The organism is Leptospira biflexa serovar Patoc strain 'Patoc 1 (Paris)', assembly GCF_000017685.1.
In the GTDB taxonomy this organism is placed as follows: Bacteria; Spirochaetota; Leptospiria; order Leptospirales; family Leptospiraceae; genus Leptospira_A; species Leptospira_A biflexa.
Map to the genome: position 1 here is coordinate 2680172 of NC_010602.1, position 115343 is coordinate 2795514.

Here is a 115343-nt window from a genome sequence, read left to right on the forward strand (position 1 = left end):
ACAATTCCAACATCGGCGGCAGCTTCTTCTACATAAGTACAAACATCTTGGGATCTAACAAATAAAAGGCGGATACGTTTGTCTTCAGAGACATAGGTGAGTTCTTTGGAACCCTCGGATGGCAAATTTTTAAGCCACCCTTTGGATAACAAAAGAAGTGCTGTTTCTTCGGCAAGCCTACCTTTCGGAAGAGCCAAAGTTAACATAGGTTAGTTTTTACCGAGTTTGAGGAGTAAATAACTGCTAAGGAGTTTTACATCTTCCCCAGATTCTGCCCCATCAAGTTTGACTGCTTTTTCAAGGTATTGTTTCGCAGAAGATTTATCTCCTGTGAGATACGACAATCGACCTGCTTGGTAGTACGACCATGCTTTAAACCCATTCAATTCACGAGCAGGTTCTATCACTGATGCCGCAATTTTATAATTTTCCAAAGATTTGGCATTGTTTTTTTCACGTTCGCGGTAATTGCCCGCAATGTAAAAATAAAGTGCTTTGATTTCTTTCGGAGTATCAATTTTTTTTGCAGCATCTTCTAAATAAGTCGCGGCCTTTCCAAAATCACCTTTTTCTGCATTCAGTTTGGAAAGATCTTTCCAAACTCGAAGTTCCATTCGACCCGTACTTTGGTTCTGTAAAAATACTTCCAAACTTTGGATCTGTGCATCCAAACTTACATTTGCTTTTTGGTGAGTGAGTTTAAGGTCTTCTAAAGTTACGGTCTCTTTTTCAAACAAGTATTGTCTGTATTCAAAAAACCCAATCACACAAGCTAACACAATAATAGCGGAAGTAAGACTGATAAAAACAGCCTTACGATTCTTTGCTAAAAAATGTGTGAACTTTAAAAAAGCGAGTTCGGCCTTTGAACCTTCAAAATCAGCGAACTCATCCTTTTGGATGAGTTCCGCTTGTTTTTTTTGTTCGATGATGTTCTTTTTATGAAACTTATCCATAGACCTATCGGTTTTGGTTTAAATTCATAAAAGATCCGATGGATTCACGTGAAGGTTGGTTGTCTTCCTTCATGTATTTTGCCATCTCTTCTCTCTCAACGGCTTTATCAAAGTCTTTGATCGAGAGGGAGATCTTTTTATTATTCGGTTCAATCTTCACAACTACGGTGCGAACGGAATCGCCCACTTTGTAAAGGTCTTCTAACTTGATATTACGACCGTCTGGGATTTCAGAGATATGAACAAGTCCTTCGTAACCTGGTTCTACTTCTACGAAAACACCGAAACTAACAATCGACTTCACACGACCTTCCACAAGTGTACCCGGTGGGTATTTTTTGCGAAGTGCTTCGTATGGGTGTTCCGAAAGTTGTTTGAGTCCACAACTAATGCGTTGTGCATCTAAGTTCACATCGAGGATTTTGTATTGAACCGATTGGCCTTTTTTTAAGAGGTTTAATGGGTTCTTTTCTTTTTCATCCCAAGTGATATCAGAGATGTGAATGAGTCCTTCGATTCCACTTTCTACTTCTACGAAAGCACCGTATTTCGTGATTCCAGTGATTTTCCCTTCGAGCACGTTGCCAGCTCGAACGTTCGCAGAAAGAGCTTCCCATGGGTTAGGAAGGAGTTGTTTGAGTCCGAGAGACAAACGTCTTGCTTCGAAATCAATGTCTAAAATTTCAGAATCTACTTCTTGGCCTTTTTTCAAAACATCTTTTGGATGAGGTGGTTTTTTTGCCCAAGAAAGTTCTGTTGTATGGATGAGTCCTTCCAAACCTTCTTTGAGTTCTACGAAAGCACCAAAATTAGTAAGGGAAGTCACGATTCCGCGAACCACCATTCCTTTTTCGAGTTCTTTCTTTGCCCAAGCCCAAGGATCTTCATACAACTGTTTGATGCCAAGGGAAAGTTTGTTATTTTCCTTATCAACTTCGAGTACGATGACTTCGACTTCTGCGCCGATGTTGAAGTATTGTTTGAAAGGAGCAAATTTTTTATAAGAGATATCGTTTTGGCGAAGAAGACCCACTACATCATAAACAGAAAGGAAAACACCGAAGTTTGCGATCTTCACCACTTTTCCGTTTACTTTGTCTCCGACTTTGACTTTGCCTAGGAGTTCTTCCCATTTCTCGCCGTTGATTTCGTCGAGGAGTGTTTTTCGAGACACCACACCGGTTCTTGTCTTTTCGTTGAGTTCAATGATTTTAAATGAAAACTCTTTTCCACCTTCTGTGGATTCCTTGAACCTGACCCCTACATGAGAAGCTGGAAGGAATAATTGGATGCCTTCGCTTTCCACGAGGTATCCCTTGTTTTTCACTTCACCGACAATTTTACCAGAGAGTGGGTATCCATTTTGACTTGCGTCTTTGATGGTTTCCCAACCAACACGTTGGTCCGCTTCTTTTTTGGAGAGGACACAATACCCGTCGACCCGCTTTTTGATGATCGCACTGACTTTCTCACCGCGTTTTGGCGTTTCAGAGAAGTCTTCACGAGAAACACGAGCTTCTAATTTTTCTCCAATATCAAGGAAAACAGTGTCACCAATGACATCAACGACAGTACCTTCAATCAGGGTACCTTTTCCTGCGGAGTTCTCTTGTTCTTGTGCTTGTGACTGCGATTCCCACTTCTCTAATAATTCGCCGAAGGAAGTGGTCTCATTTTTGGGGGAGGATGGGTTGGTTGAATTCAATGGTTACCGGGATACAAAACTTAGATTTGCCCAGAGGGTGAAACCTTGGACAGGATAGTATTTAGGACAGTTTCTGTGTCGAGGGTGCTCGTGTCAATCAGGATTGCGTCCGAAGCTTGCTTCAGGGGGGCCACAGTTCGGGTGGTGTCACTTTCGTCCCTGGCCACAATTTCTTCTTTGATGTGGTTTAGGTCGGCTTTGAAGCCTTTTGTGACTAGTTCATCGTATCGGCGTTTGGCACGCACTTCCACAGAGGCAGTGAGAAAAAATTTAAATTTGGACTTAGGAAACACTTCTGTCCCGATGTCCCGACCATCCATGACCAATCTATGGGTTTTGGCAAATTCGCGGATGTGGCGGTTTAGGATTTCGCGAAAAGCACGCCTTGGGGCTATGTAACGGATTTTTTTCGTGATTTCCGGGTCACGGATTTCTCGGCTTATGTCCCTTTCTCCGAGAAACATCAAATTCTCACCGGTAGAGGAAAGTTCACAATGAACGGGAATCGCGGCTACGGAAAAACCAAATTCGGATTCGTCCTTCTCAAGGAGGGTGGCATCGGCCAATTTTTCAGTATAAAAAGGGAATTTGGATTCGTCTTCCTTAGTTTCTTTGAATTTTTCCAGGAGGGCAAAGGTCAATGCCCGGTAAAATGCGCCCGAATCCAAATAATGAAACCCCAGTTTATGGGCAATCATTCGGGCAAGGGTACTTTTCCCAGATCCAGCAGGACCATCAATGGCGATTACGTTTTCAATCGATTGTAAACTCATAACTTGATGACCAAATTCTACGAGAGGAATTCACTTTGTCTAGAGGAATTCTTGGGACTTCTCGCCAGGCGTTCCACGTAAGCTAACTGGCTGTATATGGATTCATATTGACATGTTTTTTTTCGTCGTAATGATCATGGTCAAAAGGTGGGGATTTTGTGAAAGTTCGAAATCGTAATCTAGATCCAGAACGCATAGCAGACTTCGAAAGTTTCCGAAGTGGGATCCTCGAACTCATTGTCAAAAATAAACCCTTATCAGAAATTTTAAACGAAATCGTATTCGGAATTGAAACACTGAATCCTACGATGGTCTGCACCATTGTTCTCATAGAGGATTCCAAAATCAAAATTGGAGCGGCCCCATCCCTACCTAAAGATTACAACGATACCATCGAAGGAGTCACCATCGGACCTGAAGTTGGTTCTTGTGGAACGGCAGCATACACAGGAAAACGAGTCATCGTCGAGGACATCAACAAAAGCCATTTATGGAAAAACTACAAGGAGATCGCTCTCAAAGTAGGACTTCTTGCTTGTTGGTCGGAACCAATTCGCTCTCATGGAGATACCGTTGTTGGTACTTTTGCGATCTACCATCATCAAATTGCAAGCCCAAGTGAATTTGATATCTTTATCATTTCTGAAACTGCGGACCTTGTGAGCATTGCCATCGATAAATCCACGACTTCCTCCAAACTCACAGAAAGTGAAAAACGTTTCAGGGATTTTTTTGAAAAAAACTCTTCGATGATCCTCATCATCGAACCAATCACAGGCGACATTTATGATGCCAATGAAGCAGCAGTTTTATTTTATGGTTTCCCACATGAACAAATCATCAAAATGAACATTGATTCGATCAATGTAATGAATCAAGATGATTTAAAAAAAGAAAGATTATTGGCAATTGCGGAAAACAAAAGTTTTTTTACCTTCACACACAAATTAGCAGATGGGCAAACCAAACAGGTGGAAGTGTATTCGACACCGATTGAATCCAACAACCGCCCTCTGCTTTTTTCGATCATTCATGATGTAACAGAACGAAAAATCGCAGAAGAAAAGGTAAATGCACTACTTTCCGAAAAGGAAATGATCCTAAGAGAAGTACATCATCGTATCAAAAACAATATGACGATTCTCAATAATCTTTTACAATTACAAGCAAGTGCAAACGAAAGTGAAGAAGTACGAAATTCTCTAAAAGAAGCAACCAGTCGAATCAAAACAATGTCTCTACTCTACGACAAATTGTATTCAGGAAAAATAAACCAGGAACTAAGCCTGTATGAGTATCTAGTACCTTTAACCAATGAAATCCTTTCCTTATTTCCATATCCTGTGCAGTTACAAATGAAAGTAGAAAACATCATGATGGCTTCGGAGCAACTTCAAGCGATTGGAATCATCACAAACGAACTTTTGACCAATAGTTTGAAGTATGCAAGAAACACTGCACACGAATTGGAAATTCGTGTAAATGCTTGGTTAAACGATTCCATTTTTTATCTCATCATCTGTGACAATGGAAATGGTTTTCATCTCAACGATTCAAATGAAGAAACCAATGGATTTGGTTTGAATTTGGTAAAAATGTTAACCAAACAATTTAAAGGTAATCTATCTTTTAATGGAGAGAAAGGTGCCGAGTACCAATTCAAATTTCCACTAACTTTATCCAATCACAATTCAAACAGACTTTAGAATTTCAAAAAATCCAGGGAAACTTGTATCCACCCAACTTGTATCGTCAAAAGAAAGTGAAACGCCTGATAATTTGGATAGGATCGCAAAACTCATCGCAATGCGATGGTCCATAAAGGTTTCAATTTTTGCATTTTGAATGGTTCCTACTTCATCAAATTCATATCCATCATTTACTTCCTTCACTTTCACACCCAATCTTTCTAAATTGGATACCATGGAACGGATTCTGTCTGATTCTTTTGCTCGGAGCTCTTCCGCATGGGAAATTTGAAATCCTCCCTCTGAAAAAAGACCTGCAATCGTTAAGATGGGAATTTCATCGATAATGGAAGGGATTAAGTCTTCGGTAATGACAGTTCGTTTGAGTTTGGATGGATAAACGAGTAAATCACCAATCTCTTCACCACATTCTACGCGTTTGGCGATAATTTCAATTTTCCCGCCCATGTTTTGTAAAACAGTGAGGATCCCAATCCTGGAAGGATTGAGACCAATGTTTTTGATGAGAAGGGGTTCACTCCCCCCCACACAAAGTCCAAAAACAATAAAAAAGGCCGCGCTGGAAATATCCCCTGGGATTACATATTTGGTTCCTTCGAAATGATATGGTGGTTTTACCGTAAAATGTACCGAGGAATGGTGGGTAATCGTTCCCCCAAGGAAACGAATCATATTCTCTGTATGGTCTCTTGAAACTTCGGATTCTTTGTACTCAATGGAGATATCCGATGCAAGTGCCGCAAGGACAAGGGCACTTTTGATTTGTGCCGAAGCAATGGGACTTACGTAAGAATAGTCTTTTAATTGTTTCCCTTCGATGCGAAGCGGGGCTCGATCATTCCCTTCAACGGAGATGACACTTGCTCCCATCTCTTGCAAAGGATTCATGATCCTTGCCATCGGTCGTTTGCAAAGGGAGGCGTCACCCGTGAGTGTGGCGTTCATCCCAGGAAGGCCTGCCAGTAGGCCTGCGGATAGTCGAATCCCCGTGCCAGCATTCCCAAAATCCAAAACTCCCTTAGGAGAATTGAGATTTTGTTTGCCAGGACTGACAACAGAATAACTCCCTTTTCCAAGGGATGAGACAGAAAGTCCCATAGATTCAAAACATCGTAAGGTGTGGAGAGGGTCTTCTCCTTCTAAAAAGCCATGAATCTCGGATTTCCCTTGGGAGAGTGCACAAAATAGTACGGTCCGATGTGATATGGACTTATCTCCAGGGACATAAATTTCATTTTTCGCATTTAATTTGATTTGTGGCTGTAACATGTTGTATTTTTCTAAAAAGTATTTTGCAATTTGGCGCTTCTTTATTAGCGTTTGTCGGAAACCTAAGTTTCCTTTACGAACAACCAAATGCCTCTAGATACCAGTAAAAATAACCAAAAGATCCCAGTCAATCCAGGTGAAGTGCTTTTCATTGGAGGTAAGGCCTCTACGTCCATGAACATCCTCCATGAAGGTTCGGTTCGAGTGGAGACCACTCTTGGAGACACAAGCATTGTCCTCTATAGTTTGGAAGGGGCAAACCTAACTCCAGGTATCTTTGCACTGCTCGAAGGAACACCTTACCCCTATACAATCCGTGCCAAAACTTCCTGCGTTGTTTCCACTTACGTGATGAACCAACCCAATGCCAAAAAAACCCTCACAACAAAGGTATCCGTTGGGGTCATGGCCGTTCGTACCCTACTCAAAGAAATTGGAGAATTGTACAAACGAGTTTTGTCCATCAAAGGACTAGCCTCCAAATTTGAACAAACCATGGATAATTTGGGTGCTGTGTATTATATTTTAAACCCTTCTATCTTTTCTGATGTCACACCTGGTGCCATGATCACGCGCGATGAAAACATCATTGATCCTGTGATGAAACTCATCCGAAACAATCTCGCTGGTTTCCAAGAACATGGCGGTATGTTACCCGACAAACCTAGTGTCACTTTTTTAGAAGAAGACCACGGCGAATTTTTTGAAAAAGATTATAGTGAAGCAATTGAATGGAATGATGCTGAATTTCATTTCATTCGAAAAATATTATCTGTGAATCCTAAAATTTCACAAGCATTGTTTGAGGCAGATCCAAGCCTTTTACAAAGTGCTGCCGAAAGTTATGTCAAAACCTATCGCGAATTATTTGAATTACTCAGCAAAGAGACCTTCGAATTATCCGAAACAATGAATTCAATGTTTGTGGGCGAAAACTCATTATTAGAAAAATTCAATTTAACATTAGATTTATTTAATACGGGTTACTCGACAATTCCATCAACAGTATTACTTCCTATTACCGAATGGGCTTTGAAAAAATCAAAATCCCTTCTCGAAGAATACAAACAAATTTTTGGAACCAATTATGCATCCATTGGAAACTGTTTAGACAAATTGGAATCCAAACAAACGGAACTCACGTCCAAGTATGGACACGAACTCAATGCACAAAAAAATAAAGAGGAAGCGATTGCTCAAGGAAATGATCCTATCCGAGCAGGAATTGATACCAAGGCTTTAAAAGTAGAATTATTAAATTCGGCGAGCCAAATTCTAAACTATTCCCAAGTAGACCCTGAATCGGTAAAAGAGTTTTCCACTTTAATGGTAAAACTCAAATCATTTAAAAACCCTCTCGATCCAGAACCAGACAACCGTAAAATTCGCCGTACAATTGCCAAAACTTATTGGGATGTATATAAAAAATCCTTCACCAAATGGTTACAATCAGGGAAACAGGCTCCAAAAGCCGTAGAACTGATGTTACGCTATGGATACTTCGATGAATCCTTACTCGACGACGGACATATTGTAGAACTTGTAGGGCGTTTGTACCAACCTGGAGGGAATCCAAGTGCACCGATCCACCATGGTACCGATTGGTTAGAAAAAGTGTATTCAAGAGAAGTGCCAACCTCGGTCGATGAGTTGGGCCAAACATTTTTTGAAAAATTAAAAATGGATCTCAAAGACTCTGGGATCAAATCGGAAAAAGACATCCCACCAGATTATGATACAGGAGAGGCAAGGCTCGCTTCCGAAATCTCTTCCATGTATGAACCAAACGTACGTTTGACTTCTGGAAATATTGCAAGTCACTTCCCTATCCTAACAAAATACCATATCACGATCCCTCTTGAGAAATGTTTTGTTTCGAAAGATGATGTAGAAAAAGCACTCCAATACATCTTGGGAGTTGACTACACTGCTTTCAATCGTGAGGTAATTTACCGAAACGAAGAGATTGGAATCAAAAACGAATTCATCCAAAGGTCAATCATTCCTGATTTTATCTTAGTCCCTTCTATTGGACCAAAGATCATGATGTGGCAAGACCTTTCTATCTTTCGGGGTGCGGGCTCCAAAGAATCAAGAGGAAGGATTTGTATCCCTCATTTTGTGACAGGGGATCTCAAAACTTTTATGTTGGAAGCAATTGCTGCGTTCCGATGGGAACTTTGTAAAAATATCCTTGGTCCCGATTGGAACAATGTGGGAATACCTTCCATCACTGCAGATTACACAGATTATGTGCAATTTTATAAAAAAAGTAAGGATCTTTCACCTGAACTCAAAGAAAAAATTTCATCCGAGTTCAAACGATTTCGAACTGACCGTGATAAATTTGCGTATGATTACTCTTTATGGATCCGGTATGAAGCTGAAGGTGTCCAACGTGTCAACCGAGTCGTGCGTTCCATCTTCTACCGTCACATCCCATTCCACAAAAATATTCGCGAAAAAGTTTCTTCACAACCAGCGTATGCAGAACTCCACAACCGATTCAAAAACATTCGAACTCGCCAACACAAAGAATTCGAAAACAAATACAAAAAGTACATGGATGCGAGTGGGAACTTACCAAAAGAATTGTATGAAAATTTAACCTTTTACGAAGTTTAATCCTTGCCAACTTCCATAGATGCAACACAATTGCATTTATGGAATCTCTTCAAAAAGCAGATATTACAATCATTGGTGGAAGTTATTCAGGACTTTCTGCTGCTCTTACCCTTGTTCGATCTTTACGAAATGTTCTCGTTATCGATTCCGAAAGACCATGTAATCAAAACACACCTTTCTCACATAATTTCATTACGCACGATGGGATCAAACCGAGTGAAATTAGACAAAAAGCATTATCAGATTTAAATGAATACAAAACCTTCAAACTACAAATAGGTGAAGCTACTTCGATTCAAAAAAAAGGTTCTGGATATTTAATCAAAGGGAATGGATTGAGTGAAATCCAAACTGATAAAATCATTTTTGCGACTGGTGTCAAAGATATATTACCAGAGATACCTGGTTTTGCACAAGCTTGGGGGAAAACTGTCATCCACTGTCCTTATTGCCACGGATATGAATATGTAGGAAATCAAACTGGATTATGGATGAATGAAGAAGGTGTATACGAACATGCTAAATTTCTAAAACACTGGTCAAAAGAAATTACCATTTTTACAAATGGCCCAGTGCAATTTTCCACGGAAGAGATAAACAAAATTGAATCAGAAGGAATTTCGATTCAAACCGAACCAGTCATGGAAATAGTCCAAAAGGATGGGAAAATTTCAGGTTTGTTATTCCAATTAGGGAAAAATATCCCACTCCAAACTTTATATTCAAAAATACCGATTGTTCAACATTCAAAATTGCCGGAAGAACTTGGATGTAAACTTCAGCCAAGTGGTCATATTGATGTGTCTCCATTTTATGAAACAAGTGTTCAAGGTGTTTATGCGATAGGGGATATGGCTTCGATGTTTCGCACTGTTGCGCATGCAGTCTACTCTGGAAATATTGCAGGTGCTATGCTCAATCGATCGATGATTTTGTCTTAATTAAACTTCTTCTACAAAATAGGGTCTTGTGTATTCGCGTACAATCTCTACCACAAATCGGCCCCAAGATTTTGGGTCTTCTTGTGAAATATTGACTTGTTTGATTTTTGGGAAGTAAGCTGCGGGCTTAAAAACTGTATGGGTTAACTCTAAGGCACGTAGATAATTGTCGAGACGTTTCACTTTGACAAAATTGATGATTTCGGTTTGGATTTTTTCTTTGGGAAGGTATCCCACAATGATCATACGAGGGAAGAGGTTTTTTTTGAGAAGGCCAATGAAGTCTTCAAAACTATCGACTCTGTCGATGAAACCTTCGTAAGCACCACCACCCAAGTTCATGATTTGAGTCACTATGTCCATGGAAAAAGAAACCCCTTCCATAGTGGACATATCCGAAATGATGACAAGTCCTTCGTCAGGTTGGAACACTTTGAACATGTCCGCACCTTTGAAATGCCGACGGAGGAGTTTTGCGGCGGAAACATCAATTTCCTGAGCCTTCGCTAAGAGCACCTTCCCTTGGGGATCCAAAATAGGATCGCGGGTGATCAGATACCGTTTTTTCACGGCATTTTGGTTCATGACTCGAAAGGCCTTTACTTTTTCCTCAATTTCATCTAAGGTAGAGTAACCAATTTTGAGTACATTTTCCCGTTTTCGTTTGCCGATGTCTGTTTCTTCCATGAAAGCTTGGTGCCTAAATCTTTGTATTGCTTATCCTATGGCAATTCAGCCAATGTATAGCATATTTTTGTCTAAGGTATAAAATGCGGTTCAAATTTTACTCACTTCCCGTCTTCTTGATTCTTTTTGGTTGTTCTTCGGTGGATTTCATTCCAGAACCTGATTTTCGGCCAAATGATCATCGTTATAAGGTGTCATCATGGCAAGAGGTTGAAATCCACAGGGAAAGGCCCAAAAAACTCTTTAAAATCGTAGGAGAGATCATCATACGCAATACCGAGGACTTGACTTGGGAGGATTATGAACCGAGGCTCAAAAAAGAGATGTTTCGGCGGAAAATTGATGGGGTCTGGATGACTGAAAAAAACCAAACCACCATCGATAATGTTTCCGTTCATACGATGGACCAAAAAGGAAGAACGACCAATTCCTATTTACAACAATCAAACCTTCCTTATTGGAAAGGTTATGCGTTCCGTTACAAATAAATGATGCCTAGAAAATTTGATTCTGAAATTTACGTTGCTCCGAATGATGAATGGATCTTTCGTGGGAACCCCATTGAAAAAGAGGAAATCCTCACCTACTTTCGAAATAACCTTCATGGAAATGAAAAAGGTGTTTATATCGAAAATACCTTTGGCGAACTTTCCGAACATGGATATCTCAAAATTGATGGATTCCCTTGCCATGTTTTACACATTGAAGTCACTCCTACTGAGATTGTTTTTATCACCGATGATGGAAGGACTTATCCTTTTGGAGAATTTGAAATTTATGAAACCGAAGATGGTGGCATCCTCGGTGTCCGAGCAGAAGAAGAGAGAATCAAATACCGTTTCACTTGGAATGCAGCAAAGGAATTATCCGACCTTTTAACAGAAGAAGAAGGAGGAACGTATTTAGATTGGAAAGGTGTGAGAATGGAAATCCCTAAGTATGTGGGAGAGGTAAACGTTTCCCTCCCCACTGACTACAGTTAATTGGAAGGAGCTTCTTCGTCTGCTTTGATTTCCCGCCAAAGTTCATTCGCTTCTAAAAAATCTTTTTTTAAGGAAAGGGCTTTATGAAGGTATTGTAAGGACCTTTCTGGTCGATTCCATAATTTGTATAAAGTTGCTAAGTTGAAATAAGAAATATGTGGGGCATCATTTCGTTCGCATCGTATGGACTTTTTTAACCAATACACCGCTTCTTTGTCATTCCCCATTCTGAGGAGTAAAACGCCGATTTCGTTGCATGGATTCCCATACTCATGGTTTAAGCTAACTGCTTTGTAATACGAAACCAAAGCATCACTCCATGACCCAAGTGCATTTTGGACAAGTCCCAGATAAAAATAGGCTTCCTCTGATTCTTCCAATTCTAAACTGGAACGAAGGTGGAATTCGGCACGGTCTAAATCACCGATTTTAAAATGGTCTTTTGCTAAATCTAAAGAAAGTTGGAAAGAACTTGAAGACAAAGAGATCCTCACCTGTTTTCTTTCATTTTCGGAAGCCTTAAAAATCTCCTTGAAAACTTATTTTTTATTTTTGCAAAACTGAAAGTAAATCTTCGGCAATCTGAGTCGCAGTCAGTCGGTAGTGTTCTAAGATTTGGTTCCTTTCTCCGTGGTGGATCGGCTCCAAAGGAAGGGCAAAGGTTTTTAGAAACTTTCCAATGAGTGAACCTGGAATTTCATTCAAAAGGTAACCGGATGCACCCGCATGGAGGTAACTTTCATCTAAAATCACAAACCGTTTGGTTTTTGCAATGTAGGTGTGGACAAGATCCTTATCATAAGGTCGTAGCCAAAACAAATCAATCACAGAAACCGAGATTCCTTTTGTTTTTAAAATTTCGGCGACTTGTCCCGCGATGGGTAACATAAATCCAAGGGAAAGGATTAGTAAATCTTCTCCTTCCGTCACCACTCTTGCTTTTGCTTTCGTGATTTGGTTCGGTTTCTCGAACTTTAATTCTCGTAAGTCGCCATTGTCTTTTGGGAATCGAATTGCGATCGGATGCTCCGAATAATCCTTCATAAAATGAAGGCTATCGATGATGTCTTGCGCGGAACTGGGAACGATGATGTCCATATTGGGAAGCCCTGCCAGATACCCTAAATCAGACAAACCTTGGTGGGTTTCTCCATCGGGTCCCACAATCCCTGCTCGATCAATGACAAACCGAACTGGCAAATTCATAAGGGATACATCTTCTACCAATTGGTCCATTGCTCTTGTGAGAAAGGTAGAATAAATACACATAAATGGGATGGCACCACCATTTGTCATGGCACCAGCAAAGGCAACGGAGTGTTGTTCGGCGATCCCTACATCAAATGTATGATTTGGATATGCCTCCTGAAAATCACGTAGTCCTGACCCTTCAATCATGGCAGGAGTGATCACCGCAATTCGTTTGTCTTTGTTTGTGAGATCCATCAGAGTTTTTCCCACAATTTTAGAGAGTCCAATTTTATTGGCATCAGCCGAAGTCATTTTCCCTGATTCTTTGTTAAACGGTGTGACTCCATGGTATTTGATAGGGTCAGCTTCCGCTGGTTTGTATCCTTTGCCTTTTTGAGTGAGGACATGGAGCAGAATGGGACCTTGGATTTTGGAAAGGTTTTGTAACATTTGGACCACGCGGTTTACGTCGTGTCCATCAATGGGACCAAAATAAGTAAATCCCAAATCTTCGAAGAGTCCACCAGGGCGCATCATAAAATGTTTAAACGATGTTTCCATGTTATGAGCTAATGCCTGCAAGGCGGGACCAATCAGCGGAATCCATTTTAAAAAACTGTAAATAGCAGTTTTTCCCTTATTGTACACTTGAGAAGAAATGATTCGATTCAAATAATTAGAAATGGACCCGACATTTTTGGAGATGGACATGTAGTTGTCATTTAAGATGACTAACATGTTGGGTTTGATATGCCCTCCATGGTTCATGGCTTCCAGTGCCATACCCGTGGCAATGGAGGCGTCTCCAATCACTGCCGCCACTTTGTAGGATTCACCCATTAAGTCCCTGGCACAGGCTTCACCTAAGGCTTGGGAGATAGAAGTTCCCGCATGGCCTGTATTGTACAAATCATATTCAGATTCTTCTCGTTTGGGAAATCCAGAAAGGCCCAACCATTTACGAACCGTTGGCAGTTCTTTTTTTCGACCTGTCAGGATTTTATGAGGATAGGTTTGGTGGCCAACGTCCCAGATGATTTTGTCTTTCGGTGTTTGGAAAACGTAGTGAAGGGCAACGGTAAGTTCCACGACTCCTAGGTTACTGGCGAAATGCCCTCCCACGTCGGAGAGGGTGTCGATGATGTATTCCCTGAGGTCATGGCAGACCGCAGGGAGATCCGCTTCCTTTAGGTTTCTAAGGTCTTGTGGGAAATTGATTTTGTCGAGATATGGATACGATGGCATTGAAACTTCATGTTGCCGCCTTTTGGAGTGGCCGCTTCATTTTCTCCATATCTTCTGGGTTTGTGATTCCAAGCAATTCGTAAATCCGAACAGGTTGGGTTTTTCCTTTTACACGCACCAAATCAAGCTCTCGTGTCACCACTCGGTCTTTTACTTTTTCATAGGTGTATTCCGAGATGATGATATTTGTCGTGTACATCTTATTCGAACCTTCCAAGCGAGATCCGAGGTTGATCGTATCTCCCATACAAGTGTATTCCATCCTATGAGATGAACCCATGTTCCCAACAACTGCAGGGCCTGAGTTGAGCCCACAACCAATGTCGATCACTGGGACATGCCGTTCAGCCCACTTTTGTTGGAGTACTTTTAAGTGGTCAAGCTGTGCTAATGCAGCGACGCAAGCATAATAAGCATGGTCTTCCAACGGTACTGGAGCTCCCCAGAATGCCATGATGGCATCACCCATGTACTTATCGATGGTTCCTTTGTATTCAATGATGATGTCCGTCATGGCAGAAAGGTATTCGTTCAGTAACTTCACGAGGTCTTCCGGTCCCAATTGTTCGGAAATGGTCGTGAACCCACGAACGTCAGAGAAAAAAATGGTGATCTCTCGTTTGGACCCACCAAGTGCCAAATTGTCCGGGTGTTTGAGGAGTTCATCCACAACGTCTTTGGATACGAATTTGGAAAAGGTTTGTCGGATGTATTTTACGTTCTCTTCTTCTGTTAAGATCCTAAATCCGATGATGGCCACAAAGACCACAATCTGTTCGATGGTGACTGATGGTAAAACGGTGATCAGGTTGAAAGCTTGGAAAATATAAAGAGCGGCTATCACATAAAGTAATAACTGAGTTAACATGATCGCAAAACCAATATGGGTTTTCACACGTGGTTGTAAAAATCCAATCATAACACCAAGAGCTACATAAATGAGAAAGATCCCCCAATTCGGAACTGTGGACAAAAAGTCTTGGTTTAGAATGGTGTTTACAGCATGTGCGTGGTGTTCAATCCCTGACATATCACCAAACGGAGATAAGTGGGAGTCTTTGGAAGCCCCGCGACCAGTTGCATAATACATCGCAACTAGGAAAATTTTGTTATTAATTTGGTTTGCTTCGAGTAATTCTTGATTCCAATCGTTTGTCACTTCAAAGATCTCATTTTGTTTGAAAGAATACCTTCCTCCCACAAAATTGATTTCCATTTGCCCTTCCCAGTCGATAGGTATGACCACTTCCCTATTTTCATTCGGGATATGCATCACATCACGTTCTTCAAATTTACGTGCTTTTACATTAAACTCTCGAATGATTTTGTTTGGAATGTTTTTGAGTTTAACATAATGGCCCATATTCACTTCTACATCATTTTGTACGTTGATACCGTAGTATTGGCAAACAATGAGTAAGTCGATGGAAGGGAAATATTCAGTTTCTCTGTCACGTCCAGAGTTATAAACCTTAACAACAAGTGGCATCTTTCTGTTGAGACCAGACTCATCTTTTTTTACGTTCGCAAAACCAAGACCAGCTGATAACTCACCGATCGGTTCGATGGGTGGTTGTGGGAATTTAACCCAAGAGATACCACCATCGTTTTCATCGATGACATTTTTAATTTGAAACTTTCTTAAGATATCAATTCGTTTTTCTAAATTGAGAACTGCTTCTTTGGATTCCGCACTGACTTCCATAGGGTAGTCAAATAAAACATTGCGATTTTTTTGCAATGCAGTGACCATCTCTTCCGTTTGGCCGGGTTTATAATCAACGAAGAAAATATCGAACATCAGAATGTTGTTTGAATCTTTGAATGTTTCAATGATATCAGAATAATAGCTCCATGGAAGTGGCCAAGTTCCTTGTAGTTTTTCTAAAGATTCTGTTGTGATACCAATGATATTGATATCCTTTCTGGCTTTTGCGGGTGGTTGGTATTGGATGTATTCAATCCTACCCGTGTCCCCTTCACTTTCTGTTTTTGTATTGGTACCTCGTAAAAATTGAAACCGAAATGAAATGGAATTTTCTTCCAACTCCTTAAGAGGTTGGAAGGTATTTACCATGGTATACATAAAAATTGCAATTACATATGATAACCAGATAGCCCCTGATCTTTGTTTGTCTTTAGAAACTTTTTCAATGATTTTGTAAACAAAGTAAGATGAAGATAGCAGTACGAGCATCCCACCAACTAGGAAGGAATACTCATATACCCATCCTGTCATGACGACAGAAACGATCACACCAAGTGACCCAAGGGTGGCAACTGCAACACTGAGGTAATCTAAAATCGAAAGCGATTTTGATTCTTTGTCGGACATAGAGCCTCTTTATTCGTTAAGGAATTTCCGACCATTCTCTCGGATTTTTTAAAGAGACTCAAATGTTTTTGAGTGATTTCGGAAAAAAATTTAGGAAATTGATGCCCGAATCTTTGTTATGTAGTCCGCCAAAACATTTTTTGCTTTGGAAGCGTCTTGCCCATTCTCTTCGATGACCCTTTGGATGGCAGATCCGATGATGATTCCGTCCGCATACCCGGCAATTTGACTTGCTTGTTCGGGGGTGGAGATTCCAAATCCAGCGCAAATGGGAAGTTGGATCGTATCTTTTAAGAAACGAATCCTTTCCTTTAAGTCGACAGAAAACTCACGGCGCTCTCCTGTCACACCAAAGGAAGTCACATAGTAGATAAATCCTGTAGATGTTTTCCTTAGAGCTTCAATTCGTTTTTTGGTCGATGCTGGTGTGACGAGATGAATTAAATCCATATCCCTAAGTCTTAATTCTTGGAAAAGTGTTTCGCTTTCGATTGTGTCAAAAGGCAAATCGGGAATCACAAGTCCCACAACACCCGAATCTTTTGCATTATCCAAAAACTTTGTAATCCCACAATGATAGATGGGATTAAAGTACGTGAGATACACAAGTGGGGTTTCTTGTTTATGAAGATGGATTTGTTTGGTGACACGAAAAATTTCATCAAAAGAAAACTTGTTTTTTAAAGAACGTGCCACCGCCCTTTGGATCACGGGACCGTCCGCCACAGGATCTGAAAAAGGAATTCCTAATTCTAAAATGTCGGCTCCTCCATCTAAGATGGTTTTCCCAAACTCAATGGAATCATTGTAGTTTGGATCACCCAATGTAAAATAAGGAATAAATGCGGATTTAAATTTCCCACTTTCAAAAAGTTCTTTTATTTTACTCATTTGCTTCTTTCACCTAGTATCCGCAAAACTTCCGTAACATCTTTATCACCTCGCCCGGACAAACAAATGATTAGGTCTTTCTTTTTTCCTAAATCCTTTGCAACATCTCTTGCTACATAAAAAGCATGCGCTGTTTCTAACGCAGGAATGATTCCTTCTACACGAGTCACTTCCAAAAAACAATCTAATGCCTGTTCGTCTGTCACCATACGATAATCCACTCGTTTGGTTTGTGACAGATAAGCGTGTTCTGGTCCGACTCCTGGATAGTCGAGTCCTGCAGATACGGAATGAGCCGGAACAATTTGACCTGCCTCATCCTGGATGATAAGAGTTTTGGTTCCATGTAAAAAACCGGTTTTCCCATAGGTTAAAGTTGCAGAATGTTCGCCTGGTTTTGGACCTAGCCCACCTGCTTCCGCACCGTAAATGGCAACATGTTTGTCCTTTAGAAATGCATGGAACATACCAATGGCATTAGACCCACCGCCCACACAGGCAACGATGGCATGTGGGAGATTATGATTTCTTTTTTTGAATTGTGATCTTGCTTCCTTACCGATGATGGATTGTAAATCACGTACGATGGTAGGGAAAGGATGTGGTCCAATCGCTGAGCCTACGATGTAGTGAGTTGTGGAAACGTTTAATGCCCAGTCACGCATGGCTTCACTAGTTGCTTCTTTCAAAGTTGCCTCACCTGCAGTCACAGGTAAAATTTTGGCACCTAACATCTCTATTTTTTTTGCATTTAGATTTTGCCTTTCAACATCCACCGCACCCATGTAAACAACGGTTTCCATTCCGAACATGGCACCCACTGTCGCTGTGGCTAAGCCGTGTTGGCCTGCACCTGTTTCCGCGATGATTCTTTTTTTGCCCATAAATTTTGCAATTAACGCCTGTCCAATGGCGTTGTTAATTTTATGTGCACCTGTATGATTTAAGTCTTCACGTTTTAGCCATATACGAGCACCTCCCCATTGTTTGGTGAGACGTTCTGCATAAGTTAAAGGGCTAGGTCTTCCGACATAGTTCTGTAAGTAAAACTCCAATTCTTTTTTGAACTTTTTACTCTTCTTTAACTTTTGATAGGTGGATTCAAGCTCTTCGAGAGCTTCGGTTAGAATTTCGGGTGCGTATCTGCCACCAAATTCTCCAAAATATCCAGGTTGGTTTTTGCCCATATGTCCCAAGATAGCGGGATAGGTGAATATGAAAACTGCTTCTTTTGGGGGAGGTGGGGGATTTTTTCGGTAGATTTCCCCGCCCGTATCGAACTGGGTGGGGTTATCCACCCGCCACCCAATGACCTCTGTTTATCACAAAGACCGTTTTTTATCGACCCATTCCTTCACTTTCAAAAAAAAAACTAAAAAGAAGTTCATGTTCCCGCAAGGGATACTTCCTTCTCAATGGTTTCTTCCAGTTGGGAAATCTTCAATTTGAGATGGGTCACTAATTCTTCGTTTGTCGTATACACCAAGGTATCCTCGGCCATGGACTTTCGATCTAGAATGGTAATTTCATTTTTTTCTAAAAATCCTTTCCCTAAAGTGATTCGGATCGGAAATCCGATGAGTTCGGAATCTTTGAATTTAAACCCAGGACCTAAATCACGATCATCCCACAAAACTTCAATCCCCGACTCTACAAGTGATTTGTAGATCGTTTCGATTTTGGCTATGTCATCTGGATTTTTGGCAATACTCACCAAACAAACAGTAAACGGTGCGATAGAGACTGGCCAAAAGATCCCCTTCTCATCATTACATTGTTCAATGACAGTGGCCATACAACGGTTCACTCCAATCCCATAACAACCCATCGTTGTTGTCGTTGCCTTTCCTTTGTCATTGAGAACGGTGATATCGAATGCTTTGGAATACTTTTGACCGAGTTTGAAGATATGACCCACTTCGATTCCTTTTTCCGCCGTAAGTCCAGTTCCGCAAGATGGGCATGGGTCACCAACTTTTGCCTGAGAGATATCAATCTTTGTGACCTCTTCTTCTTTGAAAATAGAAGTGAGTTGAACGCCCGCAATGTGGTGATCTATTTCATTACCACCTGCTATGTAGGAAAAATTCCAATCAAGTAAGGCATCAATGTAAATTTTGAGTGATTCTGACTTAGGAAACCCTGGCCCGATAAAACCTGGAACAAGTCCTAGTTTTTCCATTTCAGCTGGTCCCATTGGTCTCAGTTCATTGCAACCCAAATGATTTTTTAGTTTGTTTTCGTTTAGCTCGCGGTCACCCTCTAAAAAGACAAGGATATACTGTCCATCGGCAACAACTGCCACAGCTTTCAAAAGGTTTTCTTCTTTAGTATTTAAAAATTCGGCTACTTCTGTAATGGATTTTTTAGCTGGAGTGTGAAGTTTTCCTTTGCCATCGAACACCTGTTTTGTTGCATTTCTGTTAACGATCACAGGAGTTTTTTCGATATTGCCCGAATAATGACAGGAAGGACAAATAGTGAGGGTTTCTTCACCAATTGGTGACACGACCATAAATTCTTCGGAAGCTGAGCCACCCATATTCCCTGAATCCGCTTGCACAGGGATCGTTGTGAGTCCCATCCCTGCAAAGATCCTTCTGTAAGTTTTACGCATGGTTTGGTAAGTTTTGTCTAAGGATTCGTCATCCAGATGAAACGAGTATGCATCCTTCATCGTAAATTCCCGAGAACGAATCACTCCAAAACGAGGTCTGATTTCATCTCTGAACTTTGTATGAATTTGGTATACATTGATAGGTAAATCTTTATAAGAACGCACCATGGGTTTTACAAGGACACAAAAGGATTCTTCGTGAGTGGGACCAAGGCAACTTTCGTTGTCATGTCGGTCCTTCAATCGAAACATTTCTTTTCCCATTTTGTCCCAACGACCAGACTCTTTCCAAATTTCACTTGGGGTTAAAATGGGAAGTTGGAATTCCAGACCACCTGCTTTGTCCATTTCCTTTCTGACAATGCCTTCAATTTTGCGAAGGACTCTTAAGCCCAGTGGCAAATACGAATATAGTCCCGCCGCTGATTTACGAATGAGCCCCGCTCGCATCATCAATTTATGAGACGCAACCACCGCATCTTGTGGGTCTTCTTTGGCAGTAGGGATTAAATAGGAACTAGCTTTCATATCAATTTTCTCTTTTTGATTAACAATCTAACAATTCAAAGTATACTTTAAAAAATACGCATCACATCATTAAAGGATACATAAAGACCAAGTCCGATGAGAAAGAAAAATCCCAAACGGAAGATGGCTTCAATGGCTTTTCTAGGAAGTGGTCTTCCTGTGATAGCTTCATATGCATAGAGTACAATGTGTCCGCCGTCAGCCATGGGGATGGGAAGTAAATTCATGACCATAAGTGCCAACGAAATTTTAGCAACAAAATCAAGGTAGGTCACCCAACCATATTCCAAACTAATCCCTGCGATTTGCACAATCCCGATGGGTCCAGATAAATTTTCTTTTGGAGACAACAAACCCGAAAACAACATCCCAATCCCTTTTAAGGTTGTGGAAACATTCTCATACACTTTATTTCCAGCACCAACAAACGAAGAGTATACGGTAGATTCCTTTTGTAATTTTTCAGCTTCAAATTTCATGGAAGCTCGAAATCCAAGTAAACCAATGGGTTTTAAATTCACATCAGCGAAGTATCTCATATTCCCAATCCAAATTTCTTTTCTGCCAACATTCGTTTTCAAATAGTTGGTTAACGAATCAGAGGAATCAAACATTTGGTTCTGGATTTTTAAATTCGAGAGACGATTTTCGATTTCAGCGTCATAACTATCCAATCGAAAATAAGGGATTGCCAATTCTGGAAATTTTGGGTGTTCAATATTCCAAAATTCAAATACATTGGCACCTAACACTGGAATTTGAATCGTTACTTTTTCAGTTGCCCAAGGTGTGAGGAGTGGGTAAGTTTTTCGTTCCACTTCCACAGGAATGGTTTTTCCTTGGTGTTTTCCTAATTCTGTTTGTAATTCAGGAACCGTATGAACGTCTACACCCGCTACAGTGAGGATCATGTCTCCATCTTTTAAAAAAGACAAAGCTCGACGTCTGAGCGATTTTTCCCGTTCTGCGATTTCATGTTGTTTTAGAAGTTCTTCTGGGATTTCCGTTTTCCGTTCTTCTATTTTTTCCTGGAAATAGGCTGAAGATTTGTCTTCTTTATCTAAAACATTTGCCATAAAATGGCCGATTTGTTCTCCATAGGTAAAGGTTGCGACTACCCTTCTTTCGCCGTATGGCATGACACCAATGGTCGGGTGTCCACCAGCCGAATACAAATTGGGAACGATCGAAACGGACTTGGTTTCTTCGCCACGTTTGAAAGTGACTTCAATCGGATCCCCTGATGTCAAACTCACATTGGTGAAAATATCTTCAAAACTTTCTGTTGGTTTTCCATTTACAGAAAGGATCAAATCACCAGTTCGAAGGCCAGCACTGTATGCGGGGCTTGCAACCTTATTTGCATCTTCTATGAAAATACGATTCGAAGAAGGACTATCACCCGATAGTTCTAAAATAAACAATAATATAAAACCTAACACCAAATTGGCGAAAGGACCACCGAGTACAGGGATCATCCTTCGCAGTGGAGGTGTGGCAAGCAAATCACCTTGCCTTGGTTTTTTGTTTTTGCTATAATCATCTCCACGAAACAAAACATAACCACCCACTGGGATGGCAGTGATTTGGTAGATGGTTTTTCCAATCCTTTTTTTCCAAATCCCTTTTCCGTAACCTAACGAAAATATGCGGGCTTCAACGCCCACCAATTTTCCACATAAGAGGTGCCCCAATTCATGGATAAAAATCGATACAGCCAACATGAATACAGCGCCAAGTATCATTATGATCATGTAGTCACTCCCCCTTGATTAAATTCTCTTTGGATATAATTTCGTGTTTCTTGGTCTTTTTCCAAATACCCATCTAACGTTTCTGGAAATACGTTCTCAATTTGGTTCAGAGCCGACTCGATGAGCCTTGGAATTGTGGTGAAAGAAATTTTTTCTTCTAAAAATAAAGCGACTGCCTCTTCGTTTGCGGCATTAAAGATACCTGGAGCCGCACCACCTGCTTTCCCTGCTTGGTAGGCCAGTAACAATCCCGGATATCGCTTCGTATCTGGTGGGAAAAATTCAAACGTGTTCCAAGTCGAAGGTTTTCGTTCGATGAGCATTTGAGGTGTTGGATTGGGATAAAATAAAGAGTGAGCAATGGGATAGACCATATCGGGATGGCTTGCATATAACAAACAAGCACCGTCTGTCGTTTCGATGATCCCGTGGGTGATTGACTGAGGATGAATCACCACCTCGATCTCGTCATACGAAAATCCAAAAAGAAAATGCGCTTCGATCACTTCTAATCCTTTGTTGATAAGACCTGCTGAATCCACTGTGATTTTGGGACCCATGGACCAAGTAGGATGATTGAGCGCCTGTTTTACGGATACATGTTCCAATGCTTCCAAGGGAAGGGTTCGAAAACTTCCTCCCGAAGCCGTGAGAGTGATAGCTCGGATATTGGACCTTGTTTCTCTTTCGATGAGTTGGAAGAGTGCATTGTGTTCAGAATCCACAGGGACCATGACGGTATTGTGTTTTGCCACCAATCGATTGATAAGAGGTCCAAAGGTAACAAGCGTTTCCTTATTGGCGATGGCAATTTTTTTCCCGGCTTCAATGGCAGCAATCGTTGGTAACACTCCGCGTGCTCCCATCACTGCCGTCACCACCACACCAACAGATGGCAATTGTACCAAATCAATGAGTGCTTTATCTCCATACAAAATTTTTGTTGAGAGATACGAATCGCCAAACTTCCCCACTAACTTGGGATCTGTGATACAAATGACTTCTGGAGAAAATTCTTCTACCAAGGCCTTTGCTACATTCCAATTGGAATGAACGGAAAAACTACGTAAATCAAATTGGTCAGGGAATTGTCGGAGTACCTTCACTGTGGAAGTACCAACAGAACCAGAGATTCCTAATACCGAAACACCTACCATATAGAACTTAGACAGTCTGATTCAAATGAATCAGACGGGGAATCCAAGGAAACCTTTGAAAACTAAATAATAATAAATCGCAGGCACAGTGAAAAGGAGTGCATCTGCTAAATCGAGAATTCCGCCGTGGCCAGGGATAAGACTTCCTGAGTCTTTGATTTTGGCATCCCGTTTCATGGCTGACTCTGCCAAATCTCCCATGACAGAAATCACAGAAATCACAAAGGATAAGATAATGGTCTCTAAAATTCCCACTGGTAACTTCACACCGCTGAAATGTTCCCAAGTAAAATTTAAAACTTGTGCCCCAATGACAGCCGTTAGGTTTCCAACAACATATCCTTCCCATGTTTTTTTCGGGGAAATTTTTAAGCCGGCTGGGTGTTTTCCAAACCAACGACCACCAAAATACGCACCCGCATCACTCATAAATGTGATCACAGAAACGAGGAAGATATAATAAGCTCCAAACGGAAGTGCAAGTAACAATAAAAAATGCCCAATCGGAATCGCGATATAAATAGGACCAAGCATGGTTCCACCGACTGAGAAAAGTGCACCATCTAACGGTCGTTTCAGGATTTGTAATATCCAAACCGTAATGGAGAGTGCCACTAACAAAAAAGGAATCGGATGGAAACCTTCTCGTAATATTTTGGAAAACTCTAATACAAATCCAGGAGGTGTGACCTCAAACTGTAGTCCCAAAAATTGGATGTAATACACAGTAAAGATCAAAAGGGAAAAGAGTAACCCAGTTCCAAAAAATGGTTTGGATTCTTCTGTTTTGCAGAAGGCATACAACTCTTTTAATCCGAGATAAATCATCACAACACCAAAGGTATAAAATTCCAAGTAGTACCAGGAACTATGAAAGATCATGAATACATATACAAAAGTGAGTACAATTGCAGACAAAATACGGAGTGTCGTTTCACTCATAACAAACCACCAAATTTACGTTTTCGGGAATCAAAAAAAAGAAGAGCTTCCTCGAGTGAGGTCCTTCCAAAGTCAGGCCAAAGTGTACTCGTAAAATACATTTCTGCATATGCACTTTGCCATAATAGAAAGTTAGAAATCCTTTGTTCGCCCGCAGTTCTGATCAATAAATCTACGGGTGGCAAAGGGGATGTATACAAATATTTTTCAAATTCTTTGGGGGAAATGGGTTTGTCCAAAGTTTCTTTTTTGGCCTTACGTGCCGCCATCACACGTGAAAAATTACTCAAAATTTCTTCATGCCCACCATAGTTCAAACAAAAGTTAGCAGTCAGTTTTTTGTTTTTTTTGGTCACGGCCATTGCGTGGTCGATTTTTTTGAGAACTGTTTTGGAAAGTTTATTCCTGGCACCACTGTGATGGATACGAATGCCTTTTGCGTGGATGGTATCAAGGCGAGTTTCAATAAACTCAACTAACAGACCAAAGATGGCTTGGATTTCAGTGATAGGACGTTTCCAATTTTCTGTGGAAAAGGCATAAAGGGAAATATTTGGGATTTTATATTCCAAGGCCACATCCAAGAGGCGATCAATTGCATTTGCCCCTTCTCTATGGCCTTCGGTTCTTTTTTTCCCTTGGTTTTCCGCCCACCTACCATTTCCGTCCATAATGACAGCAATGTGCGCGGGGATCGTATGCAACTTCATAGGAAATTAAAGAGTTGTGATCTCTTTTTCTTTTTCCTTTTCTAAATCTCCCAATTTGGCAATATAAGAATCCGTAATTTTTTGGATTTTGTCTTGGTGGCCTTTCACTTCATCTTGGGACATTTCTGATTGGTGTTTTTTCAATTCATCATTGGCATCGCGACGGATGTTACGAATCGCAACTTTTTTTTCTTCCGCTTTTTGTTTCACCACTTTTGCGAGCTCTTTTCGTCTTTCTCCCGTGAGTTCAGGGATATTGATACGAATGCTGGAGCCATCGTTATTCGGTGTGAGTCCAAGACTTGCTGCAAAAATTGCTTTTTCGATGTCTTTCAACATTCCTTTTTCAAAAGGAGTGATGAGAATCACGCGCGGTTCCGGGCATGCAATTTTACCAAGTTGGTTTAAGGGAGTGAGTGTTCCGTAGTAGTCCACTCTCACATCTTCCACCATCATAGGGTTTGCTTTTCCCGTACGAATTGTACCAAAATCTTTTTTTAAGGCATCAACTGTTTTGTCCATTTTGGACTGCATGGATTTTATAATTTCATCTACCATCTAGAATCACTTCCTCTGAATTGGAGATGAGTGTACCAATTGGTTCCCCATCGATCAATTTTCTTAAATTACCTGCTTTAAAAATATCAAACACTATGATGGGCATATTATTATCCATACATAGACTGAGTGCAGTTGAATCCATTACCTTTAAGCGGTGTTTGATGGACTCCATAAAGGAAACTTGTAAATACCGTTTTGCACTTGGATCTTTTTTTGGATCGGCTGTGTACACACCATCCACTTTCGTTGCCTTTAAAATTACTTCACAACCAACTTCCACTGCCCGTAAAGAGGCCGTTGTGTCTGTTGTAAAGTATGGATTTCCTGTTCCACCAGCAAAAATAATCACACGATTTTTTTCTAAGTGGCGAACCGCTCGTCTACGAATGTAAGGTTCTGCAACAGATTTCATTTCGATGGCGGAAAGAACCCGGGTAAACATCCCTTGTTTTTCGCATGCATCTTGTAAGGCGAGTCCATTCATGATGGTACCAAGCATACCCATATAATCGGCAGTGGCTCGGTCCATTCCCGACTTTGCTAATGTTTCGCCGCGGATCATATTCCCACCGCCAACAACCACAGCAACCTCGAGACCTAAGTCATGAACTTCTTTGATTTGTCCGGCAAGTGAGAATGTTTTGTTGGTATCAATACCAAGTTCACCCTCACCGGCGAGTGCCTCGCCGGAGATTTTAATGAGGATTCGTTTGAAACGCGGACTAGTTCCCACCTACTTGGAACCTCGAGAACCTACCAACAGTAATGTTCTCTCCAAATTTTGCAATGGCCTCTTGGAGCAGGTCATTGATGGTTTTGGAGTTGTCACGGATTGATTTTTGGTGGATGAGACAAATGTCTTCATAGTATTTTTTCATTTTACCAGGAAGGATCTTCTCAATTTGGTCTGCCTTTTTCCCTTCTTTTTCAAGAAGTGCTTTTTGCACACTCATCTCATTTTCGATTTCAGACTTGGGAATGGATTCTTCGCTCACATACAGTGGGCTCATCGCAGTGATTTGCAATGCAATCTCTTTGCCAAGGGCTTCAAACGCTTCGTTGTTTGCAACGAAATCAGTTTCACAGTTAAGTTCCACTAGAACTCCTGTTTTCCCTGTTCCGTGAACATAAGCGATCACTTTCCCTTCGCCAGTTTCGCGACCAGCTCGTTTTGCCGCTTTCGCTAAACCTTTTTCTCTTAAATAGGTAACTGCTTTTTCAATATCGCCACCCTTTTCTTCGAGGGCTTTTTTGCAGTCCATCATTCCCGCGCCCGTACGTTCGCGGAGATCTTTGATTTGTTCGGAGCTAACAGCCATTACTCTTTACCTTCTGCTGGTTTTTCTTCTGTTACAACTTCTACGACAGCTTCTGCTACTTTTTTAGCAGCTTCTGGATCCACTGGGATGTCTTTTGCGACTGGAGGAAGTTCATCGTCCATAATGAATTTTCCGGACTCATCATACTCACCTTGGTATTCAAGAGCAAGTTGTTCTGCGTCCATATCTTCTGCAAAATTCGTTTGGATGACTTCTCCACCTGTTCCTTCAAGGACAGCATTTGCCATTGTATCAAGGAATAAAGAAATGGCACGGATCGCATCATCGTTACCTGGAATTGGGTAATCGATTGGTTCTGGATCACAGTTTGTATCAATCACAGCAAACACTTTCAAACCAAGTTTTTTTGCTTCTTTGACAGCAATTTCTTCTTTTTTAGGATCGATGACAAAAAGAATTTCAGGAACAACAGCCATATCCTTAATCCCACCAAGTGTTTGGCGGAGTTTCTCTAACTCACGTTTGAGGGAAAGTGCTTCTTTTTTTGTTCTAGCTTCTTGTTCGAAAGAGTTGTTCTCTTCCATTTGCTCAAGTCGTTTCAAACGAGCAATTGACTTCTTTACAGTATTCCAGTTTGTTAAAAGTCCACCTAACCAACGGTTAGATACATAATACATACTACATGCTTGTGCTGCTCTTTCAATCGCACCGCGAGCTTGTTTTTTAGTTCCCACAAACAAAACTTTTTTACCTTGGCCGGTAAGTTTTTTCAAAGCATCGTAAGCTTCTTTTGTTTTTTGAACTGTTTTTTGAAGGTCAATGATGTGGATCCCGTTACGAGCCGTATAAACATAAGGACTCATTTTTGGATTCCAACGACGTGTTTGGTGACCGAAGTGTACGCCTGCTTCTAGCAGACTTTTCATGGAAATTACTGACATACTTACCCCTTTTTTAGTGCGAGATATCCAGACGCTACAAGACCAACGATACTTGCAGGGGTTAGCTGGAACTCGACTTTAATTATATAAAGCTCAAAAGATACTGGTGACTCGAACAAAAACTTGGAAAGAGTATTTGTGCCAAAGAGTCTGTCTAAGACAACTCCTGCCACAGCTCCCGCCATTAGTCCCAAAAAAAGTACCAAAAGTAGGTTCCCCATCTGGGTTTTGTTCATCCAAAAGCACCTTTCTCTAGCTTTCCTGTCAGGATCTGGAATTTGGGCAGAATGTCAAGGGGAAAGGGTTTGTATGGTTTCAAAATTGGATCTCTCGGCGCCAATGGCACCAAAACTTAGGCAGAAAATTCCCATTTTGGGTTGGGGCGGCTCCGAATCATTTTGATTGCCAAATCCGTTTTCAAAAGGACCGGGCTCTTCGTTCCAATCTCCACTACGCTCCGATTTCCACTGCGATCCCTGCCGCAGAACAGACTCCAAGATCTGGAAGTTCAATCTTAGGGAATTTCCTTTTTCTTTGGTTCCAAATCCAGTTGAGCGACCATGGAATCACCACAACTTACCTTCGGATGATATGCCACCTAACGTAAAATTTTGGATCCCCATTACATTTGGATCCATTGTGTAGAGTTGTATAATTGTATTCCATCTTCTGATCCAAATGCCATCATGATTTTTCGATTCGTTACATATTTTTTAGAACCATCCACTCGCATCATAAGTCTAATGAGTTTATAGAAAGAATATTAGATATTTCAAATATCATTTTTTTCAAAGAAACCCCTTGCCATATAGTTTTCATCTGTTCTCATTGAAACATGAGACTGATCCTTGTATCCAACAGGTTACCAGTCCAATGGGACGGAACACCCAATGTCGGTGGACTTGCCACTGGTCTTTCTAGTTTTCTTTCCCGTTGGAAATCACTTGGAAATGAAGTGGTTTGGGTGGGCTGGCCTGGTAAATCCATCCCAGAAAAAGAACAACGAAACTATTCCAAAAAAATGTTGGAGGAACATGGAACAATCCCAGTGTTTCTAAAACAAAAGTTAGCCGATTCTTTTTACAATGGCTTTTGTAACAAAACCATTTGGCCCCTCTTCCATTATTTCACTGCTAATTGTGAGTTTTCTGATTTAACCTTTGCCTCTTATGAAGAAGCAAACCAAGAATTTGCAAAAGCCATAAAAGAAATTTACCAACCTGGAGATTGGGTTTGGGTGCATGATTACCATCTATTCCTTCTCCCTGGAATCTTAAGGAGTGAATTCCCAAATATCCTTTTATCTTTTTTCTTACACATACCCTTCCCTACCTTTGAAGTCTTTCGTTTACTCCCAGAACGAATCCGAAGCAAAATACTCGAAGGAGTTTTGGGTGCAGATCTCATTGGATTTCATACACAAAGTTACACTCAATATTTCTTACGATCCCTACTTCGCTGTTTAGGAATTGAAAATGAAAGAGGTATCATATACTTTCAAAACCACCTAACTAAGGCAGCTGCTTTCCCTATGGGTATCAATGTAGAACAATTCTCCAAGTATGCAAACTCAGACGAATGTGAAACCATCGCAAACCAAATCAATGTGAACCACAAAAATCTGAAACAAATCCTTTCCGTTGACAGATTGGATTATACAAAAGGAGTCTTACAAAGATTAAACGCATTCGAATTGTTTTTAAAAAATAACCCCCAATGGATCAAAAAATGTAAACTTGTTTTGGTTCTTGTCCCCTCTCGAACAGACGTATCCTCCTACCAATCCATGAAACGTGCCATCGATGAAAAGATAGGTGCCATCAATGGGAGTTTTGGTACGTTAGATTGGACACCTATTTTGTATCAGTACAAAGGATTTCCATTTGAAGAACTAGTTCCGTTATATAAAAACACTCATGTTATGTTAGTCACACCTTTTCGAGATGGAATGAATTTAGTGGCAAAAGAATTTTTGGTGTCACAAAAAAATGGGATGTTGGTACTAAGTGAGATGGCTGGTGCGTCTGCAGAATTACCAGAAGCCATCCTAGTGAATCCCAATGATTTGAGTGGGATGGCAGATGCAATCAAAGAAGCCATCGAGATGGAAGAATCAGAAATTAATATCCGTAACCAAGTGATGGTTTCTCGTTTAAAAGAGAATTCAGTCATGGAGTGGGCAAAAAAAATCTTTAACGAAACAGAAGAGACAGCAAATCAAAACTTAAACTTCCAAACAAAATCGATTCCCCCTCACTCTGATTCGTTACTTCCGAAATCCAATTCTCCAATTTTCATTTTGTTTGATTATGATGGCACATTGGTTCCATTCCAGTCCTTCCCTCATTTAGCAGTCCCTTCCAAGGAACTTGTGAATTCCCTCACTCAACTATCAAAGTTTTCCAATGTCTCGGTTGCGATCATCAGCGGAAGGGATCGCAAATTTTTAGAATCAATATTTTTTGACATGCCCTTCCATTTAGTAGCAGAACATGGAGCTTGGCACCGAGCTCCCAATCAAACAGAATGGCAGGCATTATTTTTTTCCAATGCGGAATGGAAAAAAGAAATCAAATCACATTTAGAAGAATTTTCGAAACGAGTTCCAGGTTCCTTCACAGAGGAAAAAGAATTTTCGCTCGTTTGGCATTTTAGAAATGCAGATCCTGATATAGGATTAAATGCCGCAAGAGAAATGTTAGACGAACTATCCCAAATATCATCAAACAGCGGTTTTTTTGTCCAAAGAGGAAACAAAATCATAGAAGTGAGAGAATACGGAACTGGAAAAGGGAAAGCTGCTTTAAAAATCCTTCCCAACACTTCGATTCAAACCTTTGTTTTTGGAGATGACACAACTGACGAAGATATGTTTCGCGAGTTGCCAGATCATGCCATCAGCGTCAAAATTGGGAAATCAGAAACCATCGCAAAATTCCGATTCCAATCAACAGATGATGTTCATCTATGGATACAAAATTTAATCAAACACTTAACAAAGGTTCATCATGACGTTACACAAATATAACACAGGGATTATAGGAAACGGAAGTTACATCGCACATATCAACACTCATGCAGAAGTTGTTTGGATGTGTTGGCCATATTTTGATAGTTCTCCTATTTTTGGGAACCTTTTAGATAAAACATGTGGTAATTTTAGTATTCAATCAAGTTCAAAAATCATTTCTACCAATCAGGTTTACTTAGAAAATACAAATATCCTAAAGACAGAAATCCATACAGAAACAGGATCATTTGCCGTCTTCGATTTTGCACCGCGATACTACCAAAACGGAATCTTACATTGTCATCGCAATTTTTATAGAAAGGTAGTTCCTATATCTGGTGATATCAAAATTCAAATTAAAATTGAGCCATCGTATGGCTATGGGAAACAAAAATTGAATCCCTACCTTGTCGCAGATCGCATTGAATACAAATCGGATGAATTCCAATTCCAAATACGATCCAATGTATCCCCGAACCAAATCCTAAAAGAAAAAGAATTCCATCTAAACCAAACCATCTATCTTGCTCTCATCGAATCCGAATCAATAGAGACTCCGCTCCATCAATTCATCGAAGAAGAACTCTCAAAAACAAAACAATACTGGCAAAACTGGGTTAAACATTGTACGATTCCTAATTTTGCGCAAAAACAACAGATACGCTCCGCATTATGTTTAAAACTACACCAATTCCAAGAAACGGGTGCCATTATTGCTGCCTCCACGACAAGTCTACCAGAATCACCAAATTCCGGTAGGAACTGGGATTACCGTTATTGTTGGTTACGCGATGGATTTTACACTCTTTTGGCCTTAACCAATCTTGGACAATTCGAAGAACTAGAACATTACTCACAATACATAAGCAACCTAACACCAGCAGATGACGGAAGATTCCAACCACTGTATAGCATATTTGGAGAAAACCTGATTGAAGAATCGGTTTTGGATTTGGATGGATACTTAAAAAATCAACCAGTTCGAATTGGAAATTCAGCTTATACTCATAAACAAAACGATGCCTATGGTCAAATTTTGTTGTCACTCTTACCTTTGTATCTGGATGAAAGAATCCCTGAAAAAAATAGATTCCATAATTTAAATCTAATTCAAAAGATTTTAGACCAAATTCAAATCACCATGAACGAACCAGATGCAGGGTTATGGGAGTTTCGAAATTTTTCACAAAAACATTGTTATACGTATCTATTCCATTGGGTAGGTGCAAAAGCAGCAAAAGAGATTGCTATCAAACTTGAAAAAACTGACCTGATCAAAAAAGCAGAACATCTAATGGCAGAAGCCTCCTCCAATATTGAAAGTTGTTATGACTTTGAACTCGGTTGTTATACACAAGCACAAGGGAAAAAAGATTTGGATGCAAGTTTGTTACAGCTGATCACGCTGGGATATTTAGATCCAAAATCAGACAAAGCGAAATCTCATTTGCTTGCAATTGAAAAACAATTGAAAACAAAAGAAGGATTTATCTATCGTTACCTGCATAAAGACGACTTTGGAAAACCAGAAACTACATTTTTAGTTTGTACGTTTTGGTACATTGAAGCTCTTGCTTTTATGGATCGATTAGAAGAAGCAATCCATCTATTTGAATTTGTTTGCGAACATGCAAATCATGTAGGATTATTCAGTGAAGACATTGAATCGATTTCAGGTAGCCAATGGGGTAATTTCCCACAAACCTATAGCCACGTCGGTCTTGTGAACGCATCTCATAAAATTGCCTCCAAAATGAACAGAAGTCTCTTCTGGTAAATTCCATTCGATTCCCTGGTCCGCGTAATTTGTGTTGGTTCAGTTTCGCTTTCAGAAGTGCAGGTTTTGGTTACAAATTTTGTCTTGAAGGAATTCCTTTTCATGGGATACTAATGATCTCATAAAGCAGATGGAAACAAATGATGAAATGACTCTCGAGGAGGCAAAAGAAAAAATCGCCTATTTGGAGAATCTACTAAAAGATAGGAACCAAACCACTTACAAAACTATTTTCGACCAAGACGAAAATGCAGTTGTTGTATTTGACTTAGAAAGTGGACTTTTCATCGACTGCAATGCAAAATTAACTTCTGTTCTCGGATTCACAAAAGAACAATTATTAACTTTATCTGTCATCGATATCAGTCCCAAGTACCAACCAAATGGACAACCTTCAGAAGTCTTAGCCTTTCAATACATTGAAGATGGATTCAAATTTGGAACTGTAAAATTTGATTGGGTTCACATCAACCACCTTGGGGAAGAAATTTTTTGTGAAGTCCAGCTATACAATTACATCCAAGAAGATGGGAAACGTTTTGCAAAAGGAGTGATTCAAAAAAAAGACCAAATCCTTGAGTTACAAAAAAAACTAGATGAAAAAGAAAAATTATTATCAAAAGTCACAAAAACTTTACCTGCCATCATTTATATCCAAGACCTAGCTACAGACGAATTTTTATATTTAAACAATAGTATCGAAAGTTTTTTAGGTTTCGAAGTTGAACCAATCTTAACTTACGAATTCTTAATCAAACATATTCTACACCCAGACGACCTTGACTTGATCAATACACACGCAAAAAAGATGTTAGATGAAAAAAATACTGATATCTATGTTCTTGACTTTCGAGTATTTCATAAAAATGGGAACGTTCATTGGTTTCGTGTTTGGGAAACCAATTTTTCTTTCAATAAAGATGGAATACCGACGGAAGTATTGGGTGTTGCTCAAGATATTACGAATACCAAAAGAATTGAATTAGATTTAAAGAAACAAAATGAACTGAGTGAAGAAATCAGACGTATCTCTAAGTCAGGAGTTTGGGAATGGACAACACAATCAAATTTAATGTTTTGGACTCCAGATTTATACCACTTACTCAAAGTGAATCCAAACCAATTCAATCCCACCATCCAATCTTTCATTCAATTCTTTTCGGAAACTAGTAAATCTATCTTCATTGAAGCTTTGAACAAAGCAGAAAAAGAATTTTCTCCATTTGATTTGGAACTTGAAATCGCAGGGGATCCAAATTTTTGGGTTCGTGTTCAAGGCAAATCCATCCATTCTGAAACCGATAAAAATATTATCATAGGTAGTATTGAAGATATTGATGACACCAGAAAAAAAAGGATTGCTTTACTCGAAAACGAAGCCCGTTTTCATCAAGTAGCAAACCAAACAGGACTTATCATTTATGATTACGACATCAAACATGATAAAATCACATGGGACGGAGCCATTCAATCTGTTTTAGGTTATGATATTGAGGAATTCAACCATTTAGATATCGAAGGTTGGTTGAATTTAATCCATCCTGATGATCGAATGTTTACAAAAGAGTTACTAGCCGATGCAATTGGGACTAGAAGTCCATATCACGCATTTTATCGAATTCGCAGAAAAGACAATATTTATATCCCCATCGAAGATAGAGGAACATTTATAAACTCTGACATCTTCACTGATCCAAGACAAGTGGGAGTATTGGAAAATGTATCTGCAAAGTTTGAATTTGAATCCAAATTACAAAGTAAGGAAGAACGATTTCGAAATTTTTATAATTTTGCGAGTGAAGCAATCATTATTACCGAAGGAGATTTGATCATAGATGCAAACCTTGCATTTAGAAAGTTATTTGGTTATGAATCCATTCAAAATGTATATGTAAATGAAATTATTGCGGACCCACTTTGGAATGGAATTTATAACAAAGACAAAAGTTTTTCTCTAGAAGGGATCAAAAAAGATGGAACTTTAATTCCGATTCAAGTGAACAAAAAGGAAATCGAAGAAGGAAAATTCATTTTGTCCTTTATTGACCTAACTCTGATTAACGAAGCTGAGTCAATTAAAGTTGCATTGAAAGAAATCCAAGAAAAAAATAATCTCATCATCAATCAAAAATATGAATTAGAAAAAACGATTGATGAACTTAAATTAACCCAATCGCAATTGATTCAGAATGAAAAAATGGCATCATTAGGTCAGTTAATTGCTGGGATTGCACATGAAATCAACAACCCAATGGGAGCAATCCAAGCATCAAGCCAACTCATCTTAGAAAATATCAAAAACCAAATCCTAAACCAAGACAAAATCATCCAATTATTATCTACCATAAAAACAGAAAAACGCGAGTTATACTTTCAATGGATGGTAAGTTCATTCATTAAAAGAAATCACCTTCATGGCTCGGAAGCGCGAAGAGTAAAAAAATCCATACGAGAAAGATTAGAAAATTTAGGTTGTAACGATTCTGAATATATTGCTGAGGAAGTTGTAGATTTAGGTGTCCAAGACTGTTTGCCAATGATCGAACAACTATGTCATGACGAAGACTTTTTGGAATTCTTTAATTACGGAATGGTATATATACATACGACCCAAAACTTGAATTCGATTTTGGAATCAATCCAACGTGTTTCGAAAATTTTATATGCACTCAAAAACTTTTCTCATTTTGATAAATATGGAGAAAAAACCATGACCGATTTAATCTCCAATATCGAAACAGTTTTAATCCTATACAATAGCCAAATCAAATCAGGAATCGAAGTCATCCGAGAATATCCGAGTTCACAAGTTTTCTTATATTGTTATCCTGATGATCTCATCCAAGTTTGGACCAATTTGATTTTTAATGCCATCCAAGCCATGTCTTACAAAGGGATCCTTTCAGTATCTATCAAAGAAACCGAAGTTGATGAAAATCGAAAGAAATGGATTCAGGTGAGCATTGAAGATAATGGATGCGGAATCAAAGCTGAAATCAAAGATAAAATCTTTGAACCATTTTTTACAACAAAAGAGTTAGGTGAAGGAAGTGGCCTAGGTTTGGACATTGTAAAGCGTGTGGTCCTAAAACATGAAGGCCGAATTGAGGTAGAATCACAACCAGGAAAAACAATTTTTACGATCCTTTTGCCAATTCCCGAAGACACAACCCATTGAAGTCCTAAGACAACTGTGACGATGATGTGGTTCGCTCGAAGTATCCTTATATAGGCATCTAAAATTTTTTGTTCCAAAATTCACATACTCAGTGGAGTCCCAGGACCTGGCCCAAACAAACCTCGACAAATAGGGAAATTAGGCCGCAAAGCGGAATTGGCTTTTTGGATGGTTTCACATGGATAAAATAAGATTTCATTGATACAGACAACCAAGTCTTTTTTTTCTACATGTGTGTGAAGTGACTTACAACTTCGTAATGATTTTTCTGAATTTTTATAGAAGGAAGTGCGATCACAACTTCCTTTTAAAGTACTCGTGTGGTAACTACCAGAAAGAAGCGCCAAATCGATATTTTGTGGGCAAAGTGACCGCTTGACAATGACCGCACTATAAAATTGGCGAAGAGCATAATCACGCGACACCATGCTTTCATCCATATCATTTTTTGTATCGAAGTACAAATCACCGACACAACTGAAACTGAAACATATCACGATTAAAATTGTGGTTATTTCGGTTAGTTTTAATTCAAAACGCATACCATTAAACGTTCGTTATCTCATTATTTGTCAACAAATTCAACAATTCAGAAACTTTTTTGAAATTCAAAATATTATTTTTTTTGTAAAAAAAAACATTACTGTGACAATTGAAAGTAATTACTCATTTCCTCTTTTTTTAATTTCGAATCAAAAAAATCGCAAAAACGATCCAATCTAGATTCTTTTTTCCATATATATTATTTAGGACAAGGAGATAGATATGGCATTCCAACAAATCCAAACTGGAATCATTACTGAAAAATTAAAAGAGACGAAAGAATTTTACCAAACATGGTTAGGATTAGAAATTAAATTTGAGACAGAATGGTTCATTCTTCTCTGTTTACCCAATCAACCTGAAATTGAACTTGCAATCATGGCACCAAACCAAGTTCAGGTGAGAAAACCGTATTTCCAAAAACCGTATCAAAATGCAGGTGTATGGCTTATATTTGAAACAAAAGAGATCGAACAAGAATACCAAAAGATGAAAGAAAAAAAGGCACCTATTGACCTAACTTTAACAGAAGAAGAATGGGGTGACGTTCATTTTACACTAGTTGATCCAAACGGAATCGGAATTGATATTGTCCAAGAAAGAAATATGAATTCATAATAAAAATACCATTTGCTTTCCTTTTTTTAGGACAGTAGATGGTCTGTGTGAAGCCCAAACCAAATTTGTACCCAGTCTGGAAACAAATTGAAGAACAACTGGAAAAAGAAATTGGTTTGAATCAAATTGCATTTCTAACAGGGTATAGCGATTGGCACTTCCATCGATTTTTTAAATCCGTACAAAAGGAAAACATAAAGACCTATATCAAAAGACTACGATTGGAGAAAGCCGCCTATGAATTGAAGATTTCCAATTTCCCAATTTTGGAAATTGGGATGGAAGCTGGATTTTCTTCTCACGAGGCATTTACGAAAGCATTCAAACGTGTGATTGGGATCACTCCTTCTGAATTTAGAAAAAAACACCAGATAAAAATGAAGGATCTCAGTTTATCACAACTCTCACTTCCAAGTGGATTGACAAAACATAGTTTCCAAAAGAAAACGATATCCCCTTTCTCCATTCTATTCATTCGCCATCTGGGGAGTTATCAATTGTTACCTGGTCCTATTCCCAATAGCAAAGAAATGATACAACTCAAAACATTGTTTTCAAAATGGGATCTTCTCGAATTCCATCATAAATGGATTGGGATTTCGCAAGATGATCCAGATGTCACATGCAAAGATAACATTCGTTTTGATCTTGGTTTTACAATCAGTGAAAAATTTCCAAGCCCTCCAGATGGTTTTGGAAAACAAACGATCCCTGGTGGGAATTACCTACAAATTCGTTACACTGGTGATTATGAAAATTTGCCCATGATTTATGATTGGATTCTGAATCAATATTGTATCGTATCAAAATTAAAATTGAAAAACAATCCACCTTGGGAGTGTTATCTGAATCCTTTTGAGCCAATTCCCGATAAAAGGATCACAGATATTTACATTCCTTTAGAATGATTGAACCCATATGATATCGATTTAGATTCAAACAATAGAGTTTCACTCTGATTGAATCAATTCAATGTTTGGTCTTTTTTGTTTTCTCCAATAAAATACACGAACTTAAAAAAAATTATTCTTTTTAAAAACCAAAGTTTCCGTTAGAATTCAACTCATGAAACGGATTCCCTATTTATTGATTTTTCTTCTATTAACCCTCGAATCTTGTGTAATCTTCCAAGCGACAAAAGTTCCTTCCAATAACACCAAAAACACACTCGCAGGTGACGTTTCCAAATCCCCTAAGATTGTATTTTTGGGTGATAGTATTACCCATGGCCGTGTGAGTTATGATTATGTGGAATCCATTCGTAATCATCCAAAACTGCAGAATGCGTTGGTGGTCAACGAAGGGATCAATAGTCGTTTGACAGTTCAAATTTTAGAAGAGTTAGATTCCGTCATCCAGCTAAAGCCAGATTATGTATTTTTACTCATTGGGACCAATGACCTGAAGGCAACTTTATCTCAAGAGGAATATGATCGATACGCAAGTTTGTGGAAATTAAAAGATCCAGTGACGGAAGATAGTTTTGCTCGCAATTTGAATTTGATTATAGAACGAATTCAAAAAAACACAAAAGCTAAAATCATTGTATCATCCCCGCCCGTTTTAGGCGAAGATCCAAAATCTATTCCTTTTTTAAGATCAAAACGGTTTGCAGAGCTCACAAAAGACGTCTGCGCAAAACATAAAGTAAGTTACATACCTCTACATGAAACGTTAACCAAAGAATTGGAATTACTGCCGAATCTTCCCAAAAAAGCATACGTACAAAGTACTTGGAGTATGTATTGGACCATTTTGAAGTATTATTCAACCACATCCTCATGGAATGATTTAGGAGAATCTAACGGATATTACTTTTTGACAGATGCCATCCATCTGAATGAACGCGGCGGAAAAATCTTTGAACAAATGATTTTAGAAACATTATTGTCTCCTTAAACCATTGATGGTCACGAGGAATCCTTTTCTATCGTTCCACTTGGATTCCTTCGGGAATCCCTATCAAATGCCAATATCACATTCATAAAATTGAATTTTCATACACAGTTTTCAGGAGAACTACGAATCATTTTGATCTCTTGAGGTTTTTCTTCCTCGACAATTTTCCTTTCTCTGGTTACAAACTTAGTTCCTTCAGAAATTGAAGCTTATTTTCGTCAAAAAAGATGAGGGGAAAACATGGCATTAGAAACAGATGAAATCCAAAGGTTTGAACGAACACTCTTCCGAAAAGGTGTTTCGCTCATCGTTTATACAAAATATGGACTCGCGATCATCTTTCTCTTAGGAGTTGCCTCTAACTATGCCACAAAAAGTTTTATCCCCAACTTAATTGGTTCTCTAGTTTTTTTAACCAATGCCTTGGTTCCTGGCTATCTTTTGAAAAAGGAAAAAGAAATTTCAAAGAGAATGGCTGCATCCATCATCTTCATCGACTTACTCATTATTCTATGTTTTTTTTATTTGGATATTTATAATAATTATACCAAAAACGACGCAAGTAATACATTGAGTAGTGGGATATTTTATATCATCTTTATCTTCATTGCGATCTATTCTAGTTTTTTATTCGAAACCAAATTGGTCATGGCAGTTGGATTGATTTCCACTCTTTTGTATCTCGGTGGAATTTACTTAACACATAAATTAGGTGCGGTTTTCATTCCCAAACCATTCCCTGAAATGCTTCGGGCAAACCACATCATCGTCACAACTGAAATTCAAAAAATTATCTTTTATTTTGGCGTGATATTTAGTTTGCGATTTGTGGTTTCACTCATGAGAGAAATGCAAAATGATCTAAAGGCAAAACTAAAAGAAAGTTTTCAAAAACAAAATTTTATCGAAAACAAATCGACTCAGTTGGAAAAATCGGCAAACACTCTCGCGTTGTCTGTCGAAAAATTACAATCGATGTCTGACGAACTTCATAACCAATCACAAAACCAGGCTGCTTCCGTAGAAGAGATTTCTGCATCTGTGGAAGAACTTTCTTCATCAGCAACAAGCTCTGCTAATTTGGTGGAAGACCAAGTCACACGCGTCAAAATTGTGGATCAAAATTTTTTATCTCTTCAAAACTTGAGCGAAAGTGTCAAAACCAAAACCACACAAATTGCAAAGGATGTAAGTCATTCCGCAGATTTCAGTAAAAAAGTCAAAATTTCGTCGGAAGAATTGAATGGAATTTACTCAGAACTGAACCAAGCATTTTCCAAAGTGGAAGAAATCAACCAAATGATGTCGGAAATTGCCGATCAAACCAACTTACTTGCGTTAAATGCTTCGATTGAAGCAGCCCGCGCTGGAGAACATGGCCGTGGTTTTGCAGTTGTTGCGCAAGAAGTGGCAAAATTAGCAGAACGTTCTCAATCCAACGCGGGAACCATTGCCAAAATTGTAAAAGATGCTGGTTTAAAGATCAACGAAGGAACTCGTTATTCCAAAGAAGTCAAATCCCAAGTGGAAAATCAAAATAGTGAATTATTACGCATCGAAACGGAAATCCTAAGTTTGGAAGGCCATGTCACGGAACAGGAAGTCCTAAATCAAAAACTCAGAAATACTTTTTCCGAACTCCATGTACTCTCTGAACAAATTGGGATCATAGCACAGGAACAAATGTCTGGGAGCCGAGAGATCAATCGGGCCATCACGGTCATCGACGAAACCACTCAAAAATTAGCGGATTCAGTCCAACTCCTCTATGAAGAGATTAGCGAAATCCACACCCAAGCAAAACAACTCCATCATGATTAGGGATTTAGATGAAACTGAATTTGGTTCTTCCCTAAAACCTGTCTTTACAAGAGTCTCTGCTGATAGATTTTTGGGATATTGGCAATTTATTTCAAGTGCAAGTGAAATCGGCGATGACCAAATCTCATACTTCTCCAAGGCCTGTGCATGGCAAACGCATTGAAGATACCATCATGGATCTTTTAGAAGAAGATCCGAACCAGGAAAGCCAACTCATCTCAAAATTAGAATTGAGCCATCCTCATCTCAAAGATAGATCACTTCTGTATTCGACAGTTCTGAAAGTACTCACCTCTCTTGAATTGATCGAATCTGAGGCGATGGACGTTTGGCATGCAGTTTTAGAGAACCAAACCAAACTCTCCGAATGTTTAAAAAGACCTGTCGGATTTCGTGTTGCCTTATTAGATTTTTTTACAAACCAAAACCAAAAAATCAAAAACCCTAAAATCATAGAACTTCGATTGTATTCAGAAACGGAAAAACTGATCTTAGTGGATGAACTCACAAGGCTTTACAATCGTCGGCATTTTGAAACTGCTCTTCTTCGTGAATTCAAACAATCCACTCGTTACAACCTAAACCTTTCGCTCCTTATCATTGATATTGATGATTTCAAAAAAATCAATGATACCTATGGACATTTGATGGGTGATGAAATCTTAAAACAAATTGCTAGTAAAATCTCTACCAGTTTACGAATGGAAGATACTGCGTGTCGTATTGGTGGGGAAGAATTTGCCATCATCTTCCCACAATCAAACGAATCACAAGCTCTCAAAGCCGCCGAAAAATTATTAGAAGCATGTCGCACGATTCAAATTAGTGGGAAACCTGTCACGATCAGTGGAGGACTTGTCTCCTATCCTGAAAAGGTAAAACGTTGCGAAGATATGTATGATTTAGCCGATCGAGCCTTGTACACTGCAAAAGACACAGGCAAAAATCAAATCATCGTGTATTCCAATGAAAAACGAAGTAGTCTCCGATTTGAAACCAATTTGGAATTGTTTTGTGTCCTACCAAATAAAACCATTCGATCGATTTCCAAAAATATATCCATCACTGGCATTGCCTTCGAAACGGAAGATGATTTATCTTTGAACGATTCCATTCCTGTTTTACTACGCGAATCAGACTCGAATCACGAAATCAATGCGAAGATCAAAGTGGTGAGAAAACAAAAAATTGGTGAAAAGAGTTATAGTGTAGGAGCGGAATTCGTGGAACTTTCCAACGAATCCCAAACCAAACTAGCTGATTTATATCTACTACACCAATTTAAAGCAAAGAGCCCAATGGGTGCAGTAGTTTAAACTAAAAAAGATAAGTTCGCTTAACGAGAATTAGGCATATCTCCTAAACCACCAGCATTGATGACAGAAGAGTAACCACTCGCAGTCAAAATTTGTTTTGCCCTTTCACTCCGTGCTCCGGAACGGCAATAAACCACAATTTTGGATTGTTTGTTTTTAATTGCACCAAGCTCATTTGGTAACACATCGACCGGAATATTGATCGAACCTGGGAAATGGCCTTCCGCAAATTCTGATTTTGTTCGAACGTCCACAACTACCGCTCCACTTTGGATCCATTCTTGCACCATTTGTTTATCTCCTTTGGATTGAATCTTTTTCACGAAAACAAAGAGGAATCCAATGATCACTCCCACAATTACAAATGTTTTCATATTTATCTCTTTTTTCCATTTTTTCCTTGCAAGGATTGGAGTCAAGAAAAAGTGTATACCATAGGGGGTATGGTATACAGACCATTCCCTTACCATTCGAAAGGAAAAATAATGTTGAATGGTGAAAAAAATTTAGGAGAATGATACCATGGTAGATACAGATTCGATGAATGGAATTCAGATAAAACCTCTATATGACTTTGCCTCAGGGACATGGACTTACTTACTTTTAGAGATTGAATCAAAACAAGCAGTACTCATAGATCCTGTGATCGAAAATCTTGAAAGAGACTTACAACTACTCGAATCTATGGAGTTTCAATTGGTAGCGACCATTGAAACACATATGCATGCTGATCACATTACAGCGGCTGGTAATTTGAGGGAAAAAACAGGATGTGACTCCTATGCCCCCGAACACTCTGGAGCAACCTGTGCGACTCATTTTTTAAAAGATAATGATGAGATTGTGATTGGAAAATTAAATATGAAAGTGATCCACACGCCAGGTCATACACCTTGTTCCATTTCGTTATTTTTAAATGGAAGGTATGTTTTCACCGGAGATGCTTTATTTGTTAGAGGTTGTGGTAGAACTGATTTCCAGGGAGGGAGTGCAGAATCCTTATACCATTCCATTACAGGCAAACTTTTTTTATTACCAGATGAAACCATTGTATATCCTGGGCATGATTATAAAGGATTTGTTTCTTCTACCATCGGCGAAGAAAAAAAGTGGAACCCTCGTATCGCCAATCGATCACTAGAAGAATTTCAATCCATCATGGACAATTTAAACTTACCGGAACCTAAAAAAATTCATGAGGCAGTGCCTGCCAATCGTGCTTGTGGGAAAACATTATGATGATAGGAATTTTATTTTTAGTATTAGGCATTGGCGCTGGAATTTTAGGTGGCCTTGTTGGAATTGGCGGTGGGATCTTACTCGTCCCCGCATTAGTTTACTTTTTTGATTTCAATCAAAAAATGGCACAAGGAACAACACTCGCAGCCATGGTCCCTCCGATCGGGATTGTCGCAGCTTATATCTATTATACGAGAGGGGAAACCAACCTATTTGCAGCGGCACTTATCAGTGCAGGTTTTATTTTAGGCAGTGTTTTTGGTGCAGGAGCAGCTTCGAAAATTGATACCACGGTGCTCTCTCGATTTTTTGGAATCTTTACAGTCATCGTAGGACTCAAAATGATCTTTTTCCCAAAATAAAAAATTTCAAAAAATTTGTTTGCCGTGGCATCCAACTCCTTTTTTCCTTCAATGGTGTTCGGATTTTATTTTGCTCTCTTTTGGTTTTTAATTCGATTTTTATTTTACGGAATTTCATTCCCTGAAGTATTCATGCCTCCGATCACTTTCCTCTTTTGGTGGAACGTCGTGTTTACTTCGCTTTGGATCCTCTTAATCTTTGTTGTCATCATCGGATTTTTGGGAGCCTTACTACGGATACCTGTGATTGGCCTGATTGTGCAAGGAATCCGAAACCAAGTGGCAGAAGTGGGATGGGTTTCGTTTTTGAAAAACCGAACAATCATTTGGTTTCTGAGCCAAACATTGATTTTACTTGGATCGTATCAATTCGTATACACCAAATCATCCAACCATCAATCCCATTCTTTATGGCTTTCAGCCATCCTGATTGGATACTTTATCAAACAAAAATTCCATAAACCTATGGCCCAGTTCACTGGAAACCAACGGATTTTTATCTACCAATCTGGCAATCTTCATACAAAGTCCCAATTGGATGGACGTCCAAACGAAAAGGACGTCACCCCTCCCTAAACTCGGACGATTCCTCAAACTAGTAGAAATTCTAACCAAATCCGTACGGGAACAATCTAATTGGTATGATCGGTTTGGATTGTCTGTTCGGCAAAAAATTAGTTCCTTTGGCCATTTTCGGTTTGGCCTTTGTCCTCTTCCCATTTTGTGGACCTGTCACCCAAATTTCGAAACAAGAATCCTTACCTCTCGTTCCAAAATCAGGGCAAAAAATAGCCGTGTTTGCAGAAGGTTGTTTTTGGTGTTCAGAACATATCTTTGAATCCATTCCGGGTGTGATAGATGTTGTGTCTGGATATGCAGGTGGGCATACGGAAAATCCAACGTATGAATCAGTCAATACGGAAATGACAGGACATGCAGAATCAGTTTATATTGTTTATGATCCAACTAAAATAAGTTATGCGGAACTCTGCAGAATCTTTTTTCTTTCGCATGATCCAACCACAAAAGACAGACAAGGACCTGACATTGGTTCTTCGTATCGTTCGATTTTGTTTTATGCAGATGAAGAGGAATTCAAAATTGCAAATACAATCAAAAAAGAAATCCAAACACAAAACATTTGGAATGGAACGATTGTGACCGAATTCCAAAAATTAAAACATTTTTACAAAGCGGAAGGATACCACCAGGATTTTATCAAAAACAATCCGTCTCAATCCTACGTCTTAGCAGTTTCTATTCCGAGATTCAAAGAGTTTCAAAATCGTTACAATGAATTTAAAACGCGGAAAACTGTTCCTTAATTTTTGTTCTAAAAGAATCGAATTCAGCCTTAGATTGAAATTTACAAACTTTCAAAATTTCCATCGGGATTTCAGAAGATTTTGCTTCTTTTGAATTGATCGCAATCATCATATCACTGAGATAAATAGGATAGATGATATCCGAATATACTTCATCAGCAAGTAATGGTCTATGGTGGTATTCCATTGCTTTTGTATACAGGATTGGGAATCCCCACTTCTCCCCAACCATCGCACCTAATTTCGAATGGGTGATCCCGATTGCGGATTCTTCCATACTAATCGTCGATGCAATTTCTCTTGTGGAAGTAAAAGTTTTGATTTTGTTCATATGATGTTTATCAAAAGACAATAACAAAATCTCACCGATGTCATGAAGGAGAGATGCTGCAATCAAATTGCTTAGGTCTGATTTATTCAAACCCATTTTTTGGCCAATTGATTTGCAATAAAACGCAGACTCGTTTGACTTTTCCCAAATCGCAGCAAAAGCAGGAAATTTATCCTCTAGCATTTGTTTGGTCGCTAGACTATATAACAGTGTTTGTAATTCTTTTAATCCAATTAACTGGATGGCACGGTCCAAACTTTCTACTTTTCCTCCCCGACGAAACGCAGCAGAGTTTGAAAGTTTTAAGATATTGGCAGATAAGGCGATATCACGTTTGATCATTTCTGCGATTGTACCAATGCTGGAATTGGGTTTATCAATTGCATCTTGGATATCTTTGATTGATTTTGGAAATGTAGGAAGATGATCAATTTGAGAAATGATATGATCAATTTTTTCGATCTGTTGATTTTCCTTTGAAACCTTTGCAGGAATATCAATCATAAACACAGTTTTGTTTTCGCTAGATTCAAACTTAAATGCAGATTCACCGAGGCCGTCGTTTTTCAGCATCATAAGTGTCATGATGAGACCAAGACCTGCACCTTCTTGGTCATTTGACATATCCATAAAGGCATCTGCCAAATCGTTATAATTTTTTGCTTTTGAGATTCGTTCCTTGATTCTTTGTGCTTCGATGGGTGTTAATTGCACATTGTTCATAATTCGGATCCGCATCAAACTTCTGTTATGGATAAACGAAACAAACACTCCGAAATTATTTTTCTGAAGTGATTCTTCAATTTCATCACGATTTTCAATGTAAGTAGACTTAAACTCGTTTATGATCGATTCGTATTCTTTATCATTCGTGATATCGCTTGCATTATTTTTAAAGAATACACGTTTTGCATTCGCTTTGATTGCATTGGTGACAGTTTCTTTCATTGCCGCAAGAACTGAATCTCTAACAATGATTAGATCCAATTGCAACAGAAATCGATCTAAAATTTGGAATAATGTATTTTCTACTTCATCTGTGATTTGGAAAAATTTAAAGTGGAATGGTGAATTCTCCACAATCGGATGATTGATATTTTCAATATTAGTATGAAGGCCTAATTCTCGTTTGAATTCTAATGCAATAGCTTTTGGACTAGCCATAAAACCTCATGGAAAAGGAGTGGGGGGAATCCCCTAATCCTTTTGGAAAAGAGTACACTCACTCACCATCGAACGCAAGGATTTTAGAAATGCAAGCGTTTAACACGAAAAAGATGGGGTTCATATTTTTGTGACAAGTACTCATAAAGCAATTCGTTTCTTCACTAAAATCGCTACATTTTTGAACATAGATTTAGAAAATTTTTATTTTTGGTAAACCTAAGTTGTATCTGACTGCGACGATACGGATGAGCACAACAACACTTGCGGATACGACTAAATTCATGTTTCCATTCGTTGAAAAAGAATTTAATATTAAGTATAAAATTGCTCCCGCCAAACAAGCAGTTGCGTATATCTCTTTTCGAAAGATAAAGGGAACTTCATTCATGAGAGTGTCTCGGATCACACCACCAAAGATAGCTGATATCATTCCAAGCAATGCAGAAGCAAAAAAATTCACACCATGGTCGAGTGCAATCCTTGTTCCTAGCACTGTATAAATCCCAATTCCCAATGTATCGAATAAAAAGAGTTCGTTACGAAGTTTGGTTAAGAGTTTTGGAAAAAAAATGACAAGTAAAAATCCAAGAAAAATTGCCCATAAGATATTCTCATCTTTTACCCAAGAGACAGGATAATTTCCGAGTGTGATGTCCCGAAGAGTTCCCCCACCAATGGCAGTGATAAAACCGGTAAAAAAAACACTAAATACATCATGATGGTGTTCTTTGTGTTCTAGGGCCGCAATTGCCCCTGAGATCGCAAATACCATGATACCGGCAAGTCCAATGTAATAAGAAAAGCTAAAATCCATATGCATTTGTCTGATTTTACCTCATTAGACGGAAAAAAACTGACAATTTCTTTGGCTTTCACTTGTTGTATAAAGGAGAGCCATCATCCTATGTTCCAGAAATTCTTGCAGTATACGATCTTCCTAGTGTTTTTCTTTTTGGGAGCTTGTGTACCGTCACTTTCAAAAAGTTTCATGCAATCCGTCTCCGACTTCTTACAACTCAGAAGTTTGGTGAATACGGGCCCCTTCCAAATCTCTGTCACTGTTTCAGGACTCGTTGGCACTGGCCTCACTCTCAGCCTCAATTCTGGACTATCATCTCTCACAATCGATGCGGACGGAAACTACCAATTTGGCTCCACTCTTATCACTGGCCAAGATTTTAATGTCTCCATTGTGAACCAACCTGTTTTGCCAGCTCAGACTTGTTCCGTGAATGGTGGGTCAGGGGTAGTTGGTTTTGGAAATATCAGTTCCATCATCGTCAACTGTGACCCACTCCGTTACAGCTTAGGTGGGACCATCACAGGGCTTGATGGAGCCACTGGTCTCACACTCACGAATGCTTTTGATGGAGCAACGTTACCAGTTGCAGTGGCAGCCGGAACTTTTGCGTTCACACAAACCTATGTGAGTGGCAGTACATATAACGTGACTGTCACTACACAACCAAACCATCCTGTTCAAAATTGTATCGTCACGAATAATGGATCTGGTACTTTCGCTTCTGCCGATATCACAAACATAACCATCAATTGTACCTCCACTGCCTACCCAATCGAAATCACAGCGGTGGGAATCGGTTCGGGGACTTTAACTTTGAGTAATAATGGTTCGGAAATGCTTCCAATCGCCTCTGATGGATTGCATCGTTTCCCCACTAATTTACCACCTTCCAGTACTTATAACGTACAAATAGTATCGAGCCCTCCAGGCCACCAATGTGTTCTCAGTGCAACGACGGGGACAATTGCCGGAACAGTCTCCATACTCGCCAATTGTTTTAGTGTTTTATCATACACACCTCGGAATGGTGGGATTTTATTACCGTCAGAATCATTACGTTTGGTGTTTTCCGCCGAGGTGAATACGGGCAGTTGTACCGGATCGACGGGAACCTTAGCGGACACTACCCTATCCTTACCCGTACAATTTGTACTGGCCACGACTAATTTTGCCAATGATAGCTTGGTTGTCACTCCAGCTGTCACGGATAGTTGGCAAGCTGGACACCGAACGCTCACACTCAATTGTCTCACGAATGTTGGATCCCATCCCCTTTCGACTAACATTTCCCTCCTTTACATGATCCCATCGAACCTACGTTATGTTGCCGATGTGGGAGGGAATGACTTAAACGATGGACTGACAACCTTAACTCCCAAACGAAATATCCAATCTGCGATTGATAGTTTTGGAGGATGCCCGACTGGTGATTGTGCGGTCCTTGTGACCCAAGGTTCTTATGATCCTGCGGCCGTTGGTGACCGCATCCAACTCGTTTCAGGAATTTCTCTTTTTGGAAGTTATGAACCAGGGTTTACGACTTGGAGCCCAGGAGACAAAGATTCCATCATTTTTATGGGGTCAGTCCCTGCCAGTTGTGCTTTGGCAACTGCGACAAGTCCTTGTGCCTCAATCGCCGCAGATGTTTCGATCACATCGCCAGTAGTCATTTCTGGATTCGAAATTAGATCGGGTAGTACTGCTCCTTATATGGCTGGGGTATTCCTCGATTCCACTGCCAATGTCCGACTGATTGATAATACCATCATCGCTGGGACGAGTGCAAATGGGTCAGCAGGTGTTTTTTCCACCAATAGCAATCCTTACCTTGTCCTCAACCGTATCGAAGGAGGAATTTGTGCTTCTGCTTCTGGATGTAGTGCTGTTGGCGTAGAGATGTCATCTGGCATTTTGATCGCTCCAGTGATTTTTGGGAATGTGATCCTTGGTGGTACTGATTCTACATCAATAAATACAAATGCTCATTCAATAGGGATTCGTTATTCTGGAACTGTTGGAATCGATGTATCTAACATAAGACAAAATATTATTACGGCAAATTCAATGAGTTTGATCGATCCTTCTAGCACTTCTTCTATTGCCTTTGATATAGGCACTCCTGCTGCTTCTTCTACTGGAATCTTAGCAGGAAATCAGTTCAATCATGGAGCTGCCTATTCTTCCTACGGCATACGACTCCAAGGCGCAACAAACATTCAAATTGGTTCGGTGACACAAGGGAATGTGATCATTGGTGGTGCGAATGCGGTATCAGAAAACTATGGCATTAAAATTTTAAATTCCAATAATATCGTTCGTCGGAATTTCATCACTCTAGGTAGTACAAATAGGAATAATGCTTTCAATACAACTGCGGGAATTTATTTCGCATCAGGTTTAAACAATACGTCCATCATTGAGAATAATACCATCACAGGTGGGAGTGCGACTGATCCAACTAACTTTTCTACTGCCCAATTGATTGGGATATACGCATCCGCACTTGGACCTGGTTCCTCCATTAGCGGAAACCACATCCGACTGGGAACTGCCAACGGTGGAGGAACATCACTTGTATCAGGAATCAGTGTCGCAACTTCAGGTGCCATGCTTGTCTCTAATAATTGGATCCAAAATGGAACAAGCAATCGGAATGCAAGAGGGATCAATTTATTTCAAATCACAAGTGCGATGCGTGTCTTTCACAATACAATCAGTAGTGGAACTGATACGCCCGGTAATGATGCTGCCATCTACCTAAGTGGGTTTTCCAATACATTGCTCATTGAAAATAATATTTTCTATTTGAATTCGGATGTCGCAGGGAATGCTTGTATCTATAATTTAAATGGCACAAGTGGAGCCACTCGATACAATGTCTTTCACAATTGTACAAATAAGGTGTTCCAAGCTGCGCTCAATTACACTGACATCTGTGCTGGTGGAGTGCCAGGAAGTTTGGGATGTGTGACACCTCTTGGACTTGCTCCAAACTTTGGGAACAATTTGAATCTAGATCCAAACTTTGTCAGTTTAATTGGTGTTTATTCATACATCCCAACAGCTGCTTCTTCTTGTCTGATTACAAGGTCGACAAATACCATCATCGCTGATAGTTATAATGGCCTTGGAACAAGGCCAGGTGGAGATGGTGGCGTTTCCCTTGGTGCGATTGAATACAATTTGCCATGCACGCCTTAAGGCATATCAAATGCCTTTTTCATATGAAAGCCTAAGGCAATACGTAGATCCCAATCCGATCGTTGTACAAACTTCCAATGTAGAGTTGGCGTTTCTTTTCGAGGACACTTGTGATGTCTTTTAAATGTTCACCCGTTGGGTCTTGGACAGTCATGAGCACCTTTCCATTCCCATCCATTTTCATTGCATAACCATAAGGTTGTGCCTTTGGCCATAAAAACTTTGGTAAAAAATAGATCATCTTTTTCACAACAGGAGAAGGATGCATATGGTCCATTCTGTCATTTCTCACCGTAAAAAGTGCCACCCAGAATTCTCCGTTTTCATTCCGAGTGATATTATCTGGAAATCCAGGTAAGTTCTCAATGACAATCTCGGAAGTTCCTTTTTTGGGGCCCTTTAACCAAAGTTTTGTGATTCGATACCGGTAAGTTTCATTGACTAAAAGGAAATCTTCGTTTTTGGACAATGCGATCCCATTAGCAAAATATAATTGATCGAGTAATAATTGTGTCTCTTTGGTTTTAGGATCGTATACAAACACACGACCATAAGGCCTTGCTTCTAACAAATCATAGAGATATTCTTTTTGTTCATAGATTGAAGCATCGGAAAAATAAATTTTCCCATCTTGAGCGATGTCTAAATCATCGGTGAATTGAAAGGGAACTCCCTTATATTCGGAAACCAAAGTGGTGATCTTTCCTGCTTTATCCATAGAAAGTAAACCTTTATAGGCATCGGCAATGATCAGGTTTCCTGATTTGTCAAACTGTACCCCAAGTGGTCGTCCTGAAGTTTTGGCAATGGTTTTGATTTCACCTTTGAGTGTGATGCGAATGATGCGACCATCTTTATCACCACCGTAGATATTTCCATCACTATCAACGTCGAGAGATTCGAGACCCTTTACTTTTCCAATCGCAAGTAGGATTGCTTTTTGTAATTCAGTATTCGGTTCGTAAATTCCAATCGGTTCTGGTTTGAGAGGAGGTTCGTACGCGACAGGGGAAAAGGAACGACATGCGAGAAGTCCCATAACAAGTATTAGATTGATTGGTATTCGTTTCATTTGGAACTCATCTCCTTTTCGATCAGCGCATCCTTAATGGCCCATCTTTCATCCACCCAACGTTTCATTTTTTTTGACATGGGTGCAAACTGCTCGTTTTCTTCAATTGGGACTTGGTCCCGCGGAATCAAATCGACAAACACTTTTAGTTTCCTAATTTTACCAGACATCAAATCTAGAAAACTTGGATTTTCAGTTGGATAAACAATGGTTAAATCAATAAAACCATCAAGCGAATTTCTTAGGGAAGTGGAAACAACCGATATCCCTCCGCTGTGTGGTCTAAGTAGGTGTTTGTAAGGATTTTTTTTGAGTAATTTTTTCATTCGTTCTGGAGTGCGACGATGTCCTTCCAAAAAGTTTAATATAGAAAAAGGCATCCCATTGAACTTCTCACAAACCTTTTTCACATTCTCCAAATCCTTAGTTGCTAGTTCTGGATTTTTTTTCAGTTGTTCCCGACTACTCCGTTTCACAAAAGGAAAGTCTAGTGCAAGCCATGCATGCCCAAGTACGGGAACATATTTCAGAGAGTCTTTAATGAAAAATCGAATCAGCGGTATTTTTCGATTCAAAATGGATTGGATGATATAAATATCTGACCAAGATTGGTGGTTACTTATAATCATATAGCTACCGTTAGGCTTTAAATTTTTGAAATTTTCACCGATAACTTCAAATTGTACTCCAAATAAAAAACGTGAAATTCTATAATTATTTTGAATCCAAGTCTCGCCTACTTTCACTAGAAGGCGGTCCCCAAACCTTCTGACAGAACCTGTTGTTAAAAGTTTCCATATATACAATGGATACATTGTAGGAATGATCGAAAGTAAATTCAAAAGAAACAAGATGTATGCGATGATTAAACCCAATTTAAACTCCTAATTCGTACGAGGTACCGATTCCCAAAATAGTAACATCATCCATCATAGGGGTATTCCCCCGAAAGGTATGGAATTCTTCCATAAGATAATGCACGGTATCAGCTAAACTTATTCCTAAACTCCTGGCAGAGTGAAAACTGGAAAGCAATTTGGATTCACCAAGTAAAATTCCTTTCTCATTTTCTTGTTCTAAATACCCGTCAGAAATCATAAACAATCGATCCCCAAGTCCAAATGGTACCAAGGTATTGGAATATTCTACGTCTTTTTCAAGGCCAAGCATTAACCCCGACTCATTTAACGGCAAAATTTCCGTTTGATTCAAAAGATAAGGTTCGTTATGACCTGCAGAAGAATAAACGAGTGTATTTTCCTCTAGTTTTAAATCAACAATCACTGCCGTAAACTGATTGGATTTTTTCCCGTAACGATTGATAAAAATTTGGTTTAGCGCAACCAATACATCAGAAGGATTTTGTGTATTGTGTTTTAAATGGTCATACTCAGCTTTGATGGCCATGGTGATAAGAGCCGCCTGGACACCGTGACCAATGGCATCTGCTAAAAACAATCTAATTTTAGATTTATCCAATCGAATGACATCAAAGATATCTCCACCCACTTCTGCCATCGGTTCGAATTTTGAAGCGAAATCCAAATGGGCAATGTGCTTCAATCCTAATGGTAAAATATTCCTTTGAATTGTTTTGGCAGTTTCTAAATCTTCTTGGATGATTTTTAAAGATTGGGTGAGTTTAGCTGTCCGTTCCTTCACCATCATCTCTAATGTTTCATTTTGCAAACGTAACTCTTTGTTTTTTTGAATGAGGACTTGATTTTCTCTTTGTTCCGCGTTACGAATCCTTGCGGTCAGTAATTTTAAAAGAGTCAATGTCATCTCTGGACTTGTTTGGATCAAACGATGGAAGTCTTCTCTTGTTAATTTATATAAAATGGAATTTTCTTTGGTTGTGATATTCACTGTCCTTGGAGCTGAATCGATGAGTGATATTTCACCAAAATAATCACCTGCAACCAAATCTCCAATGACAAGAATTTCTTGTTTGGTTTCATCTAAGTATTTCCAAACTTCAACACATCCCTTTTCAATAAAATAAAAGGAATCACCTAACGTATATTGTTCAATTACTAGATCACCAGAACCAAACTCTACTTTTTTCATTTCCTTGATAAGGAAACTTAAATCAACAGTAGGTTTTTCTTCAGTGCCCATAAATTTGGTGGATTATTCTTCTTCGCGGTTAACTGCATCTAAAGTGAATGCTGGTTTACAAATAGACCAATATTCTGCATCTTCTGTAAAAGGATTAGAGTATCTTACCCTTGATCCTTTTTCGATAAGGATGGATTCACCTGCAGAAAGAACAACTGTCTCTCCATCAACTTCGATTTGTTTTCTGCCACGTACCATCAATGTCCATTCGTCAAAGTTTGGTGTTTGGAATGGTTCCCCCCATCCAGAGGGGGCTATCATATGAGCAATCGAAATTTCATTTGTATTTGTTGAGGGGATCCCAAAGTGTTCTTCAATCGTTTTATTTCCAGGAACGGGAATCACTGTTGGATTTTTTTGGTGTAAGTAACCCACGTTAGTTACCAGGAAATTTAAAAGAAAATTTGTGTTTGAGAAGATCTTCTGTATAAGTCCATAAATTCCTTCGAGTGGTTTTATCATAGGAAACGGGTGAACTGTTCCGTTCTTTCTTTTTCACAAAATACTTACCAGTAACACTGCTTAAACTCGGTTCCGTTGCCAAATAGATGGAAGTTTCCGCACCTTTTTCCTCAGAAATCGCAAATATATTCTGTGCGAATGTTAAAACGACTTTAGCCAATCCATCATTGTTTTGACCAAATTTGGTTTTTACGAACCCAGGATGCAAACAATTCACAGTAATCTTTGTTTGGTTGAGTCTTTCGGCCAATTCGTAGGTAAAATATATATTCATCAATTTGGATCTTTGGTATTGTTTCCATCCCGAGTAATTGGTTTCAGCCAAGATGTCATTAAAATCCAACGCCACTCCTTCATGAGCACGAGAAGCAACGTTTATGATACGAGCTTGGTTTGCATTTTTTAACGATGGTAACAATCCTAATGCCATGATATAATAATTCAAATGGTTCAAAGCGAATGTAGATTCTAATCCTTCTTTTGTGACCACACGTTTATCAAAATAAGCACCTGCATTATTGAGAAGCACATCAATTTTAGAATGGTCGTTTCTAATCTTTTCAGTAACGGCGAAAGTTTCTTTGGCTAAAGATAAATCCGCGACATAGGAGTGAGCATTTACACCGTGTACTTGCAAACTATACACTAATGCTGAAAGTTTTTCGGGATTTCTTCCAACTAATATGAGTTCGTTTTTTGATTTCGCAAAGGAATGAGCACAAACTCTTCCAATTCCGTCTGTTGCGCCTGTGATTAAAATAGTTTGACTCATATAAAAACTTCCTCGTTTTGTTTTTTGGGGATGCTAAATTGAAATACAGAACCTGAGGCTCCATCACTGTCTGCAGAAAGTGTTCCACCATTCACTGTCACAAACTCTGAACATAACAACAATCCAATTCCATTGCCAGTTTCACCTTGAGTACCAATTGACTTTATGACTTCACCAGCTCTAAATAATTTATCAATTGTAGTTTTGGACATACCGACTCCAAAATCACGAATCGATACTAACCAGTGATAACCAGTATCAATGGCAGAGACTTCAATTTTACTGCATTGATGACTAAATTTCAAAGCATTGGAAATTAAATTGCGAATGACTGTAATGATCATTCGATCGTCACAATATACCATTGCGTGATTTGGAATATTGATCTCAAAACTGATTCCTTTATTTTTGGCACTCAATGAAAACAATTCCACACATTCCAAAACAATCGAATCCAACCGATAATAATTTGGCCTAAATTCCTCTTGGCCTCGTTGTAATTTAGACCATTCTAATAAGTTTTCTAATAAGGAAAAAACAGATTCCGTTGCATCAACTAATGATTGGGTCATCCCAGCTAAAGCATCTTCCTTTTTTTTCATATCTTCATTGAGCACTTTGAGTAACATTTTGATCCCAGCAAGAGGACCACGCAAATCATGTGAAATGATTGATAAAAACCTATCTTTGGTTCCATTGGCAACAAGAAGCTCTCTGTTCACATTTGCCATTTGTTTTTCGAGATTTCTTTGCTCCGTATTGTCTCGAAATACAAGAACCATACCTATTTTTTTTCGATTGGAATCTCTAATTTGTTTTGCTGTTACTTCCCAAAACTTCTGCTCTTTTTCCCAAGACCATTTGGAGATGGTTCGTTTATCAGATAAATGATCTAATTTAGAAATTAACTCTGGAGTGTTCTGAAAAAAAATATCATGCGGAAGTAACGCAACACTTTTGTCCTTAATGGAAAATAAATTCTCGGCAGAACTATTCCAATCCACAACCCGATTGTTAAAATCAAGAATGACAACTGCTTCGTCTAGTTCATCAACAATCTCGCCTCGAACCAATGGCACCAAATCGAACATTCGGTAATAACCAATGGCAAAAAAAATCATGATTGCCTGCATAGTACACATAACTGCAGTTATATTCATTCCTGGAAGAGGCCGGATTCCAACCTTGTGTAAAATAGCGGCTACCCAAATGAACAAAAAAGAAATTAAGATGAGTAAATAACGATTCCGTTCTGTTGACTTGGATTTAAGAATCCCACGAAATAATAGAATCGCAACAAAAACTGACCAAAAAAAGGAAATCAAATACGATGCAATGAACCCACCTATATTTGTTTCTTGGATCCATTGTACCCTACCATCAATACTTGTGAGATATGTATCCAATGTTAATGTTTTAAATAATGGGTCCAAAACACAAACTGCCAAAGTAAATAATGGTTGGAGAGCAAGAATAACCCAAAATCGTTTGGTTAACAGTTGGCGATTGTTTGTGAATTCAATGGATACAAGAACCATACCCACGTTCGAAATGGCTACACCCATATAGAGTAAACTAATGAATGTTCGGTGAAATGTAGTGGTGATGTATATAAAATCAATCCCGTAGAATCCGGTCCATAACATGGACCCAAATACAAGGATCAATAAATATTTAACTAAATTGAGGCGAAAAGATTTAAGAACGAAAAGCCCCAATCCAAGATTGAAGCTAAATGCTAGAAAAAGGAGAACACTATAAGGATGGTATTGCCACAAACTAAGGCTCGTCGCTGCTTAACATTTCACAGTTTCCGTCAAAGACAACTCCATCTGCGATTTGTAATTTTGCTGTTCGAATGTTTCCCTGTACCTTTCCAGTTGATAACATTTCTAACCTTTGTGTTGCGGTAACGTTCCCAATGATCGTACCACCAACGACAACAGTCCCAGCCTTGATATTTGCTTTCACTCGAGCGCCTTCGCTAATCACTAAATATCCATCAGAGATAATTTCTCCGGTAAAATCTCCAGAAATTTGGAGTGGTTTTTTAAAAGCCAATGTTCCACTGAAGGCAGTTTCTTTCCCAAGGATGGTGGCGATCACTCCGTGCTCTGTGATGGTTGGTTGCATTTCTTTTTTTGACATAGTACCTATTTTGTTTTCATGTTATAAACTCCATCCCAATCTTCAGGAGGAGGATCTGCGATATAATCATCGCAACGTTCAATGTAAAGTTTGGAAGGACCGTCTTCTGGATGGATGGCCAATCCTTTTTTGAATTCTTCTTTTGCTTCAGCAAATTTTCGAGATTTGTACAATGTTAGTCCTTGGTTGTAATGGACAATCACTGACTTCATTTTATCACTTACGATCATTTGGGCTCCTTAAAGAATACGACAACGGCGGTGGAATAGTGGTCGGCGTGGCTAATCGACACTGAACTTCCCGTAAATCCTTTCTCACGGAAAAACTTCTCAGTTTTCCCATGGATGACTAGCGTTTTTTTCCCAAAATTGGTGCCTGCGAGTTCAATCTCACGCATATCCGCAACCTGGCCTGGCTCTAGATTGAGGGCTTTGATGACGGCCTCTTTACAAGCAAACCGGCCTGCCAAAAAAGGCACAGGGTCCTTGTGTTTGTGGCAGTATTCAACTTCGTCATCGGTAAAAACCCGTTTCAAAAACCGATCACCGTGTTTTTGTAATAATTCTCGAATTCGTTCGTTTTCGACAATGTCGTTCCCGACTGATAACATATCTAGATTGAATTACGCCGAAGTGCTGTGAGTCGAGCAAATAATCGATTGTTTTCTTTGTGGTATGGCCGCCTAAGTTTCACCCGCTCGGAATAATCAAAAGCGGCACCATAATCTCCATTGGAAAACAGAGCTTCAGCAATATAAAATAAAGTCAAACTATCAGAAGGATTCTTTTGTACATAAGAAACAGCAAACTGCAAAGGGAATACTGACATTCTATGTTCCGTATATAAATAAATTTTTTGAAACGATAGAGGTGCATCATTGATATCTGGAAAATTGGCAGAGATCATTTTTTCTACATCAGACCAAAGCTTTTGTTTGTACAAAGTGAGTGCCCTTAGATAAACAATGTGTTTTGGATGTGATTTCGGAATATTAATTTCTGAACCTAGTCCCGTATATTCAACTCGAATCAAGGATAGGTCATCAATCAATTCCCCATGGCGTTTGATCGCATCACGGATTAAATTGAGTTCACCCATTCCTGCAAGTGCAGTTTTCAAAAACAATTCATCGTCTTCGTTCACCTCCATTTCCACTTCCGAACCGATAAGGATATCATCCCTTCCATCAGAACCAATAAGAAGTATGTCACCTTTTTCCATTTGAAATGTATTGATTTGTAAACTTTTCTTTGATGCTAACAAACCTAATTTCGCACATACATAGTTATGTGGTAAAAAGAATGTTTTTCCATTCCTATATAACACAGGTCGCGGATGTTCTGCATTTAAAAAATAAAAGAATCCAGTTTCATCATCTATCAAACAGAGAAACATAGGAATCAACATAGAACCGTCAAAAGTTACCAATGTATTGTGAAGTTCAAAATAGGCATTACTCACCCACCTCTCAGGAGTGATGTCTCTTGTTTCTTCAGATTGACCATTCCGTTTGATGATAGCTTCAAAAACTGAACCAATGACAAGAGCACCACTTGCACCTTGCATTGATTTACCCATCGCATCCCCATTTAACACTACGATGTATTTTTTGTTTTGTAATTGAATCGAAGAAGAGACACATAAATCCCCACCGATTTCTGAATTCCATTGTTTATAAGAAAACTTTTTCTTCTGTTCTGTAAGGAACTGAATATTCATATTCGATGATTTGGCATGGTTTTGAGTGAGTGGCTCAATTAACAACGAAGCAAGGAAGTAGTCACCATCTTGTTGTTCTTTCAAACCTTTCACTTCAGTTAAAGCAGAATTCAATTCTTTTGTTCTCTCATCTACCTTTTGTTCCAAGTTAGAATATAAGAGTGAGTTCTCGATGGATACAGCAATTTGTGATGATAAAATTTTTAGGATCTCAACTCTACCTGGTGTAAATGCATCTGTTGTAAGGTTATTTTCCAAATACACGATTCCTACAACAGTTCCATGACTTAATATTGGATAACATAACAATGATTTTGGGAGAAATGCTTTTACATAAGGATCGTTTTTAAACTCTCCTTCCCTCGCTGCATCTCCACATATCACTACAACTCCAGTTCGAATCACATAACCAATGATTTGAGCCGGAATTTTGTTTTGGTTGATTGATGTTATTTCCTGAGAAAAATCCAATTCAAATGGTGAATCCGAATATACCGAAACAGATTCGGTCTCTAAATTTGATTCTGCAATGACCTGCCACTTTGATTCTAAATTCAAAATAAAATAGCCACGTTCTGCACCAGCATTCTCAAGGATGATTTTCATCATCTTTTCCAACAACCGATTAAGTTGGATTTCTCCTGATATGGTTTGTGAAGCTTTGATCACTGTATTGATATCTAAATTGGATCCAACATCTCCAAAAATATCTTTAGTTGTGCTGAATAGTGATACATTATCAGTTGAATCTGTTCTAAAATTTCTACCAATGTATTTTTTAAGCGAGATATGCTGAGTTTCTAATTGTTTGACTTTTGAAATGAACCCATATTTACCATATCGATAGTGTGCTTCGACTAGATGTAAATTGCTATATTGATCAAATCCTGTTTCTTTCCACATTCTCACCAATATTTCATTGGCAATCGCTTCTTCTAATATATATCCCGATTCTCTAGCAGAAGTGATTGCTGCCTTACAAGCGATCACCGCATCAGACTTTTTATTTGAGATGTATAATTCGATTGCAGAAACAATTTCGTATTTGTGACCAAAATTGTCTGGAGAATTTCCTGCCCATACCTTTAATCGTTTTGAAAAATTCTTTAATCGTTTTACTAGGGATTGTTTTGGTATACCAATGGATTCTGTTTGATTCGACAATAGTTCATAAACAACCAAAGCACCAAAAAATACATGTTCTGGAACAAACATCATTCCGAAAACTGCACCTTCCAAACCATCAAGTTTTAAGGAGGCTTGGTATGCTTTCTGAATATCACCTAAAAAATATTCTAATCTGAGTTTACATAAATAATAATCAAAAAGTGCATTTGAGTTCTCTGCAGATTCCCATTCTTTGACAATTTCAGATTCTAAAAAATACCTTCCTTCCAAACTGAGAGGATCGGAAGATTCGCCACGCATGTTTTCCACAATCTGCATATTCAATCGGTGTACTTGGTATGCATGGTGTTGGCGTAAACTTAAGAGGGAAGCGTCATAACGGAGTTGACTCTTGTATAAATCATCCAGGTTTTCTCTATACATCAATCCTTGAAAATGTATATTATTCAGTGAGTAAGAAGCGTATTGTAAATCTCCAGTTTCCATTCCAATAAGGAAACTTTCCCAAAAAAGATTTTTTCCTTCTCTTGCATGATTTTTCCAAGGCGAAATCATACAAGTATACATAAAAATAGTTCTGCATTTAAAAGTTTTGGATTCAAATAAATCCAATAATTTGACACCTAACTTACCAAACTTAAGCCCAGTTTCATAATCACCAAGGCCTGATCCCTGTATCATACCCATGGCACAAAAACCAAATGCACTTAACTCACACAAACCATTCACCAAACTATAATTCACCATCTTTAAAACAATGACAGGAAACAAATTTGGTTCAGCTAAAAATGAAGGAGCAATACATGCATTGAGTAGACGCATAATAGCCAAATACTTCGGTTCTGTTGTGACTGGTAAAAATTCCAATTCTTCAATTGGTTTTCTACCTAACCTTAGTTTGAACTTAATAATCTCTTTTAATGGCGATAAAGTTGATGCATTTTTTGGCAATCGAACACCAAGTAACTTAAGTGCTTGTTTGAGAGTGACCAAAACTTCTTTCATTTTGTTTTGTGTCACGAGCATTGAAGATTGGAGCTCATAAACCAAAATTTTTTCTAAATCTGTTTTGGCATTTTTCAGAATGTAGTTAAAACTTTTTTCAGCCTTTTCGAAATTTTTGGATAAATATGCCGACCTTGCGTAAGCAAGATGTAATTTGAGAGTGTTATCATACTGACTAATCCACTCGTCGTCATTCATCAAGCCAACCATTCGTTCAAAAAAAATAAACGCAGCATCATATGCTGAAGAATTTAAAGCTTTAAAACCTGCTCTTTCATTTAATGTTCTTAATTGCACTAACTCTTGTTCTTTGGTAATTTGCGATGCCCCCAAATTGAGTTGGTTTACAATTGTGAACAAATGATCATCTAATTTGTATTTATAAAGAATCGATAAATATGTTTTACCAATTTTATAATGTAATTTCGATTTTTCTTCAGGGGAAATAATTTTATAGATAGCTTCTCGAATTTTATCATGAGTAAAATTTGCATCTTCCAATCCAAGAATCAAAAACTCTTCATTGGCTAAAGCAACCAAATCCATTGAAGCTAAATGGAATGGTCTTTCTGCAATAGTTGCATAAATATCATGACGGAACCAGTTCCCGATACATGCCGTTAATTTTAATGTTTCGACTAAATTCGGTGGTTGGAGATTGATTTTATCAATGATCAAATCGATGACATTTTCAGAAATGTTAACAGCGTCGATCTTCTCTTTATCCCAAACCCATCTATTTTCCAAAAATTGGATATAAGACCTTTCATAGAGATTTTTGAACATCTCATTTACATGGAACGGATTCCCTTTTGTCTTTTTCCAAATAATTTCTGAGATGCCTTTAATTTCTGGCTCTGGTAAGGACAATGTTTCAGATACGAGCAAAGAAATATCACTTTCTATCAAAGGTTCTAAACGAATTTCGGTAATGGATGTTTTTGATTCCCTAAGTTCTTCCAACATTCGAAAAATCGGGTCAGTAGGACTTACTTCATTATCTCGGTATGATAGGATTGCAAAAAAATAAGATATCTCAGGGTCTGTTACAACTTCTTTTAACAACAGGATACTTGAAGAATCAGCCCATTGTAAATCATCCAAAAACATAACAACAGGATGTTCCTTTGTACAAACTGTTCGTAAAAATTTCCGAAATACAAGATGAAATCGATTTTCCATCTCAACCGTATCTAGTTCAGGCGGTATTGAAACCTCTCCTAAAAGTTGAGCCAATTCTGGAACAACATCAATGATGAGTTTGGCATTGGTTCCCAAAGTTTTCGTAAGAGTTGTTTTCCATTCTTTTACAGCAGTCTCACTCTCGGATAACAACTGCTTAACTAAACTTTGTAATGCTAAATTGATCGCACGGTAAGGAATTGACTTTTTATATAAATCAAATTTTCCAGAAGTAAAGTATGCTCTTTCGATTGTAACAGGTTTTTGAATTTCATTAATCAGTGCAGACTTCCCAATCCCTGATCGCCCTGAAATCAAAAAGATTTCAATTTTACCTTCCGTTGCATTTAAAAACTTCTCTTCGAAGGTTTGTAGTTGGGTTTCCCTTCCATATAATTTTTTTGGAATTTGAAACCGGGAAGATTTATCATTTTTTGCTAATTCAATTTTGAAAGAATCGAGTGCTTCCTTTCCATTTTCTAATAAAACTGACTGGATTGTGATCAAATCAGAAAGTAAACCTGTCGCTGTTTGGTATCGATCCTCTGGATTTTTTTCCAAAAGTTTCATGATGAGATCGGAAAGTATTATAGGAGTATGACTCCTTTCTTTTGGAGATAATGGGATACGTGCTAAATGGGCATGCACCATCTCCAAACTATCAGTATATAAAAAAGGAAGTTCTCCAGTAATTAACTGGTATAAGGTAATTCCCAAGGAATAAAAATCTGTACGATAATCAACCGTACGATTCATACGACCAGTTTGTTCAGGAGAAATATGTGCCAATGTTCCCGTCAAATTTTGGTTCATTGGTAGATAAAAACTTCTGTGAGTGAGTAAGGTAGCAGAACCAAAATCAATGATCTTTAACTTGCCAGTTTCAGGATGATAAATGATATTTTGTGCTTTTATATCGTTATGGACAACTTTTGCTTTATGAATGTCACTAAGAGCCTTACATATCTCAATTGATATATTAAGAAAAGTTTGTAGATTACTATATTTTCCACTTAACTGAAGTTGCGCGAGGTCGGAATACTCAATATGAGGAAATACAATCGCGACAGAATTTTGGTAAGATTCAAATCCTAGTGGTTTTAATGTATAAGGAGAATCAATGGATTTCAGAATTTCATATTCATTCTTAAATCTAGTGATTTCATGGTTGTCGGGATAATCTCTGTTTAGAAGTTTGATGACTACTTGAGATTTTTTTTCATCTTCTCCAATATAAACAGAACTTCTTTTCCCCAAGTGGAGTTCTTTTATTACTTTGTATTTTCCTATTGTAAACAAAAGAAATCCTTATCTTGCCGTTTTTCCACCGTCAACAGGAATCACAGCACCTGTAATAAATGCAGCCCCGTCGCCAGACAACCAAACACAAGTTTTTGCAACTTCTTCTGGAGTTGCCATCCGACCTAACGCATAAGATTTCATTCTTTCTTTTTTAACTTCTTCTGGATTTGGGACATTCGCATAAAATACATCGTCCATTTCTGTTTGGATCCCACCTGGGCAAAGAGCAATCACTCTGATTCCATTTGCACCATACTCCAAAGCGGCTGATTTGGTCAGTCCAATGATTCCATGTTTTGACATAGAATATGGACCTGCCTTTTCTTTTCCTCTTAGCCCCAATGCTGATGATACATTGATGATCACTCCGCCATGCCCCTGTTTTAAAAATTGTTTTAACTCAAATTGCATGGATAAAAAAGTGCCTTTTAAATTTACATCCATTACGGAATCAAAAATATCTAATGGATATTCCGCTGTAGTTTTTAATACTCCAGAAATCCCCGCATTGTTGACTGCAACGTCGATGTGACCATATTGTTCGATGATGATTTCTACAAAATTACGAACTGCTTCCGATTGTGTGACATCACATTTGAAAAAAAGTCCATTCCCACCTTGTTTTTGAAGAAGAGAAAGTGTTTCCTCTCCTTCTTGTTTTCTGCGACCACAGAATCCAACCACATAACCAGCATTCGCATATTCTAATACGATTGATCTACCTAAACCAGATGTTCCACCCGTAACTAAAGCTACTTTTTTATCTTTCATTGGATTTCCCTATCTTCGATCAATCTTCCGTACCGATTGATCGCTTCCTTTACATTTGCCAGGTCTAGTTCCGATATTTCTTCAAACCGAAATCCAGCAAAAAAGGTATCTTCATTATTATCGTCTTCTTTTACCCATAATAAAATACAAGTTCCGTGTACGAAACCAACAATATCAAAATGCATAAAAAATTCGAGTTGTTGTTCGGTCGAAAGATCACCTGGATGGATCCCTGAGCAGCGCACCATAAATCCTGAATTTGAGATATTTTCAATCGTGGACACAATATTACGCCCATTTTCACGGATCGAAATGTTATTTTTGAATCTGTCCAAAATTCGAAATCTTGGATCGATTTCATATACTTCTTCTTGTGTGCTTTTTAAACGTTTGTAAACTTTTAAAGGCAGAATGCTTGCCGCCATTTCGATCTTGGTGATTTCTTGATTTTCTTGGTAGGCCGTAATCGCCAATTTTGAGTAGTTCCAGTATCCCGATTTGCTAAATTTTACTTCTTTCGCTTTTGCCCTGAGTTTAATGGGCATATTCATTTTTGCATATTGGAAAAATTCTGAATTCAAATATAACAATAAAAAGGTGACATCTTCAAAAGGAACTTTCCCAAACATATGATTGCATGCAATTCCAAATTGCCTTGATGCTTCGACAATTTGCATTCCTGAAATATGTTTGAGGTTGGGTGGGGAATAAAATTTGTGTGTGGGAGGAATGTATAAATTTGCAAAAAAAGTATCACGTTTGGGAATCTCTGGGAATCTTTCAAAGATAGCAGAGATCATTGATTTTTCCACATTCCCTACATAATAATCCCTACGTTTTACAAGTTGTAAAATTTTGATTTCATCGGCCTCTGTCACTTGGTCATTCAAAACATACTGTTCAATTTCTTTGTCAAAATGATAGAATTGGCTTAGAAATTCTTTTCCAGTTTCATCAATATTTGCTTCGGTTAAAATTCGATCGGCGGATAACTTTCGTATCCGAGAAGGAATTGTTTTGAGTTGGTAATAACTACCTGTTGAATCCTTCCTTTTGGTATAATAGTACAAAAGAAATTCTTTATCTGATTCGTTCAGTTTTGGCAAAACATCATTTTCCATGATGTCCGCAAAAATCATACGAGGTAAGGTCCTTCTTATGTTCGAAACAAAACTATCTTCTTGGTAGTAAGTGCGTGTGAATCGTTTATCAAGGGGTAAAACAGCGGGGAGTTCTTCTTTTTCGGAAACCTTCATTTGTATCAACCAGGAATCTACTCTAGGATTAGTCCGTAGATTCCAATGGGATACATTTCAGTGCAAGTAATTTAACATCGATTTGACAAAATTAAGTCAAATTCATCTAACAACCGTTACAGAACATGGTGCATAGTGTACAACTCGATCAGAAACACTGCCCATGATGAATCGACCTAAAATTCCATGGCCACGGCTACCGATCACGATCAGATCGGCTTTTTCTTTTTCTGCTAATTTACAAATTTCCTCAGCAGGATAACCTTCCAAAACAACACGATTCCATTTTACAGTCGTCTCATCTAAAATGGGATGGATTTTTTCAAATCTTTGTTCAGAGATCCATTTGACTCGGTCCTTTCCAGGAGGAGCAGCATCGTAATACCCTGGCAATGGACCAAAATCTTCGATGACTTCTACGACATAACAGATTGCATTACTTGCTTTGGCAATCGCGAGTCCAAATTCCAAGGCCTTTGCGGAACTGGGAGATCCATCAATGGGAATGATGAGCTTTTGAATTAATTTTTCCATACACGCATTCTACCATGTACCTGGATGTTGGGAAAGTGAATTTCCTTTGATAATTATCAAAGGAATCCATCTCTCATTTGTATCCCTTCTCTCCAAGAATCCTAAACAAATTCATTATTTTCTCAAATCCTGAAGTTTCCCCATGGAAATTCTTATTTTTTGCGACCGTCGTCCTCTTTGGTGAGGTAGTATGCCACAAGGATAGGAATCGTTGTGACGAGGATCACAAATACAGCAACTACGTTTGTCACGGGCCTTTGCCTTGGACGAATGAATTCTGTTAACATCCAAATAGGGACTGTGGATTGTTGACCCGCTGTAAAAGTTGTGACAATCACTTCATCGAATGATAGTGCAAAAGACAACATTCCTCCAGCTAACAATGCTGTTGCGATATTTGGCAAAATCACAAACCGAAACGTTTGCCAAGGATTGGCTCCTAAATCCATAGAAGCTTCCACCATTGAATGGGAACTCCTTCGTAACCTTGCGAGCACGTTATTGTAAACAGTCACAATACAAAAGGTCGCGTGGGCAATGACGATGGTCCATGTGCTAAACGGGATTCCAAAAAGTGACATGGCAGATCGCAGTGAAATCCCTGTGACAATCCCAGGAAGGGCAATTGGTAAAATCACAAGAAATGATATGATCTCTTTACCAAAGAACTGACTTCTATAAACAGCAAGGCATGCGAGTGTTCCCAAAAAGATCGCAATAAACGTAGAGATCAAGGCAACTTGTGAGGAAAGGATGATGGCTTCCCAGATGTCATTTCGTTCCCATGCCACTCCAAACCACTTGGTCGTAAAACCTGGGAGTGGGAACTGGAATGTTTTTTCATCAGTGGAAAATGCATACATGATGATGATGAGGATAGGGATGTGGATGAATAAAAAACCGAAGAGTGTCGCCGTTTTTAAACCGATTGATCCTAAGTTCCATTTAGAGCGCATCAAAAGCTCCTAATCGTTTTGCAATCGATAAATAAATCATCATGATGATGATCGGGACAACGGAAAAAGCTGCAGCCAGTGGGATGTTTCCGGCTGTTCCTTGGTGGGTGTAAACTGCCATTCCAATGAAATAACTCGAATTCCCAATGATGGTCGGAATGATATAATCACCTAAACTTAAAGAAAAAGTGAAAATGGATCCTGCCACTACCCCTGGGAAGGCTAATGGTAATATCACCTTACGAAAGGTTTGTGAAGGGCCTCCCCCTAAGTCAGAAGATGCTTCTAACAACGATTTGGGGATCCTTTCGAGAGAAGCCTGGATGGGCAAAATCATATACGGAAGCCAAATGTATACAAATACAAGAAACATACCGAGATAAGAAAATGACAAAGAACTTCCTCCGATGACAGGGAGAGCAAGAATAGCGTCTAACACATTCATAAGTCCAAGCCTTTCCAAACACCAAGTAAGGATTCCTTCTTTAGCCATAATGAGTTTCCAGGAATAAACTTTTACCAAATAACTGGACCAGAGTGGTAACATCACACCCAAATACAAAATGGGTTTTAACTTAGGACCTGCATTCATTGCCATATAATAAGCAATTGGGAAAGCAATGATGGCACTCACAACTGTGACGGTAAAAGCCATGGTGGAAGTTCGAATGATGATGTCCCAATTGGTGCTTTGCCGAAACAGATCATAATACGATTCCAGAGTGAACTCTCTTTTGATGACTCCAGAGAACGAATCGACTGAAAAAAAACTTTGGATGAGGAGAGTAAATAAAGATCCAAGGTAAACCACTCCAAGCCAAATGAGAAGTGGGGCTAGTAATAGAAAGAGAGCCAAACTCTTTCTGTAAAACAAAAAGGTAAAAAACTTATCAAAGGTACTCGTCATTTTGATTCCCTTATAACAGGTGCATGTCGGAATCTTTCCAACCCACAAGTACTTCCGATCCAACAGCTATATGATCAGCTGAAATTTTTAAATTTTGAGTGGATGCAATGATACGCGAACCATCTGGCGTTTGAAAATGCATCTTCGATGTAGCCCCCGAATACACTTGGCTTTTCAAAATGGCTTTGAAAGTCCTATAACCTGTGGAATGGTTGTCCTCTTTTGCATTGGCAAACACATGCACTCGTTCAGGGCGAACCATTAGTTTGCCATCTCGGCCAGTAAGGCGTTTTGTTTCTTCAACACTTAATATATTAGAAGTTCCAACAAAGTTCGCAACAAACTCAGTTTTGGGGCGGTTGTACAATTCTTCTGGTGAGGCAATTTGCTCCACTTTCCCTTTATTAAAGACGGCAATGCGGTCAGACATAGAGAGGGCTTCTTCTTGGTCATGGGTGACAAAAATAAATGTGATCCCCACTTCTTTTTGAATGGCCTTAAGTTCCAATTGCATCTCTTCTCTAAGTTTTAAATCAAGGGCACCTAAAGGCTCGTCTAACAGAAGTACACCAGGTCGATTGATGAGGGCTCTGGCGAGAGCAATCCTTTGCCTTTGTCCACCTGATAATTCGGATGGTTTTCTGTTTCCCACATCGGGAAGGCGAACCATCGAAAGCATTTCGGAAACTCGTTTTTGAATTTCTGCGTTCGGTAGATTTTTAATTTTTAAACCATATCCCACGTTTTCGGCAACGGACATATGGGGGAATAAAGCATAATCTTGGAATACTGTGTTTACATTTCTTTTGTAAGGAGGAATGCCTGTGACATCAACTCCTTCCAAAAGAACCCTTCCTGAACTTGTATCTTGAAAACCTGCCACCATACGGAGGCAGGTAGTTTTACCAGACCCGGAAGGGCCTAACATCGAAAAGAACTCACCTTTCTTTATCCCAAAGGAGACATCATCCACCGCTATAAATTGGTCGAATTTCCTAGTTACATTTTGAAATTCAACATCGTAAATTTGGTCCATTCTATCTCCTTTAGAACTCTTTTGATGTTAGGATTTATTTACTTCCAATGATGGAAATATAATCTTCTGCCCATTTTTTATAAGGCACACATTTTCTTCCACCGGAACAATCTTCTTTTGGAGTTCTCCAAAATGAGATTTTTTCAAAGTTATTGAAACCGTTTACCGCACACCCAGTGTCCCCAAGGAGAGCGTTGCCTTTACAAGCAGATGGAACAGAAGGAACAGAACCAAACCAAGATGCTAAGTCACCTTGCACTTTTGGAGATAGAGAGTGTTCCATCCATTTGTAGGCACAGTTCACGTGTTTAGAATCTTTGTGTAACATTGTGCTATCTGCCCAACCAGTCGCTCCTTCCACAGGAACAATGGAAGCCACAGGTTGTTTTTCACTCACAAGTAAATTCACTTGGAATGGCCAAGTGGAGGAAGCCACTAAACCTTCTTTTTTGAAGTCATCCACTTGCACCATTGCATCATGCCAGTATTTTGGAACAAGTTGTCTTTGTTTCTTTAAGATTTCGATGACAGCATTGTATTGTTTTTCATCCAATTCATATGGATCTTGAATCCCTAACTCAGGTTTTGCGACTTTTAGATACAAAGCAGCATCGGCAATGTAAATAGGTCCGTCGAATGCTTGCACTCTTCCTTTGTTTGATTTTCCATCAGGAAGCACTTGTTCTTCAAACACAACATTCCAACTGGTAGGTGCTTTTTTGAAAACTTTTGTGTTGTACATAAGTACGTTCGGTCCCCATTGGTAAGGAACTCCGTAATGTTTACCATCCACTGTATGCCAAGGAGCATTTTGTAAACGGGAATCTACATTTTTCCAACTTGCGATGAGGTCCGTGTTGATCTCTTGGACTTTTCCACCCGCAACCAATCGAAGGGAAGCATCACCTGACGCAGTGACTAAATCAAATCCACCTTCATTCATAAGTGCTACCATCTCATCCGATGTAGCGGCAGTTTTTACATTTACTTTACAGCCTGTATTTTTTTCAAATTCAGTGACCCAGTCATATCCTTTGTCTGTCTCACCACGTTCAATGTAACCTGGCCAAGCAACGATGGATACTTCTCCTTCGCCTTGTCCAATTTCGGAAACCTTTGTTTCTTTTTTACCGCAGGCAACCGCAAATGCGATCGAAAGTACTGCTGTAAAAAAAACCACTCGTTTGTATGAATCGAATTTCATAAACCTATGTGCTCCTGGTTTTACTTATGTCAGGCATTAGATACCAAAAAATTAAAATTAAGCAACCAATTCTGAAGATTTCAAAAAAAAGGTAGGAATTTTTATAAGGCAAGGTTTCTGTGAAAGCACAGGTTTGGTATGAAATACATCAAAGACAAAGACCTTTTTCGCCAGGAAAATTTCATCGGTGGGGTTTGGTGCCTTGCAGAAAACAAAAAAGAAATTTTAGTACAAAACCCTGCAACCGGGGAAACCATCGGGAACATCCCCCACTCGACTGAAAAAGATACATTGATCGCCATTCGTTCAGCAAAGGAAGCATTTGCCGATTGGAAGTCAAGACCTGCCAAAGAACGAGCGGGAATCTTACGCAAATGGTTCCAACTCATGATGGAAAACCAAGAAGACCTAGCCCTCATCATGACCCAAGAACAAGGAAAGCCCCTAACAGAAGCTAGGGGGGAGATTGCCTATGCTGCCTCCTACATTGAATGGTTCGGGGAAGAAGCAAAACGTTCGTATGGAGATGTCATCCCTTCTCACAGAAAAGACACTCGGATCTTAGTTTTAAAAGAACCCATCGGAGTTGTCGGAACCATCACTCCTTGGAATTTCCCTGCCGCTATGCTTGCAAGAAAAGTGGCCCCTGCCCTTGCGGCCGGTTGCACAGTGGTATCAAAACCGGCTGAACTCACACCCTATTCCGCACTTGCAATGGCGGTCCTTGCCGAACGTGCGGGACTTCCGAAAGGCGTCTGGAACGTGTTAGTTGGTGATCCAATTGCCATCGGGAAAGCAATTTTGGAAAGTAAGGACGTTCGTAAACTCAGTTTCACAGGTTCCACCAAAACGGGTATGTACTTGATGGAAAAATCAGCTGCCACTTTAAAAAAACTTTCATTGGAACTTGGTGGAAATGCTCCCTTCATCGTATTTGAAGATGCGGACTTAGACGAAGCCGTCAAAGGTGCGATGCTTTCTAAGTACCGAAACACAGGCCAAACTTGTGTGTGTGTGAATCGGTTCCTCGTACATACATCTGTCGCGGAGTCTTTTTCCAAAAAACTCGCGGAAAAAACCAAAGAACTGGTTGTTGCCAATGGAATGGAGCCGAGTGCCAGCCAAGGACCCTTAATCAACGAAGCAGCCGTTGAGAAAGTTAAATCCCATATCCAAGATGCAGTGGGCAAAGGTGCCAAGGTACTCATCGGTGGCAACACACACCCATTAGGTGGGAATTTCTTTGAACCTACCGTTTTGTATCCTGTGAATTCTTCCATGATGGTCACAAAAGAAGAAACCTTTGGCCCTGTCTCCTGTATCCAAACCTTTCAAAACGAAGAAGAAGCCATCCATCTAGCCAATGATACCGACTTTGGACTCGCTTCTTATTTTTACACGAAAGACATGGCTCGTATTTTTCGAGTCGCCGAACAGTTAGAATATGGCATGGTAGGCATTAACGAAGGGATCATTTCTTCCGAACAAGTCCCTTTTGGCGGAGTCAAATTTTCAGGAATGGGAAGAGAAGGCTCCAAATACGGTCTCGATGATTATACGGTAACCAAATATCTCTGCCTCGGAGGAATCAAATGACGGGCAATCAAAAACAAACCAACAAAACTCTATGGGAAAGAAGGCTTAAAAACGTTCCGAGAGGGGTCACTACCGCCTATCCTGTGTTTGCCGAAAAAGCTACCAATGCAGAAATTTGGGACATTGAAGGAAAACGTTTCATCGATTTTGGTGGTGGGATTGGTGTACAAAACACGGGGCATTGCCACCCAAAGGTGGTGGCAGCCATTCACAAACAAGTGGACAAGGTGCTCCATACGGCTTTCCAAATTATGCCCTACGAACCTTATATTGATCTTTGCGAGAAACTGAACGCCAAAGCACCGATCGACGGGGAAGCCAAAACCATTTTATTTTCCTCTGGTGCCGAAGCCCTCGAAAATGCAGTGAAAATTGCAAGAGCTGCGACTGGCAGACCAGGGATCATCAGTTTTCTCGGTGGATTCCACGGTCGTACCATGATGGCACTGGCTCTCACAGGAAAGGTCATTCCTTATAAAAAAGGCTTTGGTCCATTTGCAAGTGATGTCTACCACATCCCTTTCCCCATGGAATACCATGGCGTGACAGAAGAGGATTCGATTAAGGCATTACATAATTTATTCAAAGCAGACATTGACCCAGGCCGAGTGGCGGCCATCGCCATCGAACCCGTGCAAGGCGAAGGTGGGTTTTACATTGCATCCCCAAGTTTCTTAAAAAAACTGAGAGCCATTTGTGATGAACATGGGATTTTACTGATTGCCGATGAAGTACAATCTGGATTTGCAAGGACAGGGAAACTGTTTGCCATCGAACATTCCGGAGTGAAACCAGACCTCATTGCAACTGCCAAATCACTCGCGGCAGGGATGCCACTTTCTGCTGTGATTGGAAAAACTTCGATCATGGATTCAGTGGAACCAGGTGGACTTGGCGGAACTTATGCGGGAAACCCAGTGGCGTGTGCGGCAGGGATTGCCGTGATGGATCTCATCGAAGAAGAAGGCATCCTTCAGAAATCAGTGAATCTTGGCAAACTTCTCATCCAGGAACTGAATGAAATCAAAAAAACCAATCCCAATATCGGCGAAATACGCGGATTAGGTGGAATGGTTGCCTTTGAGCTTGTGGAAAACGGAGATCCGAACAAACCATCTGCCGATATGGCAAAAAAATTAACGGCAAAAGCGTTAGAACATGGGCTTGTTTTACTTTCTTGTGGTGTGTATGGAAACGTCATTCGGATTTTAGTTCCCATCACAGCAGAAGATGCGATTGTAAAAGAAGGTCTAAACATCATTACAAAATCATTAAAGGAAATCTAACCCAAGTATGAAACAGTATAAACTTTGGATTGATGGAAAGTGGACAAACACATCCGGCGGAAAACCAATGGACATCGAAGACCCTGCCACTGGCAAAAAAATTGCAACTGTTGTTGATGCCAGTGCCACCGATGTAGATAAGGCTGCGAAAGCGGCACACAAAGCCTTTTATGATGGTCGGTGGTCTGGTCTTACACCAAGCGAACGTTCCAAGGCAATTTGGAAATTAGCAGACCTACTCGAAGAAAAAACAAAAGAATTTGCAAAATGGGAATCCCTGAATGCAGGGAAACCTTACAAAAACTTAAGTTTGGCGGGAGACATTCCCTTTGCCATCGATAACATTCGTTTTTTTGCAACGGCTGCGCGAGATGTACATGGAAGCCGTGCCAATGAATACCAACCAGGGTACACTTCAATTTTAAGAAGAGAACCAGTCGGTGTTGTTGGCCAAATTGCCCCTTGGAACTATCCACTCCTGATGGCAGTTTGGAAATTTGGACCAGCCCTTGCCGCAGGATGTACAGTCATCTTAAAACCAGCTCCAGGAACTCCAATCACTACACTCATGTTAGCTGAGCTTACCAAAAAAGCAGGGATTCCAGATGGAGTGATCAATATAGTCACTGGTGGAAACGCCACGGGACAAGCCATTGTGGACCACCCACTTGTGAGAATGGTGTCACTCACCGGATCCACAGGGACTGGAAAAAACATCATGAAATCCGCTTCGGATTCATTGAAGCGAGTGCATTTGGAGCTCGGAGGAAAAGCACCACTGGTTGTCTTTGATGACGTTGACATCAATGTATTTGCCGCAAAAGCGACGTTTGGTGCCACTTGTAATTCAGGACAGGATTGTACAGCAGCCACAAGAATCATAGTTCCCAAAGCGTTACAAAAAAAGATCACAGAAGCAGTGGTGGATGCCATGAAGGCCGTTAAGGTGGGAGATCCCTTTGGCGACAAAACAGAAATGGGGCCACTCATCTCAGCCATTCACAGAGAACGAGTCATCGGTTTTATGGACCGAGCCAAAAAACAAGGTGCCAAAATCCTAACGGGTGGTGGCATCCCAAAAGGCCTAGACAAAGGATACTTTTTTGAACCAACGGTTGTGACTGAGGTGAAACAAAACTTTGATATTGTTCAAAATGAAATTTTTGGGCCAGTGCTTACCATCCAAACCTATGACAAAGAAGAGGAGGCTGTCAAACTTGCCAATGATGTCAACTACGGACTTGCTTCTTCCATTTGGACAAAAGATGTAGCACGCGCTATGCGAGTAGCAAAACAATTGGAGTTTGGAACGGTTTGGGTGAATGACCACCTCCCACTTGCATCGGAAACACCACATGGTGGTTTCAAACAATCTGGATTTGGAAAAGATCTATCGATTGAATCAGTGGGTGATTACCTCATCACAAAACATGTAATGGTGGGCGGAGTGTAAATTCTCATTTACATTTTAGAATTCTTTGGATGTCTATTACTCCATGGCATCCAAAGAAAACTCTATTGTCTCTTTTTTCCAATGGTTAACCCCTCGATTCCACTTACTTGATGATTTAGACAAACCAGGTACAATCGAATCAGTACAAAAAGGTGGGGAACTTGTTGGTTCCAATCTTTGGACCCTCATCTTTGCCATCTTCATTGCAAGTATCGGCCTCAATGTCAATTCCACTGCTGTCATCATTGGAGCCATGCTCATCTCTCCCCTAATGGGTCCCATCGTTGGCATTGGATTTGCTGCCGCAACCAATGACTTTGACCAATTGAAACGATTTTTACGAACCCTTGCTGTCGCAACGATTGTAAGCATCGCCACATCCTTTATTTATTTTTCCCTCTCGCCCATCAGTGAAGCCCAATCCGAACTTTTGGCACGAACGACACCCACAATTTATGATGCACTCATTGCTCTCTTTGGTGGGGCCACTGGGATCATTGCCAATACCAGAAAAGAAAAAGGAACAGCCATTGCCGGTGTTGCGATCGCCACGGCCCTAATGCCTCCACTCTGCACGGCAGGATTTGGACTTTCTCAAGGCAATTGGATGTACTTTTTTGGGGCAACATATTTGTATCTCATCAACTCCATCTTTATCGCCATCGCGACTTTCATTTTTGTGCGTTATATGGACTTTCCAAAAGTGGATTGGGGTTTGTACAAAGAAAAGGAAACCAAGGTAAAACTGTATTTGTCTCTTTTTGCCATCATTGTACTCATCCCTTCCGTTTTCACGGCGTTCCAAATTGTTCGCACATCCTACTTCAAAGGAAAGGCAGAAGAGTTCATCCGAAAAGAAATCATCACAGATGGAAGAAGGGTTTTAGAAAAAAATATTGTGTATGGAACCAAACCAAAAATTGAAATCACTCTTCTTGGTTCTAAGATTGATCCCACACAAGAAGAGGAACTCAAAAACAAATTGAAGTATTATGCAATGGATGGAGCCGAACTAATCTTACACCAAGACCTTTCCACAACGGGTCTCGACAAACTAAAATTTGAAATCCTTTCTGAGATTTACCAAAACCAAATGAATTTGGGAACATGGAATACAGAGATGATCGCAAAAGAATTACAAATATTTTTCCCAAACTTAGTGACGGCCAGTTTTGCCAAAACCAAAAAGTTTGATATGAATGAGAATCTATATCGCGACACCAATCTGTTTGATTCAGAATGGAAAAAAATCCCATCCAAAGAGGAAATGTTGAAACTAGAAGCTTATATCCAATTGCGTTCGGGAGAAAAAGAAATTGAAGTCATCACAAGGCTCCATTCCAACACAAAACCATAAAGTGAGCAAAGGTGGAATGTATCCTAAAAAGTTTGGATCGAGATTTAGGTAAGAGCCGCTTGTTTTAGAAACTCTTTAAAGGTATCAATTTCTTTTGTGAAAAAAACAGGTCTTGGAGATTTGATGTCCTTCAATAAAAAAACAATGCCTTGGTTGTGAAGTACAACTTGTTCCAATTCATCAGGTGTGTATGTATATGTAACATTTCCTGAATGGAACAAAAACCTTCCATTGTCTTCTCGTAAATTACCATTCCCTACACGTTTAAAATTGCGGAGTCCATCTTCCATCAAATCCAAATCATTCGATTCTTCACCAAACAAAAGTTTACCTGAATGGTCCAAATATAAGGTTCCATCGATGGTAAAATGGCTTTCTTTGGGAGGTGTTGGTTCCGTTTCTAAGTTCCCAAACTCGGTGGGCCTAAGGACTTCCGACTTTTGGACAACGGAAGGAGTTGGTTCTTCAGGATAGGAATAGGATAGGTGGCGGTCTTCCGAAATGGCCCGTTCCTTTCGTATCCTCTCATCTAGTTGCGGCGGAACAGGAGTCGATTGGGGCATCCGGAATTGGCCCTGAGATTGGGGTTTTCGAGATGAGTAGGTAGTTTGTTTCGGTTTCTGGGGAGAAAGCGCCACATAAATGAAGCATAAAACTCCCACGAGGATCATTGCGAATGCGGCAAACAACATACTACCTATATTATCTTTCCAAAGTAGAAATCCCTTGATTACATTTTTTCTTTACAAGGGTTTTAGAAACGGAAACCTTTCCTTTATGTTCGAAGATGAACCCTCTACACTCAAAGAAAAAATTTATCGTACCATCATTGCTCTCTTTTTATTCATATTGGTAGGAACCCTGATCATCACCTTTTTGCCTGGGGATGCGGAACAAAGTCTCATTGGAGCCATTACTGGCCAAAATTCCACCAAAGCGGGTTCTGTCGCAGGGAGAAGTATCCCAGTGGATTATTTTAACGCAGCGAAACGAGATTGTTACTACCGTTACCAACAATACGGCCGAGAGACCGCTCAAAATTCGGAACTCCTCAATTCCTGTGCGTATTCCACAGTTAGGGAAATGTACATTGCAAACGACATCGCCGCTGCGGTAGGGTTCCAAGTTTCGGAAATCAGCATCAAACGGGAAATGTCGAAACAAGCACGGGAGATTCATAAAGAATCAGTCTCACAAGCAGGTTACGGTGAAGAAGATTCTAGATCCCTGACAGAAATCTACCAACAAATCTATCGTTCTGCACCCATGTATTACCGCATTGATTCTGCAACCGGGTATGCTTTATTTCCCAATTTCCTCGACCAACCACTCGCTCCCTCCGAAAATGAGGCAGAGTTAGAAAGTGAAGCCAAACGTGCCAAAATTTCTTTCCGATTGGTCGCCATTTCTGAGGTCAATTTATTGAATGCCGTTGAATCCAAGATCAATATCACGGATGCGGAATTACAAAAAGAATACGAAAAGGAAAAACAAGAAGGGAACCTTTCGAAAGATCCTTCTGGAAATTTTGTCAGTTTTGAGGTAAGAAAACCTCTCCTATTGTCCAAACTCAAGTTCGACCGCAAACGAAAAGAAGTAGAAGTTTGGAAAGGTCGCATCGGTCAAAAAATTTCTGAACCCAATGCCCTCGATGCCATTGCGAAGGAAGCAGGACAACCAATCGAAACAGTTTCGGGTGTTTCTTTGTCAGATTTGAAACTGGTGACATCCAATCGTGGGAATACATACCGATTGGCAAATTCAGGTCAATTTTGGGAATCATTGGCAAACGATCCGTTTAGCAAAAAAACGGTCGTTGGGCCTTTCTCTGATAATGACAAACAGGTCTATGTGGAATTCAGCGAATTAACCTACGGACAACCCACAGTCAAAGCACCGAAGGACCAAGCAGCAGATTTTTTGAAACAAAGGCAACTTCTTAGCTTTTTTCTTGAAATAAACCAGTCCTTAGCAGCAGAATACAACGTAGAGAAAAAAGGTCTTCTCTCTTTAGAATAATGCAAATCAAAGCCGACTTCATCAACCCATTCCTGGAAGCAGCCACCATCGTGTTTCGCGATGTTTTACAACAGGATCTGATCCGTGGAAAAATTGGGATCAAAGATTCCCCAGCTCCGAGCCATGAAATCGCCATTGTGATTGGAGTCGTCGGATCCTTTAGTGGTGAAGTCGTTTATAGCATGAACTATGATGCGGCTTATAAAATTTCTCGAAAACTAGTGCCTGGTTTGTCTGATGACGATGTCAAAAACGAATACAAAGACATCTTAGGTGAGATTGCCAACATGACAACGGGGAATGCGATGAATATCTTTACATCCGCAGGTCAGTCAGTAGAGATCACAACACCAAATATCCAAGAAACACAAAACACTTCCGTTCGATTCAACAAAAAGCCAACGCTTTCTATCAACCTATACTCTAAATTTGGACGGATCGAAGTGAATGTCGCCATCGCTTGATGGCAACTGGTTTCTTTCCCAATTCGAATCCATAAGTCTGTTTTTAGATTCGATCGATCTTAAGAATTTAGTTCAAATCGCAGAACCGAGAACACGCAATCGTTCACGGGTTTCCTTACGGAAATCGTAGCCTGGTTTTGGGTTTTTCCCCTCGACTCCATTTAAATACAATTGGTAATATTTAAGAGATCGTTCTAAATCACGTTCGTCCCAACTGCTTTCATAAATCTTTCCTAAATAATAATGCGCAGGTAAAAACTCTTCCGACTCTTTAAAATTTTTGATCACTTGGACAAGTTGGTGAGCTGCCGACCGGTATTCTTTTTTGCGAATCAGAAGAACCGCCATTGCATAATTGGCTCTCGGTGTCAGTTCGGGGTGTTTGGGAAATTCTGTAACAAGTTTTAGATACTCTTTGTATGCTTTTTCTTCTGATTCAGGATTACCAATTCGATCAAGGGATCTTGCCAATTCAAATTGTGACTTTATTTTTAAATCGGGGTCTTCCTGTTTCTCCACCAAACCAGAAGACTCTTTTTCCTTTCCATCTAGTCCAAATAAATTGGTATTTTCCACTCGAGAAAATTTTGCCACTTCCCCTTCTTTTCCATATGAATCAGCAAACTCTTGTTCTGCGGATTTTTTTTGGTCTCGGGAAAGGTATGCTTTTCCTTTTTGATAGGAGGCTTTTGAAGGATCGATGACTTCTTTCTTTTTTTTCTTTTTGGAGTCTGTTTTGGAACTTGTGAGGTTTAGATCCGTCTTTGGTGGAGGCTCTGAAACCGTTAACGTTTCCACTTTTGTATCTTTCATATCTCCATTTGTTGGTTTGGATGGATCTAACTTGTCGGATTCTTTTGGAATGGATTCGTTCCAAGTTTCCGGGAAGGGTAAAAAGATTTCTTTACTCTCAGCATGAACTCCTGATACCAAACTGATGAAAAGCAGAGTGAATGCAAAGAAGATTGGATCCCAAAATTTGGAATACAAATGCGATTTTAAAAAACCAAAATTCATCGTAATTCTTTCGGAATCCGTTCTAAACTTCTAGGTTTTCCTAATCCTTCTTTCGTTTCAGAAGGTTTTGGGAGTTTCAAAGTTTCTAAATTCTTCTCTTCGTTTTTTTCCTTCACTTTTTTTTCCAAATCAGCAACTCGAGATAACATCTTTTGCATACGAAGTTCTGTATCGGAGTCATTGGAAGATTCCGTATTATCTTTCGGTGCGACTGGTAATACATCGATGGGTGCGGGAATCAGGCCATCACCTGACGGCGTGTAAATGGGAGGAACAGATGTATCTTCTGCTTTACGATTGCGAAAATCATATTCTTTTCCTAAAAAATCTTGTTCTTCAGGGATCGTATCATGAGTATAACCGTTTGATTCTCGTTCGCTTATGAAATCAAACTGCATCTTACGGTTGGATTCATATTTTAAGTCTTCCGGGTCAGACATTCGCACATCCTTTCGTTTGCGATTGTAGTCCCTTTCAATTTCCATGATGAACAAACTTCTAGTGTCTTGCGCTAATTGTTGGCCTTGTGGTTTTGCATTTTCCCAACCATTGGACCAACCAATGTAAATTGCCATGATGAGAAAAAATACAAAGAGAGCGATGGCGATTTTTTTGAGTAGGTCTTGGACTTGTGGGGGGATTTTGTCCACGAGGCCATCCACTGCCCCCATCATTTTTTGGGTGTCTACATTGACTTTGGGTATATTGATATTTTTGATATCCACTGTATTACTCTTCCAAAATTTTAAAAACTACCCGACGGTTGACGGCACGGCCTTCTTCCGATCCATTCTCAGCAATGGGGTTCGATGGACCAAGCCCCACAACAGAAATCCTCGAATCCTCTATTTTATGTTTAGACTTCAAATAAAAGGCAACTGAATTTGCACGTTCCAAGGATAACTTTTGGTTGGCGGACTTTGTACCAACATTGTCTGTATGCCCTTCGATGAGTACCTTTAAATTGGTCGTTTTTTTCAAAATTCCTGCCAATCTGTCTAGTTCTGGTTCGGATTCTTTGGCAAACTCAGACGAACGGAAGGCAAAAAACAAATTGTTCATCACAATTTGGTTTCCTTTTTTCAATTTCGGTAAAACGAGGAGAACTGTTTTTTCTTTCTCTTCCTTTTCTTTACCCACCAAATTTAAGTTTTGTGAAACTGGAAGGTAACCTTCTTTTTCCCCATAAAATCCATAATTTTCTTCGTAGGGTAATATGATGCTAAACTCACCTGTGTTTGGATCACTGATGGTGGATCCTATTGTTTTTTTCTTTAAGAGAGATTCGTATTGCACAAAGGCTGAAAGTGCCTTCCCCTCTTCATCTACAACTTTGCCTTTGATCACAACCACGGGATCTGGTTGGAAATGATGGGGGATGGCCGCCATAAAAAGTTCCCCATCTCTCGATACATAAGCCCAATTGCCAACAGCAGGAATACTAAAAAAGTTAACACCCCTTAGGTTAGGTGACAACTCTTGTGGTTCAGACCACATAGTCCAGGAATCTCCATTCCTTCTCGAAATGAATATTGATATCCCTTCTTTCCTTCCGGAAGATGAAAAATACAAAGTTCGATCATCGGGTCCAAGGAAAGGAGCCATCTCCTCTTCTCCGGTGTTTAGAGTGCTACCTAAATTGATCCCTTCTTCAAAGATTCCAGATTCATTTTGAATGCTGGCGTATAAATCCAATTTACCAAAATTTTTCTTCTGTTGCGCTGAATAAATGAGTGTTCGTCCACTCGAAGACAAGGCAGAACCACCAAATACTTGTTGGTTGGGATTGTCTGCCTTTTTGTACCAATTATAAAAAGTAGGGAATGGAATGGGACTTGGTAACGTCCAACCAGTTTCAGTTTTACGTGTTTTGTAAAGTGGTGCTCGGTTTTGGATTTTTTCCGATCGTTCTTTATACTCGTTTTCTAATTTTGTGAGAACAATATGGAACTCTTTGGCATTGGCCGCTTCTCTTGTGGCAATTTGAGACTTCTGCGTCATCTCTCGTTTCAATTGGTCGAGTAGTTCCTCTTCTCCAAAATTACCAAAAACAAAAAGTTCATTCCCACCAGGTAAGGCAGAAATCACTGCCGAGGGATAACGATTGTTTAATGGTGAAGGCAATTGTTCCCCTGCCATCCAAAATCCGTATTGGTCCCTTTTAGAAGCCCAAACTTTTTGTGTGGATCTTCCCCCTTCGCGGACAAGGGCTGTCCAAAACAAAACCTTTCCATCCGGGGTACATTGGGGATTAAAGGAAAAGAGACCTTGAGTCACATACCGTGGTATTTTTTTTAAGGTCCAATCAGGAGTTTTTCCTGTTTCGAAGGGTTCCATTTCATAACGGATGGGAGAACAGACTTCCCCTTGCACATCGCATAACATCCGTACCTTTTTCCCACTCAAATAAGCGAGTTCTTCTTGCAAAATCGTATTCGAAATGCGGAATACTTGTTTCTCGGTCCGCAGAAGATGGCCGGTATTGATAAGGTCCCCCTCCAAAACCTGGATTCCATTTTTAATGCTTTGCGAACTCGTGAGCCCGCTCCCAAAAAGGAAGAGAATGATGAGAAGAATCCGTGCCATACCATACGAAATGTCGGTTGAAACCTCCGATTCCCTTAGAAAATTGACCTATGATCCAAGCTAGCGGCATTACAGTCTCCTTCGGGAAAAAACCCCTTTTCGAAAACGTCTCCATCAAGTTCAAACCGGAGTGCCGTTATGGGCTGATTGGAGCCAATGGTTCGGGGAAATCGACCTTTATGAAGGTCCTCGCGGGCATTTTACAGCCATCTGCGGGCTCCGTAGTCCTCGACAAGGACATCAAGGTGGGGTATTTGAAGCAGGACCACTATGAATACGAAAATGAGACCGTTTTAGGGACTGTTTTACGGGGGAATCCAGAACTTTGGAGCCTCATGGCAGAACGGGATGCCATTTATGCCAAAGAAGACATGACGGACGAAGAAGGGATCCGTATTTCCGAAATTGAGGAGCTATTTGCCGATATGGGAGGCTACGAGGCCGAATCGGTTGCTGGAGAGCTTTTGGAAGGACTCGGAATCCCAACCACTGCGCACAGCCGCCCACTTAATTTTTTAACTGGTGGATTCAAATTACGGGTTCTCCTTGCCCAAGTTCTCTTTTTAAAACCAGATGTCCTTCTCCTTGACGAACCAACAAACCACTTGGATATCAAAACCATCCACTGGCTCGAGGAACTTCTCACGAATTATGAAGGTGTGGTGATTGTCATCTCCCACGACCGTCACTTTATCAATTCCGTGGCAACCCATATTGCCGACTTAGATTATAATACCATCCGAGTTTTCCCAGGAAATTACGACGATTTTATGATCGCCGCAGAGCAGTCACGCGAACAACTTATGAGTGATAGCAAACGTGCAAAAGAAAAAATTGCCGACTTACAAGAGTTTGTTTCAAGGTTCTCCGCCAATGCAAGTAAATCCAAACAGGCGACCTCTCGTCAAAAGATGATCGAAAAAATCAAAGCTGATATGGTGGATGTGAAACCTTCCTCCCGTGTTGCACCTTACATTCGTTTTAAGGCAAAACGAGTTTTGGGAAAGGATGTATTTGAAGCCATCAATGTCTCCAAGTCTTATGATGGAAAGCCCGTCATCAAAGACTTTAGTATCTCCATCACCAAAGGGGAAAAAGTGGGAATTGTGGGTACAAACGGTGTAGGAAAAACGACTCTTCTCAAAATGTTATTAAAAAAATTAGAACCGGATTCAGGACAAGTGAAATGGGGAGATTCAGTCGAAACTTCCTTTTTTCCACAAGACCACCGTGAGGCGATGGAACCTGATGCTGACACACTTGTGGAATGGTTACTCCGAAACTCACCGCAAGGAACAGAAGTACAAGAAATTCGTGCCATCTTAGGAAGGATGTTATTTTCAGGAGACATGGCAAACAAATCCACTACGGTTTTGTCTGGAGGCGAAAAATCAAGGATGATCATTGGAAAAATGATCCTTGCTTGCGACAATGTCATTGCACTCGATGAACCTACAAACCACTTAGACTTAGAAACCATTGAGGCATTAAACTACGCTTTATCATTGTTTGATGGAACTGTGATCCTTGTTTCGCACGATAGGGAGTTTATTTCCTCACTTTGTACACGGATCATTGAAGTGACTCCAGAAGGAATCAATGACTTCAAAGGGAATTACGAAGAATTTTTGGAACGAGAAGGAAGTGATTTTTACAAACGGCTCACTGGAGGAGCGATTCTTTCGACTTAAAATTGATAATTCAGGGAGAGATTCGCGGATTGCATCTCTCTCCCTGCCATCAGTTCCGTTGTCACACTAAAATTCCCCTGCCCTAATCGAAATCCCAAACTGCCATAACCAAAACTTGACACATGGTCATATCTTGTGTTCAGTCTGATTCCCAGTACGCTTGGGTCCGAACTGAAGTCATCTGGATTGGCCCTAGTCGAGATAAGAGAATACCGGCTCACTTGGAGTGAGGTAAACCCATGATTGTATACACAACCAATTCCAGGTACGATCGATAAAAATCCAATGGTCCAATTGTATTTTACATCAAAAGAAAAGGACGAAATTCTCGACTGATAAAACAAATCATTCACTCCGAGCCACCTTCGTTTATCACCATCGATTCGAAATTGTGTTGGCCTTCTGTCATACGAACTTAAATACAGATCTTGGTTGGTTTGGAAAAATCCAATTCCATAGGAAAAACCAGAAGATTCTGGAAAATAACGAAACAAAACTCCATAATTCTGAATTTTTCCCCTAACTTCTGTATTACGAATTTTCACAAACGGTATGTTAGCCTCACTAAACTCGTAAGGGAAAAAATGTGTGGTGAGATTCCAACGTTTCGCGTATCCATGAGAAATCCATTCCCCTAAATTGGTTGTGAAGTTGATCGATGGTGAGGCAGCGACACCTTGTTTTGGTAAATTACGAAGTTCCGAATTTTCATAATAAAAATCTCGGGCTTTTGATTGACCTCTCGATATCGTATAACCGAGTCCCAATCGATAGGAAGTTATATTTTGTCCACCCGATTGGTTGGAATTGAGATTTTGTAAGACTGCATTCTCTCCCATGGAACGTAAAAACCCATTTGTATATATACGATCGAGTGCAGGCCCTGCAAAATTTCCTAATACCTGGTATTCGGTAGGGATATTCGCACATTCCCCACCGATACACAACACTTGCGCTTCTAATCCGAAAGCATTGGCAAAGAGCATAGGGGAAAAACAAAGGAATGTATATAGGATCCAAGAAAATCGATTCAAATTAGAAACTACATTTGCCATTACTTCGGAACCTGGTTTTGTCATCTATTCCAATGTCTGATTTTATTCGTACAATGCCGATCTAGTGTAATCGCTCCCAAAATCAATTGGAATTTTAGAGTAACATTCGTTATTGGATAGTTTGAAACCATTCCAAAAATAGTTCCATCGCTTTTTTTCTATGAGAGACTTTGTTTTTCTCTCCTTCAGGTACTTCTGAAAAACGTTTCCCAAACTCTGGGTAATAAAAAATAGGATCATATCCAAAACCAAATTTTCCCAATTCATCGTAATCAGATGCAATGAGGCCTTCTACTTTTCCTTCAAATGAAACTTGATGGTTCGCATCCACAAAACTGACCACACAAGAGTAATGAGCCTTTCGATTATGATTGGTTCCTAGTTTATTTAGCAAATACAATGCCCTATCTTTATCTGATAACCCTGGCCCACCAAACCTTGCCGATAGGACTCCAGGTTCACCACCCAATGCATCCACAGAGATCCCCGAATCATCTGCAAACGAAGGAAAACCTGTTAGGCGAAAGAGTTCTTTGGATTTGATAAAAGAATTTCCAACAAATGTGGATTCTGTTTCTTCTGGAGAAAATGGAATTCCGAGAATTTTGGGTGTGACAATTTCATACCCGAAGGGTGAGAGTAACATTTGCATTTCTTTCGTTTTATGGTCACTGCCAGATGCAAATGCTAATGTTTTTTTTGTCAGTGTGAATCTTCCTCGTCGAGTTGGAATCCTTCCATTGCGGAAGCAAGGTCTGGAAAAATTTCGAATACTTTATCAAGCATAGTAATCTCAAACAATTGAATCAAATCTTCATCCACAACTATCACTTTGATGTCGCCATTCATAGGCTTTAACTTACGTTTGGTGGCAACAAAAATCCCGAGCGCAGTGGAACATATATGATGCACTTTGGTTAAGTCTAAAATGATTTTTTTAACGGAACCTTGGGTGAGTTTCGATAGTTCTTTTTCAATTTCATCGGAATCCACTTTTAATATGGCACCCGAAAATTTGATAATCCTTATGTCATCCTTGACTTGAACATCCATTCGATTCAATCACCCCACTTAACATGAAAACTACGCAAGTCACCTTCCTAGCACCTCTCAGTTTGTATAACCGAGCGATTTCGTTCAAGGAAGCCCCTGTCGTAAATATATCATCTACGAGTAGAACATGAAGTCCTTCTATGATTCTATCACTTTTTATGAATTCAAATGCCTTTTTTGCATGAAAAAATCGGTCTTCAAATGGTTTCTCTGACTGTTTGTCCTTCGAAATCTTACGGAGACTCGTATCTTCCCTTAGATTCTGGCATTGGATGAGTTTATTTCGCAAATACCAGGCAGCATGATAAGGCCTAGGGCCAGATTTGGCCTTGGAGGGAACGAGCGAAAAAAAATCAGGTGGATCTTCCTTCCACAGTTTGGGTAGGCGCTTCCATCCGATGCAAAAGAACCTCGCGATTTGTTTTTCATTTTGAAATTTCAACGAAAGGAAAAGTTCTTTTAACCAATCATTTCGGATCTGAAACGAATAGGAATCCTCGTAGAATAGGAAACGATCCTTGGGTTTGGGAATTGGTACGGGACCATTCCTTCTATGTTTCCCCATGGATTCTAATTTTGTGCAGGGTTTACAAAGTCCTAAGAGTTCTGAAAAGAAATCATTCCTTCCACAATGAATACAATACTTGGGAAATAAAAATGTCAGAAGTGAAAAAAAAACCCCTCTCATAATGAAAGGGGTTTTTGAAGTAAGAGATTGGTCTTACTTTTTTAAAATCTTATTTAGCAGGAGTAGAAGGTTGTGGTGCCGGAGCTGCTTCTACTTTTGGTTCTTCTGTTGATTTTTGAATGGTAGATGTAGGAGGAGTCAGGTCAACACTGAGTTTCACTTCCACGACATCGGATTGGTTCCCAACATTGTCAACAGCCATTGCTTTGATCACATGGTCACCTTGTGTTTCAATTGCAATTGCTTCTACATATGGTTTGAATTCTTCTTCGTCAATTTTGACTAAGATTTTTTTCACACCAGATTCTTTGTCAGTTGCATTCACATAAAATACGTTGCCTTTTCTTTGGAAATTTTTTCCATTGATATCCACTAAAGGATAAGAAGGAACGATTTCAATTGTAGGTTTTACATCGTCAACTGTGATGATCATAGATGATTCTGGAGAAGAGTTTCCAGATTTATCAGTTGCAGAGTATTTAATTACGTTAGCTCCACCATTTTCTAATTTGATGGGATCAGCATAAGATTTAGCAGCTTCTTGGTTGATGCTAAATTGTACTTTTTCAACACCTGTTTGGCGGTCTTCCGCTACAATCGTATAAGTGTTGTTTTTCGATGCGAATGGTACTCCATCTAAAACAAAGAGTTGTTCTTGTGGAACAAGGCTCACTCGTGGAGCAGTATTGTCTACATTCACAACAAGGATTTTAGGAGTTTCAGAGTTACCAGCTTTATCAACGGAACGATAGTAAATTTCTGTGAGTCCTTCTTCGGAAATACGGATTGGTTGAGTGAATCTTCGATACTCACCGTTTTTTGGTTTCCATTCAATGAAATCAATCATAGAGGAATCATCTTTTGCATCTAAGGAAAAGGAAGTTTTGCTTGTGATGAAAAGAGCGGGTGCATCAGTTGTAGAAGCCCCAGCTTCTTTTTTGTCTCCCAAAATGTCTTTTACAGTTGTCTCAGCTTTATCAACACCGTCTTTGGCTTGAGTAGAGGTAGATTCCGTTTTTTGAATCGCCTGGTCTTTTGTGGAAGTAGTGGCTTTAGGGTCAGCAACCTGTGCTGTGATTTGGCCTGCGAAAAAAATTGTTAAGATGGCCAAAAGGTATTTGTGCGCCTGCATTTGTATGTGTCTCCTTTTTACAGATAAAACATATATATCCTCTTTCTAAGGAAATATTGTCAACATGATTGCTTTAAGAAATACGATAATCCTGATACTTTTTCTATTTTGCCAATGGGAATCACATATCTTAGGTGAGAGTGGCATTTGGAGAGAAATCTTACTCGAAAATTTTGAACTTTCGAATTTTAATGCCGAGAATTTGCGCACAAAACTAGAAAAAGGAACAAAACTTCCTGAAATCTCCCTCTCCACTAATTTTACAGCACCCATCCCCGGTTCCAAACAAGCCCTCGTGATACGTATCCCAAAAGATGCAAATTTGCCGTTTTCCTTATACTTTCCGAAGCCCATTGAAGTGAATGCTTTCATCAAAGAAATTTCAATCCCCATTTATTCCTCTAGATCTAGCGGGAACCTAACACTCATCATCGAAACACAAGATGCAGAAGTGAAACAACTCAACCTCACATCGCTTAATTATCGTGGATGGAAAACAATCACCGTATCCATTTCCAAAAATTTTGACCAAAACGATCGAGTTTTTTTACAAAAAAGCTCCATTCGTATTTTAGGATTTTTTTATTTACCATATGAAAACAATGATCCCAACCAAGAAGTGCTCATTGCCATCGATGATATAACTGCCATTGTACGAGACAAATATAGACCTCTCCGAAACAAAGAAATCCTACTAGAAGATTGAGGATTCACCAAGATTTCCTTGACTTTCTCTTGGAATTCCCTTTAAAAAAACTCTTTTCTTCCCAACCTCATGGCTGAACCTGATCCTAAATGGAAATGGAACTCTCCTTAGAACAATACGAAACCCTTCTCAAATTAGTCTATATGGGAGACTGGGTCATTTCCACATTACAAGCCAAAGACAGGTCTGAAGACGAACCAGATTCCGATTCTCGGTATGCAGATGTTGTCCGCCATGTGTTTTCCCAAGCAGAACATGCAGGCCTTGGCAATATTGTTCAAATCGACCAAAACAATGGAGAACCCTATCTCACTCGTGAGTTTGAAGAAGAAAGTGGCCTTGTGGACATTTTGGAAGACTACGAAGACGAAGTATTTTGGCAAGCTCTCATTGAACGATTGGCTCACCGCGATTTTCTCCGCCACTTCGGCGAAACTGCGATTTCCCAGATGGCCATTGAAGAACGGATTGAAAAAGAAACTCCTTTCCATGACAAATGGGCGACTGAATTCCATGAAAATGGATTAGAAAATATCAAAACCTAGGATCCAAACGACAAAACGTTCCTTTTTGTTCGCTAAAAAACAATTCCAAATTATTTGCTTTTAGGCCAAAGCAATCGGTCTTCTCTTAATTTTTTTTTGCTCATCGCTTCTTCATTTCTCATCCGAAGAGTGTATTCAATTTGATTCTTGGTTTGTGATGGCAAAACTGTCGCCTCGTTCGGATCTCCCATTTCACGTAACAAAAGTTGGATGGTCTCAAACGCTTCTTTGTTTAAAAAGTCCCCATTGTTTGGAATTTTTGGAATCTGGTACCAGAGTTTTAAAGCATCTGACTGTAATTTGGAATCTTGTTTCCATTGCCCATGCTCCCAAAGGATTTTCGCCTTCTCAAAGATCCCATCTTTTGCTCGATAATGTTTAGGAGTGTTTTTGATCAGTGTATCAAGGATATCGATTCTTTTTTTCACATACGCATCTTCTGCATCCATTCCATTGAATATCTTTTTATCTTGCAGAAGTTTTTTGTATTTTAACTCAACTTGGCGTAATGTCTCATACCTAAGTGTTTGCCTTTGGTCAGGTGTACTATTTTTAAGATAGTCTCTCACTCGAAAGTATTGTTCTAAAGCTTTTCCTTGGATGTAATAAATGTTTTCTATCGTAAATAAAATTTCAGTTCCAGTGTTCGTACCCAACTGAGCCGACAATGCTGCCATCATTTGCCTTAGGAAATCTTCTTTGTTTAAATTCTCCTGAAAGTAATCAATAGCAAAATAACTCATATCATTACTGAATGGATAGGCTAATCTTTGTAAGTTTTCATAATACAAATCTCTAACAAATAAATTCAGATCACCTTTATTGGGATCGTAACCCATAAACCGTGAGATAAACTCATCCAATTGTTTTTCTTTTTTCTGCTTTAATGTCCGATCTAAATACTTAGTACGATCTTCTTTTGGCATCGTTAAAGGAGACTTAGGTGGAAGATCTCCTTCTTTGGATAACTTCATCGTGATGGGTGAAGTCGATTCTTCCCCTTTCCGAAACTCTTCTATGATTCGATTTCGTTCTTTATGTAGGTATAAATTGTCTTCTGCAGAATCTATATCGACTTTAAATGGGTCACGTATGTTTTTTAGTGTAGGGAGAACATCTTTAACGATGATGTCTTCAAAATCTCGATGCCTTTTGATATAGGAATCGGCAACACCGGAATTTTCATTGATTTGATCATAGTCGTTACGAAATTGTTTTCTTAAATTGGAAGTTCCTTCTAAATTTTGAACCAAATCCTCCCACTGGCTACCTTTGTATTTTCCTTTCGAGAACCCTTCCTTACCTTCCCCTTCACCCTCTTCTTTGTTTTCATTCGATTCCTCACTTGGATCGGAAGAGCCTGATTCACCAAAGTTTTTCCCTAAACTCATTTCAAAGGATAGTTGTTTTTCTTCCTCAATCACATAAATCCATGGAGGTCCACAAAGTGTTTTTTGATAAATAGAATCGGAATGATTAAAAGAATATATAATAAAAGTTATGTGGGAAACAACAGAAATATAAAATGCTATATAAAAACGGTTCTCAAAAAAAGTGTTACGGATTCCTTTTAACATAAATCAAAAACACGATTCCAACAATTCCCATAAATAGATAAGATAACAAATTTCCATACAATCGATAAAACGTCATTTCTCCAGGGATTACCGAAACTTTTTTTCGAATGGTTGCGGTGCTTTCGATAGGAGTAAATTCATTATCAATATTTCTACCTAAATGATCAGTGAATACAGAGGTTCCAGAATTTGTGGATCGAACCATCCACTTGCGAAATTCGATCGACCGTAATCTTCCCAATGTATGGTGTTGGTAGGATTCCACTGAATTTCCATACCATTTATCGTTTGTTACATTCACGATAAAATCAGGGTCCCCTTGGAACTTACGCACGAATTCTGAAATAATCACTTCATAACAAATCAGAGGTAAAAAACTTCCGATCTTCTTTACTTCAATTTGGTTCCCTTTGTAATGTTCTCGAACGGAGCTAGGACTCATGGAAAAAGTATCTTCCCAATGTAAGTCTTTTTTGACAGTCGTCTGTGTTTTTCTCCGTTCATAATAAGGAATGAGATCTAATTTTGTCCCAGCTGCAAATTGCCCTGTTTGCCCAGAGAGAGCGTACATCCATTCAAATGGCATGTATTCACCAAAAATCAGTAAAAAAACCTTTTGGTAACTATTCCTTCGTTCCCCATTTGCATTCATCAGAACAGAAGAATTGTAGGTGCGGATGTCATTCCGTATGATACGACTGGACTGTTTGTCCGCAGGGATATCAGCATCCAATTCATTATAGAACAAATTGGTTCCGTGGCGCAAACTGATGATGGCCATGAGTGATTCAAATTGGTGCCAATAGATTCGAATGGCACGAGTGACTTCCGAATCGTGCGTTGTGAAAAATGGAACTCCCGATTCTGGTAAGACAACCAAATCAGCTGGATTGTCTTTTAACTCTGTTTCCACCATTCGATCGATTCGAGTCATCAAATTCCGAATTTCTTCCGCAGGGTTCCTACCATCACGGAATTCTAAGGGAGCATTTGGTTGGATGATGAGAATGTCACGTTCGGCAATTGGTTTTACATTTTCCCATTTTTGGAAGAGATAATACCCATTCCCAAAAAAAGCTACCAAAACCAATACAAAGGAAACACTCCCAATCAAAACTTTTTGGGTGATCGTTTTATGTTTTGGTAAAAATGACCGAACCAAACCGAATACTTGTTTTGGTTTACGTAAATAAAAGAGAAAGTAGGAAACAAAAAATAAGAATGCAGACAATCCATAAGCACTCAGGTATTCCGCGTTTTGAGCCAAAATCTGATTTTCAGCGACTACGTTTCCAAAATACCAAGGGAAAACTTGGGGAGTAAAAAATTCAGCAAACAGGATTGCAAAGGAAGCGATGAGTGGGAAAAATCTTCTGACTCTCGTTGCCAAAAATGAAAATAAGAGAAGGTATACAGGGAATTTAAAGTTTAATAAAATTGCCGATCCCATAAAAATAGGAACCGCCAAATACCATTCGAATCCACCAAAAACAGTTGTCATGTGGTAAATCCAATGGAAGGAAACTAGATAAAATAAAATGGCAAATCCAAACCCATGGTAAATGAGTTTTTTCCATTGCCCACGATTTCTTTTTTCAATGACAAAAAGACCAAAGGGAGCAACCCAAATGAAAAATGGTAGGTTGATAGGAGAAAAGGAAAGGAAGGAAAATACGGCAGTGACCGTATAACAAATAACGGATATGAACCCTTCGCGTGAAATTAAAAAACGAGCTAGTTTCATATCCGTTAGACTACAACAGAAGGATTACGATTTGTTGTAGTTATTATTACCGTTTTGTACTTTTGTAAAAATCATTTTACCGGCTGCTGTTTGGATGATACTTGTAACGACAACTCGTACATCCTTTCCCACCAAATGACCACCATTTTCGATCACAACCATCGTTCCATCTTCTAGATAACCAATCCCTTGGTTTTCGTCCTTTCCTTCTTTGATGACGGAAATTTGGAACTCTTCCCCTGGAAGAACGACTGGTTTTAATGCATTGGCAAGATTGTTCAAATTGAGAACGCGAACACCTTGTAACTCGGCCACTTTGTTTAGGTTGAAGTCATTGGTAACAACAGCCCCACCAGTGTCTCGAGCGAGTTTGACAAGTTTTGCATCCACTTCTCTAGTATCCGAATAATCAGTATAAGTGATTTTGACTTCGATGGAACCTTTTCTTTGGAGTTTGTTCAACATCTCAAGTCCACGACGACCACGTGCCCGTTTGATTGGATCTGAGGAATCAGAAATCAATTGGATTTCTCGTAATACGAAGTTAGGCAGAATGAGAGGGCCATCTAAGAAATGAGTGTCAGCAATGTCCAAAATCCGACCATCGATCACAACCGATGTATCAAGGATTTTATCTCTGATATGGGAATTTCCACCTTCAAGTCCAGGTATGGAGAAAGCAGATCCCGGAGCGGAGTTTCCACCACCAAAGATAGAGAGGCCCGGTTTTTTGGAAAAGGACACACCTGCTTTGATCCCTGTTAGGAAAAAAAGAACTGCAACCAAAATCGCTACTGATTTGTAACCATAATCACTGAGCAAACTCATAGGGAATGCGGCAATCGACAAACCCAATAGTGCGCCAATACTTGCACAGAATACGACATCTGCTTTGATTTCTGGAAATAGTTTTCTCTCGCCGAGAATCAACACCAAAGAATAAAGCAATACAACGCCAGCAAGGGTTCCCGCTAAAACGATGTTTTGCGATTCCGAATGTATAAAGAAAAACGATACCGAAGAGACGAGGAGCGTCCCAATGGCTGAAAGTAAATGTTTCATAACTCAATCCTTATAAAAGAGTTTGAGCAAAAACGGAAGTTTATTCTAAATCTAAATCATCATCCAATTCTTTTGGAGGTGGTGGTGGTGCTATCCCTTGCACTGAAGCTGCTAAAACATCGGAAACAATATTTCCGGCTTCTTCTTGGGGTACACCCTTGCTTAGTGCAATTTCCATCTTTACTAAATTATAGGCGCTCTCATAGAGCTTTCTCTCCATAATGGAGAGTTCTTTGCCATAGGCACGTCTGTAAAGATTACGGCAAACATCAGCCACTTCGAAAATAGAACCAGACTTGATCTTGTTCATATTGTTCTGGTAACGGACCTTCCAGTCCTCTTCCGTGTCGACCTCATCCTTTTTTAGGAGAGTGAGAACTTTTTTGATCTCTTTTTTATCAATGATCGATCGGATACCCACATCCATTGCACGATCAACTGGGATAGAGACCTTCATTTTGGAACCTTGAATTTCCAAACTGTAACAGTCTTTCTTCTTACCCAGAATCAGCTTTTTTGCAACTTCTGTGACTTCACCTACTCCATGGATCGGGTATACAACGTAGTCCCCAACCTTGAATTTAGGCTCTTTAGTTTTTTCGTTTAGTTTTTTTGTAGCCAAGTAAGTATAATAACTTCCGTAAATACTCTTATGCTTGAGTATACCTCAAATTTGGGCAATGTCAAGGAAGTTGGGAAAAATAGTTCAGAATCGAATGGTTTTTACTTCTGCACCAGTCAATTGAGGGAGTTTCCCTTTCACCGCTTCCAAAACTTCTTTCGCGTCCTCCAAACGGTAAAAATAGCCTGCAAATAATTTTCCAGTCGAAGTTCGAAAGATCCGACCACGGAGATTTGGCTGTGAACCTATCAATTGTTTTCCGATGGATACGGCTTCCTCCGGACTAAAATCACCAATTTGCACCATATAATTGATTTGGTCATTCTTCGGTGGGAACATGAGTGTGGCAGGGAAAGGAGAACGGGCACTCTCGTCAGATCCCAATCTTTCGTTTGGGTCGGTTTGATAGGATTCTTGGTCTCGTTCCGAAAGTTTCGGCTGGGATTGTGACTTGGTTCCCACATTAGAAAAGGATGTTTCCGCTTTTTCTTTGAATTTACTCTCTTTTTGGCCCAATTGGATCCCAACCACCATTCCTGATGTGAAGAGTAAAATTCCCCCAATGAGGAGGATGAATGCCGATTTTGGTTTGGTTCCGCTAGTTAGAGAAGATGGGGATTGGGAAAAGGAAGAATAGGAGGGAATCTCCCCTTCTAAGGGACGGCCTGATCTAAGCTTTCTGGAATAATCTATATTTTGCATGGGCGTTCCGATTTCTCTATTACTACCATTGTCGGAAACAAAACTGAAAAAATAGAATGGTTTTTTTGCGATTTGGGCTCTCACAAAGAACCGCTTGTCCATTGCGGAAAAAACAAAAATACATTATCTCTGACGACGAGATAAAAATGAAAAATCGCGTTGCCAATTATATTGATCGTTGTTCGATCTATCAAAATGAACCAATTATTTGCAAGAACCGCTAAACTAGCATTATTCACCACAACCTTACTGACAATAGGTTGTGCCACGATGTTCAAAACGACAACACATAGACCCATTCAAGTGTATGCAGACCAGTTAGAATCGAGTATTTATCTAGATGAAGAAAAGGTAAGTGAAACTTTTCACCAAATCGAGTATCCAGTAAAAACTGATAAAAAATTCAATTATCGAGTTGAAAAAAATGGGTTTGAACCAAAGTCCTTTGTTGTTGAAAAAAAATTCAATAAGTTTGCATATTTGAATTTATTAACATTCCTATTTTCTCCTATTTTGTTTTTAATCGACCATTCAAATGATGCACTATTTGTTTACAAATGGCCGGAAGAAAACATCAAACTTGATGTAAACGAAAAATATAAAGAAAAAACGGATACGGCTACCTATAAACAATTTGAATCCGATCGTGCAAAACTGAAGAACACCAAAGGATTGATTGTATTCAATGCATATGTAACAGGCGTTCTAGTAAAGGATGGCGACGGGAATCAATATGATATCAAATCGGCACCGTTCCTATTTTTACCTGGAAATTTTGAAGTACAATCAAAGTTTTATACCACTTTTAAAAAAGGAAGTTACCAACACACGTATACTGCCAAAACTCCGATCACAAGTAAGTTGACATTACAATCTGCCATGGCTACGGCTGTTTGTACAGATTACGATAGCGTTAAAAATACAACGACTCATACCCTAGTATCAACTGGAAAACCAAATCCTTATTTTGCCTCGGATACAATCTTAAGAAGTTTTGATATCACACGTTATTGCCCAAAATCAGACTTCATGCAAAAGGTAAACCCTTAAGCGAAACCTCGATCAAGAAGAATCATTCGGATGAGTATTGATTGTTTTCAACTCTGAATCTCACCGAATATTCATTGATCCATTTGTAAATCATAGGAAATTTGTAAGAGTTTCCTATGAATTGCCCACTCTGTGAAGCGACCTCCAATCCATTTCATCAAAATAAATTCCGCTCCTATTCAAGGTGCACAAATTGTTTTGCTATATTTATGGACTTTGAGTATCGCCCGACAAACGAAGAAGAGAAAAAAAGATACTTAGAACATAACAATGATATTCTGGATACCAATTACCAAAACTTTTTAAAACCAATTGTGGAAAAGGTAATTCAATTCCAAACACCAGAAGATAGTGGAATGGATTTTGGCGCAGGGCCAGGTCCTGTCGTTGCATATCTATTAAAACAAAGTGGATATGAGATTTGTTTGTATGATCCTTACTTCCACCCAAATGAAGAAAATTTGAGTCGGTCATACGATTATATCATTTTAACGGAAGTGGTTGAACATTTCCACGATCCAAAAAAAGAATTCCAAAAACTACACTCACTCTTAAAACCGAAAGGTAGGTTGTACATCCTCACCCATCCATACGACGATTCCATTGTATTTGAAAACTGGTATTACAAAAACGACCAAACACATACTTTCTTTTATACAAAAAATACATTTGATTGGATCAAAAGTTTTTTTGAATTCCAATCTTTGGAGATTTTGGATCGCATCATCCTATTCCAAAAATAGAAATCTCTACAAAAGAGCAATGAGCTCTTGGATTTTTTTGTGTTCTGGATTTGTCTGCTTCAATTGTTGCACCAAATATTGAGCCCTATCCTTATCACCCAATAATCGACAAACATCTGCAAGATGGATCAAGTTTCGGATATTATTGGGTTGCCTAAGTCTCACACGTTCGCTAAGTTCCTGTGATTCTTCCAAAAAAGAGGGAGATTTATAAATGGAATAGAGCCGTTTGTATAACACAGAAGTATGGAACATCCAACTTGAATCTGAAGGGAAATTTTCTAAAGCCAAACTAGCGTATTCCATAGCTTTTAACAAAACGCCCTCTTTTTCATACAAACGTGATATGTATTTTAATTCTTGTACCGAAATATCTAAAGCAGAGTGATAAGAAAGTAAAACATCCAAAGCTTTACTGAACTGTTTTTCTTTGATCCATTGTTTTGCTTCTTCCCAATTTTTTCCAGCTCTTGAATTTGATTTTAAATTATATTCGAGAGAAATGATACTTAAATCATCTGAATATTTCCCTTTGGATTGTAAAACTTTTGTTAAAGAAGATATATTACCATTCGATTCTTCGATTGCATCCAGAATTAGATTTTGATTTTCATTGATATCTCGAAATTTCCCAGATTCAGAGATTACTAAATCATCCTTTCCATCAGAACCACAAAAGATTTTATCACCTTGTTTCATTTGGTAGATCGATATAAATCGATTGGTTGGAACTTCCATCACACCTAATTTATAGTAATAGACGTCTTCTTCGATGAATTTTGCCTTCCCATCTCTATATAAGATGACCCAAGGATGTTCTAAATTGATAAAATACAATGTACCAGTAGACTCTTCCAATAGTCCTATCACGGCCGAAACAAGCATAGCACCGTCAAAGGTTTCGAAGATCTTTTGTAGGTCTAGGTATGAATCATGTAACCATCTTTCAGGCGATCGATTCGAGGATTCCGGATCCATTTTGGAACGGATGATAATGGAGTTGTATACGGCTCCGAGCACGATGGCTCCCCCTGCTCCTTGGATTGATTTTCCCATTGCATCCCCATTAATGAATGCTTTGTATCGTTTGCCTTGTAAAATTAGATTGTAAACAGATAAATAATCACCACCTAACTGGTATTCCTTTCCTCTAAAATGAAACTTTTTGTATTGATTGAGAACAGTTTCGATGGTGACAGCATTTCCATCGGTTTCCTTTCCGATTAAGGGTTCAAATAATAAAGAAGTGAGAAAATAATCACCATCTTGTTGTGTTTTTAAAATTTGGATTTCTTCAGCTGTCTTTGTGACCTCCTCATTTTTTTTGATCACTGTGAGATGATTCAGAAAAGAATGAAACCGATACCTTTCGATGATGAGCCCACTAAAAACTCCTAATAGATAACTAAGAGTTAAATTTTGCATGGAATAGGCTGCGGCAGGTGTATCTAAATTTGGTTTGTAGATATAAACAGAAACCAAAAATATCAAAATGGAAATGGGATAATAAATAAAGATAGTTTTCCTTGGGAGAGGTAAAAATGAAAGAACAATGACTACCATTTGGTAACCAGAAACATAAGGTGCATCGTCTGCAATGCGACCTGTATAATACGCAGCAGTAAACAGTATATAACCGTACACAACGTAACCCCAAACCAATCCTTCCATACGTGAATGGATGTTTTTAGAATGGTTGATCAATATGAGAAAAATATAAGCTAGGCAAAGTAAGGAAAAACCGATGCGATAATAGAATAATTCAGGGAATTCAGGATGGAGTTTTGCATCTGTATCAAAGGCAAATCCAAGAAGAGCAACACATCCAATGAGACTTCCTGGGATTTGGATGATCCGCATGTGGCGGTCCAATTCTTGGCAATACTCAGAACCATATGTACGTCGCTCTGGGATTAAATCTAGAAATTTAGACAGGATCGCCTGGAGGTGTTGCATCACGATAGATCATTAGACGAAAAAACCCGCGCAGAGGCGGGTTTCTTCTCTCACTCATTTCTAATATTTTCTTAGAAAAAAGTTTTTACTGGTGTTTCTGTTGTCGGTGCAATTCGGGAAATGATATCTCCAAACGAAAATGCAAAGAGGAGTGCAAGGAAAGCAAATGCCGAGAGGAAAATCACTCGGTTTAGCATATTGTCATACTTTAAATGCATAAAGTAAGCCAATACAAAGAATGCCTTACAAGTTGCCACAGCCATTGCGACAATCATATTCCATTTGCCAAGGTCGTATTGAGCCACCCAAACCGTGACAAATGTTCCAAAGAAAAGAGCAAGTAAGACATACACATATGTTTTGATGGAAATCACATGGTGTTCGTGCTCTTCTTCCTCTTCCCCGTCTTCCACCCACATAGAAGCCGAAGCGTGGTCTTCTTTGTGGTCTTCATCACCCAAAACAAACTTCAAAAGTTTGTTCTCTTTGTTTTCAGATGTGAATTTAGAAAAACGATCTGTTTGGAAAAATTGTCCAAACCAGTTGACGATGAATCCTAAGATGGTCGCAGTTGCAATCCCTGGAGCAAAGATTCCAAACCCAAGAACAGGTGTAAAAACAGCTACGAGTGCAATGAAGTAGAGTCCGTAATTGATGACGTATTCCATTTTAAATTCCCTATTATCCTACTAAGTATAGAAGTGGGAAAAGGTAAATCCATACCAAGTCCACAACGTGCCAAAACAAACCCACACCTTCTACAGGAGTGTAGTATTCAGGTCCCACTTTTCTTCTTAAAGTTTTGATGAAAATCCAGAAGATCAGAAGTGCACCGGCCACAACGTGGATCCCGTGAAGCCCTGTCATCACAAAGTAAAAGCCGTAGAACATTTCCCATTTTGGTTGGGAAATCACAGCTTTTAAGCGAGCGACTTCTTCTGCATTCACATGGTTTTTTTCAAGTTCCGCTGGGTTCTTTAGAAGTGCAGAAATTTTTGATTCGCACTCAGCTCGTTTTCCACCAGCACCACAAGTTGGGTCCACTAAGGAAAACTTACCAGGAACCGTTCCCACATGGAACTTGTGACTGTATTCAAAATACTTGATGACCATGAAGGCACCAGCACATGCGATTGTGAGCGCAAGCATGATGGCTGCAATTTTATGGAGACCACGTTGCACATAATTGATGGCGGCAGCCATGGTGAAGGAACTCACGAGGAGAACCACTGTGTTCACAGCACCCATTTTCCAATCCAAAGTTTCGGAACCATTTTTGAAAACGGTAGGATACAAAGAATGGTAGATGAGGTAACCTACGAATAGGCCACCAAACATCAGGATTTCAGTGCAAAGGAATAACCAAATTCCTTGTTTGGAAGAGGCATATTGGTGTTCTGCACTCTTAAAATGGTGTTGGTGTTGAAATTCACTTGAAGAACTAACGGAAGTCATATGGCCCTGCAGTTACTGTTGGAGTATTGATAAAGTTTTCGTGTGGAGGTGGAGAAGACGTTTGCCATTCGAGTGTTTTTGCACCCCAAGGGTTATCAGAAGCCTTTTCGCCTTTAAAAATTCCATGAATGATCGTGATGAGTCCTACTAAGAAACCAAGACCAATGAGCCAAGACCCTACGGTTGAAATTTGGTTTAAGTTTGTGTATTCAGGAAGGTAATCGAAGTAACGTCTTGGCATTCCCATCGCACCGAGTACGAATTGTGGAAAGAAAGTTACGTTGAATCCTGTAAAGATGAGAACCCAAGAAATACGTCCACCAAGGTCAGAAGTCATCCTTCCAAACATCTTAGGGAACCAATAGAAGATTCCACCCATCAGTGCCATGAGTGTTCCCCCTACCATTACGTAGTGGAAGTGAGCAACAACAAAGTAAGTGTCATGGAAGTGAACGTCCATACCAGTGGAAGCAAGGAATACCCCTGTCAAACCACCGATGGTAAAGAGGAACATAAAACCAAGAGCGAAGAGCATGGGCGCTTCGAATGTGACTGTTCCGCGATACATTGTGGAAATCCAGTTGAAGAGTTTGATGGCAGTGGGAACCCCAACAAACATAGTGATGATGGAGAAAACAATCCCAGCAAGTGTGGATTGGCCAGACACAAACATATGGTGTCCCCAAACTAGGAAGGAGACTGCAGCAATCGCAACCGATGAGTAAGCAATCGCACGGTAACCAAAAATTGTTTTTTTGGAGAATGCTGTGATGAGTTCAGAAATCACACCCATCGCAGGGAGGATCATGATGTACACCGCAGGGTGAGAGTAGAACCAGAAGAAGTGTTGGAAAAGGACAGGGTCCCCACCGAGGTCTGGATCAAAAATTCCAACTCCAAGAGTTTTCTCAGCTCCGATGAGGAGGAGAGTGATCGCAAGGATCGGTGTAGCAAGAATTTGGATGATGGATGTAGAGTAGAGTGCCCAAATCATAAGTGGGATTCGATCCATTGTCATTCCCGGTGCTCGGAGTTTGTGAGTGGTGACGATGAAGTTTAGTCCCGTTAAGATGGAAGAAAATCCCATGGTAAACGCACCCAAAACCAGTAAAATCACCCCATTAGATGTTTTTGCTGTAGAGTACGGAGTGTAGAATGTCCAACCTGTGTCCACTTGGTTAAAAACCATAGAAGATGCAGCAATCGCAGCACCCGCAATGAAAATGTAGTAAGAGGCAAGGTTGAGCCTTGGGAAGGCAACGTCTTTGGCACCGAGTTGGATCGGGAGGACAAAGTTTCCAAGGAAAGCAGGAATTCCGGGAATGATCACCATAAATACCATGATGGCACCATGGAAGGTCATGAACTTGTTATACGTGTCTGGATCTAGGAGTGGTTCTGCACCAAATTTTGCTAAGTGCAGACGGATTCCCAATGCAAAGAAACCACCAATTAGAAAAAGGGTAGAAACTGTTGCAAAGTACATAAGTCCAATGCGTTTGTGGTCCAGAGTGGTCATCCAAGACCAGATTCCAGATCCGTGGTTCAGGTAATTATGGTCTGTGTGACCATGTTCGGTTTTTGTATGTGCTGAACTCATCTCTCTTCCTTATTTAATGGATTTGATATATTCAATTAAGTTGGCAACGTCTTCATCAGACAATTGGCCTTGGAATAACGGCATGGCTGCTGGGTAAGTTTCTACAATTTTTGCAGAAGATACCAAGATGGATTCGCGAAGGTAATTTTCATCCGCCTTAGCTTTGGTTCCATCAGCAAACTTACGCTCCGATCCAAAAAGACCTTTCATTGTTGGTCCAACAACTCGGGATCCATCAATGGAGTGACAAGAAGCGCAAGCTTTTTGGGCAAACAAAACTTTCCCTAAGTCAGCAGGAGAGTCCGCACCTTTTTTCTCAGCATGGTACCAAGCCGCATATTCTTCAGAAGGGATCGCTTTGATTTTGATCATCATTCCGGAGTGTTTGGTTCCGCAATATTCTGTACAAAAAACGATGTATTCTCCTGGTTGTTTTGGCTCAAACCAAAGTTGAGTGAGTTTTCCTGGAACCGCATCTTGTTTGGTTCGGAAAGCCGGAACATAAAAACTATGGATGACGTCTTTCGAAGTGAGAATGAGTTTCGTTGCTTTTCCAGCAGGAACAATCATTGGATCATTTGCTGAACTATAGAACTCTTTTCCATTCGCATAACGGTACGTCCATGCCCACTGTTCTGCAGTGACATGAATTTCTGCCGCCACGTCTTCTGGTGGGGTTCTCAGTTTTTCAAAAATAACCATACCCCAATAGAAAATTCCCATCATGATGACGAGAGGGATAAAGGACCAAAGGAACTCTGCAAAATTATTGTGAGTAATGTATGCGGATTTCTGGTCTACACTTGTACGTTTGAACTTGATGAGGAACCATGTCATTCCACCAATCAAGATGACAAACGAAACAAGGCTTGCGATGATCAGAAATGCATAGAGAAGATCGACTTCTTTTGCGATTTCAGTGGCCTGGATAGGCATGAACGAGGTCGCTGGAATGAGACTGCTCCAAGACATCTATGTGACTCCTTGACGGTTGTTATTTGTTATTTTTCGCCAGTTTATGTATAAAAACGCACCGAGAAGGAGTAAGGTGACCGCCCCCCCGAATTGCATCATCCTGTATGCGTATATCGTATATTTATTTTTTCTAGGATCAAATTGAAAGCAAAATAAAGCAAACTTGTCCACAAAACTCCCAATCTTACCAGAAGATGCCTCAAGGAAGGCAAATTTTAAATCCCTTGGTTCGAGTTGGATGCCTTGGAAGATCCGAGACACTCTCCCATCGGGAGTCAAAACATACACACCACTTGCATGGATGTATTGTTTGGCTTCGCCGTCCCAAGCATAACGAAAATCCAATTGTTTGGTGAGTGCATCAATGGATTCTTGTGAGCCTGTGAGTAAATGGAGGCCTGAATCTGCTCCCACTCTGCCGTATTCCTTCAAATAAGCCCCTTTTTTGGGAAACGAAATGGATTCGTTTTCTTTTGGATCGATGGATACCGCAATGTATTGGTATTCTTTGCCGAGTGACCAATCCAAATCCTTTAAACTTTTGAAGACACCATTGAGGTGAAAGTTACAAAGGGTGGGGCATTTAAAATAAACGGGAGAGAGAAGGACTGGTTTCCCTGCTGCGAGAAAATCAGAAAAGAGAACTTCTTTGCCCGATTCATCTCGAAAAGGAATGTTGAGTTGCAACGTTTTGCCTGTAACATCCGAAAATCCAATGTTTTCCAATTCCTTAGGGAGTTTGTTTTCCCTTGTCAAGTTGGAGTGTGGGTCATACGCAGACACAGACTCGATGACAAGAAAGAAACAAAAACAAATGAAAATGCGGATGTTCACGTAATTTGGTTGTTACCCTATTTGGATTGAACGCTTTTGTTTTCCATTCCTGGGTTTTCCGGTGTTCCCGGGTGGACAAAGGAAATGTACGCGAAGAAAAGAATGTTGAGAGCAAGTGTGACAAGGAAAGTCCAATAGCCACCCTTATTATAAAGGTCTGTGTTTTGCATAATCTTACCTGATATAGTCTATACGAAAAACTGCTCTTTTTATCCAACAATTTTTAAAAGATGCAAGATTAATTTTATTTTCCCCAAACCCAGATCACAAAACCTGGAGGAAACAGATAGACGTATGACACTCAAACGTTTTTACACCATTCTTTCCGCGATGATCCTACTCAATCTTCTCTATGGACCGCTCGTTCGGGCCACAGATTCGGGACTGGCATGCCCTGATTGGCCTTTGTGTCATGGGAAGTTTGTGCCAGAGTTTACCTTCCAGATCTTTATGGAAGTGGGGCATCGTTATTATTCTGGAATTTTAGGAATCCTTGTGGGGATCGGTTTTATATGGATTCTAAAAAATCCAGAGACTCGGAAATCGTTAGGAGTTCCTGCAAGTCTTTCACTATTATTTCTCATTTCTCAAGTGATTCTTGGTGGTTTGACTGTTACCAAACTCCTCCACCCAACAACCGTTAACCTACATTTACTCAATGCAGTGTTATTATTATCAGCATGTGTCACGATTCGATTACAATTATCGGAAACATCTTCCCAAACGGAATTTTTATGGAACCAAGACGGAAAGTATTATTTTCTCATTGTACTCTTAGCTGTTTTGTATCAATTGTTTCTCGGTGGGAAAGTGAGTTCCCATTATGCAGGTCTTGCTTGTCCCGATTTCCCTACTTGCCATGGGGAATGGTTTCCTTCGATGGTAGGAACCATACGATTCCACATGGAACATAGGCTTTTTGGGTATCTTGTCACCCTACTCGTTTTATCCTTATCCGCTTATGCCATCCTCACTTTAAAAAATCAAAAAGTGAAACAGTATTTAAAAATCGCTGGTTATCTCGTATCGTTTCAAATCTTTTTGGGTGCGATGAACGTATTGTATCATTTACCAAAACTTGTGACTGGCCTCCATACCTTAAATGGGGTTTTAGTTTTTTTGTTTTGTTATATGGCCGCATTTTACCATTTTCGTTCTGACAAAAAGGGTGTTCGTTGATGTTCCGCTTATGGAACCAACTCACAAAACCTAGGGTCACAGTGCTTGTATTGGCCACTGTACTGCCTGGAATGTACCTTGGAACCACAGGATACCCGAGCTTAACTGTCATCTCCATCACTTTATTTGGGACTTATCTTATGAGTTCTGCTTCTTTTATCCTCAACCAATACATTGAGAGAGAAAGAGATGCTGTCATGTACAGAACCAAACAAAGACCAATCCCTGCAGGTGAAATTTCTCCCACATTTGCGTTATTACTGGGAATTGTAGTCGCAATCGTTTCGTTTGGAATCCTCACTTATTTCATCAACCTGCTAACGGCCGTTTGTGCACTTGCGGCACTTTTACTCTATGTATTTTTATACACCATCTGGTTAAAACCTAGAACAGAACAAAACATTGTGATTGGTGGAATCTCAGGTTGTATCGGACCACTCATCGGGTATGCTGCCATGGCGAATGCACTTCCGATGCAAGCGTGGGTCATGTTCCTCATGATCTTTCTTTGGACACCAGCTCATTTTTGGGCCCTTGCGATTTTCCTAAAAGATGATTATGAATTTGCAGGGATCCCAATGATGCCTGTTGTCTCTGGAATAGAAAAAACGGTGAACCAAATTTTTCTGTATGCCATTGCGTATTCATTGTCTGTGATTGGGTTTTATTTTGTCGATGACCGTATGGGCTATTTATTTTTACTTTCTGCGATTGTCCTAACGGTTCTCATCCTTGGATTTGCCTATCGATTAAAACTATCGATGGACAAAGTGCTTGCGAAGCGATTTTTCTTTTTTAGCATTTTACACTTATTCCTCGTGAGCATTGCCATCGTCATCGATTCCAAAATTTAGGTTTTTTGATTGATTTGGGTAAGGAATTCTGTTTTCCTTTTGCCCATGAGTGTACTTGCGCGTTATTTCTCAAAATCTGATTTAGATGAAATCAAATCTGCCGTTGGAGAAGCCGAATCCAAAACGTCTGCAGAAATTGTCCCTTTTTTTGCTGAGTCATCCCATCATTATCGCGAATGGGCTTGGTTTGGAGCCTTTCTTTTGGGTGGCCTAACTGGCATTAGTTTTTATACAGCTCAAAATGTTTATGGGCTTGTCTGGGGAAATGAATCCTTATTTGCCGTTTTATCTGTCTGGGCAGGTGCAATTATTGGACTTGGAATTTTCACATTATTCCCAAAACTCCGAATCCTTCTTGTACCTAGAAACGCCAAACAATACTTTGTCGAGCTTAGGACAAAGGAAGCGTTTTTAGACGAAGAAGTTTTCCGTACTAAAAATAGAACAGGTATTTTGATCTATATTTCTCTATTCGAACACTTTGTTCGCGTTTATCCAGACAAAGAAATTGCAAGGGTGGTTCCAAAATCGGAATGGAATGAGGCAGTCAGGCTTATCGTTCTTGGAATGAAGTCCGGAAAAAAGAAGGAAGGCATTGTTGCAAGTATCCTCTTCTGTGGTGATTTACTCAAGCAGTACAATATCCATGTGGAAAAGGATGATAAAAATGAAATCTCCAATGAAATTCGAGACGGTGGGAAATTGATGTAATGAAAATGAATATCGAAACATCAAATTCAACCTCTTTGCTCAGACAAAATTTTATGTTTGTATTCGTACTTTTCACTTCTCTATGTTGTTTCTTGATTCCAATGTTTGGATATCCAGTTCCAAAACTGGAACGAAGGGTGATGGACCATGCTGGGATTTTATCTGAAGCCACCGTTACACAATTAGAATCCAATCTAAAACAGTTTGAAGCAGAAACTAGCAATCAAATTGCCGTGTACACCACTCCCAGTTTGCAGGACGAAACCATCGAAGGAGTGGCAATCGAAATCTTTGATGAATGGAAATTAGGACAAAAATCCAAAAACAATGGAATTTTGCTCATCATCGCCCCTAACGAACGTAAAATGAGAATTGAAGTGGGCCGAGGTCTCGAAGGGGCATTGACAGACATCCAAGCCAAACAAATCATTCGGAACGAACTCAGACCCAGTTTCAAATCTGGCGATATGGATGGTGGAGTGACTGCTGGAGTGAATGCGATTATGGCCACCATACGCGGAGAATACGCTCCTTCTGAAGATGATGTCCAAACGACAGGCCGTGATACGGCTTCCGATGTGATCCCATCCGGGATTGTCGGCGGGATTTTCACATTTATTTCCCTCTTCATACCATCGTTTGGTGGTGTGATTTTTACGATCATTGGTCTTATAGTCATTTTACCTTTGTTAACCTTTATCTTTGGTGGGACCTTTGGGTTAATCGCTGCCATCATTTTATTCGTGATCATCATGTTTCTCAGGCGCAAACTGGGCCATGGCCTTGGCGGTGGCAGTGGATATGATGGAAGTGGGTATTACGGAGGATGGTCTTCAGGTGGAGACTCATGGTCATCAAGTGATTCCAGTGATAGTTGGTCTGGAGGTGGAGGTGATTCCGGCGGAGGTGGATCTTCGGGGGATTGGTAATCTTTATTTCAATTAGGCCAATTTATGTGAACATCTGCGATACCATACCATTCCCGTCGCAAATAGGATAGGAATGGTAGCAAAACTTTCTTTTTAATTATGTGATTTCAATCACGATCAAAGTGGAATCATCCTTCCATGTGGTTTTATTCATTTTCTGGAAAAGCATGGTTTGGATGGATGGAATGATTTCTTGGAACGGTAACTCATTTGTACTTTGGATTGTCTGCATAAGGTCATCCCAAGCCTGCATCCCATCTGCCTCATTCAATTCTTCAAAGAGTCCGTCTGTAAAAAGAAAAATCCGGTCTCCCGATTCCACTTTGGATTCAAAGATTCCATAACGATAATGTTCCAAAATACCAATGATTGGGCCTGTATTTTCTACAATGAGTGATTCGTTATTTTTTTTCAGAATGATTTGATTTTGAACACCACCTCCCGCATAACGAAGGATATTTTGGTGAAAATCAAAATCCATCACAAGAGCTGGAAAATAAATTTGTAAATCAGCATTTTTATCATAAAAATGTTGGTTCATATAAAACAAAAGATCATTGGGTCGCATTGCCACAGCGGACACTCTTTCAAATTCCGATTGGATCATCATGGAATACAAAGCGGCTTGTAATCCGTGTCCAGTAGCATCTCCCAAAAAAAACCGATAATAAAAATCTTGGATTCTTTTCACAAAAAAGATATCACCACCCACATCTGCAGTTGGTTTGTACAAAATATCCACACGCAAATGTGGTTCCATTTCGGGTACTTTGGTTACACTTTGGATGATAGATTTGGCAAGTTTCATATCCTTGGTGATTTGATCCAATTTGCTTTGTAATTCGATGGTTTTTTCTTTGACCCTAGTTTCGAGTCGTTCATTTAAAATCGTAATTTGATTTTGGACTTTTTGAAGGGTTTGGTTTTTTTCGGATAGTTCTATTGCGAGATTTTCCGCATCCACAAATCCTTTTGAAAAATTGCGGGCGATGTATATTGACTGAACAAAAAACATCATAAAAATGCCAAAATGAATTGTGAGAGGTGAATTGATGATGAGATTGTTTACCAAAATATCATTCACAAAACTAGCCACAAATACAATAAAACTAATGAGAAAAATAAGCGAACCCGGTTGTGAATCTCGGATGGCTCTTGATAAAACAAGTAGTGTATAAATGGCACCAAGTAAGGTGAAAATTTGAAATGGCACCATCAAATACGTATAAAACGATGATCTCGTCAGCAATACGATGCAACAAAAAGCATATCCTACATACTTAAGTAATTCATATACCCTTCTTGAAAAATATGGTTTGAATAATAAATACACATATTTTGCAAATATTGGAGTGATAAAGAAAAAGCTGAGATAACTTAGTTTTAGGTGGATTTCCCAAGGTAGGTCAGGAATTACTTGCACTAAATATTTGTTACCAGTGATAAACACTCGTAAGGCGACAAGAATACAGGTGAGAGCAAACCAATATGTAAATGGATCTTTTTTTCGATTCCAATAAAGAAAGATATGATACAATCCCATAAATAAGATACTACCCACGAGTAACATATCTCTTAAGATTTGAAATTCGTATTGTTTATGGATATCGGAGGTTCTACCTAAGATGATGACCTGTGCTGGACCACCTTTTCTATGATGGTAGTTGGAAATTTGTAATAAAAATGAAGTTTGGTTTTCTTTCGGTATAAAATCAATGATCTGTGGTCTGTATTCGGGGATCCCTGATTGATAGGAAGTGGAAACATATCCATTGGATGCAAGTCTCTCTCCATCAACGAACAATATATAGGCGGATTCCATTTCTGGAACTTTGATCGAAAGTGGAATCCCTTTTAATCCATGTAATAATTCTACATGAAAGGTCCCATAACCATCACCTGCCAAAAATCCTTTTTCTAAAAATGACTTTGTCCAAACGCCTGGAACTGTAAAATAGAGAGGCTCACGTATGGATTTGATTTCAGTTAGTTCTGAGGGCGAAAACAACATCCCTGGGTAATATTCCCAATCACCAACAATAGGAATGATTTGGTTGTTTTGAGCTAAATATGAAACGGCAGTTAAGTGCCCTTTCTCCGCAACTGGCGGTACTTCTGCCACTGAACATGTCAAAAGTACCAAACTCCAAAGGAATGTGATCCAACGGAGATAATGTTTCACGATTCCTTCGTATCCTCTAGAGACGGTTGGCGATAGGAATGTACTTTCTTTGGTTTTCGCCCACATAAATTTGTTTTGGACGAACTTTTGAGAAATCCCCTTTCATTCTTTGTTCTCTCCAATGGGCAAGCCATCCAGGAAGCCTTCCAATCACTTGCATGACTGAGAACATGTTTTTAGGAATTCCCAAGGTGTGGAACACCAAACCAGAATAATATTCTAAGTTAGGGTACAAAAGATTCTCCATAAAGTATGAATCGTTCCAAACCACTTCATCGATTTGAAGGGCGATGTCTTCGACAGGACTCAATTTTCGATCCTTATAAAAATCTTTGATGATTTCACGAGCGACTTGTGCTCTTGGACTGACGACATCGTATGCTTTTTGTCCAAATCCATTGGTGCGGATCGTAAGCCCTCCCCGTTTGAATCTTTCAAAGTAATCTTTCACAGGAGTTTTTGTTTTGATGATGTCTTCGATGAGTCCAATCGCAGCTGTTGGCCTTCCCCCTTCTCTTGCACCCCACTGCGCCATAATTCCAGCCGAGATCGAAGCAAACAAATTCGCTTGAGTCGAACCTACTACTTGTACGGCGGTATTGGATACATTTTGTTCGTGGTCGGCATGTAAGATCCACATTTGGTTTAAAATACGATCAAATTCTTCCGGAACATTGTAGTTGTCTGCAGGAAGTTTGTGCATCATGTATAAAAAATTTGTGCAGTATGGATTTTTATCGAGAGGGTAAACAAAAGGATGGCCTACAGCATGTTTGTAAGTGAATGCTGCAATCGTACGAATTTTTGCAAGTAATCTGGCAATTAAATCCACTCCCATATCCAACTTCTCTTCGTATTCTTCTAAATAATAACTAGATAATGATGTTACCATTACAGATAAAACAGCAAGTGGGTTAGCCACTCCTGGAAAACCATCAAAAAGATTTAACATATCTTCGTGGATCATGGAGTGTTTTGAGAGGCGACTAGAAAAATCACTTAACTCTTGTTTTGTGGGGAGGTTACCATAAATTAATAAAAATGATGTTTCAACAAAAGTAGATTGGTATGCTAATTCTTTTAGGTCATAACCACGGTATGTGAGTTCTCCCTTTTCAGGATCACGTCTTGATACTTTTGATAAACCAAGGGCAGTATTAAAAAGTCCAGGGTCAACAGTAACAAGCCCTGTTTTGCGGTAAAATTCAGTAAGGTCGATACCTTCTTTTCCATCAGTACCTGTAATTACTGGAAGTTTGTATGTTTTACCTTTGATGTGGATTTCCACTTCACTCATGAAAAGACCTCTCTCCCTCCTATCTTATCAAACGTAAGTTAGGAATCTAGAAGAATTTACACTTGGGCGAGAGCAGAATGAAGGGAATCGTGGATGAGAACAAAATCAGTTAGGCCCACAATGTCCATGACCTTACGGAAATGGGTATTGAGTCCGGCAAATTCAATTTTACCTTGGTTCTCAGATGATTTTGTAATCAAACTAATGAGGGTGGCAATGCCAGCTGAGTTGATGTACGAGGTTTCCGAAAAGTTCAGGATCACACGAGACCGTTTGTCCTGTGGGATCGATTCGTAGGATTGCACAATTTCTTCTTCGGCTTCGGATGTGATTTCGCCAGAAATATGGATCACAGGGAGGTTTCCCCCATTCTCAAATCCCAATCGAATCTTAAACTCTTCCATCATTAGCCTCCAGGGAATTCCACTAAGAACGAGGGTCAACTAAAATTAGGATTTCGATTTTCTTTCTTCTTTTGTCATCCGGCCAAAGGGCTGTTTGCACTTTCGGCAGACAAAATAAACGTCCGTCGGTGTAGCAGATATCCCGACAAGTCCCATGGCAATCATCCCCCAAGCGGAATATTTCACAACCTTACGGGCGTTCTCGTCTCCGCGCGTGGTTCCGCAATCACAGGTGGGTCTGTCAGCTTTTTTAATGATTTGGTTCATAAAGGAAGGATTTCGGTTCCGCCAAAAAAACGGAACCGAAATTAGGCAATTTAATTTTTAGAAAGGTGTTCTACGTATTTTGCAAGGATTTTGATGTTATCGTCACCTAAATGGCCATATGCCACCATAGGGGATCCTTTGATTCCTTCTTTCAAAGTTTTTGTCACGCCAGCAATTGAGTTTCCATTTTTCCACTCAGAAGCAGGAGACTTGTAGTTTCTTGGTTTTGGGTTGAGAGCAGCAGCAGCAGCACCATCACCAGCCCCTTTTTCGCCGTGGCAAGAAGAACAATTTTGGAGGTATAATTCTTCTCCCTTCGCTAAGTCAGGATCGGCACTAGCACTGGATTCTTGCACAGCAGGTGCTTCTTCTTTTGGTTTGGAGTCGCCACAAGCCACCATCACAAATGCGAAGGAGACAGCGAGTAGAGAGACTAATACTTTTTTTGAGTTCATTTCTTACTCCGAGATAAGGTTGAACCCAGTCTCTTACCCTTCTCATCTTTTGAAAAGAAGAAATCAGTTTTTTTCCAAAAGATTTGAGAGCGCTTCGTTTAAATTTTGAAACTGAAACTCATATCCTGATTGTAACAATCGTTCTGGAACAACATATTGCCCTTTTGTTACCACCACACTTCCTTCACCAAATAACGCTTGTATAGCGAATGTAGGGACTTTGAAAAGATTCGGACGATTCAAGGTTTTTGCCAATTGTTTTGAAAATTCAGCGTTACTTGTTGGGTTAGGAGACACTAAGTTGTAGGCTCCTTGGGAAGTAGAAGAAGTCATTAAATGTAAGGTTGCATTGATAAAATCTAAGATATGGATCCAACTCATCCCTTGCGTTCCAGATGCAATTGAACCTCCAACTCCTAATAAAAATGGAGGGATCATTTTTTCTAATGCCCCACCTTTTGGAGAAAGGACAATCCCTGTTCGAAGTAATATGGTCCGAATTCCTAATGGCAAAAGGGGATTTGTTTGGTTTTCCCAATCCACACAAAGTTTCGCCAAAAAATCATCTCCGGGTGGCGAAGTTTCCGTATAGGACTGATGGATGGTTTCGGACATTCCATAGTAACCTACAGCACTTGCATTGATAAAAACTTTTGGTGGGTTTTTTAAATCTTGGATACGAGCGACAAGTCCTCTCGTGAACTCAATCCGAGAAGTAGAAATTAATTGTTTTCGTTCTTCTGTCCACCTAACACCCGCAATAGGCTCTCCAACTAAATTGATGATGGCGTCGAGGTTTTCTAAATCGGAGGATTGTGGTAGAAGGCATGTGACAAATTCAATCTCAGGAAATGAGGAAAGTGATTTGGGGAGTGATGTTTGGCGCGAAAATACTCGGAAGCGATGGCCTTTTTGTATCGCCGTTTGAATCAAAGACTTTCCAATGAGGCCTGTTCCGCCTAAAATTCCTATTTTCATGATGACTCCGATGTATGGTGTAAATAAAAAAAGAAGTAGCCCATTTTCGCATTCAGCATAAGTTTTTCTTTCTATGAGACCTGTGATTGTATTACCGATTTTCTTTGCCCTAGTTTTTATTTTGTTTGGAAACTACTTCTTATTTTCCGGAACGAACAAAAAAATCGAAAGTTACAAAGAAAATCCACCATTTCGCATTGAAGATGCAACGGCATCCACTGGGCTTTCGCATTTATTAGACAAAAATCCTTCCACAGTTTGGAGAAAGATTCGAATCTCACAAGTGGATTTTGATTTTTTCTTGGAAATGCAACTCTCCCATGTGTGGGATGGAAACGGATTCCAACCCAGAAAATTTGAATCACTTGTCATTGAATCCTGTCCAGGGGAAACATTACCTCCGTTTCGTCTCCGTTTTTTACTACGCGAAAGCATCAATGTGGACAAAGAACTTAGGATGCCTAAGGATCAAATGGTTTTTATTTTCCAATCCAAGGAAATTGGGAAAAAACAAATTTCCATCCCGCTGAACCAACTCCCTAAATTCCAAAAAGAAAACGAATACCCAAACAATATTTTTATCCTGACACCTGAGTTCAAAATAGAAACAGAAACTGGTTGTATTGCGGATGTAACATTAAAGGAAGTTTTATGACAAATTTTCCGAATAAACTTTCTTCCTCTCCCACTTTACCACCAAACAAAGGGAAGGAGAAAAAATTTGATATTTCCAATATTTTAGAAGATGGCCCTCTCCCCTTAACAAAAAATTCGAACCAAATCAATGATATGGATGAAAAGTTAAGGAAAGCATATTTTTGGATTACTAATTTTGCGATCATCAATCCATTTTATGACATTGAATACAATGACACACCTCCACTGAAATTTACAATTGGGGATTCTAAATCAACCATCACACTCCCATCTGCTCAAAGTTATTCGAGTTTTGTTTTACTTCCGTTGTTATCTCTCATCGTCAAAGGAAAATGTTTGTTAGTGGGAGGTCCTGGACGAGGAAAAACAGCATCTGCAATTTTAATGGGTATCCTTGCAGGTTATTCCATCAAAGAAATCAAACGCTCCATCCAACATGGTCAACCTCAAATGACAATCACTGACTTACTCGGTAATCCGCTACCAAGTGATATGATGCAGGCCAAGTCTATGGACGAAATTAAAATTGCTTGGCGCAAATGGCTTGGCATGCAAGTAAAAATCATCGATGAATACAATCGGATTCCCACAAGGACACAGTCGGCACTTCTTACCATTATGGGTGATAATTATGCAGAAATTTATGACCAAATTTTTGAATGCCCAGAGGCCGCATGGTATTTAACTGCCAATGATGATGCCGGAGGTGGAACTTACCAAGTCATCGAAGCGCTTCGGGATCGGATTGATGTGGTTGTCAAAGCACCTCACTTTAACACACGTTTCATAAAAGATTTGATCCAAAGGGTCGAAGAAGGATACAAACCTGAATCACTTGTACCTAAAGAAATTATTTTTTCGGAAGAAGAGATGAAGGTTATGAGTGAACGTATCAAACAAGTTCAATTCCCAAGTGGTCTTCGTCGTCGGATGGAATTTTTTGCCTCTCAATTTGAGTTTATGGAGTATGCAGGCGAACAATTAGAATACAAAACAAAAGATACCGCCAAACTGAGTGTCGCCGATTTTAGTCGGTTGTCCTCTTTGGAAACAGGCAAAGATAAAATCAAAGACATTGGTACCCAAACAAAAAATGGATTGAGTGTTCGCGCTATTTTTACCTGCATCAATTATGCAAAAGCCCTCGCATTCTTTCGAGGACTCAATGAAGTAACACTCGATGACTTAAGCCATGTTTTACCTTTTGTTTTGCATGATAAACTAGTGCAAAACATTGATTCCCCGTTCTTTGAAGAAGCGGAAAATCAAATATACAGAAGTGATCGTGTGAGTTGGATTCGAAAACTATTCACTCTCTCCTTAAGTGAATACGAAAGGTTGGGTCTGGATAAAAACGACACCATCGCTCAATTATCAGAAAAATTTGAATCTGGGTTGGAAGGATTATCGGCAAAGGAAACAAAACTACGCCTTGTAGAAATCGAAAAAGAAATTGAATTAATTTCCAAACAACGTAAGTTATATGGTCACATGTTTGACGATTTGTTAAACTTAAAATACTTACACCAACGATATACGAATTACTTAAAATGGGTGGAATCAAATGTATGAGTTCCATTCTCTGGAAATCCATTTTACTCAAACACAAAGAAGTTTGTAATCACTTTGTCCATTCCATAAAACGAACAAACCCTCAGTTCCCTGAGGAAGATTTAAACCATCAATTGGCTCCGTTTTTTGATTCCATACTTACAAAACAAAAAGTTTCATTCGATGAAGAAACGATTGTTTCCTTATTTGAAACCTTAGTCATACTGATCTCCAAACATGTAATACTTCCATTGGATCAATCTACATCGAAGTTTTTCCAAATTGTTTCTGAAATTCAACCTGAAGCAAAAAAAGATCCAATTTTATTTTTATCCCTCTTTACCAATGTTTTCTCGAAAGTAGAAACAAACCAAAAACAAGTTTTTCTCAATCGACTCCATTCAGTGGTTCCCAAAATCCAAACCATTGAAGAAGTCAAACTCGTATTAGGTTTACTATATTGGGCGAGTGGGAAACCAGAATATAGACAAAGTTTAAAAACAAATTTCCATCACCTGAACCAATCATTAAAATCAGAAATCCAAAATCTGTTTGGAATCGATGAATCCTCCATGGATTTTCCTTTTCTTCCATTGAATAGAAATCAAATATCAAAACCTAACTTCCATTTCCGCACTATTCCCGGTTACACTTTGTTTGGTGGCAATTTTTTAGGAATTCCAGTTCTTTATTTGGATTTTGAGAATATTTTGGTTTTGTCTGGAGAATCTTGGTTCCAAATTTTTGTGGATGAGTATGGAACAAGCCTTTATCCGATCGAAAAACCACAATCCCCAACAAAAGTGAGTTCAAAACCATCTACCTTTTGGAAACAAATTTTAGAACAAAAAATAGATACAAGCCATGTAGTTTCAACATTTGAAATGGATTCTTATACGATTGTGACGTTAAAAAATTCCTACCAATTGTATTTGTTTTATGTTGGG

At 39.5% G+C, this 115343-nt stretch carries 104 protein-coding genes (2 of these 104 running past the window's edge); 36 read left to right on the forward strand and 68 right to left on the reverse strand.

The window, feature by feature from the left end:
• The 4 genes in view from hisG to cmk are tightly spaced (at most 20 nt apart) and all read right to left on the reverse strand, a layout consistent with a single transcriptional unit that may run on beyond the window.
• Positions 1-206, reverse strand: the beginning of a protein-coding gene (gene hisG, locus LEPBI_RS12755) for an ATP phosphoribosyltransferase (RefSeq protein WP_012389532.1). The gene continues 409 nt to the left of window position 1, outside the view; 206 of the gene's 615 nt are visible here — the first part of the coding sequence; it begins with the start codon at positions 204-206; its stop codon lies off the left edge, out of view.
• A gap of 3 nt (positions 207-209) precedes the next feature.
• A complete protein-coding gene (locus LEPBI_RS12760; RefSeq protein ID WP_012389533.1) occupies positions 210-956 on the reverse strand; it encodes a tetratricopeptide repeat protein in 747 nt (248 codons plus the stop codon).
• 4 nt (positions 957-960) lie between these two features.
• Complete coding sequence (locus LEPBI_RS12765) at positions 961-2661, reverse strand: 30S ribosomal protein S1 (protein WP_012389534.1); 1701 nt, start codon at positions 2659-2661, stop codon at positions 961-963.
• Between the two features lie 20 nt (positions 2662-2681).
• Positions 2682-3434, reverse strand: a complete 753-nt coding sequence (gene cmk, locus LEPBI_RS12770) for a (d)CMP kinase (protein ID WP_012389535.1) — start codon at positions 3432-3434, stop codon at positions 2682-2684.
• A gap of 158 nt (positions 3435-3592) precedes the next feature.
• Between cmk and LEPBI_RS12775 the strand changes: the two genes are divergently transcribed.
• Positions 3593-5140 (forward strand): histidine kinase dimerization/phosphoacceptor domain -containing protein, encoded by a 1548-nt coding sequence (locus LEPBI_RS12775; RefSeq protein ID WP_012389536.1) that lies wholly within the window; start codon positions 3593-3595, stop codon positions 5138-5140.
• On the opposite strand, the gene aroA is transcribed toward LEPBI_RS12775, so the two are convergent.
• Positions 5126-6412, reverse strand: coding sequence for a 3-phosphoshikimate 1-carboxyvinyltransferase (aroA, locus tag LEPBI_RS12780; RefSeq protein ID WP_012389537.1), 1287 nt, complete (start codon positions 6410-6412; stop codon positions 5126-5128). The genes LEPBI_RS12775 and aroA overlap by 15 nt on opposite strands.
• Positions 6413-6499: 87 nt before the next feature.
• Here aroA and LEPBI_RS12785 point away from each other — a divergent pair, with 87 nt between their 5' ends.
• Both LEPBI_RS12785 and LEPBI_RS12790 read left to right on the forward strand, forming a co-directional pair.
• Positions 6500-9037 (forward strand): cyclic nucleotide-binding domain-containing protein, encoded by a 2538-nt coding sequence (locus tag LEPBI_RS12785; RefSeq protein WP_012389538.1) that lies wholly within the window; start codon positions 6500-6502, stop codon positions 9035-9037.
• Between the two features lie 38 nt (positions 9038-9075).
• Positions 9076-9978 (forward strand): NAD(P)/FAD-dependent oxidoreductase, encoded by a 903-nt coding sequence (locus LEPBI_RS12790; protein WP_012389539.1) that lies wholly within the window; start codon positions 9076-9078, stop codon positions 9976-9978.
• Here LEPBI_RS12790 and LEPBI_RS12795 read toward each other — a convergent pair whose 3' ends face one another.
• Positions 9979-10665, reverse strand: a complete 687-nt coding sequence (locus LEPBI_RS12795) for a hypothetical protein (protein ID WP_012389540.1) — start codon at positions 10663-10665, stop codon at positions 9979-9981.
• Positions 10666-10748: 83 nt separating this feature from the next.
• Here LEPBI_RS12795 and LEPBI_RS12800 point away from each other — a divergent pair, with 83 nt between their 5' ends.
• Both LEPBI_RS12800 and LEPBI_RS12805 read left to right on the forward strand, forming a co-directional pair.
• Entirely contained in the window at positions 10749-11153 is a 405-nt protein-coding gene (locus LEPBI_RS12800) for a hypothetical protein (protein ID WP_012389541.1), read from the forward strand.
• The gene (locus LEPBI_RS12805; protein WP_012389542.1) at positions 11154-11648 is read left to right on the forward strand and encodes a hypothetical protein; all 495 of its coding nucleotides are present in this window, start codon (positions 11154-11156) and stop codon (positions 11646-11648) included.
• On the opposite strand, the gene LEPBI_RS12810 is transcribed toward LEPBI_RS12805, so the two are convergent.
• The 15 genes from LEPBI_RS12810 to LEPBI_RS12880 all read right to left on the reverse strand — a co-directional run bounded on the left by LEPBI_RS12810 (position 11645) and on the right by LEPBI_RS12880 (position 28036).
• Complete coding sequence (locus LEPBI_RS12810) at positions 11645-12130, reverse strand: tetratricopeptide repeat protein (protein WP_012476379.1); 486 nt, start codon at positions 12128-12130, stop codon at positions 11645-11647. The two genes, LEPBI_RS12805 and LEPBI_RS12810, sit on opposite strands and share 4 nt — an antisense overlap.
• A gap of 64 nt (positions 12131-12194) precedes the next feature.
• Complete coding sequence (gene dxs, locus LEPBI_RS12815) at positions 12195-14084, reverse strand: 1-deoxy-D-xylulose-5-phosphate synthase (RefSeq protein ID WP_012389544.1); 1890 nt, start codon at positions 14082-14084, stop codon at positions 12195-12197.
• Between the two features lie 7 nt (positions 14085-14091).
• On the reverse strand, positions 14092-16419 hold the full coding sequence (locus LEPBI_RS12820) for an adenylate/guanylate cyclase domain-containing protein (RefSeq protein ID WP_012389545.1): 2328 nt from the start codon (positions 16417-16419) through the stop codon (positions 14092-14094).
• A 90-nt stretch (positions 16420-16509) separates the two neighbouring features.
• Positions 16510-17310 carry a tryptophan synthase subunit alpha gene (gene trpA, locus LEPBI_RS12825; protein WP_012389546.1) on the reverse strand — a complete coding sequence of 267 codons (801 nt, stop codon included), beginning with the start codon at positions 17308-17310 and terminating at the stop codon, positions 16510-16512.
• Complete coding sequence (gene trpB, locus LEPBI_RS12830; protein ID WP_012389547.1) at positions 17307-18497, reverse strand: tryptophan synthase subunit beta; 1191 nt, start codon at positions 18495-18497, stop codon at positions 17307-17309. Before trpB ends, trpA begins: the two co-directional genes overlap by 4 nt.
• A gap of 197 nt (positions 18498-18694) precedes the next feature.
• On the reverse strand, positions 18695-20455 hold the full coding sequence (locus LEPBI_RS12835) for a proline--tRNA ligase (protein ID WP_012389548.1): 1761 nt from the start codon (positions 20453-20455) through the stop codon (positions 18695-18697).
• 47 nt (positions 20456-20502) lie between these two features.
• The gene (locus tag LEPBI_RS12840) at positions 20503-22209 is read right to left on the reverse strand and encodes a site-2 protease family protein (RefSeq protein WP_012389549.1); all 1707 of its coding nucleotides are present in this window, start codon (positions 22207-22209) and stop codon (positions 20503-20505) included.
• Complete coding sequence (dxr, locus tag LEPBI_RS12845; RefSeq protein WP_012389550.1) at positions 22206-23366, reverse strand: 1-deoxy-D-xylulose-5-phosphate reductoisomerase; 1161 nt, start codon at positions 23364-23366, stop codon at positions 22206-22208. Before dxr ends, LEPBI_RS12840 begins: the two co-directional genes overlap by 4 nt.
• 30 nt (positions 23367-23396) lie before the next feature.
• On the reverse strand, positions 23397-24308 hold the full coding sequence (locus tag LEPBI_RS12850; RefSeq protein WP_012389551.1) for a phosphatidate cytidylyltransferase: 912 nt from the start codon (positions 24306-24308) through the stop codon (positions 23397-23399).
• Positions 24305-25018: an isoprenyl transferase gene (locus tag LEPBI_RS12855; protein WP_012389552.1), complete on the reverse strand. Its 714-nt coding sequence runs from the start codon at positions 25016-25018 to the stop codon at positions 24305-24307. Before LEPBI_RS12855 ends, LEPBI_RS12850 begins: the two co-directional genes overlap by 4 nt.
• Positions 25019-25024: 6 nt before the next feature.
• Positions 25025-25576: a ribosome recycling factor gene (frr, locus tag LEPBI_RS12860; protein WP_012389553.1), complete on the reverse strand. Its 552-nt coding sequence runs from the start codon at positions 25574-25576 to the stop codon at positions 25025-25027.
• Positions 25566-26312, reverse strand: a complete 747-nt coding sequence (gene pyrH / locus LEPBI_RS12865; RefSeq protein WP_012389554.1) for a UMP kinase — start codon at positions 26310-26312, stop codon at positions 25566-25568. Before pyrH ends, frr begins: the two co-directional genes overlap by 11 nt.
• Entirely contained in the window at positions 26302-26898 is a 597-nt protein-coding gene (gene tsf, locus LEPBI_RS12870; protein WP_012389555.1) for a translation elongation factor Ts, read from the reverse strand. The genes pyrH and tsf overlap by 11 nt, the downstream gene beginning before the upstream one ends.
• On the reverse strand, positions 26898-27800 hold the full coding sequence (rpsB, locus tag LEPBI_RS12875) for a 30S ribosomal protein S2 (protein WP_012389556.1): 903 nt from the start codon (positions 27798-27800) through the stop codon (positions 26898-26900). Before rpsB ends, tsf begins: the two co-directional genes overlap by 1 nt.
• 2 nt (positions 27801-27802) lie before the next feature.
• On the reverse strand, positions 27803-28036 hold the full coding sequence (locus LEPBI_RS12880) for a hypothetical protein (protein WP_012389557.1): 234 nt from the start codon (positions 28034-28036) through the stop codon (positions 27803-27805).
• Positions 28037-28635: 599 nt separating this feature from the next.
• On the opposite strand from LEPBI_RS12880, the gene LEPBI_RS12885 reads away from it, so the two are divergent.
• The 3 genes from LEPBI_RS12885 (at position 28636) to LEPBI_RS12895 (ending at position 35765) form a co-directional block, all read left to right on the forward strand.
• Positions 28636-30828, forward strand: a complete 2193-nt coding sequence (locus LEPBI_RS12885) for a bifunctional alpha,alpha-trehalose-phosphate synthase (UDP-forming)/trehalose-phosphatase (RefSeq protein WP_012389558.1) — start codon at positions 28636-28638, stop codon at positions 30826-30828.
• The gene (locus LEPBI_RS12890) at positions 30809-32587 is read left to right on the forward strand and encodes a glycoside hydrolase family 15 protein (protein WP_012389559.1); all 1779 of its coding nucleotides are present in this window, start codon (positions 30809-30811) and stop codon (positions 32585-32587) included. The genes LEPBI_RS12885 and LEPBI_RS12890 overlap by 20 nt, the downstream gene beginning before the upstream one ends.
• Before the next feature lie 148 nt (positions 32588-32735).
• Positions 32736-35765, forward strand: coding sequence for a PAS domain S-box protein (locus LEPBI_RS12895; protein WP_226992781.1), 3030 nt, complete (start codon positions 32736-32738; stop codon positions 35763-35765).
• A gap of 80 nt (positions 35766-35845) precedes the next feature.
• On the opposite strand, the gene LEPBI_RS12900 is transcribed toward LEPBI_RS12895, so the two are convergent.
• On the reverse strand, positions 35846-36307 hold the full coding sequence (locus tag LEPBI_RS12900; protein WP_012476381.1) for a hypothetical protein: 462 nt from the start codon (positions 36305-36307) through the stop codon (positions 35846-35848).
• Between the two features lie 223 nt (positions 36308-36530).
• Between LEPBI_RS12900 and LEPBI_RS12905 the strand changes: the two genes are divergently transcribed.
• From LEPBI_RS12905 to LEPBI_RS12925, 5 genes are all read left to right on the forward strand, one after another.
• The gene (locus LEPBI_RS12905) at positions 36531-36926 is read left to right on the forward strand and encodes a VOC family protein (protein WP_012389563.1); all 396 of its coding nucleotides are present in this window, start codon (positions 36531-36533) and stop codon (positions 36924-36926) included.
• A 38-nt stretch (positions 36927-36964) separates the two neighbouring features.
• The gene (locus tag LEPBI_RS12910) at positions 36965-37834 is read left to right on the forward strand and encodes an AraC family transcriptional regulator (RefSeq protein ID WP_012389564.1); all 870 of its coding nucleotides are present in this window, start codon (positions 36965-36967) and stop codon (positions 37832-37834) included.
• A gap of 157 nt (positions 37835-37991) precedes the next feature.
• Positions 37992-38825: an SGNH/GDSL hydrolase family protein gene (locus LEPBI_RS12915; protein WP_012389565.1), complete on the forward strand. Its 834-nt coding sequence runs from the start codon at positions 37992-37994 to the stop codon at positions 38823-38825.
• A gap of 240 nt (positions 38826-39065) precedes the next feature.
• Positions 39066-40646, forward strand: coding sequence for a methyl-accepting chemotaxis protein (locus LEPBI_RS12920; RefSeq protein WP_012389566.1), 1581 nt, complete (start codon positions 39066-39068; stop codon positions 40644-40646).
• 113 nt (positions 40647-40759) lie between these two features.
• On the forward strand, positions 40760-41962 hold the full coding sequence (locus LEPBI_RS12925; RefSeq protein ID WP_041769882.1) for a diguanylate cyclase: 1203 nt from the start codon (positions 40760-40762) through the stop codon (positions 41960-41962).
• 20 nt (positions 41963-41982) lie between these two features.
• Here LEPBI_RS12925 and LEPBI_RS12930 read toward each other — a convergent pair whose 3' ends face one another.
• Positions 41983-42336 carry a rhodanese-like domain-containing protein gene (locus tag LEPBI_RS12930; RefSeq protein WP_041769883.1) on the reverse strand — a complete coding sequence of 118 codons (354 nt, stop codon included), beginning with the start codon at positions 42334-42336 and terminating at the stop codon, positions 41983-41985.
• A gap of 148 nt (positions 42337-42484) precedes the next feature.
• Here LEPBI_RS12930 and LEPBI_RS12935 point away from each other — a divergent pair, with 148 nt between their 5' ends.
• The 4 genes from LEPBI_RS12935 (at position 42485) to msrA (ending at position 44888) form a co-directional block, all read left to right on the forward strand.
• Positions 42485-43201, forward strand: coding sequence for an MBL fold metallo-hydrolase (locus tag LEPBI_RS12935; RefSeq protein WP_012389569.1), 717 nt, complete (start codon positions 42485-42487; stop codon positions 43199-43201).
• Positions 43198-43563, forward strand: coding sequence for a TSUP family transporter (locus tag LEPBI_RS12940; protein WP_012389570.1), 366 nt, complete (start codon positions 43198-43200; stop codon positions 43561-43563). The genes LEPBI_RS12935 and LEPBI_RS12940 overlap by 4 nt, the downstream gene beginning before the upstream one ends.
• A gap of 24 nt (positions 43564-43587) precedes the next feature.
• On the forward strand, positions 43588-44139 hold the full coding sequence (locus LEPBI_RS12945; RefSeq protein WP_226992782.1) for a hypothetical protein: 552 nt from the start codon (positions 43588-43590) through the stop codon (positions 44137-44139).
• 65 nt (positions 44140-44204) lie between these two features.
• The gene (gene msrA / locus LEPBI_RS12950) at positions 44205-44888 is read left to right on the forward strand and encodes a peptide-methionine (S)-S-oxide reductase MsrA (protein ID WP_012389572.1); all 684 of its coding nucleotides are present in this window, start codon (positions 44205-44207) and stop codon (positions 44886-44888) included.
• Here msrA and LEPBI_RS12955 read toward each other — a convergent pair.
• Positions 44863-46383, reverse strand: coding sequence for an HDOD domain-containing protein (locus LEPBI_RS12955; RefSeq protein WP_012389573.1), 1521 nt, complete (start codon positions 46381-46383; stop codon positions 44863-44865). The genes msrA and LEPBI_RS12955 overlap by 26 nt on opposite strands.
• 193 nt (positions 46384-46576) lie before the next feature.
• On the reverse strand, positions 46577-47200 hold the full coding sequence (locus LEPBI_RS12960; RefSeq protein WP_041769884.1) for a trimeric intracellular cation channel family protein: 624 nt from the start codon (positions 47198-47200) through the stop codon (positions 46577-46579).
• Between the two features lie 90 nt (positions 47201-47290).
• Here LEPBI_RS12960 and LEPBI_RS12965 point away from each other — a divergent pair, with 90 nt between their 5' ends.
• Positions 47291-50389, forward strand: a complete 3099-nt coding sequence (locus LEPBI_RS12965; protein WP_012476382.1) for a hypothetical protein — start codon at positions 47291-47293, stop codon at positions 50387-50389.
• 31 nt (positions 50390-50420) lie between these two features.
• On the opposite strand, the gene LEPBI_RS12970 is transcribed toward LEPBI_RS12965, so the two are convergent.
• From LEPBI_RS12970 to LEPBI_RS13050, 17 genes are all read right to left on the reverse strand, one after another.
• The gene (locus LEPBI_RS12970; protein ID WP_012389576.1) at positions 50421-51461 is read right to left on the reverse strand and encodes an SMP-30/gluconolactonase/LRE family protein; all 1041 of its coding nucleotides are present in this window, start codon (positions 51459-51461) and stop codon (positions 50421-50423) included.
• Complete coding sequence (locus LEPBI_RS12975) at positions 51458-52336, reverse strand: acyltransferase (RefSeq protein ID WP_012389577.1); 879 nt, start codon at positions 52334-52336, stop codon at positions 51458-51460. The genes LEPBI_RS12970 and LEPBI_RS12975 overlap by 4 nt, the downstream gene beginning before the upstream one ends.
• A 1-nt stretch (position 52337) precedes the next feature.
• Complete coding sequence (locus LEPBI_RS12980) at positions 52338-53582, reverse strand: PP2C family protein-serine/threonine phosphatase (RefSeq protein ID WP_012389578.1); 1245 nt, start codon at positions 53580-53582, stop codon at positions 52338-52340.
• A 12-nt stretch (positions 53583-53594) separates the two neighbouring features.
• Positions 53595-53957 (reverse strand): cupin domain-containing protein, encoded by a 363-nt coding sequence (locus LEPBI_RS12985; RefSeq protein WP_012389579.1) that lies wholly within the window; start codon positions 53955-53957, stop codon positions 53595-53597.
• A 1-nt stretch (position 53958) separates the two neighbouring features.
• Positions 53959-54816, reverse strand: coding sequence for an SDR family NAD(P)-dependent oxidoreductase (locus LEPBI_RS12990; protein WP_012389580.1), 858 nt, complete (start codon positions 54814-54816; stop codon positions 53959-53961).
• Positions 54813-56594: a sensor histidine kinase gene (locus tag LEPBI_RS12995; protein ID WP_012389581.1), complete on the reverse strand. Its 1782-nt coding sequence runs from the start codon at positions 56592-56594 to the stop codon at positions 54813-54815. Before LEPBI_RS12995 ends, LEPBI_RS12990 begins: the two co-directional genes overlap by 4 nt.
• 1 nt (position 56595) lies before the next feature.
• Entirely contained in the window at positions 56596-56964 is a 369-nt protein-coding gene (locus LEPBI_RS13000) for a bactofilin family protein (RefSeq protein WP_012389582.1), read from the reverse strand.
• A gap of 5 nt (positions 56965-56969) precedes the next feature.
• Positions 56970-57191 carry a tetratricopeptide repeat protein gene (locus LEPBI_RS13005; RefSeq protein WP_041770044.1) on the reverse strand — a complete coding sequence of 74 codons (222 nt, stop codon included), beginning with the start codon at positions 57189-57191 and terminating at the stop codon, positions 56970-56972.
• The gene (acpS, locus tag LEPBI_RS13010; protein WP_012389584.1) at positions 57191-57574 is read right to left on the reverse strand and encodes a holo-ACP synthase; all 384 of its coding nucleotides are present in this window, start codon (positions 57572-57574) and stop codon (positions 57191-57193) included. Before acpS ends, LEPBI_RS13005 begins: the two co-directional genes overlap by 1 nt.
• A gap of 2 nt (positions 57575-57576) precedes the next feature.
• Positions 57577-63297 (reverse strand): protein kinase domain-containing protein, encoded by a 5721-nt coding sequence (locus LEPBI_RS13015; protein WP_012389585.1) that lies wholly within the window; start codon positions 63295-63297, stop codon positions 57577-57579.
• 9 nt (positions 63298-63306) lie between these two features.
• Entirely contained in the window at positions 63307-64071 is a 765-nt protein-coding gene (locus LEPBI_RS13020) for an SDR family NAD(P)-dependent oxidoreductase (protein WP_012389586.1), read from the reverse strand.
• A complete protein-coding gene (locus LEPBI_RS13025; RefSeq protein ID WP_012476383.1) occupies positions 64068-65327 on the reverse strand; it encodes an AfsA-related hotdog domain-containing protein in 1260 nt (419 codons plus the stop codon). The genes LEPBI_RS13020 and LEPBI_RS13025 overlap by 4 nt, the downstream gene beginning before the upstream one ends.
• A gap of 102 nt (positions 65328-65429) precedes the next feature.
• Positions 65430-65861, reverse strand: coding sequence for a universal stress protein (locus tag LEPBI_RS13030; protein WP_012389588.1), 432 nt, complete (start codon positions 65859-65861; stop codon positions 65430-65432).
• A 152-nt stretch (positions 65862-66013) separates the two neighbouring features.
• Positions 66014-66817: an ABC transporter permease gene (locus LEPBI_RS13035; RefSeq protein WP_012389589.1), complete on the reverse strand. Its 804-nt coding sequence runs from the start codon at positions 66815-66817 to the stop codon at positions 66014-66016.
• The gene (locus tag LEPBI_RS13040; protein WP_012389590.1) at positions 66807-67724 is read right to left on the reverse strand and encodes an ABC transporter permease; all 918 of its coding nucleotides are present in this window, start codon (positions 67722-67724) and stop codon (positions 66807-66809) included. Before LEPBI_RS13040 ends, LEPBI_RS13035 begins: the two co-directional genes overlap by 11 nt.
• 10 nt (positions 67725-67734) lie before the next feature.
• The gene (locus tag LEPBI_RS13045; protein WP_012389591.1) at positions 67735-68760 is read right to left on the reverse strand and encodes an ABC transporter ATP-binding protein; all 1026 of its coding nucleotides are present in this window, start codon (positions 68758-68760) and stop codon (positions 67735-67737) included.
• 34 nt (positions 68761-68794) lie between these two features.
• A complete protein-coding gene (locus LEPBI_RS13050) occupies positions 68795-69964 on the reverse strand; it encodes an ABC transporter substrate-binding protein (RefSeq protein ID WP_012389592.1) in 1170 nt (389 codons plus the stop codon).
• 138 nt (positions 69965-70102) lie between these two features.
• On the opposite strand from LEPBI_RS13050, the gene LEPBI_RS13055 reads away from it, so the two are divergent.
• The 4 genes from LEPBI_RS13055 to LEPBI_RS13070 are packed head-to-tail and all read left to right on the forward strand — an operon-like array spanning position 70103 to position 75656.
• On the forward strand, positions 70103-71560 hold the full coding sequence (locus LEPBI_RS13055) for an NAD-dependent succinate-semialdehyde dehydrogenase (protein ID WP_012389593.1): 1458 nt from the start codon (positions 70103-70105) through the stop codon (positions 71558-71560).
• Positions 71557-72846, forward strand: coding sequence for a 4-aminobutyrate--2-oxoglutarate transaminase (gabT, locus tag LEPBI_RS13060; RefSeq protein ID WP_012389594.1), 1290 nt, complete (start codon positions 71557-71559; stop codon positions 72844-72846). The genes LEPBI_RS13055 and gabT overlap by 4 nt, the downstream gene beginning before the upstream one ends.
• 7 nt (positions 72847-72853) lie before the next feature.
• Positions 72854-74299, forward strand: a complete 1446-nt coding sequence (locus tag LEPBI_RS13065; protein WP_012389595.1) for a gamma-aminobutyraldehyde dehydrogenase — start codon at positions 72854-72856, stop codon at positions 74297-74299.
• 43 nt (positions 74300-74342) lie between these two features.
• On the forward strand, positions 74343-75656 hold the full coding sequence (locus LEPBI_RS13070; RefSeq protein ID WP_041769885.1) for a DUF389 domain-containing protein: 1314 nt from the start codon (positions 74343-74345) through the stop codon (positions 75654-75656).
• Positions 75657-75700: 44 nt separating this feature from the next.
• Here LEPBI_RS13070 and LEPBI_RS13075 read toward each other — a convergent pair whose 3' ends face one another.
• Positions 75701-76348 carry an LIC_11490 family protein gene (locus LEPBI_RS13075; RefSeq protein WP_012389597.1) on the reverse strand — a complete coding sequence of 216 codons (648 nt, stop codon included), beginning with the start codon at positions 76346-76348 and terminating at the stop codon, positions 75701-75703.
• A gap of 85 nt (positions 76349-76433) precedes the next feature.
• Between LEPBI_RS13075 and LEPBI_RS13080 the strand changes: the two genes are divergently transcribed.
• Both LEPBI_RS13080 and LEPBI_RS13085 read left to right on the forward strand, forming a co-directional pair.
• The gene (locus LEPBI_RS13080) at positions 76434-77675 is read left to right on the forward strand and encodes a SurA N-terminal domain-containing protein (RefSeq protein ID WP_012476384.1); all 1242 of its coding nucleotides are present in this window, start codon (positions 76434-76436) and stop codon (positions 77673-77675) included.
• Positions 77675-78139, forward strand: a complete 465-nt coding sequence (locus LEPBI_RS13085; RefSeq protein WP_012389599.1) for a chemotaxis protein CheX — start codon at positions 77675-77677, stop codon at positions 78137-78139. The genes LEPBI_RS13080 and LEPBI_RS13085 overlap by 1 nt, the downstream gene beginning before the upstream one ends.
• 72 nt (positions 78140-78211) lie before the next feature.
• Here LEPBI_RS13085 and LEPBI_RS13090 read toward each other — a convergent pair whose 3' ends face one another.
• Genes LEPBI_RS13090 through LEPBI_RS13100 form a run of 3 tightly spaced genes read right to left on the reverse strand, consistent with a single transcriptional unit; the run spans position 78212 to position 81742 of the window.
• On the reverse strand, positions 78212-79156 hold the full coding sequence (locus tag LEPBI_RS13090; protein WP_012389600.1) for a tetratricopeptide repeat protein: 945 nt from the start codon (positions 79154-79156) through the stop codon (positions 78212-78214).
• Positions 79153-79881, reverse strand: coding sequence for an LIC_11485 family protein (locus LEPBI_RS13095; protein WP_012389601.1), 729 nt, complete (start codon positions 79879-79881; stop codon positions 79153-79155). The genes LEPBI_RS13090 and LEPBI_RS13095 overlap by 4 nt, the downstream gene beginning before the upstream one ends.
• Before the next feature lie 4 nt (positions 79882-79885).
• On the reverse strand, positions 79886-81742 hold the full coding sequence (locus tag LEPBI_RS13100; protein WP_012389602.1) for an OmpA family protein: 1857 nt from the start codon (positions 81740-81742) through the stop codon (positions 79886-79888).
• Positions 81743-81792: 50 nt separating this feature from the next.
• On the opposite strand from LEPBI_RS13100, the gene LEPBI_RS13105 reads away from it, so the two are divergent.
• Entirely contained in the window at positions 81793-83433 is a 1641-nt protein-coding gene (locus LEPBI_RS13105; protein WP_012389603.1) for an ATP-binding cassette domain-containing protein, read from the forward strand.
• Here LEPBI_RS13105 and LEPBI_RS13110 read toward each other — a convergent pair.
• The 5 genes from LEPBI_RS13110 to ompL47 form a co-directional block, all read right to left on the reverse strand.
• Positions 83430-84512, reverse strand: a complete 1083-nt coding sequence (locus LEPBI_RS13110) for an Lsa36 family surface (lipo)protein (protein WP_226992784.1) — start codon at positions 84510-84512, stop codon at positions 83430-83432. The genes LEPBI_RS13105 and LEPBI_RS13110 overlap by 4 nt on opposite strands.
• Positions 84513-84597: 85 nt before the next feature.
• On the reverse strand, positions 84598-85194 hold the full coding sequence (gene rdgB, locus LEPBI_RS13115) for an RdgB/HAM1 family non-canonical purine NTP pyrophosphatase (protein WP_012476385.1): 597 nt from the start codon (positions 85192-85194) through the stop codon (positions 84598-84600).
• Positions 85191-85541, reverse strand: a complete 351-nt coding sequence (locus LEPBI_RS13120) for an STAS domain-containing protein (RefSeq protein ID WP_012476386.1) — start codon at positions 85539-85541, stop codon at positions 85191-85193. The genes rdgB and LEPBI_RS13120 overlap by 4 nt, the downstream gene beginning before the upstream one ends.
• Positions 85519-86229: a ComF family protein gene (locus tag LEPBI_RS13125; RefSeq protein ID WP_012389607.1), complete on the reverse strand. Its 711-nt coding sequence runs from the start codon at positions 86227-86229 to the stop codon at positions 85519-85521. The genes LEPBI_RS13120 and LEPBI_RS13125 overlap by 23 nt, the downstream gene beginning before the upstream one ends.
• Positions 86230-86278: 49 nt before the next feature.
• The gene (gene ompL47, locus LEPBI_RS13130) at positions 86279-87361 is read right to left on the reverse strand and encodes a multi-beta-barrel domain surface protein OmpL47 (protein WP_012389608.1); all 1083 of its coding nucleotides are present in this window, start codon (positions 87359-87361) and stop codon (positions 86279-86281) included.
• Between the two features lie 64 nt (positions 87362-87425).
• Here ompL47 and LEPBI_RS13135 point away from each other — a divergent pair, with 64 nt between their 5' ends.
• Positions 87426-88067 carry a flagellar filament outer layer protein FlaA gene (locus LEPBI_RS13135; protein WP_012389609.1) on the forward strand — a complete coding sequence of 214 codons (642 nt, stop codon included), beginning with the start codon at positions 87426-87428 and terminating at the stop codon, positions 88065-88067.
• Positions 88068-88162: 95 nt separating this feature from the next.
• Complete coding sequence (locus tag LEPBI_RS13140) at positions 88163-88612, forward strand: hypothetical protein (RefSeq protein WP_226992785.1); 450 nt, start codon at positions 88163-88165, stop codon at positions 88610-88612.
• Positions 88613-88662: 50 nt separating this feature from the next.
• Here the strand turns inward: LEPBI_RS13140 and LEPBI_RS13145 are convergent, their stop codons facing one another.
• The 5 genes from LEPBI_RS13145 to LEPBI_RS13165 form a co-directional block, all read right to left on the reverse strand.
• On the reverse strand, positions 88663-90189 hold the full coding sequence (locus LEPBI_RS13145; protein WP_012476387.1) for a hypothetical protein: 1527 nt from the start codon (positions 90187-90189) through the stop codon (positions 88663-88665).
• Positions 90170-91933, reverse strand: a complete 1764-nt coding sequence (locus tag LEPBI_RS13150; protein ID WP_012389612.1) for an apolipoprotein N-acyltransferase — start codon at positions 91931-91933, stop codon at positions 90170-90172. Before LEPBI_RS13150 ends, LEPBI_RS13145 begins: the two co-directional genes overlap by 20 nt.
• Positions 91934-91957: 24 nt before the next feature.
• The gene (locus LEPBI_RS13155; RefSeq protein ID WP_012389613.1) at positions 91958-92995 is read right to left on the reverse strand and encodes a PIN/TRAM domain-containing protein; all 1038 of its coding nucleotides are present in this window, start codon (positions 92993-92995) and stop codon (positions 91958-91960) included.
• Positions 92996-93035: 40 nt separating this feature from the next.
• Positions 93036-93617, reverse strand: a complete 582-nt coding sequence (locus LEPBI_RS13160) for a CarD family transcriptional regulator (RefSeq protein WP_012389614.1) — start codon at positions 93615-93617, stop codon at positions 93036-93038.
• Positions 93618-93701: 84 nt separating this feature from the next.
• Positions 93702-94319 (reverse strand): hypothetical protein, encoded by a 618-nt coding sequence (locus LEPBI_RS13165; RefSeq protein WP_012389615.1) that lies wholly within the window; start codon positions 94317-94319, stop codon positions 93702-93704.
• A gap of 195 nt (positions 94320-94514) precedes the next feature.
• Between LEPBI_RS13165 and LEPBI_RS13170 the strand changes: the two genes are divergently transcribed.
• Together LEPBI_RS13170 and LEPBI_RS13175 are read left to right on the forward strand one after the other, a co-directional pair.
• The gene (locus LEPBI_RS13170) at positions 94515-95369 is read left to right on the forward strand and encodes an LEPBI_I2678 family protein (RefSeq protein WP_143708638.1); all 855 of its coding nucleotides are present in this window, start codon (positions 94515-94517) and stop codon (positions 95367-95369) included.
• 116 nt (positions 95370-95485) lie between these two features.
• Positions 95486-96112, forward strand: coding sequence for a class I SAM-dependent methyltransferase (locus LEPBI_RS13175; protein ID WP_012389617.1), 627 nt, complete (start codon positions 95486-95488; stop codon positions 96110-96112).
• 6 nt (positions 96113-96118) lie between these two features.
• Here the strand turns inward: LEPBI_RS13175 and LEPBI_RS13180 are convergent, their stop codons facing one another.
• The 6 genes from LEPBI_RS13180 to LEPBI_RS13205 all read right to left on the reverse strand — a co-directional run bounded on the left by LEPBI_RS13180 (position 96119) and on the right by LEPBI_RS13205 (position 102932).
• Positions 96119-98068 carry a PP2C family protein-serine/threonine phosphatase gene (locus LEPBI_RS13180; RefSeq protein WP_226992787.1) on the reverse strand — a complete coding sequence of 650 codons (1950 nt, stop codon included), beginning with the start codon at positions 98066-98068 and terminating at the stop codon, positions 96119-96121.
• A 71-nt stretch (positions 98069-98139) separates the two neighbouring features.
• Positions 98140-98736 (reverse strand): cytochrome C oxidase subunit IV family protein, encoded by a 597-nt coding sequence (locus tag LEPBI_RS13185; protein ID WP_012389619.1) that lies wholly within the window; start codon positions 98734-98736, stop codon positions 98140-98142.
• 13 nt (positions 98737-98749) lie between these two features.
• On the reverse strand, positions 98750-99523 hold the full coding sequence (locus LEPBI_RS13190; RefSeq protein WP_012389620.1) for a cytochrome c oxidase subunit 3 family protein: 774 nt from the start codon (positions 99521-99523) through the stop codon (positions 98750-98752).
• Positions 99510-101123: a cytochrome c oxidase subunit I gene (locus LEPBI_RS13195; protein WP_012389621.1), complete on the reverse strand. Its 1614-nt coding sequence runs from the start codon at positions 101121-101123 to the stop codon at positions 99510-99512. The genes LEPBI_RS13190 and LEPBI_RS13195 overlap by 14 nt, the downstream gene beginning before the upstream one ends.
• Before the next feature lie 9 nt (positions 101124-101132).
• Positions 101133-102095: a cytochrome c oxidase subunit II gene (coxB, locus tag LEPBI_RS13200; RefSeq protein ID WP_012389622.1), complete on the reverse strand. Its 963-nt coding sequence runs from the start codon at positions 102093-102095 to the stop codon at positions 101133-101135.
• On the reverse strand, positions 102096-102932 hold the full coding sequence (locus tag LEPBI_RS13205) for an SCO family protein (RefSeq protein ID WP_012389623.1): 837 nt from the start codon (positions 102930-102932) through the stop codon (positions 102096-102098). It abuts the gene before it with no gap.
• 294 nt (positions 102933-103226) lie between these two features.
• Here LEPBI_RS13205 and LEPBI_RS13210 point away from each other — a divergent pair, with 294 nt between their 5' ends.
• From LEPBI_RS13210 to LEPBI_RS13225, 4 genes are read left to right on the forward strand one after another with little or no spacing between them, the layout of a single operon-like run.
• Positions 103227-104111: a COX15/CtaA family protein gene (locus LEPBI_RS13210; protein WP_012389624.1), complete on the forward strand. Its 885-nt coding sequence runs from the start codon at positions 103227-103229 to the stop codon at positions 104109-104111.
• A complete protein-coding gene (locus tag LEPBI_RS13215; RefSeq protein WP_041769886.1) occupies positions 104111-104965 on the forward strand; it encodes a heme o synthase in 855 nt (284 codons plus the stop codon). The genes LEPBI_RS13210 and LEPBI_RS13215 overlap by 1 nt, the downstream gene beginning before the upstream one ends.
• Positions 104966-105010: 45 nt before the next feature.
• Positions 105011-105676: a TPM domain-containing protein gene (locus tag LEPBI_RS13220; RefSeq protein WP_226992944.1), complete on the forward strand. Its 666-nt coding sequence runs from the start codon at positions 105011-105013 to the stop codon at positions 105674-105676.
• Between the two features lie 53 nt (positions 105677-105729).
• On the forward strand, positions 105730-106605 hold the full coding sequence (locus tag LEPBI_RS13225; RefSeq protein WP_420804602.1) for a TPM domain-containing protein: 876 nt from the start codon (positions 105730-105732) through the stop codon (positions 106603-106605).
• A 97-nt stretch (positions 106606-106702) separates the two neighbouring features.
• Here the strand turns inward: LEPBI_RS13225 and LEPBI_RS13230 are convergent, their stop codons facing one another.
• The 6 genes from LEPBI_RS13230 to LEPBI_RS13255 form a co-directional block, all read right to left on the reverse strand.
• Positions 106703-108787, reverse strand: a complete 2085-nt coding sequence (locus tag LEPBI_RS13230) for a SpoIIE family protein phosphatase (RefSeq protein ID WP_012389628.1) — start codon at positions 108785-108787, stop codon at positions 106703-106705.
• 16 nt (positions 108788-108803) lie between these two features.
• The gene (locus LEPBI_RS13235) at positions 108804-110084 is read right to left on the reverse strand and encodes a citrate/2-methylcitrate synthase (RefSeq protein ID WP_012389629.1); all 1281 of its coding nucleotides are present in this window, start codon (positions 110082-110084) and stop codon (positions 108804-108806) included.
• 56 nt (positions 110085-110140) lie between these two features.
• Positions 110141-110491, reverse strand: coding sequence for an STAS domain-containing protein (locus LEPBI_RS13240; protein WP_012389630.1), 351 nt, complete (start codon positions 110489-110491; stop codon positions 110141-110143).
• A 42-nt stretch (positions 110492-110533) separates the two neighbouring features.
• Positions 110534-110755 carry a hypothetical protein gene (locus LEPBI_RS13245; RefSeq protein WP_012389631.1) on the reverse strand — a complete coding sequence of 74 codons (222 nt, stop codon included), beginning with the start codon at positions 110753-110755 and terminating at the stop codon, positions 110534-110536.
• Positions 110756-110805: 50 nt separating this feature from the next.
• Positions 110806-111210 carry a c-type cytochrome gene (locus LEPBI_RS13250; protein WP_012389632.1) on the reverse strand — a complete coding sequence of 135 codons (405 nt, stop codon included), beginning with the start codon at positions 111208-111210 and terminating at the stop codon, positions 110806-110808.
• Between the two features lie 63 nt (positions 111211-111273).
• The gene (locus LEPBI_RS13255) at positions 111274-112188 is read right to left on the reverse strand and encodes a TIGR01777 family oxidoreductase (RefSeq protein ID WP_012389633.1); all 915 of its coding nucleotides are present in this window, start codon (positions 112186-112188) and stop codon (positions 111274-111276) included.
• Positions 112189-112261: 73 nt separating this feature from the next.
• On the opposite strand from LEPBI_RS13255, the gene LEPBI_RS13260 reads away from it, so the two are divergent.
• The 3 genes in view from LEPBI_RS13260 to LEPBI_RS13270 are tightly spaced (each overlapping or abutting the next) and all read left to right on the forward strand, a layout consistent with a single transcriptional unit that may run on beyond the window.
• On the forward strand, positions 112262-112843 hold the full coding sequence (locus LEPBI_RS13260; RefSeq protein ID WP_012389634.1) for a hypothetical protein: 582 nt from the start codon (positions 112262-112264) through the stop codon (positions 112841-112843).
• Positions 112840-114417, forward strand: coding sequence for an AAA family ATPase (locus LEPBI_RS13265; RefSeq protein WP_012389635.1), 1578 nt, complete (start codon positions 112840-112842; stop codon positions 114415-114417). Before LEPBI_RS13260 ends, LEPBI_RS13265 begins: the two co-directional genes overlap by 4 nt.
• Positions 114414-115343: the 5' portion of a hypothetical protein gene (locus tag LEPBI_RS13270; protein WP_012389636.1), read on the forward strand. Its footprint extends 9 nt past the window's final position; 930 of the gene's 939 nt are visible here — the first part of the coding sequence; the start codon lies at positions 114414-114416; the stop codon falls past the right edge of the window. The genes LEPBI_RS13265 and LEPBI_RS13270 overlap by 4 nt, the downstream gene beginning before the upstream one ends.

Bases quoted from the DNA above. Each gene is read 5' to 3' on its own strand.
- rpsB (WP_012389556.1), bottom strand. From the start codon at position 27,800: ATGTCAGTAATTTCCATGAAAAGTCTGCTAGAAGCAGGCGTACACTTC.
- LEPBI_RS13080 (WP_012476384.1), top strand. From the start codon at position 76,434: ATGTTCGAAGATGAACCCTCTACACTCAAAGAAAAAATTTATCGTACC.
- LEPBI_RS13165 (WP_012389615.1), bottom strand. From the start codon at position 94,319: ATGCAAAATATAGATTATTCCAGAAAGCTTAGATCAGGCCGTCCCTTA.
- LEPBI_RS13220 (WP_226992944.1), top strand. From the start codon at position 105,011: ATGAGTGTACTTGCGCGTTATTTCTCAAAATCTGATTTAGATGAAATC.
- LEPBI_RS13195 (WP_012389621.1), bottom strand. From the start codon at position 101,123: ATGAGTTCAGCACATACAAAAACCGAACATGGTCACACAGACCATAAT.
- acpS (WP_012389584.1), bottom strand. From the start codon at position 57,574: ATGTTATCAGTCGGGAACGACATTGTCGAAAACGAACGAATTCGAGAA.
- LEPBI_RS13020 (WP_012389586.1), bottom strand. From the start codon at position 64,071: ATGAAAGATAAAAAAGTAGCTTTAGTTACGGGTGGAACATCTGGTTTA.
- LEPBI_RS13110 (WP_226992784.1), bottom strand. From the start codon at position 84,512: ATGACAAAACCAGGTTCCGAAGTAATGGCAAATGTAGTTTCTAATTTG.
- LEPBI_RS12915 (WP_012389565.1), top strand. From the start codon at position 37,992: ATGAAACGGATTCCCTATTTATTGATTTTTCTTCTATTAACCCTCGAA.
- LEPBI_RS13180 (WP_226992787.1), bottom strand. From the start codon at position 98,068: ATGCAACACCTCCAGGCGATCCTGTCTAAATTTCTAGATTTAATCCCA.
- LEPBI_RS12970 (WP_012389576.1), bottom strand. From the start codon at position 51,461: ATGAAACGAATACCAATCAATCTAATACTTGTTATGGGACTTCTCGCA.
- LEPBI_RS12785 (WP_012389538.1), top strand. From the start codon at position 6,500: ATGCCTCTAGATACCAGTAAAAATAACCAAAAGATCCCAGTCAATCCA.
- LEPBI_RS13030 (WP_012389588.1), bottom strand. From the start codon at position 65,861: ATGGAAAAATTAATTCAAAAGCTCATCATTCCCATTGATGGATCTCCC.
- LEPBI_RS12990 (WP_012389580.1), bottom strand. From the start codon at position 54,816: ATGAGTCAAACTATTTTAATCACAGGCGCAACAGACGGAATTGGAAGA.
- LEPBI_RS13090 (WP_012389600.1), bottom strand. From the start codon at position 79,156: ATGAATTTTGGTTTTTTAAAATCGCATTTGTATTCCAAATTTTGGGAT.
- LEPBI_RS12805 (WP_012389542.1), top strand. From the start codon at position 11,154: ATGATGCCTAGAAAATTTGATTCTGAAATTTACGTTGCTCCGAATGAT.
- LEPBI_RS12925 (WP_041769882.1), top strand. From the start codon at position 40,760: ATGACCAAATCTCATACTTCTCCAAGGCCTGTGCATGGCAAACGCATT.
- LEPBI_RS13175 (WP_012389617.1), top strand. From the start codon at position 95,486: ATGAATTGCCCACTCTGTGAAGCGACCTCCAATCCATTTCATCAAAAT.
- LEPBI_RS12940 (WP_012389570.1), top strand. From the start codon at position 43,198: ATGATGATAGGAATTTTATTTTTAGTATTAGGCATTGGCGCTGGAATT.
- LEPBI_RS13210 (WP_012389624.1), top strand. From the start codon at position 103,227: ATGACACTCAAACGTTTTTACACCATTCTTTCCGCGATGATCCTACTC.
- LEPBI_RS12900 (WP_012476381.1), bottom strand. From the start codon at position 36,307: ATGCGTTTTGAATTAAAACTAACCGAAATAACCACAATTTTAATCGTG.
- gabT (WP_012389594.1), top strand. From the start codon at position 71,557: ATGACGGGCAATCAAAAACAAACCAACAAAACTCTATGGGAAAGAAGG.
- LEPBI_RS12820 (WP_012389545.1), bottom strand. From the start codon at position 16,419: ATGTCCGACAAAGAATCAAAATCGCTTTCGATTTTAGATTACCTCAGT.
- LEPBI_RS12910 (WP_012389564.1), top strand. From the start codon at position 36,965: ATGGTCTGTGTGAAGCCCAAACCAAATTTGTACCCAGTCTGGAAACAA.
- LEPBI_RS13265 (WP_012389635.1), top strand. From the start codon at position 112,840: ATGACAAATTTTCCGAATAAACTTTCTTCCTCTCCCACTTTACCACCA.
- LEPBI_RS12840 (WP_012389549.1), bottom strand. From the start codon at position 22,209: ATGATCATAATGATACTTGGCGCTGTATTCATGTTGGCTGTATCGATT.
- LEPBI_RS13135 (WP_012389609.1), top strand. From the start codon at position 87,426: ATGATTGCTTTAAGAAATACGATAATCCTGATACTTTTTCTATTTTGC.
- LEPBI_RS13225 (WP_420804602.1), top strand. From the start codon at position 105,730: ATGTTTGTATTCGTACTTTTCACTTCTCTATGTTGTTTCTTGATTCCA.
- LEPBI_RS13045 (WP_012389591.1), bottom strand. From the start codon at position 68,760: ATGGACCAAATTTACGATGTTGAATTTCAAAATGTAACTAGGAAATTC.
- tsf (WP_012389555.1), bottom strand. From the start codon at position 26,898: ATGGCTGTTAGCTCCGAACAAATCAAAGATCTCCGCGAACGTACGGGC.
- LEPBI_RS13040 (WP_012389590.1), bottom strand. From the start codon at position 67,724: ATGACGAGTACCTTTGATAAGTTTTTTACCTTTTTGTTTTACAGAAAG.
- LEPBI_RS13260 (WP_012389634.1), top strand. From the start codon at position 112,262: ATGAGACCTGTGATTGTATTACCGATTTTCTTTGCCCTAGTTTTTATT.
- aroA (WP_012389537.1), bottom strand. From the start codon at position 6,412: ATGTTACAGCCACAAATCAAATTAAATGCGAAAAATGAAATTTATGTC.
- LEPBI_RS12885 (WP_012389558.1), top strand. From the start codon at position 28,636: ATGAGACTGATCCTTGTATCCAACAGGTTACCAGTCCAATGGGACGGA.
- LEPBI_RS12790 (WP_012389539.1), top strand. From the start codon at position 9,076: ATGGAATCTCTTCAAAAAGCAGATATTACAATCATTGGTGGAAGTTAT.
- LEPBI_RS13065 (WP_012389595.1), top strand. From the start codon at position 72,854: ATGAAACAGTATAAACTTTGGATTGATGGAAAGTGGACAAACACATCC.
- msrA (WP_012389572.1), top strand. From the start codon at position 44,205: ATGATCGGTTTGGATTGTCTGTTCGGCAAAAAATTAGTTCCTTTGGCC.
- LEPBI_RS13240 (WP_012389630.1), bottom strand. From the start codon at position 110,491: ATGATGGAAGAGTTTAAGATTCGATTGGGATTTGAGAATGGGGGAAAC.
- LEPBI_RS12930 (WP_041769883.1), bottom strand. From the start codon at position 42,336: ATGAAAACATTTGTAATTGTGGGAGTGATCATTGGATTCCTCTTTGTT.
- LEPBI_RS13050 (WP_012389592.1), bottom strand. From the start codon at position 69,964: ATGAAATTCGATTCATACAAACGAGTGGTTTTTTTTACAGCAGTACTT.
- LEPBI_RS12795 (WP_012389540.1), bottom strand. From the start codon at position 10,665: ATGGAAGAAACAGACATCGGCAAACGAAAACGGGAAAATGTACTCAAA.
- LEPBI_RS13215 (WP_041769886.1), top strand. From the start codon at position 104,111: ATGTTCCGCTTATGGAACCAACTCACAAAACCTAGGGTCACAGTGCTT.
- LEPBI_RS12905 (WP_012389563.1), top strand. From the start codon at position 36,531: ATGGCATTCCAACAAATCCAAACTGGAATCATTACTGAAAAATTAAAA.
- LEPBI_RS12835 (WP_012389548.1), bottom strand. From the start codon at position 20,455: ATGAAAGCTAGTTCCTATTTAATCCCTACTGCCAAAGAAGACCCACAA.
- LEPBI_RS13085 (WP_012389599.1), top strand. From the start codon at position 77,675: ATGCAAATCAAAGCCGACTTCATCAACCCATTCCTGGAAGCAGCCACC.
- LEPBI_RS12890 (WP_012389559.1), top strand. From the start codon at position 30,809: ATGACGTTACACAAATATAACACAGGGATTATAGGAAACGGAAGTTAC.
- LEPBI_RS13035 (WP_012389589.1), bottom strand. From the start codon at position 66,817: ATGCGCTCTAAATGGAACTTAGGATCAATCGGTTTAAAAACGGCGACA.
- LEPBI_RS12980 (WP_012389578.1), bottom strand. From the start codon at position 53,582: ATGGGCACTGAAGAAAAACCTACTGTTGATTTAAGTTTCCTTATCAAG.
- LEPBI_RS12960 (WP_041769884.1), bottom strand. From the start codon at position 47,200: ATGGATTTTAGCTTTTCTTATTACATTGGACTTGCCGGTATCATGGTA.
- LEPBI_RS12965 (WP_012476382.1), top strand. From the start codon at position 47,291: ATGTTCCAGAAATTCTTGCAGTATACGATCTTCCTAGTGTTTTTCTTT.
- LEPBI_RS13145 (WP_012476387.1), bottom strand. From the start codon at position 90,189: ATGTTAAAAGGAATCCGTAACACTTTTTTTGAGAACCGTTTTTATATA.
- LEPBI_RS13120 (WP_012476386.1), bottom strand. From the start codon at position 85,541: ATGGATGTTCAAGTCAAGGATGACATAAGGATTATCAAATTTTCGGGT.
- ompL47 (WP_012389608.1), bottom strand. From the start codon at position 87,361: ATGCAGGCGCACAAATACCTTTTGGCCATCTTAACAATTTTTTTCGCA.
- LEPBI_RS13235 (WP_012389629.1), bottom strand. From the start codon at position 110,084: ATGAGTGAAGTGGAAATCCACATCAAAGGTAAAACATACAAACTTCCA.
- LEPBI_RS12895 (WP_226992781.1), top strand. From the start codon at position 32,736: ATGACTCTCGAGGAGGCAAAAGAAAAAATCGCCTATTTGGAGAATCTA.
- LEPBI_RS13140 (WP_226992785.1), top strand. From the start codon at position 88,163: ATGGAACTCTCCTTAGAACAATACGAAACCCTTCTCAAATTAGTCTAT.
- LEPBI_RS13255 (WP_012389633.1), bottom strand. From the start codon at position 112,188: ATGAAAATAGGAATTTTAGGCGGAACAGGCCTCATTGGAAAGTCTTTG.
- LEPBI_RS13150 (WP_012389612.1), bottom strand. From the start codon at position 91,933: ATGAAACTAGCTCGTTTTTTAATTTCACGCGAAGGGTTCATATCCGTT.
- dxs (WP_012389544.1), bottom strand. From the start codon at position 14,084: ATGCCATCGTATCCATATCTCGACAAAATCAATTTCCCACAAGACCTT.
- LEPBI_RS13105 (WP_012389603.1), top strand. From the start codon at position 81,793: ATGATCCAAGCTAGCGGCATTACAGTCTCCTTCGGGAAAAAACCCCTT.
- LEPBI_RS13250 (WP_012389632.1), bottom strand. From the start codon at position 111,210: ATGAACTCAAAAAAAGTATTAGTCTCTCTACTCGCTGTCTCCTTCGCA.
- LEPBI_RS13170 (WP_143708638.1), top strand. From the start codon at position 94,515: ATGAACCAATTATTTGCAAGAACCGCTAAACTAGCATTATTCACCACA.
- LEPBI_RS13100 (WP_012389602.1), bottom strand. From the start codon at position 81,742: ATGGCACGGATTCTTCTCATCATTCTCTTCCTTTTTGGGAGCGGGCTC.
- frr (WP_012389553.1), bottom strand. From the start codon at position 25,576: ATGGTAGATGAAATTATAAAATCCATGCAGTCCAAAATGGACAAAACA.
- dxr (WP_012389550.1), bottom strand. From the start codon at position 23,366: ATGGTAGGTGTTTCGGTATTAGGAATCTCTGGTTCTGTTGGTACTTCC.
- LEPBI_RS13075 (WP_012389597.1), bottom strand. From the start codon at position 76,348: ATGTTGTTTGCCGCATTCGCAATGATCCTCGTGGGAGTTTTATGCTTC.
- LEPBI_RS12850 (WP_012389551.1), bottom strand. From the start codon at position 24,308: ATGAGTGAAACGACACTCCGTATTTTGTCTGCAATTGTACTCACTTTT.
- cmk (WP_012389535.1), bottom strand. From the start codon at position 3,434: ATGAGTTTACAATCGATTGAAAACGTAATCGCCATTGATGGTCCTGCT.
- LEPBI_RS13190 (WP_012389620.1), bottom strand. From the start codon at position 99,523: ATGACTTCCGTTAGTTCTTCAAGTGAATTTCAACACCAACACCATTTT.
- coxB (WP_012389622.1), bottom strand. From the start codon at position 102,095: ATGTCTTGGAGCAGTCTCATTCCAGCGACCTCGTTCATGCCTATCCAG.
- LEPBI_RS12920 (WP_012389566.1), top strand. From the start codon at position 39,066: ATGGCATTAGAAACAGATGAAATCCAAAGGTTTGAACGAACACTCTTC.
- LEPBI_RS13125 (WP_012389607.1), bottom strand. From the start codon at position 86,229: ATGAGAGGGGTTTTTTTTTCACTTCTGACATTTTTATTTCCCAAGTAT.
- LEPBI_RS12935 (WP_012389569.1), top strand. From the start codon at position 42,485: ATGGTAGATACAGATTCGATGAATGGAATTCAGATAAAACCTCTATAT.
- LEPBI_RS13070 (WP_041769885.1), top strand. From the start codon at position 74,343: ATGGCATCCAAAGAAAACTCTATTGTCTCTTTTTTCCAATGGTTAACC.
- trpB (WP_012389547.1), bottom strand. From the start codon at position 18,497: ATGGGCAAAAACCAACCTGGATATTTTGGAGAATTTGGTGGCAGATAC.
- LEPBI_RS13055 (WP_012389593.1), top strand. From the start codon at position 70,103: ATGAAATACATCAAAGACAAAGACCTTTTTCGCCAGGAAAATTTCATC.
- LEPBI_RS12760 (WP_012389533.1), bottom strand. From the start codon at position 956: ATGGATAAGTTTCATAAAAAGAACATCATCGAACAAAAAAAACAAGCG.
- LEPBI_RS13025 (WP_012476383.1), bottom strand. From the start codon at position 65,327: ATGAAGGTTTCCGAAAAAGAAGAACTCCCCGCTGTTTTACCCCTTGAT.
- LEPBI_RS13245 (WP_012389631.1), bottom strand. From the start codon at position 110,755: ATGAACCAAATCATTAAAAAAGCTGACAGACCCACCTGTGATTGCGGA.
- LEPBI_RS12955 (WP_012389573.1), bottom strand. From the start codon at position 46,383: ATGGCTAGTCCAAAAGCTATTGCATTAGAATTCAAACGAGAATTAGGC.
- trpA (WP_012389546.1), bottom strand. From the start codon at position 17,310: ATGAGTAAAATAAAAGAACTTTTTGAAAGTGGGAAATTTAAATCCGCA.
- LEPBI_RS12855 (WP_012389552.1), bottom strand. From the start codon at position 25,018: ATGAAGTTGCATACGATCCCCGCGCACATTGCTGTCATTATGGACGGA.
- LEPBI_RS12880 (WP_012389557.1), bottom strand. From the start codon at position 28,036: ATGAACAAAACCCAGATGGGGAACCTACTTTTGGTACTTTTTTTGGGA.
- LEPBI_RS13155 (WP_012389613.1), bottom strand. From the start codon at position 92,995: ATGAAACATTTACTTTCAGCCATTGGGACGCTCCTCGTCTCTTCGGTA.
- LEPBI_RS13000 (WP_012389582.1), bottom strand. From the start codon at position 56,964: ATGTCAAAAAAAGAAATGCAACCAACCATCACAGAGCACGGAGTGATC.
- LEPBI_RS12800 (WP_012389541.1), top strand. From the start codon at position 10,749: ATGCGGTTCAAATTTTACTCACTTCCCGTCTTCTTGATTCTTTTTGGT.
- LEPBI_RS13185 (WP_012389619.1), bottom strand. From the start codon at position 98,736: ATGGAATACGTCATCAATTACGGACTCTACTTCATTGCACTCGTAGCT.